This is a genomic window from Zhihengliuella halotolerans, assembly GCF_004217565.1.
GTDB lineage: Bacteria > Actinomycetota > Actinomycetes > Actinomycetales > Micrococcaceae > Zhihengliuella > Zhihengliuella halotolerans.
The window spans coordinates 861,176-976,518 of sequence record NZ_SHLA01000001.1 but is presented as its reverse complement, the minus strand read 5'-3'; the positions used below and the strand labels follow the sequence as shown (position 1 = coordinate 976,518).

99 protein-coding genes, 5 tRNA genes, 1 other RNA gene and 1 pseudogene (2 of these 106 running past the window's edge) are annotated in these 115,343 nt (G+C 67.4%); 47 read left to right on the top strand and 59 right to left on the bottom strand.

Annotated features, from left to right (window positions below):
• The 7 genes in view from EV380_RS16835 to EV380_RS04325 are tightly spaced (at most 25 nt apart) and all read right to left on the bottom strand, a layout consistent with a single transcriptional unit that may run on beyond the window.
• Nucleotides 1–699: the 5' portion of an ABC transporter permease gene (locus EV380_RS16835; protein WP_242607499.1), read on the bottom strand. 198 nt of this gene lie to the left of the window's left edge; 699 of the gene's 897 nt are visible here — the first part of the coding sequence; it begins with the start codon at nucleotides 697–699; the stop codon falls past the left edge of the window.
• Complete coding sequence (locus EV380_RS04350) at nucleotides 680–1,414, bottom strand: ABC transporter ATP-binding protein (RefSeq protein ID WP_102161126.1); 735 nt, start codon at nucleotides 1,412–1,414, stop codon at nucleotides 680–682. Before EV380_RS04350 ends, EV380_RS16835 begins: the two co-directional genes overlap by 20 nt.
• Nucleotides 1,411–2,472, bottom strand: coding sequence for an ABC transporter substrate-binding protein (locus EV380_RS04345; protein WP_130449586.1), 1,062 nt, complete (start codon nucleotides 2,470–2,472; stop codon nucleotides 1,411–1,413). Before EV380_RS04345 ends, EV380_RS04350 begins: the two co-directional genes overlap by 4 nt.
• Nucleotides 2,459–3,799, bottom strand: a complete 1,341-nt coding sequence (locus EV380_RS04340; RefSeq protein ID WP_102161130.1) for a sulfate adenylyltransferase subunit 1 — start codon at nucleotides 3,797–3,799, stop codon at nucleotides 2,459–2,461. Before EV380_RS04340 ends, EV380_RS04345 begins: the two co-directional genes overlap by 14 nt.
• Complete coding sequence (cysD, locus tag EV380_RS04335; protein WP_102161132.1) at nucleotides 3,800–4,720, bottom strand: sulfate adenylyltransferase subunit CysD; 921 nt, start codon at nucleotides 4,718–4,720, stop codon at nucleotides 3,800–3,802.
• A gap of 25 nt (nucleotides 4,721–4,745) precedes the next feature.
• A complete protein-coding gene (locus EV380_RS04330; RefSeq protein ID WP_130449584.1) occupies nucleotides 4,746–5,453 on the bottom strand; it encodes a phosphoadenylyl-sulfate reductase in 708 nt (235 codons plus the stop codon).
• On the bottom strand, nucleotides 5,450–7,159 hold the full coding sequence (locus EV380_RS04325; RefSeq protein ID WP_130449582.1) for a nitrite/sulfite reductase: 1,710 nt from the start codon (nucleotides 7,157–7,159) through the stop codon (nucleotides 5,450–5,452). The genes EV380_RS04330 and EV380_RS04325 overlap by 4 nt, the downstream gene beginning before the upstream one ends.
• A 254-nt stretch (nucleotides 7,160–7,413) precedes the next feature.
• Between EV380_RS04325 and valS the strand changes: the two genes are divergently transcribed.
• Nucleotides 7,414–10,041: a valine--tRNA ligase gene (gene valS, locus EV380_RS04320; protein ID WP_102161138.1), complete on the top strand. Its 2,628-nt coding sequence runs from the start codon at nucleotides 7,414–7,416 to the stop codon at nucleotides 10,039–10,041.
• 107 nt (nucleotides 10,042–10,148) lie between these two features.
• Here valS and EV380_RS04315 read toward each other — a convergent pair whose 3' ends face one another.
• From EV380_RS04315 to EV380_RS04270, 10 genes are all read right to left on the bottom strand, one after another.
• Nucleotides 10,149–10,760, bottom strand: coding sequence for a mycothiol-dependent nitroreductase Rv2466c family protein (locus EV380_RS04315; protein ID WP_102161281.1), 612 nt, complete (start codon nucleotides 10,758–10,760; stop codon nucleotides 10,149–10,151).
• Between the two features lie 66 nt (nucleotides 10,761–10,826).
• Nucleotides 10,827–12,122 carry an ATP-dependent Clp protease ATP-binding subunit ClpX gene (gene clpX / locus EV380_RS04310; RefSeq protein ID WP_102161283.1) on the bottom strand — a complete coding sequence of 432 codons (1,296 nt, stop codon included), beginning with the start codon at nucleotides 12,120–12,122 and terminating at the stop codon, nucleotides 10,827–10,829.
• Between the two features lie 148 nt (nucleotides 12,123–12,270).
• Entirely contained in the window at nucleotides 12,271–12,930 is a 660-nt protein-coding gene (locus EV380_RS04305) for an ATP-dependent Clp protease proteolytic subunit (RefSeq protein ID WP_102161285.1), read from the bottom strand.
• 48 nt (nucleotides 12,931–12,978) lie between these two features.
• Nucleotides 12,979–13,572 carry an ATP-dependent Clp protease proteolytic subunit gene (locus EV380_RS04300; protein ID WP_102161287.1) on the bottom strand — a complete coding sequence of 198 codons (594 nt, stop codon included), beginning with the start codon at nucleotides 13,570–13,572 and terminating at the stop codon, nucleotides 12,979–12,981.
• Between the two features lie 210 nt (nucleotides 13,573–13,782).
• Complete coding sequence (gene tig, locus EV380_RS04295) at nucleotides 13,783–15,132, bottom strand: trigger factor (RefSeq protein ID WP_130449580.1); 1,350 nt, start codon at nucleotides 15,130–15,132, stop codon at nucleotides 13,783–13,785.
• 85 nt (nucleotides 15,133–15,217) lie between these two features.
• Nucleotides 15,218–15,291: transfer RNA gene (locus EV380_RS04290), tRNA-Pro, on the bottom strand.
• Nucleotides 15,292–15,431: 140 nt separating this feature from the next.
• Nucleotides 15,432–15,502: transfer RNA gene (locus EV380_RS04285), tRNA-Gly, on the bottom strand.
• Between the two features lie 71 nt (nucleotides 15,503–15,573).
• The gene (locus EV380_RS04280) at nucleotides 15,574–16,527 is read right to left on the bottom strand and encodes an Fpg/Nei family DNA glycosylase (protein ID WP_130449578.1); all 954 of its coding nucleotides are present in this window, start codon (nucleotides 16,525–16,527) and stop codon (nucleotides 15,574–15,576) included.
• Nucleotides 16,528–17,001: a ribose-5-phosphate isomerase gene (locus EV380_RS04275; protein ID WP_102161293.1), complete on the bottom strand. Its 474-nt coding sequence runs from the start codon at nucleotides 16,999–17,001 to the stop codon at nucleotides 16,528–16,530.
• Between the two features lie 50 nt (nucleotides 17,002–17,051).
• A complete protein-coding gene (locus tag EV380_RS04270) occupies nucleotides 17,052–18,128 on the bottom strand; it encodes a lactonase family protein (RefSeq protein WP_130449576.1) in 1,077 nt (358 codons plus the stop codon).
• Nucleotides 18,129–18,328: 200 nt separating this feature from the next.
• On the opposite strand from EV380_RS04270, the gene pepN (EV380_RS04265) reads away from it, so the two are divergent.
• The 3 genes from pepN (EV380_RS04265) to EV380_RS04255 all read left to right on the top strand — a co-directional run bounded on the left by pepN (EV380_RS04265) (nucleotide 18,329) and on the right by EV380_RS04255 (nucleotide 21,938).
• Complete coding sequence (gene pepN / locus EV380_RS04265) at nucleotides 18,329–20,881, top strand: aminopeptidase N (RefSeq protein WP_130449574.1); 2,553 nt, start codon at nucleotides 18,329–18,331, stop codon at nucleotides 20,879–20,881.
• A gap of 78 nt (nucleotides 20,882–20,959) precedes the next feature.
• Complete coding sequence (locus tag EV380_RS04260) at nucleotides 20,960–21,427, top strand: OsmC family protein (protein ID WP_130449572.1); 468 nt, start codon at nucleotides 20,960–20,962, stop codon at nucleotides 21,425–21,427.
• Nucleotides 21,428–21,482: 55 nt separating this feature from the next.
• Nucleotides 21,483–21,938, top strand: coding sequence for a globin (locus tag EV380_RS04255; protein WP_130449570.1), 456 nt, complete (start codon nucleotides 21,483–21,485; stop codon nucleotides 21,936–21,938).
• Between the two features lie 15 nt (nucleotides 21,939–21,953).
• Here the strand turns inward: EV380_RS04255 and EV380_RS04250 are convergent, their stop codons facing one another.
• The gene (locus EV380_RS04250) at nucleotides 21,954–22,622 is read right to left on the bottom strand and encodes a DUF8185 domain-containing protein (protein ID WP_130449568.1); all 669 of its coding nucleotides are present in this window, start codon (nucleotides 22,620–22,622) and stop codon (nucleotides 21,954–21,956) included.
• A gap of 123 nt (nucleotides 22,623–22,745) precedes the next feature.
• Between EV380_RS04250 and EV380_RS04245 the strand changes: the two genes are divergently transcribed.
• Nucleotides 22,746–23,627, top strand: coding sequence for an acyl-CoA thioesterase (locus EV380_RS04245; RefSeq protein ID WP_242607498.1), 882 nt, complete (start codon nucleotides 22,746–22,748; stop codon nucleotides 23,625–23,627).
• Between the two features lie 98 nt (nucleotides 23,628–23,725).
• Here EV380_RS04245 and ettA read toward each other — a convergent pair whose 3' ends face one another.
• Together ettA and EV380_RS04235 are read right to left on the bottom strand one after the other, a co-directional pair.
• Nucleotides 23,726–25,408: an energy-dependent translational throttle protein EttA gene (gene ettA, locus EV380_RS04240; RefSeq protein WP_130449566.1), complete on the bottom strand. Its 1,683-nt coding sequence runs from the start codon at nucleotides 25,406–25,408 to the stop codon at nucleotides 23,726–23,728.
• Between the two features lie 89 nt (nucleotides 25,409–25,497).
• Entirely contained in the window at nucleotides 25,498–26,133 is a 636-nt protein-coding gene (locus EV380_RS04235) for a single-stranded DNA-binding protein (protein WP_165391883.1), read from the bottom strand.
• A gap of 235 nt (nucleotides 26,134–26,368) precedes the next feature.
• On the opposite strand from EV380_RS04235, the gene EV380_RS04230 reads away from it, so the two are divergent.
• The 3 genes from EV380_RS04230 (at nucleotide 26,369) to EV380_RS04220 (ending at nucleotide 29,395) form a co-directional block, all read left to right on the top strand.
• A tRNA-Arg gene (locus EV380_RS04230) sits at nucleotides 26,369–26,442 on the top strand.
• A gap of 910 nt (nucleotides 26,443–27,352) precedes the next feature.
• Nucleotides 27,353–28,522 (top strand): MFS transporter, encoded by a 1,170-nt coding sequence (locus EV380_RS04225; RefSeq protein ID WP_165391882.1) that lies wholly within the window; start codon nucleotides 27,353–27,355, stop codon nucleotides 28,520–28,522.
• A 243-nt stretch (nucleotides 28,523–28,765) separates the two neighbouring features.
• The gene (locus tag EV380_RS04220; protein ID WP_102161329.1) at nucleotides 28,766–29,395 is read left to right on the top strand and encodes a uracil-DNA glycosylase family protein; all 630 of its coding nucleotides are present in this window, start codon (nucleotides 28,766–28,768) and stop codon (nucleotides 29,393–29,395) included.
• A 64-nt stretch (nucleotides 29,396–29,459) separates the two neighbouring features.
• Here the strand turns inward: EV380_RS04220 and mptB (EV380_RS04215) are convergent, their stop codons facing one another.
• The gene (gene mptB / locus EV380_RS04215) at nucleotides 29,460–31,106 is read right to left on the bottom strand and encodes a polyprenol phosphomannose-dependent alpha 1,6 mannosyltransferase MptB (protein WP_130449560.1); all 1,647 of its coding nucleotides are present in this window, start codon (nucleotides 31,104–31,106) and stop codon (nucleotides 29,460–29,462) included.
• Nucleotide 31,107: 1 nt separating this feature from the next.
• Complete coding sequence (gene mptB, locus EV380_RS04210) at nucleotides 31,108–32,637, bottom strand: polyprenol phosphomannose-dependent alpha 1,6 mannosyltransferase MptB (RefSeq protein ID WP_242607497.1); 1,530 nt, start codon at nucleotides 32,635–32,637, stop codon at nucleotides 31,108–31,110.
• Nucleotides 32,638–32,840: 203 nt separating this feature from the next.
• Here mptB (EV380_RS04210) and EV380_RS04205 point away from each other — a divergent pair, with 203 nt between their 5' ends.
• The 4 genes from EV380_RS04205 (at nucleotide 32,841) to def (ending at nucleotide 34,609) form a co-directional block, all read left to right on the top strand.
• On the top strand, nucleotides 32,841–33,074 hold the full coding sequence (locus EV380_RS04205) for a hypothetical protein (RefSeq protein WP_102161331.1): 234 nt from the start codon (nucleotides 32,841–32,843) through the stop codon (nucleotides 33,072–33,074).
• Nucleotides 33,075–33,097: 23 nt separating this feature from the next.
• Nucleotides 33,098–33,736: an oligoribonuclease gene (gene orn / locus EV380_RS04200; RefSeq protein ID WP_130449558.1), complete on the top strand. Its 639-nt coding sequence runs from the start codon at nucleotides 33,098–33,100 to the stop codon at nucleotides 33,734–33,736.
• A 164-nt stretch (nucleotides 33,737–33,900) separates the two neighbouring features.
• Nucleotides 33,901–33,973: transfer RNA gene (locus EV380_RS04195), tRNA-His, on the top strand.
• Between the two features lie 63 nt (nucleotides 33,974–34,036).
• Nucleotides 34,037–34,609 carry a peptide deformylase gene (gene def, locus EV380_RS04190; protein WP_130449556.1) on the top strand — a complete coding sequence of 191 codons (573 nt, stop codon included), beginning with the start codon at nucleotides 34,037–34,039 and terminating at the stop codon, nucleotides 34,607–34,609.
• A 100-nt stretch (nucleotides 34,610–34,709) separates the two neighbouring features.
• Here def and EV380_RS04185 read toward each other — a convergent pair whose 3' ends face one another.
• Together EV380_RS04185 and rnpB are read right to left on the bottom strand one after the other, a co-directional pair.
• Nucleotides 34,710–36,170: a glyceraldehyde-3-phosphate dehydrogenase gene (locus EV380_RS04185; RefSeq protein ID WP_242607496.1), complete on the bottom strand. Its 1,461-nt coding sequence runs from the start codon at nucleotides 36,168–36,170 to the stop codon at nucleotides 34,710–34,712.
• Nucleotides 36,171–36,359: 189 nt separating this feature from the next.
• Nucleotides 36,360–36,732, bottom strand: an RNA gene (gene rnpB, locus EV380_RS04180) — RNase P RNA component class A.
• Between the two features lie 106 nt (nucleotides 36,733–36,838).
• On the opposite strand from rnpB, the gene EV380_RS04175 reads away from it, so the two are divergent.
• Together EV380_RS04175 and EV380_RS04170 are read left to right on the top strand one after the other, a co-directional pair.
• Entirely contained in the window at nucleotides 36,839–37,636 is a 798-nt protein-coding gene (locus EV380_RS04175) for a YaaA family protein (RefSeq protein WP_130449552.1), read from the top strand.
• A 27-nt stretch (nucleotides 37,637–37,663) separates the two neighbouring features.
• Nucleotides 37,664–38,503 (top strand): serine hydrolase domain-containing protein, encoded by an 840-nt coding sequence (locus tag EV380_RS04170; RefSeq protein WP_130449550.1) that lies wholly within the window; start codon nucleotides 37,664–37,666, stop codon nucleotides 38,501–38,503.
• Nucleotides 38,504–38,582: 79 nt separating this feature from the next.
• Here the strand turns inward: EV380_RS04170 and wecC are convergent, their stop codons facing one another.
• Nucleotides 38,583–39,815 carry a UDP-N-acetyl-D-mannosamine dehydrogenase gene (gene wecC, locus EV380_RS04165; RefSeq protein WP_102160943.1) on the bottom strand — a complete coding sequence of 411 codons (1,233 nt, stop codon included), beginning with the start codon at nucleotides 39,813–39,815 and terminating at the stop codon, nucleotides 38,583–38,585.
• A 353-nt stretch (nucleotides 39,816–40,168) separates the two neighbouring features.
• Between wecC and wecB the strand changes: the two genes are divergently transcribed.
• Nucleotides 40,169–41,314, top strand: a complete 1,146-nt coding sequence (gene wecB, locus EV380_RS04160) for a non-hydrolyzing UDP-N-acetylglucosamine 2-epimerase (RefSeq protein ID WP_102160945.1) — start codon at nucleotides 40,169–40,171, stop codon at nucleotides 41,312–41,314.
• 122 nt (nucleotides 41,315–41,436) lie between these two features.
• Nucleotides 41,437–42,723, top strand: coding sequence for a glycosyltransferase (locus EV380_RS04155; protein ID WP_102160947.1), 1,287 nt, complete (start codon nucleotides 41,437–41,439; stop codon nucleotides 42,721–42,723).
• A gap of 1 nt (nucleotide 42,724) precedes the next feature.
• On the opposite strand, the gene EV380_RS04150 is transcribed toward EV380_RS04155, so the two are convergent.
• The 3 genes from EV380_RS04150 to EV380_RS04140 are packed head-to-tail and all read right to left on the bottom strand — an operon-like array spanning nucleotide 42,725 to nucleotide 46,326.
• Entirely contained in the window at nucleotides 42,725–43,654 is a 930-nt protein-coding gene (locus EV380_RS04150) for a MaoC family dehydratase (protein ID WP_130449548.1), read from the bottom strand.
• Nucleotides 43,655–43,659: 5 nt separating this feature from the next.
• Entirely contained in the window at nucleotides 43,660–44,997 is a 1,338-nt protein-coding gene (locus EV380_RS04145; RefSeq protein ID WP_130449546.1) for a 3-oxoacyl-ACP reductase, read from the bottom strand.
• Nucleotides 44,998–46,326 (bottom strand): acetyl-CoA C-acetyltransferase, encoded by a 1,329-nt coding sequence (locus EV380_RS04140; protein ID WP_102160953.1) that lies wholly within the window; start codon nucleotides 46,324–46,326, stop codon nucleotides 44,998–45,000.
• Nucleotides 46,327–46,411: 85 nt separating this feature from the next.
• On the opposite strand from EV380_RS04140, the gene EV380_RS04135 reads away from it, so the two are divergent.
• Entirely contained in the window at nucleotides 46,412–47,107 is a 696-nt protein-coding gene (locus EV380_RS04135; RefSeq protein ID WP_102160955.1) for a TetR/AcrR family transcriptional regulator, read from the top strand.
• Nucleotides 47,104–49,182, top strand: coding sequence for an acyl-CoA dehydrogenase family protein (locus EV380_RS04130; RefSeq protein ID WP_130449544.1), 2,079 nt, complete (start codon nucleotides 47,104–47,106; stop codon nucleotides 49,180–49,182). Before EV380_RS04135 ends, EV380_RS04130 begins: the two co-directional genes overlap by 4 nt.
• A 61-nt stretch (nucleotides 49,183–49,243) precedes the next feature.
• Here the strand turns inward: EV380_RS04130 and glgA are convergent, their stop codons facing one another.
• Entirely contained in the window at nucleotides 49,244–50,455 is a 1,212-nt protein-coding gene (gene glgA / locus EV380_RS04125; RefSeq protein ID WP_130449542.1) for a glycogen synthase, read from the bottom strand.
• Between the two features lie 104 nt (nucleotides 50,456–50,559).
• Between glgA and glgC the strand changes: the two genes are divergently transcribed.
• The 3 genes from glgC to pepN (EV380_RS04110) all read left to right on the top strand — a co-directional run bounded on the left by glgC (nucleotide 50,560) and on the right by pepN (EV380_RS04110) (nucleotide 56,078).
• Nucleotides 50,560–51,828 (top strand): glucose-1-phosphate adenylyltransferase, encoded by a 1,269-nt coding sequence (glgC, locus tag EV380_RS04120; RefSeq protein ID WP_180967412.1) that lies wholly within the window; start codon nucleotides 50,560–50,562, stop codon nucleotides 51,826–51,828.
• Nucleotides 51,829–51,864: 36 nt separating this feature from the next.
• Complete coding sequence (locus EV380_RS04115) at nucleotides 51,865–53,385, top strand: SDR family oxidoreductase (protein ID WP_102160962.1); 1,521 nt, start codon at nucleotides 51,865–51,867, stop codon at nucleotides 53,383–53,385.
• Between the two features lie 68 nt (nucleotides 53,386–53,453).
• On the top strand, nucleotides 53,454–56,078 hold the full coding sequence (gene pepN, locus EV380_RS04110) for an aminopeptidase N (protein ID WP_130449540.1): 2,625 nt from the start codon (nucleotides 53,454–53,456) through the stop codon (nucleotides 56,076–56,078).
• A gap of 55 nt (nucleotides 56,079–56,133) precedes the next feature.
• Here the strand turns inward: pepN (EV380_RS04110) and lplAB are convergent, their stop codons facing one another.
• Together lplAB and EV380_RS04100 are read right to left on the bottom strand one after the other, a co-directional pair.
• Nucleotides 56,134–57,204 (bottom strand): lipoate-protein ligase LplAB, encoded by a 1,071-nt coding sequence (lplAB, locus tag EV380_RS04105; protein ID WP_130449538.1) that lies wholly within the window; start codon nucleotides 57,202–57,204, stop codon nucleotides 56,134–56,136.
• 94 nt (nucleotides 57,205–57,298) lie between these two features.
• Nucleotides 57,299–57,556: a type B 50S ribosomal protein L31 gene (locus EV380_RS04100; RefSeq protein ID WP_102160971.1), complete on the bottom strand. Its 258-nt coding sequence runs from the start codon at nucleotides 57,554–57,556 to the stop codon at nucleotides 57,299–57,301.
• Nucleotides 57,557–57,735: 179 nt separating this feature from the next.
• On the opposite strand from EV380_RS04100, the gene EV380_RS04095 reads away from it, so the two are divergent.
• Nucleotides 57,736–58,173: a VOC family protein gene (locus tag EV380_RS04095; RefSeq protein ID WP_130449536.1), complete on the top strand. Its 438-nt coding sequence runs from the start codon at nucleotides 57,736–57,738 to the stop codon at nucleotides 58,171–58,173.
• On the opposite strand, the gene EV380_RS04090 is transcribed toward EV380_RS04095, so the two are convergent.
• Nucleotides 58,142–58,591 (bottom strand): winged helix-turn-helix transcriptional regulator, encoded by a 450-nt coding sequence (locus tag EV380_RS04090; RefSeq protein WP_130449534.1) that lies wholly within the window; start codon nucleotides 58,589–58,591, stop codon nucleotides 58,142–58,144. The two genes, EV380_RS04095 and EV380_RS04090, sit on opposite strands and share 32 nt — an antisense overlap.
• 50 nt (nucleotides 58,592–58,641) lie before the next feature.
• Between EV380_RS04090 and EV380_RS04085 the strand changes: the two genes are divergently transcribed.
• Entirely contained in the window at nucleotides 58,642–59,493 is an 852-nt protein-coding gene (locus EV380_RS04085) for an NAD(P)H-binding protein (RefSeq protein ID WP_242607495.1), read from the top strand.
• Between the two features lie 90 nt (nucleotides 59,494–59,583).
• Here EV380_RS04085 and EV380_RS04080 read toward each other — a convergent pair whose 3' ends face one another.
• On the bottom strand, nucleotides 59,584–60,555 hold the full coding sequence (locus tag EV380_RS04080) for a DMT family transporter (RefSeq protein WP_130449532.1): 972 nt from the start codon (nucleotides 60,553–60,555) through the stop codon (nucleotides 59,584–59,586).
• Here EV380_RS04080 and EV380_RS04075 point away from each other — a divergent pair.
• Complete coding sequence (locus EV380_RS04075) at nucleotides 60,554–61,972, top strand: aminotransferase-like domain-containing protein (RefSeq protein ID WP_130449530.1); 1,419 nt, start codon at nucleotides 60,554–60,556, stop codon at nucleotides 61,970–61,972. The two genes, EV380_RS04080 and EV380_RS04075, sit on opposite strands and share 2 nt — an antisense overlap.
• Before the next feature lie 82 nt (nucleotides 61,973–62,054).
• Here EV380_RS04075 and EV380_RS04070 read toward each other — a convergent pair whose 3' ends face one another.
• The 3 genes from EV380_RS04070 to EV380_RS04060 form a co-directional block, all read right to left on the bottom strand.
• On the bottom strand, nucleotides 62,055–62,804 hold the full coding sequence (locus EV380_RS04070; RefSeq protein ID WP_130452085.1) for a TrmH family RNA methyltransferase: 750 nt from the start codon (nucleotides 62,802–62,804) through the stop codon (nucleotides 62,055–62,057).
• A gap of 74 nt (nucleotides 62,805–62,878) precedes the next feature.
• Nucleotides 62,879–63,697: a sulfite exporter TauE/SafE family protein gene (locus EV380_RS04065; RefSeq protein ID WP_130449528.1), complete on the bottom strand. Its 819-nt coding sequence runs from the start codon at nucleotides 63,695–63,697 to the stop codon at nucleotides 62,879–62,881.
• Nucleotides 63,698–63,715: 18 nt separating this feature from the next.
• Entirely contained in the window at nucleotides 63,716–64,513 is a 798-nt protein-coding gene (locus EV380_RS04060; protein WP_130449526.1) for an ABC transporter ATP-binding protein, read from the bottom strand.
• Between the two features lie 109 nt (nucleotides 64,514–64,622).
• On the opposite strand from EV380_RS04060, the gene serB reads away from it, so the two are divergent.
• From serB to EV380_RS04045, 3 genes are all read left to right on the top strand, one after another.
• Nucleotides 64,623–65,585 carry a phosphoserine phosphatase SerB gene (gene serB / locus EV380_RS04055; protein WP_130449524.1) on the top strand — a complete coding sequence of 321 codons (963 nt, stop codon included), beginning with the start codon at nucleotides 64,623–64,625 and terminating at the stop codon, nucleotides 65,583–65,585.
• A gap of 142 nt (nucleotides 65,586–65,727) precedes the next feature.
• The gene (locus EV380_RS04050; RefSeq protein ID WP_130449522.1) at nucleotides 65,728–67,437 is read left to right on the top strand and encodes a VanW family protein; all 1,710 of its coding nucleotides are present in this window, start codon (nucleotides 65,728–65,730) and stop codon (nucleotides 67,435–67,437) included.
• A 42-nt stretch (nucleotides 67,438–67,479) separates the two neighbouring features.
• Complete coding sequence (locus EV380_RS04045) at nucleotides 67,480–68,031, top strand: GNAT family N-acetyltransferase (protein WP_130449521.1); 552 nt, start codon at nucleotides 67,480–67,482, stop codon at nucleotides 68,029–68,031.
• Nucleotides 68,032–68,152: 121 nt separating this feature from the next.
• On the opposite strand, the gene EV380_RS04040 is transcribed toward EV380_RS04045, so the two are convergent.
• Nucleotides 68,153–68,926 (bottom strand): SDR family oxidoreductase, encoded by a 774-nt coding sequence (locus tag EV380_RS04040; protein WP_102157518.1) that lies wholly within the window; start codon nucleotides 68,924–68,926, stop codon nucleotides 68,153–68,155.
• Nucleotides 68,927–69,042: 116 nt separating this feature from the next.
• On the bottom strand, nucleotides 69,043–69,768 hold the full coding sequence (gene fabG, locus EV380_RS04035) for a beta-ketoacyl-ACP reductase (protein WP_130449519.1): 726 nt from the start codon (nucleotides 69,766–69,768) through the stop codon (nucleotides 69,043–69,045).
• Between the two features lie 140 nt (nucleotides 69,769–69,908).
• Here fabG and EV380_RS04030 point away from each other — a divergent pair, with 140 nt between their 5' ends.
• The 4 genes from EV380_RS04030 to EV380_RS04015 are packed head-to-tail and all read left to right on the top strand — an operon-like array spanning nucleotide 69,909 to nucleotide 72,060.
• A complete protein-coding gene (locus EV380_RS04030) occupies nucleotides 69,909–70,355 on the top strand; it encodes a DUF3099 domain-containing protein (protein WP_242607494.1) in 447 nt (148 codons plus the stop codon).
• Entirely contained in the window at nucleotides 70,352–70,588 is a 237-nt protein-coding gene (locus EV380_RS04025) for a hypothetical protein (protein ID WP_102157515.1), read from the top strand. Before EV380_RS04030 ends, EV380_RS04025 begins: the two co-directional genes overlap by 4 nt.
• Nucleotides 70,589–70,592: 4 nt before the next feature.
• Nucleotides 70,593–71,480 carry an SURF1 family cytochrome oxidase biogenesis protein gene (locus EV380_RS04020; RefSeq protein ID WP_102157514.1) on the top strand — a complete coding sequence of 296 codons (888 nt, stop codon included), beginning with the start codon at nucleotides 70,593–70,595 and terminating at the stop codon, nucleotides 71,478–71,480.
• Nucleotides 71,481–71,523: 43 nt separating this feature from the next.
• A complete protein-coding gene (locus EV380_RS04015; protein WP_130449517.1) occupies nucleotides 71,524–72,060 on the top strand; it encodes a P-loop NTPase family protein in 537 nt (178 codons plus the stop codon).
• Between the two features lie 56 nt (nucleotides 72,061–72,116).
• Here the strand turns inward: EV380_RS04015 and EV380_RS04010 are convergent, their stop codons facing one another.
• A complete protein-coding gene (locus EV380_RS04010; RefSeq protein ID WP_130449515.1) occupies nucleotides 72,117–73,718 on the bottom strand; it encodes an ABC-F family ATP-binding cassette domain-containing protein in 1,602 nt (533 codons plus the stop codon).
• A 110-nt stretch (nucleotides 73,719–73,828) separates the two neighbouring features.
• Between EV380_RS04010 and EV380_RS04005 the strand changes: the two genes are divergently transcribed.
• Genes EV380_RS04005 through EV380_RS03985 form a run of 5 tightly spaced genes read left to right on the top strand, consistent with a single transcriptional unit; the run spans nucleotide 73,829 to nucleotide 77,538 of the window.
• Nucleotides 73,829–74,449, top strand: coding sequence for a biotin transporter BioY (locus EV380_RS04005; RefSeq protein WP_130449513.1), 621 nt, complete (start codon nucleotides 73,829–73,831; stop codon nucleotides 74,447–74,449).
• A gap of 24 nt (nucleotides 74,450–74,473) precedes the next feature.
• Entirely contained in the window at nucleotides 74,474–75,208 is a 735-nt protein-coding gene (locus EV380_RS04000; protein ID WP_130449511.1) for an energy-coupling factor ABC transporter ATP-binding protein, read from the top strand.
• Entirely contained in the window at nucleotides 75,209–75,859 is a 651-nt protein-coding gene (locus EV380_RS03995; RefSeq protein ID WP_130449509.1) for a CbiQ family ECF transporter T component, read from the top strand. It begins immediately after the preceding gene.
• 36 nt (nucleotides 75,860–75,895) lie between these two features.
• A complete protein-coding gene (locus EV380_RS03990; RefSeq protein ID WP_130449507.1) occupies nucleotides 75,896–76,492 on the top strand; it encodes an RNA polymerase sigma factor in 597 nt (198 codons plus the stop codon).
• Between the two features lie 8 nt (nucleotides 76,493–76,500).
• Nucleotides 76,501–77,538 carry a CU044_5270 family protein gene (locus EV380_RS03985; RefSeq protein WP_130449505.1) on the top strand — a complete coding sequence of 346 codons (1,038 nt, stop codon included), beginning with the start codon at nucleotides 76,501–76,503 and terminating at the stop codon, nucleotides 77,536–77,538.
• Between the two features lie 106 nt (nucleotides 77,539–77,644).
• Here the strand turns inward: EV380_RS03985 and EV380_RS03980 are convergent, their stop codons facing one another.
• From EV380_RS03980 to EV380_RS03960, 5 genes are all read right to left on the bottom strand, one after another.
• Nucleotides 77,645–77,980 carry a metal-sulfur cluster assembly factor gene (locus EV380_RS03980; RefSeq protein ID WP_102157507.1) on the bottom strand — a complete coding sequence of 112 codons (336 nt, stop codon included), beginning with the start codon at nucleotides 77,978–77,980 and terminating at the stop codon, nucleotides 77,645–77,647.
• A gap of 2 nt (nucleotides 77,981–77,982) precedes the next feature.
• The gene (gene sufC / locus EV380_RS03975) at nucleotides 77,983–78,738 is read right to left on the bottom strand and encodes a Fe-S cluster assembly ATPase SufC (RefSeq protein ID WP_130449503.1); all 756 of its coding nucleotides are present in this window, start codon (nucleotides 78,736–78,738) and stop codon (nucleotides 77,983–77,985) included.
• A 70-nt stretch (nucleotides 78,739–78,808) separates the two neighbouring features.
• Nucleotides 78,809–80,086 carry a Fe-S cluster assembly protein SufD gene (sufD, locus tag EV380_RS03970; protein WP_130449502.1) on the bottom strand — a complete coding sequence of 426 codons (1,278 nt, stop codon included), beginning with the start codon at nucleotides 80,084–80,086 and terminating at the stop codon, nucleotides 78,809–78,811.
• A 2-nt stretch (nucleotides 80,087–80,088) separates the two neighbouring features.
• Complete coding sequence (gene sufB, locus EV380_RS03965) at nucleotides 80,089–81,549, bottom strand: Fe-S cluster assembly protein SufB (protein WP_130449500.1); 1,461 nt, start codon at nucleotides 81,547–81,549, stop codon at nucleotides 80,089–80,091.
• Nucleotides 81,546–82,319, bottom strand: a complete 774-nt coding sequence (locus EV380_RS03960; RefSeq protein WP_207219305.1) for a helix-turn-helix transcriptional regulator — start codon at nucleotides 82,317–82,319, stop codon at nucleotides 81,546–81,548. The genes sufB and EV380_RS03960 overlap by 4 nt, the downstream gene beginning before the upstream one ends.
• 171 nt (nucleotides 82,320–82,490) lie before the next feature.
• On the opposite strand from EV380_RS03960, the gene EV380_RS03955 reads away from it, so the two are divergent.
• The 8 genes and pseudogenes from EV380_RS03955 to EV380_RS03915 all read left to right on the top strand — a co-directional run.
• Nucleotides 82,491–83,450: an ABC transporter ATP-binding protein gene (locus tag EV380_RS03955; protein ID WP_130449496.1), complete on the top strand. Its 960-nt coding sequence runs from the start codon at nucleotides 82,491–82,493 to the stop codon at nucleotides 83,448–83,450.
• Nucleotides 83,443–84,213, top strand: a complete 771-nt coding sequence (locus tag EV380_RS03950; RefSeq protein ID WP_102157501.1) for an ABC transporter permease — start codon at nucleotides 83,443–83,445, stop codon at nucleotides 84,211–84,213. Before EV380_RS03955 ends, EV380_RS03950 begins: the two co-directional genes overlap by 8 nt.
• Before the next feature lie 19 nt (nucleotides 84,214–84,232).
• Nucleotides 84,233–85,195, top strand: coding sequence for a COX15/CtaA family protein (locus EV380_RS03945; RefSeq protein WP_130449494.1), 963 nt, complete (start codon nucleotides 84,233–84,235; stop codon nucleotides 85,193–85,195).
• Between the two features lie 96 nt (nucleotides 85,196–85,291).
• A complete protein-coding gene (locus EV380_RS03940) occupies nucleotides 85,292–85,846 on the top strand; it encodes a GNAT family N-acetyltransferase (RefSeq protein WP_130449492.1) in 555 nt (184 codons plus the stop codon).
• Complete coding sequence (locus tag EV380_RS03935; RefSeq protein ID WP_130449490.1) at nucleotides 85,843–87,198, top strand: alpha/beta fold hydrolase; 1,356 nt, start codon at nucleotides 85,843–85,845, stop codon at nucleotides 87,196–87,198. The genes EV380_RS03940 and EV380_RS03935 overlap by 4 nt, the downstream gene beginning before the upstream one ends.
• Before the next feature lie 217 nt (nucleotides 87,199–87,415).
• A complete protein-coding gene (locus EV380_RS03925; RefSeq protein WP_130449488.1) occupies nucleotides 87,416–88,843 on the top strand; it encodes an RNA-directed DNA polymerase in 1,428 nt (475 codons plus the stop codon).
• Entirely contained in the window at nucleotides 88,834–90,975 is a 2,142-nt protein-coding gene (locus EV380_RS03920) for an RNA-directed DNA polymerase (protein ID WP_130449487.1), read from the top strand. Before EV380_RS03925 ends, EV380_RS03920 begins: the two co-directional genes overlap by 10 nt.
• A gap of 443 nt (nucleotides 90,976–91,418) precedes the next feature.
• Nucleotides 91,419–91,688, top strand: a pseudogene (locus tag EV380_RS03915) (HhH-GDP family DNA glycosylase); the annotation flags it as partial.
• A gap of 71 nt (nucleotides 91,689–91,759) precedes the next feature.
• Here EV380_RS03915 and EV380_RS03910 read toward each other — a convergent pair.
• From EV380_RS03910 to coaE, 4 genes are all read right to left on the bottom strand, one after another.
• Nucleotides 91,760–92,812 (bottom strand): TerC family protein, encoded by a 1,053-nt coding sequence (locus EV380_RS03910; RefSeq protein ID WP_130449485.1) that lies wholly within the window; start codon nucleotides 92,810–92,812, stop codon nucleotides 91,760–91,762.
• A gap of 259 nt (nucleotides 92,813–93,071) precedes the next feature.
• The gene (gene uvrB / locus EV380_RS03905) at nucleotides 93,072–95,180 is read right to left on the bottom strand and encodes an excinuclease ABC subunit UvrB (protein WP_130449483.1); all 2,109 of its coding nucleotides are present in this window, start codon (nucleotides 95,178–95,180) and stop codon (nucleotides 93,072–93,074) included.
• Nucleotides 95,181–95,251: 71 nt separating this feature from the next.
• Nucleotides 95,252–95,554 carry a hypothetical protein gene (locus EV380_RS03900; RefSeq protein WP_207219301.1) on the bottom strand — a complete coding sequence of 101 codons (303 nt, stop codon included), beginning with the start codon at nucleotides 95,552–95,554 and terminating at the stop codon, nucleotides 95,252–95,254.
• 17 nt (nucleotides 95,555–95,571) lie between these two features.
• Nucleotides 95,572–96,204 carry a dephospho-CoA kinase gene (coaE, locus tag EV380_RS03895; RefSeq protein WP_102157494.1) on the bottom strand — a complete coding sequence of 211 codons (633 nt, stop codon included), beginning with the start codon at nucleotides 96,202–96,204 and terminating at the stop codon, nucleotides 95,572–95,574.
• A 51-nt stretch (nucleotides 96,205–96,255) separates the two neighbouring features.
• On the opposite strand from coaE, the gene EV380_RS03890 reads away from it, so the two are divergent.
• Nucleotides 96,256–96,945: a YigZ family protein gene (locus tag EV380_RS03890; protein WP_130449479.1), complete on the top strand. Its 690-nt coding sequence runs from the start codon at nucleotides 96,256–96,258 to the stop codon at nucleotides 96,943–96,945.
• Nucleotides 96,942–98,126: a class I SAM-dependent methyltransferase gene (locus EV380_RS03885; protein WP_130449477.1), complete on the top strand. Its 1,185-nt coding sequence runs from the start codon at nucleotides 96,942–96,944 to the stop codon at nucleotides 98,124–98,126. The genes EV380_RS03890 and EV380_RS03885 overlap by 4 nt, the downstream gene beginning before the upstream one ends.
• On the opposite strand, the gene EV380_RS16545 is transcribed toward EV380_RS03885, so the two are convergent.
• The 7 genes from EV380_RS16545 to EV380_RS03855 form a co-directional block, all read right to left on the bottom strand.
• A complete protein-coding gene (locus EV380_RS16545; protein WP_165391881.1) occupies nucleotides 98,127–98,273 on the bottom strand; it encodes a hypothetical protein in 147 nt (48 codons plus the stop codon). It abuts the gene before it with no gap.
• A gap of 278 nt (nucleotides 98,274–98,551) precedes the next feature.
• Nucleotides 98,552–99,082, bottom strand: coding sequence for a DinB family protein (locus EV380_RS03880; protein ID WP_102157490.1), 531 nt, complete (start codon nucleotides 99,080–99,082; stop codon nucleotides 98,552–98,554).
• 90 nt (nucleotides 99,083–99,172) lie between these two features.
• Nucleotides 99,173–100,651 (bottom strand): 30S ribosomal protein S1, encoded by a 1,479-nt coding sequence (gene rpsA, locus EV380_RS03875; protein ID WP_102157489.1) that lies wholly within the window; start codon nucleotides 100,649–100,651, stop codon nucleotides 99,173–99,175.
• Between the two features lie 187 nt (nucleotides 100,652–100,838).
• Nucleotides 100,839–102,140 carry a GNAT family N-acetyltransferase gene (locus EV380_RS03870; RefSeq protein ID WP_130449475.1) on the bottom strand — a complete coding sequence of 434 codons (1,302 nt, stop codon included), beginning with the start codon at nucleotides 102,138–102,140 and terminating at the stop codon, nucleotides 100,839–100,841.
• Nucleotides 102,141–102,172: 32 nt separating this feature from the next.
• Complete coding sequence (gene polA / locus EV380_RS03865) at nucleotides 102,173–104,800, bottom strand: DNA polymerase I (RefSeq protein ID WP_130452083.1); 2,628 nt, start codon at nucleotides 104,798–104,800, stop codon at nucleotides 102,173–102,175.
• A gap of 147 nt (nucleotides 104,801–104,947) precedes the next feature.
• On the bottom strand, nucleotides 104,948–105,511 hold the full coding sequence (locus EV380_RS03860) for a dihydrofolate reductase family protein (protein WP_102157487.1): 564 nt from the start codon (nucleotides 105,509–105,511) through the stop codon (nucleotides 104,948–104,950).
• A gap of 97 nt (nucleotides 105,512–105,608) precedes the next feature.
• Nucleotides 105,609–105,690 (bottom strand) — tRNA-Leu (locus EV380_RS03855).
• Nucleotides 105,691–105,826: 136 nt separating this feature from the next.
• On the opposite strand from EV380_RS03855, the gene EV380_RS03850 reads away from it, so the two are divergent.
• Nucleotides 105,827–106,429: an ANTAR domain-containing response regulator gene (locus EV380_RS03850; protein ID WP_102157486.1), complete on the top strand. Its 603-nt coding sequence runs from the start codon at nucleotides 105,827–105,829 to the stop codon at nucleotides 106,427–106,429.
• Nucleotides 106,430–106,541: 112 nt separating this feature from the next.
• On the opposite strand, the gene pyk is transcribed toward EV380_RS03850, so the two are convergent.
• The 4 genes from pyk to lgt form a co-directional block, all read right to left on the bottom strand.
• Entirely contained in the window at nucleotides 106,542–108,083 is a 1,542-nt protein-coding gene (pyk, locus tag EV380_RS03845) for a pyruvate kinase (protein ID WP_102158918.1), read from the bottom strand.
• Nucleotides 108,084–108,148: 65 nt separating this feature from the next.
• Nucleotides 108,149–109,606, bottom strand: a complete 1,458-nt coding sequence (locus EV380_RS03840; protein WP_102158919.1) for a glutamate synthase subunit beta — start codon at nucleotides 109,604–109,606, stop codon at nucleotides 108,149–108,151.
• Entirely contained in the window at nucleotides 109,599–114,209 is a 4,611-nt protein-coding gene (gltB, locus tag EV380_RS03835; protein ID WP_130449473.1) for a glutamate synthase large subunit, read from the bottom strand. Before gltB ends, EV380_RS03840 begins: the two co-directional genes overlap by 8 nt.
• A gap of 332 nt (nucleotides 114,210–114,541) precedes the next feature.
• On the bottom strand, nucleotides 114,542–115,343 hold the 3' portion of the coding sequence (gene lgt, locus EV380_RS03830) for a prolipoprotein diacylglyceryl transferase (protein WP_130449471.1). The gene runs 254 nt beyond the window's last position; 802 of the gene's 1,056 nt are visible here — the last part of the coding sequence; its start codon lies beyond the right edge, outside the window; it ends in the stop codon at nucleotides 114,542–114,544.

Here is a 115,343-nt window from a genome sequence, read left to right as displayed (position 1 = left end):
GATCAGCTCCGCGGCCATGAGCGAGCGCCACGAGAACGCCCACCCCTGGCGCAGGCCGGAGACGTACCCGGGCAGCGCCGCGGGCAGCTCGACGAGCATGATGTGCTGGATCCGGCGGGCGCCGAGGACGTGCGAGAGCGCCCGGTACTGGCTCGGGATCATGTCGATGCCGGCGAGCAGGCCGTTGATGATCGACGGGATCGCCCCGAGCAGGATGACCGCGTAGATCGTCGCGTCGGTGAGGCCGAAGACGATGATCGCCGCGGGCACCCATGCGACCGAGGGCAGCACCTGCAGCGCGGAGACCAGCGGGCCGACCGCGCGGCGCAGCCACGAGACGTGTGCAAGCGCCAGGGCGAGCGGCGTCGCGATGACGAGTGCGATGACGAAACCGCTCAGCCCCCGCCAGAGGGACGTGGCGGCAGCGCTCGGCAGCGAGCCGTCGCCGACGACGCGGCCCGCGGTGGCGAGCACGTCGCCGGGGCCGGGGAACAGGTCGTCGCGCATGGGCGAGGCCCACGAGGCGATCTGCCACAGACTGACGAGCACGACGACGGCGGCCAGCGGGGGCGCCGCCTTGGCCCACGCGCGCCGCAGCCTGCGGCCGCGCGTGGGTTGTGCGGCATCGCGGGCCGGCGGAACGATCACGCCGTCGGGTTCCTGCCCTGCGTGGGAGCGTTCATTGATCAAGGTGCTCATGTTTGAACTGCTCCTTCCTGAGGACATCGGTCAATTCGGCCGCGAGTGCGGCGGCTCGGGCGGGGTCCGCCCTGAAGTCGTCGGTGATGGTCCGGGTGTCGATGACGCGGCCCGGGTGCGAGGAGAGAACGAGGATCCGCCCGGCCAGGCGGATGGCCTCGCGCACATTGTGGGTGACGAAGACGATCGTCATCCCCGTGCGCTGCCAGATCGCGCGCAGCTCCTCGTGCAGCATGTCGCGGGTGATCGCGTCGAGGGCGGCGAACGGCTCGTCCATCAGCAACAGCCGCCGCTGCTGGGCTAGGGCCCGGGCCAGCGCGACGCGCTGGCGCATGCCGCCGGACATCTCGTGCGGCTTCTTCTCGCGAGCGTGCCCGAGCTGGACGAGGTCGATCAGCTCTCTGGCCCGCACGGAGCGCTCCGCGCGCGGCACCCCGGCTAGGCGCAGGGCCAGCTCGACGTTGCCCTGTGCGCTCAGCCACGGCAGCAGGGTGGGGTCCTGGAACATGAATGCGGCGCCGTCGTCGGGGACGTCGATGCTTCCGCCGGTGGGCTCGAGCAGCCCCGCGAGCATGTTCAGCAGAGAGGATTTTCCGCAGCCGGAGGCGCCGAGGAGGGCGACGAACTCTCCGGGGCGGATCGACTCCGTCAGACCGTCGAGCACGATCGGTCCGTCGCCGTAGCGCAGTGTCGTCTCGCTGAGTTCCACGCTCATCGGCTCCCGCCTCCTTCAGTGTCGTTGTTCGGCCAGTCGGTGTCGATCAGTCCGTCGAGGTCCGCAGCCGCGGCACCCGGGATGACGCCCGTCGCCCGCGCTCGCTCGAGCAGGACCGGGTACGTGCCCGCCAGCGGGTCGGCGGTGAAGGTGAGCCCCTCGAGCGCACGGGAGAGGACTGCATCGTAGAGGTTCTCCCCCGTCGCCCGCCGGATCGCCGCGTCCGCGACGCCGACCAGCTCTTCGGGGTGCGCACTCGCCCATTCGACGCTGCGCTTGTTCGCCTCGACGAGCCGGGCCACCGTTTCCGGGTGCTCGGCCGCAAACTGCTGCGAGACCACCAGGACGCTCGTCGGGAAGCTGCCGTCCGCCCAGAGCTCGCGTTCGTCGACGAGGACCTCCCCTCCGTACTCCTCCACGAGCAGCGAGGCCCAGGGCTCGGGCTGCCACGTGGCCGCGATGGCGCCGCGGGAGAAGAGCTGCACGGCGGTGCCGGCCGCAGCGTGGCTGATGGCGACGTCGTCGTCCGCTCCCTGCTCGCGCAGGTAGTCGCGGGCGGCGATGTCCTGCGTGCCCGCGAACTGCGGGGTCGCCAGCTCGCCGCCGGCGAGGTCCGCGACCGACTCGGTGCCCGGCTGGGCGATCAGGTAGGCGCCGCCGCTCGTGGCACCGGACACGACGCGGATCGACTTCCCGGCGCTGCCGAGGTAGGACGAGATCGCCGGGCTGGGGCCCATGTACGCGGCGTCGATCGCGCCGGCGTTCAATGCCTCCATGGCGGAGGGTCCGGCGGTGAAGACCTGCGACTGCAGCCGCGTCCCATCGCGGTCGAGTTCCTCGGCGAGGATGCCCTCTTCGAGCCCGACGAGTGCCGGGGCGTGCGTGACGGTGGCGAAGTACCCGAGCTTCAGTTCCGCTGCCGGGCCGAGTTCGGTCGCCTGTGCCGCCGTGCGGGGGGACGGGAGGAACGCCGTGCCGATCGCCGCGAGGGCGAGGAGCACCACGCCGAGTCCCGCGCCCCACGCCCGGCGGCGCGCGCGGGTGTCAGGCCGCGGCATGTTCCGGCACTCCGCGGCCGGCCGCCGCGCCGTGCGCGGCACCCGCGTCAGACTCGATCATGCCCGCCGCCAGCGTCGTGCCGTCCTGCGGGTCGATCAGCAGGAACGAACCGGCGGCGCGGCTGTCGCGGTAGTCGGTCACGGCCAGCGGAACGGCGGTACGCAGGCGCACGAGGCCCAGGTCGTTGAGTCCGAGGCGGTCCGCCGGGTGCTTCGAGAAGTCGGAGACCCGCAGGACGTGGTCGATGCCCTCGACCTTGGCCTGCACGACCTGCGCACCATGCTTGATCAGCACCCGCTGGCCGGGCGTGACCGGGACGTCGGAGAGCAGGCAGACCTCGGCCGCGAACTCGCGCACCGGCTCCGGCAGTTCGCCGGCGACGATCGTATCGCCGCGCGCGATGTCGATGTCGGTGTCGAGCTCGACGACGACGGCGTCCCCCACGTGGGCGGCCTCGACCGGGCCGGTCGTGGAGCGCAGACCCTTGACGCTGGCGGCGTACGGCCGGCCGGCGCTGAGCACCTGCACGGCGTCGCCGACGCGCAGGCTGCCGCCGGAGACGGTGCCGGCGTAGCCCCGGAAGTCGCGGAACTCCTCGGCGTCGTAGCCCGGCTGCAGCGCGCCCTGCGGGCGGATGACGAGCTGGACGTCGAGGCGCGGCACGTGCTGCTCGACGACGACCGGCAGGGTCTCCAGCAGCTCGAGCAGCGTCGGGCCCGTGTACCAGGGGGCCGAGGCGCCGCGGTCGACGACGAAGTCGCCGTCGAGGGCGGAGACCGGGATGACGCTGAGCGCGCTGATGCCGAGCTCGACGGCCACGGCCTCGACATCCGCGCGGATGCCCTCGTAGACGCCGCGGTCCCAGCCGGCCAGGTCCATCTTGTTCACGGCGACGATGACCTGCGGCACGCGCAGCAGGCCGAGCACGCCGAGGTGGCGGCGGGTCTGTTCGACGACGCCGTTGCGGGCATCGACCAGCACGACGGCGGCGTCTGCCGTCGACGCGCCGGTCACCGTGTTGCGGGTGTACTGAACGTGGCCGGGGCAGTCGGCGAGGATGAAGCTGCGCGCCGGGGTCGTGAAGTAGCGGTAGGCCACGTCGATCGTGATGCCCTGCTCGCGCTCGGCGCGCAGGCCGTCGGTTACGAGGGCGAGGTCGAGCGCCGGCTCGTCGCCGCCGAAGCCGCGCTCCGCGGAGACGCGGCGGATGTCGTCGAGGGAGTCGGCGAGGATGGCCTTGGCGTCGTGCAGCAGGCGCCCCACCAGGGTGGATTTGCCGTCATCGACGCTGCCCGCCGTAGCCAGGCGAAAAAGTCCGTGTGCCATTTAGAAGTAGCCTTCCTTCTTGCGGTCTTCCATGGCCGCTGCGGAGATTCGGTCGTCGGCGCGCGTCGCGCCGCGTTCGGTGAGCGTGGACAGGGCCAGCTCGTCGAGCACCTCGGGCACGGTCCGCGCCTCGGAGAGGACGGCGCCGGTGCAGCTGGCGTCGCCGACGGTGCGGTAGCGGACCGTCCGGGTCAGAACCGGCTCGTCGTCGTTCGGCTGGCTGACCGGCGTCACCGCGCGGATCATGCCTTCACGCTCGAAGACCTCGCGCTCGTGGGCGAAGTAGATCGGCGGCAGCTGGATGCGCTCCCGCTCGATGTAGGCCCAGATGTCGCGCTCGGTCCAGTTGCTGATCGGGAAGGCACGCACGTGCCAACCGGCCGCGTGGCGGCCGTTGTAGAGGCTCCAGACCTCGGGCCGCTGGTTGCGGGGGTCCCAGCCGCCGAACTCGTCGCGCAGGGACAGGATGCGCTCCTTGGCGCGCGCCTTGTCCTCGTCACGGCGGGCGCCGCCGAAGACGACGTCGAACTTGTTCTGCTCGATCGTGTCGAGCAGGACGCGCGTCTGCAGGCGGTTGCGGGTGCCGTCGGCGTTCTCGCGCAGGCGGCCGTCGTCGATGTACTCCTGCATGCTGCCGACGACCAGGTTGAGGCCGTAGCGCTCGACGGTGGCGTCGCGGAAGGCGATCACCTCGTCGAAGTTGTGGCCCGTGTCGACGTGCACCACGGGGATCGGCACCCGTGCCGGGGCCACGGCCTTGGCGAGCAGGTGGAGGACGACGACGGAGTCCTTGCCGCCCGAGAACAGCAGTCCCGGGCGCTCGAACTCCGCGAGGACCTCGCGGATGATGTGGATGGACTCGGCTTCGAGGGCGTCGAGGACGTCCGTCGACGAGTCCACTTCGCTGGCTACTACGGTCATGAATGCTTCGCTTTCTCGAAAGTCTCTAGAGGTGGATGCCGCATTCGGTCTTTGACAGGCCCGCCCAGCGCCCCGCGCGGGGGTCCTCGCCGGGGGCCACGGGCTTCGTGCAGGGCTCGCACCCGATAGACGGGTAGCCGAATCCGAGCAGCATGTTCACCGGCACCCCGTGCTCACCCGCGTAGTCGGTCAGCTCGTCGAAGCTCCAGGTCGCCACCGGGTTGAATTTGATCAGCCCGTGCGCCTCGTCGAACGAGATCAGCGGGGCGTTGGCCCGCGTCGGCGACTCCTCGCGGCGCACTCCGGTGAACCACGCCTTGTAGCCGCCGAGGGCAGCCTTCAGGGGGTCCATCTTCCGCATCTGGCAGCACTTGGCCGGGTCGCGGGCGAAGAGGTCCTTGCCGTACTTCTCGTCCTGTTCGGCGACGGTCAGCTCTGGCATGACGTCCACGATCCGCACGGGCAGGTCCTTCGCGACCTGGTCCCGCGTCAGGTGCGTCTGCGGGAAGTGGTAACCGGTCTCGAGAAACAGGACGTCGACGTCGGGCAGGTCCTGCACGACAAGGTGCGGCAGGACGGCGTCGGCCATCGAGCAGGCGACGGCGACCTCACGGACGTCGAAGTGTTCGGCGGCGAAGCGGACGACGGCCTCGGCCGGCGCGTCGAAACCGAGCTCGCGCTCGCCGAGTGCGACGATCTCCCGCAGGTGTGCTTGGTCAGTGGTGGTGGTCATGAGAGGTCCTCATCCTCGACTCGGTTGGCCCACGCGGCGAACGACTCGCCGTCGGTGGAGCCCTCGGAGTAGCGATCCAGCAAGGTGGTGACGTAGTCGGGCAGCTCGTCGGCGGCGACCTTGAGCCCGCGCACGGTACGGCCGAGCCCGGCCTGGCCGTCCTCGCTCGTGGCGAGCGTGCCGCCCAGGTGCACCTGGAAGCCGGAGACCTGTTCGCCGGCGTCGTTGGTGATCAGCTGTCCCTTCAGGCCGATATCGGCCGTCTGGATGCGGGCGCACGAGTTCGGGCAGCCGTTGACGTGCAGGCTGAGCTTCTTGGGAAGCTTGCCTGTGTGGTCCTCGAGCCGGGACTCGATTTCCCGGATGGCGCTCGCCGCGGTGTCCTTGGTGTCGACGATCGCGAGCTTGCAGTACTCGATGCCGGTGCAGGCGATCGCCGAGCGGGCCAACAGACCGGGTTCGGCCTCGAGCCCGAGCTCCCGGGCCCCGGCGACGAAGGACTCGACCTTCTCGGCCGCGATGTCGAGGGCGACGATCTTCTGGTGCGGGGTCGTGCGCAAGCGCTCGGACCCGTGCTTCTCGAGCAGGTCGGCCAGCGACGTGAGGATCGTTCCGCTCACGCGACCGACGAGCGGGGTGAGGCCCACGTAGAACCGGCCGTCCTTCTGCTCGTGCACGCCGGAGTGGTCTCCGGGCTCGCTCGGCACGGGCGCCGCCGGGCCGTCGGGCAGCTCGTAGCCCAAGTATTCGTCCTGCAGGACCTGGCGGAACTTCTCGACGCCCCAGTCGGCGAGCAGGAACTTCAGGCGCGCGCGGTTGCGCAGGCGGCGGAAGCCGTAGTCACGGAAGATCGAGACGACGCCCTCCCACACGTCCGGTGCCTGCTCCTCGGACACGAAGACGCCGAGGCGCTCGCCAAGGCGCGGGGCCGCGGACAGCCCGCCGCCGACCCACAGGTCGAAGCCGATGCCGAGCTCGGGGTGCTCGACGGCAACGAGCGCGATGTCGTTGATCTCATGCACGACGTCCTGGCTCGGGTGACCGGTGATCGCGGACTTGAACTTGCGCGGGAGGTTGGCGAACTCCGGGTTGCCGACGTAGCGGCGCGCGACCTCGTGGATCGTCGGCGTCGGGTCGATCAATTCGTCGGCGGCGATGCCGGCCACGGGGGAACCGAGGATGACGCGCGGGACGTCGCCGCAGGCTTCGGTCGTGTTGAGGTTGACGGCCTCGAGCCGGCGCCAGATCTCCGGCATGTCGCGCACGTCGATCCAGTGCAGCTGGACGTTCTGGCGGTCGGTCATGTCGGCCGTGTCGCGCGCAAACTCCGTCGAGATGCCGCCGATGACGCGCAGCTGCTCGGAGGTGAGGGCGCCGCCGTCGATGCGCACGCGCAGCATGAAGTACTCATCCTCGAGCTCGTGCGGCTCGAGGGTCGCGGTCTTGCCGCCGGGGATGCCCTGCTTGCGCTGGGTGTACAGGCCCCACCAGCGGAAGCGACCGTGCAGATCTTCGGGATCGATCGATGCGAACCCGCCCTCGGCGTAGATCGTCTCGATCCGCTCGCGCACGTTCAGGCCGTTGTCCTTGGCCTTCATCTCCTCGTTGGCGTTCAGCGGCTCGGTCCCGTCGACCTTCCACTGACCGTTCGGCTTGGAGGAGCGCCGGGCTGGGCGCTTCGGAATTCGTTCGGTCACTTGCGTCATGCTTCGACGCTAGGCCCGGTCGGGGCACGGGGCTAAACCAGACTGCGGGACATGTAGCCGGATGACCCGGGCCGCCGCAATGAAGTCATCGGGCGTCACTTTTCTCGCCGGCTCCGGGGGTCGCCGGAGCCGGTTCCGTGACATTTCTTCATCAAGACGCCGTGTAACGACCGGCTCTGGCGTTTCGGCCGGGTATGCGCTAGCGGCGCCCGGCATGGCCCGTCGGCATCGCCCCGGCATGGAAGAATGGGGGCATGGCTGATGACAACTTGGGCACAGACACGCCCGCGACCGTTTCCGTCCCCGACAAGCCCGGACTCGAGGGGCTTGAAGCCAAGCTCAGCGAGCGCTGGCGCGGCGAGGGAACCTACACTTTCGACCCGGACACGACCCGGGCCTCCGTCTACTCGATCGACACTCCCCCGCCGACGGCCTCCGGGTCGCTGCACGTGGGACACATGTTCTCCTACACGCAGACGGACGTTCTGGCCCGCTACCAGCGGATGAAGGGCAAGAACGTCTTCTACCCGATGGGCTGGGACGACAACGGGCTGCCCACCGAGCGCCGCGTGCAGAACTACTACGGCGTCCGCTGCGATCCCAAGGTCGCCTACGACCCCACGTACCAGCCGCCCGCACAGCCCGCGAAGAACCAGCGCGACTGGGACGCCGTGAGCCGGCGCAACTTCATCGAGCTGTGCGAGCAGCTCGCCGTCGAGGACGAGAAGGTCTTCGAGCACCTCTTCACCACGCTCGGCCTCTCCGTCGACTGGAACCTGACCTACCGCACGATCGACGACGTCTCCCGGTCGGTCTCCCAGCGCGCCTTCCTGAAGAACCTGACCGCCGGCGACGCCTATCTCTCCGAGGCGCCGACCCTGTGGGACGTGACGTTCCGCACCGCCGTCGCGCAGGCCGAGCTCGAGGACCGCGAGATGCCCGGGGCCTACTACCGGCTCCCGTTCTTCGCCGCGGACGGCACGAAAATCTTCATCGAGACGACCCGCCCCGAGCTCCTGCCCGCGTGCGCGGCACTCGTCGCACACCCGGACGACGAGCGCTACCAGCCCCTCTTCGGGCAGAAGGTCACCTCCCCGATCTTCGGCGTCGAGGTCGAGGTCAGGGCGCACGAGCTGGCCAAGCCCGACAAGGGCGCCGGCATCGCGATGGTCTGCACCTTCGGCGACCTGACCGACGTCACGTGGTGGCGCGAACTGCAGCTGCCCACGCGCGCCGTTATCGGCCGCGACGGCCGCGTGCTCAGCGACACCCCGGACTGGATCACCACCGAGACCGGCCGCGAAGCCTACGCGGCGATCGCCGGCAAGACCGTGTTCTCCACCAAGGAATCCGTCGTCAAGATGCTCGCGGAAGCCGAGCTCCTGGACGGCGAACCGAAGAAGATCCAGCACCCGGTGAACTTCTACGAGAAGGGCGACAAGCCGCTCGAGATCGTCTCCTCCCGCCAGTGGTACATCCGCAACGGCGGCCGCGACGAGGAGCGCCGCGAGCGCCTCATCGCCCGCGGCAAGGAGATCAACTTCCACCCGGACTTCATGCGCTCCCGCTACGAGAACTGGATCTCGGGGCTCAACGGCGACTGGCTCGTCTCGCGTCAGCGCTTCTTCGGCGTGCCGATCCCGGTCTGGTACGGCCTGGACGAGGCGGGAGAGCCGGATTACGAGAACCCGATCCTGCCCTCCGACGACGCCCTGCCCGTGGACCCGGCCGCCGAGGCCGCCCCGGGTTTCGACGAGTCGCAGCGCAACCAGCCGGGCGGATTCATCGGCGACGCCGACGTCCTCGACACGTGGGCGACGAGCTCGCTGACGCCGCAGATCATCGGTCGCTGGAGCCGCGACGATTCCTTCTTCGAGAAGGTCTACCCGTTCGACCTGCGCCCGCAGGGCCACGACATCATCCGCACGTGGTTGTTCTCGACGGCCGTCCGCGGCGACGCGCTGCACGGCAGCGCTCCGTGGAAGAACGCGGCGATCTCCGGCTGGATTCTGGATCCGGACCGCAAGAAGATGTCGAAGTCCAAGGGCAACGTGGTCGTTCCGACCGAGGTCCTGGAGTCGTTCGGTGCTGATGCCGTGCGCTACTGGGCCGCCTCGGCCAAGCTCGGTGCCGACACCGCCTACGAGATCGCACAGATGAAGATCGGCCGCCGGCTGGCCATCAAGATCCTCAACGCGTCCAAGTTCGTCCTCAACCTGGGCGCAACCGAGGCCGACGTTATCTCCGGCGACGCCTCCGTGGTCACCAACGGGCTCGACAAGTCGCTGCTCGCGCGGCTTGCTACCGTGCTCGACGACGCCAACCGCGCCTTCGATGCGTACGATTATGCGCGCGCGCTGAGCATCACCGAGTCGTTCTTCTGGTCGTTCACCGACGACTTCGTGGAGCTGGTCAAGGACCGCGCGTACGGCGGCCGTGGCGAAGCCGAACAGAAATCGGTCCTCGCCGCGCTGGCGACCACGCTCGACTCGGTCCTGCGCCTCTTCGCCCCGTTCCTGCCCTTCGCCACCGAAGAGGTCTGGAGCTGGTGGCGTGCGGGATCGGTGCACCAGTCGGCGTGGCCGACTTCCGGGCACCTCTCGGCGGCCGCCGCGGGCGCGGACGCCGGTGTGCTTCCGACCGTCGGCGTTGCCCTCGGCGGTATCCGCAAGGCAAAGTCCGAGGCCAAGGTCAAGCAGCGCACCGAGGTGCTCTCCGGGACCATCTCAGCACCCGCGGCACAGCTCGAGCAGCTACGCCAGGGTCTCGGCGACCTGCTGGCGGCCTCGAACGCACGGGACCTGCAGCTCTCGGAGCACGGTGGCGAGCTCACCGTCCACGATGTCGAGCTGGCGGCGCCCGAGGTCGTCCCGGCCGACTGATCGTCCCGCGCCGGGGCCGCACGGCCCCGGTGCCCGCGACATGCAGACGGGCGGCAACCCCCGGCGAGGGGGTTGCCGCCCGTTGGCGTCTGCAGCGCGGATCTTTCCTAGACGTCGAAGGTCGGGCTCTCGGTCCGGCTGCGCTTGATCTCGAAGAAGTAGGGGAATCCGGCCAGCGTCACGGCGGCATCGAAGAGTTTCCCGGCCTCCTCACCGCTCGGTACCCGCGTGATGACCGGGCCGAAGAAGGCAGTACCGTTCAGCGACAGGATGGGGGTCCCGACGTCCTGACCGACCTGCTCGATGCCGGCAGCGTGGCTCGCACGCAGGGCCTCGTCGAATTCGTCCGAATCAGCCGCAGCGGCCAGCTCGGCCGGCAGCCCGACAGTCTCCAGCGCCCGGCGGATAACCTCCGGACGGTCGGCTACCTTCTCGTAGTGGAACAACTCGCCCATCGCCGTGTAGAGATCGGCGACGACGTCGCTGCCGTGCTGCTGCGCCGCGGCGACGATCACGCGCACCGGGCCCCACCCCGCGTCCATCGACTTCCTGTAGTCCTCAGGAAGGTCGCGGCCCTCATTAAGGACCGACAGGCTCATCACGTTCCACTGCACCTGCACGGGACGGACCTTTTCCACTTCGAGGATCCAGCGGCTCGTCGCCCAGGCGAACGGGCAGATCGGGTCGAACCAGAAATCGACGGTCGTGGTTTCGCTCATGTTGACTCCTTGCACGTTGGGATGCCCCCGGAGTGGCGTCTCCGGAGCCTCACTTCATGCCGCCTCTCAGGCGGACTTGGTCCGGCGCTTCTGCGCCACCTGGTGCGAGATCAGCGTCGGCTCCGCGGTCCCCTCGACCACGGCGGCGGTGATGACGCACTCTGCGATGTCGTCGCGTCCCGGCAGTTCGAACATGACCCCGCCGAGCACGGATTCGAGAATGGCCCGCAATCCGCGTGCGCCGGTCTCGCGTTCGATCGCCATCTGCGCGATGGTGTCGAGCGCCTCCGGTTCGAACTGTAGCTCGACCCCATCGAGCTGGAACATCTTCTGGTACTGCTTCAGCAGCGCGTTCTTCGGCTCGGTCAGGATCTTCACGAGGGCCTCGCGGTCGAGTTCCTCGACCGTCGCCGTGACCGGCAGGCGTCCGATGAACTCCGGAATCAGGCCGAACTTGAGCAGATCCTCTGGTCGGACGTCGGCGTAGGAGACCGCTTCGCTCTTGAGGGTCGTCAGCGGAGCGCCGAAGCCGATGCCCTTGCGACCGGCCCGGGATTCGATGATCTCCTCGAGGCCGGCGAAGGCACCCGCCACAATGAAGAGGACGTTCGTGGTGTCGATCTGCAAGAACTCCTGGTGCGGGTGCTTGCGGCCGCCCTGCGGCGGGACCTGCGCGACCGTGCCTTCGAGGATTTTCAGCAGCGCCTGCTGCACGCCCTCACCGGAAACGTCGCGGGTGATCGACGGGTTCTCGCTCTTGCGGGAGATCTTGTCGATCTCGTCGATGTAGATGATGCCCTGCTCCGCCTTCTTCACGTCGAAGTCTGCGGCCTGAATGAGCTTGAGCAGGATGTTCTCCACATCCTCGCCGACGTAGCCGGCCTCGGTCAGCGCGGTGGCGTCCGCGACCGCGAAGGGGACGTTGAGCCGACGCGCGAGGGTCTGCGCGAGGTAGGTCTTGCCGCAGCCAGTCGGACCGACCAGCAGGATATTCGACTTCGAGACCTCGACATCGTCGAACGGTGTCCCGGCCTCGTTGAGCGTCGCGGCCGGCCGGTGCGTCTTGCCGTCGCGGATGCGCTTGTAGTGGTTGTAGACGGCGACCGACAGCGAGCGTTTGGCAGCTTCCTGGCCGATCACGTACTCGTTGAGGTGCTCGAAGATCTCGCGCGGACGCGGCAAGTCGAACTCCTCGGTCTCATCAACCTCGACGAGCTCCTCTTCGATGATCTCGTTGCACAGTTCGATGCACTCGGTACAGATGTAGACACCGGGCCCGGCGATGAGCTTGCGTACTTGCTTCTGGCTCTTGCCGCAGAAGTTGCATTTAAGCAGCTCGGAACTCTCGCCCATTCGTGCCATCGAGTCCTACTCCCCTAGTACTTGTCTCTTTTCGCTTGCATCCGCTGCAAGATCGACTCATCCCACTCTAGGTCAGGAGACCCGCAGAATGGTCGAAGGGGCGGACCGTGGTGGAAATCTACGGTCCGCCCCTCGGCTGCTCGGCTCTCTAGTCAATGGCCTTCTGCGGCTTGATCTTGCGGGAGGCGAGCACCTCGTCGACGAGACCGTATTCCTTCGCGCCGGCGGCCGTCATGAAGAGGTCGCGTTCGATGTCGTTGCTGACTTCTTCCGGAGTCTTCTTCGTGTGCGAGGCGAGGGTCTCCTCCATCCACGAACGCATGCGCATGACCTCTTCGGCCTGGATCTGCAGGTCCGAGGCCGTGCCGCGCTCGCCGCCACCCATGGCCGGCTGGTGGATGAGTGCCCGGGCGTTCGGCAGGGCCAGGCGCTTGCCCGGAGCACCGGCCGCCAGCAGGACGGCGGCCGCGCTGGCCGCCTGTCCCAGGCAGACCGTCTGCACTTCGGGGCGGATGAACTGCATCGTGTCGTAGATGGCGGTCATCGCCGTGAACGACCCGCCGGGCGAGTTGATGTAGAGGGTGATGTCGCGCTCGGAGTCCATGGACTCGAGCACCAGCAGCTGCGCCATGATGTCGTCCGCCGAGGCGTCGTCCACCTGCGCGCCGAGGAACACGATGCGGTCCTCGAAGAGCTTGGCGTAGGGGTCCTGGCGCTTGAAACCGTAAGGCGTGCGCTCCTCGAACTGCGGGAGGATGTACCGAGCGGACGGCATGTCACCGGCGGCACCGTAACCGTTGAAGTTCATTGATACTCCTGAAAATAAGTGTCGATGTGTGGCTGGGCGCGGGCCGCGCTACGGGTTCATTCCGCCGCCGCCGGAGACGGCCGCGGAGTGCTCTGCGATGTGGTCGAAGAATCCGTACTCGAGGCCCTCGGAGGCGGTGAACCACTTGTCGCGCTCGTTGTCCTTGAGGATCGTGTCGACGCTCTGGCCGGTCTGGGCCGCCGTCAGCTCGCTCATGATCTTCTTCATGTGCAGGATGAGCTCGGCCTGGATGCGGATGTCGGAGGCCGTGCCACCGATGCCGCCGGACGGCTGGTGCATCAGGATGCGGGCGTTCGGGGTCGCGTACCGCTTGCCCTTGGTGCCCGAGGAGAGCAGGAACTGCCCCATCGAGGCTGCGAGACCCGTGGCCACGGTGACGACGTCGTTCGGGATGAACTGCATCGTGTCGTAGATGGCCATGCCCGCGGTGATGGAACCGCCGGGCGAGTTGATGTACAGGTAGATGTCCTTCTCCGGGTTCTCAGCCGAGAGGAGCAGAAGCTGCGAGCAGATGGCATTCGCGTTCTCGTCCCGGACCTCGGAACCGAGCCAGATGATCCGTTCTTTCAACAGCCGGTTGTAGATGTAGTCATCGCGGTTGGCCGGGTCGACCGATGACATCGCGGGGGTCTGGGATTCCTCAGTCATGCTCGAATACCTCTCCGTACGGTTGGTGAACTTGTCTCCGAGATTACTGCCTGACGCCCGGGTTCGAGAGCTGCGACCGCCCTAGTTCGCTGTGGGCGCATAGGCTCCCGCCTTCCGTTAAACGACGGAGGGGCCACCCGCGAATTCGCGGATGGCCCCTCCGGAGCGTTGCGTCGGCAGTGCCTACTTGGCTGCTTCCTCAGCGGCCTCCGGCTCGGCCTCTTCGGTCTCTTCGGCACCCTGCGGGGTAACGAACGAGGACAAGTCGACGACGTTGCCCTCCGAGTCGGTCACCTTGGCGACCTCGAGGACCTTGGCCAGCGCCTTGCGGCGGCGGACCTCGCCCACGATCATCGGAACCTGGCCGGCGCCGTCGAGCATCTGCGCGAACTGGTTCGGGTCCATGCCGTACTGCGAGGCGGTCTGGACGATGTAGTCGATCAGCTCCGACTGCTCGACGCCGACCTCTTCCTTTTCGGCGATGGCGTCGAGGATGATCTCGTTCTGGAAGGCGCGGCCGGCGTTCTTGCGAACCTCGGCACGGTGCTCATCGGTGTCGTGGTCGTCACCGGCGCTCTTCTCACCCTGGTTGAAGTGCTGCTCGAGCTGCTCTTCGACGATCGACTCGGGAACCGGAACCTCGATCATCTCGATCAGCTTGTCGAGGACCAGGTCGCGAGCCTGCACGCCCTGCTCGGTGATCTTGGCTTCAGCGGCCTGCTCGGCGAGGTCGGCCTTCAGCTCGTCGATAGTGTCGAACTCGGAGGCCAGCTGGGCGAACTCGTCGTCCGCCACCGGGAGCTCGCGCTCCTTGACAGCCTTGACGACGACCTTGACCTGAGCCGTCGCACCCGAGTGCTCGCCGCCGGCCAGCGTGGTCTCGAAGATGGCGTCCTCGTCGGCCGACAGACCGGTCACGGCCTCGTCGAGGCCCTCGAGCATCGTGCCGGAGCCGACCTGGTAGGAGAGGTCCGACGCGGAGTCGACTTCTTCGCCGTCCACGGAAGCGGACATGTCGATCGTCAGGAAATCGTCGGCAGCCGCCGGGCGGTCAGCGGACTTGAGCGAGCCGAAGCGGCCGCGCAGCTCGTCGAGCGCCTTGGTGACGTCCTCTTCGTCGGCCTCGGCAGCGTCGACCTGGACCTCGATGCCGGCGTAGTCCGGCAGTTCGACGGTCGGGCGGACGTCAACCTCGAGGGTGAACTTCAGTTCGCCCTCGGCGTCCTTCTCCAGGCCCGGGAGCTCGTTGATCTCGACCTCGGGGCGCGACAGCGGGATGAGCTCGTTCTCAGTCATCGCCTGCTGGTAGAAGCCGTTGAGGGACTCGTTGACGGCCGTCTCGATGACGTAGCCGCGGCCCACGCGCTGGTCGATCAGTGCGTTCGGGACCTTGCCCTTGCGGAAGCCCGGCACCTGAATCTGCTCGGAGATCGACTTGTAGGCGGCGTCGATGCCCGGCTTGAGTTCGGCAAGCGGAACCTCGACATTGAGCTTGACCCGAGTCGGGTTGAGATTTTCGACGGCGCTCTTCACAGCGTTGTACTCCTGAAATGGAATCGGTGGCGGGGGCTCTGTTGACACAGTCAGCCCTCCGTCACAGGAAGGCTGACTGTCAGAGTCGGGGTGACAGGAGTTGAACCTGCGACCTCACGCTCCCAAAGCGCGCGCTCTACCAAGCTGAGCTACACCCCGATCAGTGCACGGGTAAGTCTACGCAGACCTCTAAGGGATCCGCGAATTCTCCCCTTGCCGCACGGAACCGAACCAGAGACGGCCCGTGCCGTCGCATTGAAAAGGCGGCCCACTTTCCGTAGACCGCCGACTCAAGAGCGAGGGGATGACGGGAATCGAACCCGCGTAATCAGTTTGGAAGACTGAGGCTTTACCATTAAGCTACATCCCCGCAAAACCGGTGTTTTCCCGGTTCCGACTGCAAGAGATTAGCAGTGCGACCGGCCGGGCGCAAAATCCGCGTCACCCCTGGCAGCCAGGACACCAGTAGAGCTTGCGACCCGAGACTTCCGTGACGGCGACGGTCTGCGGGCAGCGCCGGCACCGCTGACCGGCCCGCTGGTACACGTAGTGCGCCTGCTCGGGCCAGATCGCTGACGCCGGATCCGGGCGGTCCGCCTCGTCCGTGGTGACGATGCGCCCGTCGCGCACGCCAGCACGCAGCAGGGCGACGAGGTCGCACCACAACGCGTCGACCTGCTCCGGCGCGAGCCGATTCGCGCTCAGCCAGGGGTCGATCCCGCCGCGGAACAGGGCCTCGGCGCGGTAGATGTTGCCGACGCCGGCCACTCGCGCCTGGTCCATCAAGACGGTGCCGATCATCGTGCGCGTCGCGCCGAGGCGCCGGGCGAACTCTCCCGCCGAGGACGACGGCGCCGCGTCCTCCGGGTCCGCTCTGCCCGCCGCGCCAGGCACCAGCGCGTCTGCGGCCAACGGGTCGGGCCCCAGCTTCGCCCGCACCGCACGCATTTCCTCGGTGCTCAGCACCTCGCAGGCGGAGGCTCCGCGGAGGTCGGCCCAGCCATGGTCGGAGACCATGCGCATCCGGACCGCCCCCACCGGGGGCGGCGGACCGGCGTAGGCGGGCTCGCCGTCGTCGGGGGTGCAGCCGGCGACCTCACGCTCGCCGATCCGGCGCGGCGCACCGATGCTCGACGCGCCCGCGAAGTGCTCGTCGCCGCCGAAATCGAAGGCGCCGTAGAGGCCGAGGTGCACGCGCAGGTGGTGAGCGCCGTCGGGCCCGAAGTGCACGAACAGCTGCTTGCCGTGCGCGCTCGCGCCCACGACCTCGCGGCCGTCCAGCAGTGCCGCGCCGGCGGTGAACCTCCCCTGCGGGCTGGACACGCGCACGCGCTGGCCGCCGAAGACGTCCGTGAACTGCCGGGCGAGACGATGGATCGAATGTCCCTCGGGCACTTAGCGCAGGATTTCGCCGGTGGTCTCGTAGGCCGCGACCTTGCCGATGCGCCGCGCGTGGCGCTCGGCGCCGGAGAACGGCTCGGCGAGGAAGGCGTCGATCAGCCCGGTCGCCTCCTCGAGGCTGTGCTGGCGGCCGCCGAGGGCGACGACGTTCGCGTCGTTGTGTTCGCGGGCCAGGCGGGCGGTGTCGAGGTTCCACGCCAGCGCGGCGCGGATGCCCTTGACCTTGTTGGCGGCGATCTGCTCGCCGTTGCCGGAGCCGCCGAGCACGATGCCCAGCGCGTCCACGCCCTGAGCCTGGTCCGCTGCAACGGCGAGGGCCGCGTCGATGCAGAACGCCGGGTAGTCGTCCTCGGGGTCGTACTCGCTCGGCCCGTGGTCCACGACCTCGAAGCCCTTCTGCGTCAGGTGTTCGACCAGGTGGGCGCTCAGTTCCATCCCGGCGTGGTCGGTGGCGATGTGTACTCGCATATCTCGTCCTTCAGGTGCGTCGTTGCGGCGTCGAATAAACCGGGTCAACCCTACCGGCTGACCGGCTCCACCCACAGCGGGCCCGCCCCTGTTGCGACGCTCTCGGCCGCGCCGAGCTCTCCCGTCGCGGGGTCGATCTGGTGCGCGCCCACGGTGCCGGAGGCTTCGCCGGCCACGATCAGGTGATCGCGCCCGTCCGCACCCGGCACGACGGCGGCGCCCCGGGGCTGCTGCTCCGTCGCCCACGTGCCCACGTACTCGAGTTCACCCGTGGCCGCGTCGACGGCGAACCCGGTGACCGTGGAGGTGGAGCGCTCGGTCGTGTAGAGGTACCGCCCGCCCGCGGCCAGGTGCAGGTCGGCGCACCAGATCCGGTCGAGGCCGGGGGTCGGCTTCGTCGCGTCGCGCGCCCAGCCGGGGACGAGGTCGAGGGCATCGGGCACGGCGTCGACCCGCTGGACTTCGGCGAGGGCGCCGGTCACCGCGTCGCGCGCGAACACCGTGACGAGCCCGGTCATCTCGTGCAGGACGTAGAGCCGGTCGCCGGCCGCGTTGAAGCGCTGGTGGCGCGGCCCGGAGCCGGCCGGGCTCGAGACCCGGGAGACCTCGCGCAGCCGCGCGCCGTCCACCTCGTAGGCGACCACGACGTCGTCACCCAAGGAGGCGACGTAGGCGTGGGCACCGTCCGGGGAGACGAGCACGGAGTGCGCTTTCTCCCCCGGGGCGTCTCCTGCGACGGCGGGCGGGTCAGGGATGCCGTCGGCGTCGAGCGCCAGCCCGTGCACCGTGTGGCCGTGATAGGAGGCGGAGAACAGGGCGGACCCGTCGGGGGCGAGCGCCACACTGACGCACTTGTCCGGGACCTCCGCGGTCGCGACCGAGGAGAGGGAGCCGTCGTCGTGCCGGCGCAGGGCCTGGACAGATGCAGGGGTGCCGGACTGGCCGGAGTAGAACAGGCCGCGGATCGCGTCGTAGGCCGAAGTGCGGATGCCCGGCGCCGGGAAGGACTCCCCCGTGGCGGCCAGCGCGCCGGTCTCAGCGTCGAACGTCAGGCGGTCGATGCGGTCGTCGCCGGCGCAGGCGATGTAGAGGTCGTAGACGGTCGTTTCCGCTGCATGCGTAGTCATCGGGTCTCCTCGAAAATCGTCACGCCCGCGGGCGCGGTCTGCTTGAGACCGATCCTACGTGCGACGACGCGGGCTCCGCGATCTAAGGTGGACGTGGCTTCACATTGGACCCGCGCCCCTCTGGTCCGCACCGCCGATCGGTGAGACACTGGAGGAGATACTCAACAACTGTTTCAGAACCCCTACCGCCAGGAGGCATTGTGCCCGGTCTCAATCTCACCCGTACCGAAGCGCAGGAGCGCGCCGGAATCGTCGCCGTCGACTCCTACCGCGTCGAGCTCGACCTGACGCGCGGCGATCGGATCTTCGGGTCGACGACGACCGTCACGTTCACCGCGGCCGACGGCGCCTCGACGTTCATCGACGCCGTCACGGACACCGTCCACTCGGTCACGCTCAACGGGCGAGAGCTCGACCCTGCGGAAGTCTCCGACGGCGTGCGCATCCAACTGCCCGGGCTGGCCGCGCGCAACGAGCTGCGCGTCGTCGCCGACGCGCTCTACACCAACACCGGCGAGGGCCTGCACCGCTTCGTGGACCCGGTCGACGACGAGGTCTACCTCTACACACAGTTCGAGGTCCCGGACTCGCGGCGCGTGTTCGCCGTGTTCGAGCAGCCGGACCTCAAAGCGACCTTCGAGTTCGCCGTGACCGCCCCGGGTCACTGGGACGTCATCTCGAACTCGCCGACGCCCGAACCGCTCCCCGCTGAGGCAGCGGGCGCGAAGACCTGGGCGTTCGAGCCGACCCTGCGTATGTCCTCCTACATCACGGCGCTCATCGCGGGCCCTTACGAGTCCGTGCGCAGCGAACTCACGAGCTCCGACGGGCGAACCATCCCGCTGGGCGTGTTCGCACGCAAATCGCTCATGGAGCACCTCGACGCCGAGAACATCTTCCGACTCACCCGTCAGGGCTTCGAATTCTTTGAGGCCCAGTTCGGCACCCCCTACCCGTTCCCGAAGTACGACCAGCTCTTCGTGCCGGAGTTCAACGCGGGGGCGATGGAGAACGCTGGAGCGGTCACGTTCCTCGAGAACTACGTCTTCCGCTCCCGGCCGACGGACGCCGTCGTCGAGCGCCGGGCGATCACCGTGCTGCACGAGCTCGCCCACATGTGGTTCGGCGACCTCGTGACGATGCGCTGGTGGAACGACCTGTGGCTCAACGAATCCTTCGCGGAGTTCATGTCCACGCTCGCCGCCGCAGAGAACACCGAGTTCACCCAGTCCTGGACGACGTTCGCGTCGATGGAGAAGGCGTGGGCCTACCGCCAGGACCAGCTGCCGAGCACGCACCCGATCGTCGCCGAGATCAAGGACCTCGAGGACGTGCAGGTCAACTTCGACGGCATCACCTACGCCAAGGGCGCGTCCGTGCTGCGCCAGCTCGTCGCGTGGGTCGGCCAGGAGGAGTTCATGGCCGGCGTGCGCACCTACTTCGCCAAGCACGCCTTCGCGAACACCGAGCTGGCGGACCTGATGGTCGAGCTCGAGGCCTCCTCGGGTCGCGAACTCGGCGAGTGGAGCCGCCTCTGGCTCGAGACCGCCGGCGTGAACAAGTTGACCCCGCGGATCGCCACCGACGACGCCGGCACGCTCACTTCGTTCGCGATCGAGCAGTCCGCGCCGGCCGACCACCCGACGATCCGCCCGCACCGCCTCGCGATCGGCTTCTACGACCTCGTCGACGGGTCGCTCGTGCGCACCCACCGCGAGGAGCTCGACGTGGCCGGCGACGTCACCGAGGTTCCGGCGCTCGTCGGGCGCGCCCGCCCCGCTCTGATCCTGCTCAACGACGACGACCTGGCCTACGCGAAGATCCGCCTCGACGAGTCGTCGCTGGCCACGGCCGTGAAGCATCTCAAGGACTTCGACGCGTCCCTGCCGCGCACCCTGATCTGGGGTTCGGCCTGGGATGCGGCCCGCGACGGCGAGACCCGCGGGCGGGATTTCGTGGAGCTCATCATGAACAACATCGCCCACGAATCGGACTCGTCGGTCGTGATGGTCCTGCTGCGCCAGCTGGGTACGACGCTGGACTACTTCGTGGCCCCCGCCGCGGCACGCGAGCTGGCCGAGGCCGTCGGCGACCGCCTCTGGGAGCTCGCGCTCGCCGCCGCGCCGGGGTCGGATCACCAGCTGCAGTTCGTCAAGGCCTTCGCCCTGCGCTCTCGCACCGAGACGCAGCTCGGCGCGGTCGCGGCGCTGCTCTCGGGAGACACGGTGCTCGACGGCCTGGACATCGACACGGACCTGCGCTGGGAACTCCTGACGGCACTCGTGGCCGGTCGCCGGGCGGACGCGGCGGACATCGCACGCGAATTGGAGGCCGACAACACGGCCAACGGCGCACTCGCGGCCGAGCTCGCACGGGCCGCGCTGCCGACGGAGACCGCCAAGCGGGCGGCGTTCGACGCCGTCGTCCTCGAGGACGCGCTCTCCAACACGCACCAGCGCCAGGCGATCACCGGTTTCAACCGCGTGCACGACGAGTCGCTGATCGCAGGGTTCGCTGACGACTACTTCGCCAACGTCCGCCGCGTCTGGGACGAGCGCAGCCACGAGATCGCGCAGCAGATCGTGGTCGGCCTCTACCCGGCCGCCCAGGTCTCGGAGGCGACGTTGGAACAGACGGACGCGTTCCTAGCCGACCTCGGCGACGACGCGCCGGCCCTGCGCCGTCTCATGCTCGAGAACCGCGACTCCGTGGTCCGGGCGCTGGCCGCCCGGGCCGCCGACGCGCGGGACTGACCGCGCGAACGCGCACAGGAGGCCGGGACGCGGCCCGAAAACCGCGCCCCGGCCTCCTGCCGCGCGTACGGTGGTTCCATGAACCTCAGCGAACACGGCTACCGGGTCGATCTGGAATGGACGGGCGCCCGCGGCGCCGGGACCACGGGCTACCGCGCCTACGGCCGGGACCACACCGTGCGGGCGGACGGCCTGCCGGACCTGCCCGGCACGGCCGACCCGACCTTTCACGGCGACCGCGACCGGTGGAATCCGGAGCAGCTGCTCCTGGCTGCGCTCGCCCAGTGCCACATGCTCTCCTACCTGCACATCGCGGTGAAGCACGACGTCGTCGTCACCGGCTACACCGACCAGGCGGAGGGCACCCTGCGCCTGAACCGGGACGGCAGCGGCGAGTTCACCTCAGCGCTGCTGCGGCCGCGCATCGAACTCGCCGACGAGTCCCAACGCGAGCTGGCGGACTCACTGCACCGCCAGGCCAACGCGGTGTGCTTCATTGCCCGCAGCGTGAACTTCGACGTCCGGCACGCACCCGTGCGGCCGTAGCCGGCACGTCGGGCCCTGGTGACGTGCCCGTGGCATCCATCGGTAAGCTGGAAACATGAGCTCTACCCCGAACTCCCCCTCCCCTGCACCCGACCCCTCGGAATACGAGGGCACCTTCTACGCCCAGGTCGGCGGCAAGGACACCTTCCGCCGGCTCGCGGAGAAATTCTACGAGGGCGTTGCCGCCGACGATCAGTTCCGGGCGATGTACCCCGAAAAGGACCTGGGCCCGGCCGCCGAACGCCTCCAGATGTTCCTGGAGCAGTATTGGGGCGGGCCGACCACGTACTCGGAGCAGCGCGGCCACCCGCGCCTGCGCATGCGCCACATGCCCTACACGATCAATTCCAAGGCCCGTGACACCTGGCTCAAGCACATGGAGGCGGCCGTCGATTCCCTCGATCTCCCGCCCCTGCAGCGCGAGGTGCTCTGGGACTATCTCGAGCGCGCCGCGCACTCGCTGGTCAACACCCCGGACGAGCCGCACTCCCAGGGTCTGCGCCTGGCGTAGTCCGGCGCGACGAAGCTAGAGCCGGGCGCCTTGCCGGACCAGGACGTGCCCGGCCGGCGTCGAGAGACGGTGCCACGGTCCCTGTGAGAGCACCCGCACGGTCCCGTCGCCGGGGACGAAGCCGAGCGTCTTGGCGGCGAACGCCGCCCCTGTGGGCAGCTCCGGCGCTGGACCCGTGCCCAGCGGGCTGGACCAGATGCGCGAGCGCACGGTTGCCAGCACCGGCTGCCCGGAGTTCTCCGGCAGGGCGTCGACGACGGCGCGCGTACCGGCCTCGGCAGCGGCACGCAGCGTTTCGGCGTCGTACTCCCCCGCCTCGGTCCAGCCAGAGACCGGAGGCAGGATGCCGGCCCACGCCGCCTGCGATTCGGCCGGGGGAAGCTGCAAGGCGGTTTCGATCGGGCTCATCCGCGCCAGCCGGTCCGTGAGGGCGCCGAGTGGGAAGACCGCCGTGCCCTCAGCGGGCTGCGCCAGGCGGAACGCACGCATGCCGAGGATGGTCGGGGTCGACTCGCCGAATTCCTGTGGGACGATGACCGGAACGTAAACCGCCATGGCCAGGCCCCGCATCATCAGACTGACGTCACCGTCGTGCACACTGCGCGCGCGGGCCAGGAAAGTCCGCAAGTCGGCGGTCGAATCGGGGTCGGCGAGGTGCACGATGGGAGTCTCAGGCGCAGGCATGGACCCATCTTGCCATCTATCGAACCTCGCGCGCAGTTGAGCCCGGTCTGCCCTGCCGCTAGGGTCGAGTGAAATCTACCCCCACTCCGCGCGAGTTGGGCACTACCCGAAGGAGCCGCCATCGTGCGTATCGGAGATTCCGAGGGACTGCTGCAGTTGCTGGACCTCGCCAACGACGGAGCACGCACCGACGAACACGTCTTCCTCGGCACGTCCCCGGAGCAACCCCACCAGCGGGTCTTCGGCGGGCAGGTGCTCGCGCAGTCCGTGGTAGCCGCTGCGAAGACCGTCGATAGCGAGCGGCTCGTGCATTCCCTGCACGCCTATTTTCTGCGGGCCGGCGACGCCACCAAGCCGATCACGTTCGGTGTCCAGGAACTGCGCGATGGCCGGTCGTTCTCGGCCCGGCGCGTGCACGCCTACCAGGACGGGCGCCCGATCCTCTCGATGATCGCCTCCTTCCAAGTCGAGGCCGACGGCCTCGAGCACTTCGCACCGATGCCGGAGGGCCTGCCGGACCCGGAGTCGCTGCCGACCACGGCTGATCTTCTGGGAAAGGTCGACCATCCGGCCGCGCAGGACTGGGCGTTCAATCGCCCGTTCGACGTCCGCCACATCGAGGAGCCCATTTACGTCGGTGCCCCTGCGCCAGGCGCCCGGACGGCCACGAACGCCGTGTGGCTGAAGACCTTCGGGCCGATGCCCGACGACGAATCGTTGCAGCGGGCCGCGCTGGCCTACGCGAGTGACTACACTCTGCTCGAATCCGTCCTGCGCCGGCACGGGGTCTCCTGGGTCACACCGGGGATGAACGTTGCGAGCCTCGACCACGCCATGTGGTGGCACCGCCGGGTCCGCGTGGACGAGTGGCTGCTCTACGTTCAGGAGAGCACGAGTGCTTCGGGCGCCCGCGGCATGGGCCAGGGGCGGTTCTACAACAGGGACGGGTTGCTCGTCGCCACGGTCGCGCAGGAGGGCATGGTCCGCCTGCCCCGGATCCCGTAGCCCGGCCGTCGCGGCTTCGCCGGGCAACAAAGGGGCCGGGTCCGCACCATGGGTGCGAACCCGGCCCCGAGTTTCGGGCGCAAGGCCCGTCGACGCTCTTAGCCGCGGGTCAGGCGGCGGTGGGTGACGCGGTGCGGCTTGGCCGCCTCCGGACCCAGGCGTTCGATCTTGTTCTCCTCGTAGGACTCGAAGTTCCCCTCGAACCAGTACCAGTTCGCTGGGTCCTCCTCGGTCCCCTCGTAGGAGAGGATGTGCGTGGCGACCCGGTCCAGGAACCAGCGATCGTGGGAGACCACGACGGCGCAGCCCGGGAACTCGAGGAGTGCGTTCTCTAGGGAGCCGAGGGTCTCGACGTCGAGGTCGTTGGTCGGCTCGTCGAGGAGCAGCAGGTTGCCGCCCTGTTTGAGGGTCAACGCCAGGTTGAGCCGGTTGCGCTCACCACCGGAGAGGATCCCGGCACGCTTCTGCTGGTCCGGACCCTTGAACCCGAAAGCGGAGACGTAAGCGCGCGAAGGCATCTCAACGTTGCCGACCTTGATGTAGTCGAGCCCGTCGGAGACGACCTCCCACAGCGACTTGTCGGGGTCGATCCCGGTTCGGTTCTGGTCGACGTAGGAGATCTTGACGGTGTCGCCGACCTTGAGGTCGCCGTCGTCGAGGTCCTCCATGCCGACGATCGTCTTGAACAGGGTCGACTTGCCGACACCGTTCGGGCCGATCACGCCGACGATGCCGTTGCGGGGCAGGGTGAAAGACAGGTCGTCGATCAGGACCCGGTCACCGAAGCCCTTCTTGATGTCCTTGGCCTCGATCACGATGTTGCCAAGGCGCGGGCCCGGCGGAATCTGGATCTCTTCGAAATCGAGCTTGCGGGTGCGCTCAGCCTCGGCTGCCATCTCCTCATAGCGGGCGAGGCGGGCCTTGGACTTGGTCTGCCGGCCCTTTGCGTTGGAACGAACCCAGTCGAGTTCCTCGCTCAGTCGCTTGGCCTGCTTCGCGTCCTTCTTGCCCTGGACGGCCAGTCGTTCACGCTTCTTCTCCAGATACGTGGAGTAGTTGCCCTCGTAGGGGTGCAGTCGGCCGCGGTCGACCTCACAGATCCACTCGGCGACGTGGTCCAGGAAGTACCGGTCGTGGGTGACGGCCAGGACGGCGCCCGGGTAGGCGGCCAAGTGCTGCTCGAGCCACAGCACGGACTCCGCGTCGAGGTGGTTGGTCGGCTCATCGAGGAGCAGCAGATCCGGCTTCTGCAGCAGGAGCTTGCACAACGCCACGCGGCGGCGCTCACCACCGGAGAGGTGGGTGACCTCCGCGTCGCCCGGCGGGCAGCGCAGAGCATCCATGGCCTGCTCGAGCTGGTTGTCGATATCCCAGGCGTCCGCTGCGTCGATCTCCTCCTGCAGCTTGCCCATCTCTTCCATGAGGGCGTCGAAATCGGCATCGGGCTGGGCCATCTCTTCGGCGATCGCGTTGTAACGCGTGATCTTGCCGTAGATCTCGCCTACGCCCTCCTGGACGTTGCCGAGGACCGTCTTCTCCTCGTTGAGGGGTGGCTCCTGCAGCAGGATGCCCACCGAGTAGCCCGGAGAGAGGCGCGCCTCGCCGTTCGAGGGGGTGTCGATTCCGGCCATGATCTTCAGGATGGTCGACTTACCCGCACCGTTCGGGCCGACCACACCAATCTTGGCGCCGGGGAAGAACGACATGCTCACGTCGTCGAGAATGACCTTATCGCCAACGGCCTTGCGGGCCTTGGACATGGTGTAAATGAATTCCGCCATGCACCTAAGGCTAGTCGGTGCGCGACCATTGTTCACAATGGACCGCGGCCGGGTTCGCCGCCGCAGCACGGCGACCGGCCCCGGCGCGTTCAAGCTGCCTGCTGAACACCGTTCGACTGCTCCCCCGTCTCATCGGTCCCGGGGTCGGAGTCGTCGACTGCACCGTTGCCACCGTCAGTGTCCGTCAGCGACCCGAAGCTGCTCCCCCATCCGGGGCTTGCATCCGTCTCGCGCTGCGGCGGGATCGGACCGGCAGCATCACCGTCGTCCTCCTCCTCGGCCGGCTCCCGCGAGTCCTGTCCTGCGGGAATCACGGCGGATTCGCTCCGAAGCCCGCTTTCGCTCTGGGGCGGTTCGGCGGCGACGCCGTGAAAATAATTCACGAAACCCCAATTCAGGTCGACGCCGACATGATCAGCTTCGATTTCCGAGAGGTAGAGCCATTTTGGTTCGGCCTCGGTTCCCTGGTTGATACGCCGGTTGCGGATGCGGCCGTGGATCACCACGGCGGAGCCCTTGGCCAGCGAAACCGCCGCATTCTTGGCCTGGTCGCGGAAGACCACGATCCGATGCCAGTTGGTGTGCCCGTCTTCCCACTCCCGCGTCGACCGGTTGAACCGGCGCTCGGTCGAGCCCACGTTGAAACGCGTGATGGGAACGCCGTTCTTCGCCGAATACTTCGGGGCGGCACCCAGGTTGCCCTTGATCGTCACGAAATCCGTCATGTCTCTTCCAACTCCTCCACTGGTGACGCCACCGGTACCCGTGACTGCCGCAGGGTGCGGCGTCGGTCCGGCGCGTGTTCTCAGTCTGGACAGGACCCTCGGCTGTGTCTGCGCTGCGCTGCGGAACTGTGGACAGCGGGCGCACTCGAGACCGCTGTGGACAGCCGGTCCGGCGGTCATTTCAGCCCGCGCCGCCACGATGACTAGAATGGTCGCGGCGCCTTGTTGGGCCCATGCCTCCGTAGCTCAGCTGGATAGAGCAGCAGCCTTCTAATCTGCCGGTCGCGCGTTCGAGTCGCGCCGGGGGCACGAGAAAGCTCCAGTCAGATCCGTATCTCGTGGACCCGGCTGGGGCTTCTTCGTCGTCTTGGGAGGGAGCAAGGGCGGATCAGGTGCCGGCGCCGGCGCTTCGGGGCCGCAGAACGCGCCCCTCAAATCGGGTAGCGACGACGTGCTTGATCTCGTCGTGAACGCGCGCTGCCTGCACGCCAGTCCGCTTCAGAAACGCCTGCTAGAGCACCCAGACCTGCTTCCCGCTGAGCGGAGACCCTTTCTCACGGGGGAAGGCCGACGACGGGCCGGGCGACGACGAGCCGGGCGACGACGGCGCCGTCGACTTGCTACGGGCTGATCCGCGACACTCGCGCGGCCATTCCGTCGCGTCCAACGAGATCATTGAACGCGCGGGTGTAAGATCAACGGGTCTATCAATCCGTTGGGGGTATGACCGATGACCTTCCTCTGGGTCGCTATGCCGGCCCTACTCGCCGCCGCAGCCAGCGCCGGCCTCGTCGCGAACTTGTTCGTCCCGAGCCAGACGCTGCCGCGTCCGAAGCCGCCGAGCCGAGTTGCGGACCAGACTGAGCTACACCGGGTCGGCAAGCCCTCTTAATCGTCCGTGGATTGATTCGGCCCGCAGTCGGCAATGTCACTTTGCTCGGACTCGGAAGGCCGAGCCGGGACACCACGGACCAGTCACCGTCGGATAGCCGGCCGACTACGAGTGAGACCTTCACAGATTCTTCACAATATTCGCCCAGCTGCGCAGGCTAGCGTTGATGGCACAGAGTTTCCGGTGAATGAAAAACTAAGCAGAATCCAGGCGATGCAGAACGAACTCGACAGGAGATACGAGGTGACGGCGTCTTCCACTACGGCACCGTCATCGCCTGTGCCTCCAAACACTCCCCCGACGGGGTCGACCCCCTGGCGCAATGCCGTGCTGGCTGTCTTCGCGCTCTGCGGCTTCGCCACCGCATCCTGGGTCTCGCGCATCCCGGCTGTGCGCGACAATCTTGATCTGACCACAGCCGACGTCGGCCTGCTTCTTTTTGGCGGAGCCGCCGGCGCGATTTTCGGCCTGACGCTGGCCCCGTGGTTCCAACGGCTTCTGGGAGCTCGGCGCGGCATCCTCTACGGCCTCCTGGGGATGGCCGTCGCCACCGTGCTCCTCGGCTTGGCTGCCGAGAGCAACAGCACGTTCGCCCTCGCCACGGCAGCCCTCGTCGGCCAGAGCTTCGCCTTCAGCATCACCGACGTGATCATGAACGTCGAAGGTGCGCAGCTCGAACGCAGCATCCGCAAGACGCTGATGCCAATGCTGCACGCCTTCTTCAGCCTCGGGACGATCGCCGGCGCCCTCGTGGGCGCCGGAGCGGCCGCCACCGGAGTCTCCGTCTCGGTTCATCTGGCCGCCGTCGGCGCCCTTGTCGCGCTCGCGTCGTTCTACTCCGTGCGCTTCATTCCGCGCCTGCCCACGGTCGAGGAGGTGCCACGCCCCAAGCAGACCGGCCCGGAGCGCCTGGCCCAGCAGCTCCGCCTGCTGCGCGATCCCAGGCTGGCGTTCATCGGACTCCTGGTCGTCGGCATGACCCTCACGGAGGGCGCGGCGAACGACTGGATCGCGCTGGGCGCGGTCGACGGCCACGGCCTGCCGCAGGAGGTCGGAGCGCTTGTCTTCGGCGCCTTCGTCACAGCGATGACCATCGGACGCATGCTCGGAGGACCGCTGATCGACCGGTTCGGTCGCGCCAAGAGCCTGATCGGGCTCGCCCTCCTCGGACTCTCCGGCCTGCTGCTCTTCATCCTGGCCGAAAACACCTGGCTAGTCGTCCTTGGCGCCTTGCTGTGGGGCCTGGGCGGATCCCTCGGCTTCCCGATCGGCGTCACCCTGGCCGCCGACCATCCCACTCACGCCGCAGAGCGCGTGAGCACCGTGGCCATCTGCGGATACTTCGCGTTCCTGGTCGGCCCCCCGGCGTTGGGAATCCTCGGCGAGCATTGGGGCGTCCTCAACGCGTTGTACATCGTCGCAGGCCTCCTGATGCTCTCCCTGCTGGCGATTCCGCGGGCGGCGCGCCCGGCCCGAGAGCGCCACGCCGACTCCTAGCCGGCGGTCCCCCGCGGCGGCAATCGGGGCCGGGGTGGGAAGTCTCTCACCGACCTATTTCGTCGTAGCGTCCAATTTCCGTTCACACATTGGTAACCTTAGAAGGTCCCGCGGCGATATGCCGCGCTCTGATGGCCTCCGGCCGACGCCGCAAGTCGCCGCCGGAGCCCTCCTACAGTTTCAACGCCACCGTTCAGCGTGCAGTCAACGCGCCCAAAAATCGCCAAGGAGTGTCGCCCCTTCATGACAGCTGTTGCCTCAGAACCATCGACTACGTTGTGGGACCGTCGTTACGAGGAGCACATCGCTCCCGTCAACCGCATTCTCGATGAGACGGCAGCGCTTCGGCCGGGCTTCTCCGTCAGCTATGTGGATCCCGTGCACGATGCGGACCAGGCGAAGATCGTCTCTCTCTACTCGAATGTCGGCGTGGCCGACGCGTCCGGTTTCGTCACCGCCGGGGATTCGGAAGCCATCACCCGCCAGCTCGGCCTGCAGTGGCAGCTGGGCCTTCGTCCGGAGTACGTCATGCCGTGGAACGTCCACCCGTGGCACACCCCGAACGAGCCGAACGGCCGTCTTCAGCCGCCGCAGATCCGCGACGGCCTCAAGCCGTTGCTGCGGATGCTCAAGGTTGTCGAGCGGGCGTCGGTCATCGTCGCCCACGGCACGGAGGCCCACCGTCTCGCCGACCAGCTCCTGAAGACCGAGAACCCGCTGCTCTGGCGCCGCGGCTTCAAGGTCTACAAGGTCAAGTCGTTCGGAGGACGGGCTTTCGCCGGCGCTCCCGAGCGTCAGCATGCCAATCTCGAAGAGATCCGCAACGCGTACCAGGACTCGATGGCCCGGACCGGGATCGCACTCCCCCGCTAAATCGGAGACGTGACCGACAGGTCGGGCCGCACCAGCTTCCAGCTGGTGCGGCCCAGCTTTTTTCTCAGGCCTTTCGTCCGCCCGCCCGGCGCCGCACGATGGCCTTGCTCAGGGGCGTGAAGAGCCGCGCCGTCTTCGGATCGACCAACATGATGTAGGCCAGGTAAACGACGCCGCCGAGCGCGGCGACGAGCTGCACGAACAGCTGGTCGATCCACTGGGCGACACTCACCTGTTCGATGACGACGAGCAGGACCAGCACCATGCTCACCGCGTACCAGATCCGGGCGATGTGTCCCCCGTACTGGTGGTACGCCGCGAAGAGCGGCGCGAGCCAGAGCAGGTACCACGGCTGGATCACGGGGGCGAGGACGACGGCGGCCGTCAGCGCGAGCCCGCACGAGAACAAGGCCTGGTGGGCGGGCCGACGGAATGCCCACCAGAACGCGAGTGCCACGGCGAGGTACCTGAAGAAGGCGAAGACCCCGCTGGCGACAGTCATGGTGTCGGCACCGAACAGCGAGGCGATCCAGCCGATCAGCAGCCCGAGTAGGCCGATCGGCGCGTAGGGGAAAGCGGCCGAACCGGCGGTCGCCATGGCGGTGATCCATCCGAACCAGAGCCCGGAAACGGCGCCGACCAGAGTGAGCGTCACGAAGGCGACGGAGCCCGTGAGGATCCAGACTCCCATCTTCTGGCGCAGAGTGACCGCGGCCGACTCACGGTCATTCCTTGCACGGAGCATGGCCAACCCGACGAAGGGCAGGGCCAGGACGACGATGGGCTTGACCGCGATCGCAACCGAGACCCAGACAACGCCGAGCACGCGCTGGCCGCGGGCGACGCAGAGGAAACCGAGCAGGAGCCCGCCGACCATGACGGCGTCGTTGTGGACGCCGGCGACCATCGTGACCAGGAAGAACGGGTTCGCGATGCACACCCATGCGGCCCACCCGGGGTCGGTGCCGTGCACACGGGCGAGCCGGGGCAGAGCGTAGAGGCACGCGAGGACCCCGGCGACCGCCAGGACCCGGAAGAAAAGCACCCCGAATTCAGGCACGCCCCCGGTGATGAAGTAGGTCCCGCGGGCGAAAAGCAGGAACAACGGGCCGTACGGCGACGGGGACTCAGCCCATAGGCTGTCCGCACCCTCGGCGTACCAGCCGGGAAGCTGCGAGACCCAGTTCTCGTAGGGGCTCATCCCCTGCTGCATGAGCCGGCCCTGGGCGAGGTACGAGTAGACGTCCCGGCTGTAGATCGGAAAACTCGCCAGCATCGGCGCGGACCACGAGAGCACCGCGCGGCGCACGGCGACCATGCCCGCCTGCCCGGCCATGACCCTCTGCCCCAGACGCAGCCAGGCGCGGCAGAGCAACATCGATCCGAGGGCCAGCAGCAGCGAGCACGTGAGAACGACCCACGTCTCCGCCCGCAGCATGTTGAGTGTGGTCGCCCGGGCGAAGATCGACTCCTGGCTCGTCGCGAGCCATCCGACTCCCCACGACCCGACGAGGATCATGATGCTCGCCAGAAGGCCCTGGGCCAGGACCACGTGCACGTCAGCCTCGGGGCCGCCGGTGAGGTGGCGCAGGATCGGCAGACGGGAGAGCCGCCGTCGCAGGGCTTCGAGTCCGCCGGTCAGCTGCGGAAACGGCAGCTGCGGCGGCTGGAACGGCTGCGAAGGTTCCGTCGCGGCGGGCGGACGGGGCACGCTAGCCCGCCTTTCGGAAGCGAAGAGAGCGGGGCAGACGCAACGACTTGCGGAACTCGACGAAGATCAGTCTCGTTTTCGGATCGAACACCGCGAGGTAGATCATGAACGCCCACGAAATGAGGGTCGCGAGCTGCTGCAGGAACGGTTTGACATCGCTCATGAACTGCCAGACGAAGAGCTGGTCGGCGACGCCGTACGCGATGAAGAACGCAACGGTGAAGTAGACCCACACGATCTGCCAGTCGTCGCGGATCCCGGAGGCGGCGAAGAAGGGCAGCAGCCACAGCAGGTACCAGGGGTGGATGACCGGCGACAGGACAACCAAGGCGGTGAACGCGAGCACCATCCTCTGTACGATGTGCCCGTGGCTGCCTTTGAACATCAGGAGCAGGACGATGGCGACGGAGGCCAGCCGGCCGATGAGCTTCAGCGTCGGCAGCACCCATGAGCTGTCGAGGCCGAGCGTGCCCAGCGACCCGTTCAGGAAGTTGATGAGAATGCCGATCGGCGCGTAGACGCTGTAGCCCGTGCCGGTCGTGAGCATCACGGTCAGCCAGCCCAGGCCGTAGCCGTTGGCGTAGCCGATGACGACCATCAGGCCCAGTCCGATGCCGGCGGTGTAGACCCAGTAGAGGAACCGGCGCGGCCACGACGCGCCACGCCCGGCCCACAGCAAACCGATGAACGGCAGCAGAACCATCGTGATCGGCTTGATTCCGATGGAGGCCGTGATCAGCAGGACGCCGCGAATGCCGCGGCCAGTCGCCGCGTAGTAGGTGCCGGCGACGGCCAGGCCCACCATGAGGGCGTCATTGTGGGCGCTCGCGACGAACGAGACGAGGAAGAGCGGGTTGGCGACGGTGATCCATGTGGCCTTGGCCCCGGAGACGCCGTGCAGCGCCGCGAGCTTAGGTGTGTAGACCATGCACAGCACAACACCGGCGAACGCCACCAGGCGGAACAGCAAGACAGCGAGATCGGGGTTCTCCCCCGCGATCATCATCACGACGTGCTCAACGTTCAGGAACAGCGGACCGTACGGCGTCGTCGACTCCGACCACATCGTGTCGGTGCCGAGCTGGAACCAGTTCGATATCGTCGAGATGCCCTGCTGGTACGGGTCGTGGCCGGCGGCTACCAGCCTGCCCTGGCCGATATACGCGTACACGTCGCGACTGAAGATGGGCACGCACGCGAGCAGCGGCAGCCCCCACGCCCAGCACGCGCGGCGCACGACGACCAGCGAGCCCTCGGGCCAGCCGCGAAGCTTCTGCCCGAGCCGCAGCCAGGCCCGGAACATGATCCAGCAGCCGATCGTCATCGCCGACGTCGAGGCGATGACGCCCCACGTTTCGGTGCGCAGGAGAATCATGAACTCAACGCGGTGAAGCGGCGAAATGCTCGCGAGCCAGCCGATGCCGAGCGAGCCCAGGACGATCAGGAAGGCCCCGATGCTTCCCTCGACCAACGTGCGGTTAACCTTGGGCGCCGCGGTCAGATCCGCAGTACCGGGTTCGGTCACGTTCACGCACGTTCCTTCGAGTCGGGTCGGGACGGGACTAGCGGCCGCGCGATTTGGGACTCACGCGGGGTTAGTCAATGCCCTAGATCCTAACATTTGAGCCTCGGGGTGAGGCGAAGAGCCACACGCCGCGCGCGACGCGTTCGTCACGTCTGACGCCCGGCCGACCTATGCTTGCGGCATCCGGTTATCGCCAGTCAGGAGCGTCAATGGGTCGTCACGCAGCCAGCACCCCGGACGGTGCCCGCCGTCCGCCCGCCCCCGCCGGCGCGCACGCCGTCCTGGGCTGGGGTCTCTTCGCCGCCGTCGTCGTCGCTCTCGCGGGTCCGCGCCTCGGCCTGTCGGTCGGGGCGTCCGTGGCAGCGGGCACGACGACGGCCGTCGCCTTCACACTGCTCTGGCTCGTCACATTGCGCTTCGCCCGCCGGGCGAGCGGCGACTAGCGCACTGCGGGTAGATTGGGTCCGTGCCTATTTCTGCAGAAAACATTGTGTGGATCGACTGCGAAATGACGGGTCTCGACCTCGGAGCCGACGCGCTCGTCGAGGTCGCCGTGCTCGTGACCGATCCCGAATTGAACGTCCTCGGCGACGGGGTCGACGTCGTCATCAAGCCCTCGGACGAGGCTCTCGCCCAGATGAACGACTTCGTCCGCAAGATGCATACCGACTCCGGACTGATCGAGGTCCTCGACGACGGCGTCTCCATGGAGGAGGCGACGGGCCGGGTCATGGAATACATCCGCAAGTGGGTCCCGGAGCCGAACAAGGCCCAGCTGGCCGGAAACACCGTCGGCACGGACCGCAACTTCCTGGCGCGGGACATGCCGGAGGTCATCGAGCACTTGCACTACCGGATCATCGACGTCTCCACGATCAAAGAGCTCGCGCGCCGCTGGTACCCGAAGGCCTTTTTCCAGGCCCCTGCCAAGACCGGGGGCCACCGCGCTCTCGGCGACATCCGCGATTCGATTCAAGAGCTCCGCTACTACCGGCAGGCCGTCATGGTGCCCGCCCCCGGGCCCGACAGCAAGACCGCACAGAAGATCGCCCGGGCGGTCGTCGCCGAGAACGACGCATCAGACGCCGCCCCGCCGGCAGTGTGATGCACGGCACGCCTTCTCGATTAGGGCAATCGGGTAGGAATGTGTGTAAGATAGTGTGCGTTGCCCGGACGGCAGGAGGCGAAAACCTCGTGTCAGACGCGCATAGCGACCTAGCATCTCAGGCGTAGCGTTCAGCTGCGAGTGACGTGCTCGGTGCCGCGATGGTGGGTATAGCTCAGTCGGCAGAGCGTCTGGTTGTGGTCCAGAAGGTCGCGGGTTCAAGCCCCGTTACTCACCCCGAAGAAGCCGCCCCGGTCATGACCGGGGCGGCTTGTTTTTTGCCCGCCGAGGAGGAAGTTCATGGCAGTCCGACCGATCGTGATCTACGGCGAGGACGTCCTGCACCACCGCGCCCAGGAGGTCGTCGAGTTCGACGACGAGCTGCGTGCGCTCATCCAGGACATGTTCGACACCCAGGACGAGGCGAACGGGGTCGGCCTCGCCGCCCCGCAGATCGGCGTCGGCCTGCGGCTCTTCACCTACGAGTTCGCCAACGAGGACGGCGTGCCGGCGCGCGGCGTCGTCGTGAACCCCCGCCTGACCCTCTCCAAGGTCTCCGGTGCCCAGCCCGACCCCGACGAGGAGGTCGAGGGCTGCCTGTCCGCCCCGGGGCTCTCCTTCCCGCTCAAGCGCGCGGAGTACGCGCGCGTGGAGGGCTTCAACGGCGACGGTGAGCCGATCTCCTTCGAGGCCACCGGCTGGTTCGCCCGCGTCATGCAGCACGAGTACGACCACCTCGACGGCTTCCTCTACGTCGATCGCCTCAACGACAAGTGGAGCCGTCGTTGGAAGAAGGCCAAGAAGCAGCTCGACTGGGGCGTCGCAGGCCATTCGTGGCTGCCCGGCGTCGACCCCGACCCCTTCGGACACTGAGCCGCAGGCCCGTCCCGGCCGCCCTCCCCTGAAGACGACGACGCCGTCGCCCACCGAAGCGGGCGACGGCGTCGTCGTCTTGTAACGGGCCGAGAAAGCCCTAGGCGGTCGCCAGCTCGGACTCGAGGACCGGGAAAGCCCTCGGGTGCGTGCCCGCGAGCTCTTCGAGCACGCGGATGACCTGGCAGGAGTAGCCGAACTCGTTGTCGTACCAGACGTAGACGACGGCGTTCTTGCCGTTGGCGATCGTGGCGAGACCGTCGACGATGCCGGCACGGCGGGAACCGATGAAGTCCGTCGAGACGACCTCCGGCGAGTCGATGTAGTCGATCTGCTTGTGCAGCGGGCTGTTCAGGGACGTCTGCCGCAGGTACGTGTTGACGTCTTCCTTGGTGGCCTCGCGCTCCAGGTTGAGGTTGAGGATGGCCATGGAGACATCCGGGGTGGGCACGCGGATCGCGTTGCCCGTGAGCTTTCCGGCGAACTCCGGCAGCGCCTTGGCCACGGCCTTGGCCGCGCCGGTCTCCGTGATGACCATGTTCAGGGCCGCCGAGCGGCCGCGGCGGTCGCCGTTGTGGAAGTTGTCGATCAGGTTCTGGTCGTTCGTGAAAGAGTGCACGGTCTCGACGTGGCCGTGCACGACGCCGTACTCGTCGTTGAGCGCCTTCAGCACGGGGGTGATGGCGTTGGTCGTGCACGATGCGGCCGAAACGATCGTGTCGGACTCGACGATGTCGCCGTGGTTGATGCCGTGCACGATGTTCTTCACGTCGCCCTTGCCCGGGGCCGTGAGCAGGACCCGGGAGACGCCCTTGGCCTGCAGGTGCTGCTCGAGACCCTCGCGATCGCGCCACCGACCCGTGTTGTCGACGACGATCGCGTCGTTGATGCCGTGCTCGGTATAGTCCACCGCGGCCGGGTCGGACGAGTAGATGACCTTGATCAGGGTGCCGTTGGCCTGGATCGTGCTGTTCTCCTCGTCGACGGTGATGGAACCGTCGAACGGGCCGTGCACCGAGTCCCGGCGCAGCAGCGACGCGCGCTTGACCAGGTCGTCGTCGGATCCCTTCCGCACCACGATCGCACGCAGGCGCAGGCCGTAGCCGCCGCGCTCGATCAGGATGCGGGCCAGGAGGCGGCCGATGCGGCCGAAGCCGTAGAGCACGACGTCGCGCGGCTGCGCCTCGGAGGCGCCGGCAGCTCCGACGAGATCGCCGAACTCGGCCTTCAGGAAATCGGAGATCTCGGCACCACTGCCGGATTCCTTGTACTTCCGGGTCAGCTTCGCGATGTCCACGGAAGCGGCGCCCAGGTTCAGGCCGGCGATGGCCTGCAGGAGCGGGTAGGTCTCCTCGAGCGGGAGTTCCTTGCCGTCGTTGTGGCGGGCGATGCGGTGGGCCTTGAGAATGTCGACGGCCGACTTGTTGATCAGCTTGCGCCCGTATACGGAGGTCACCACGTTGTTCTTGCGGTAGAGCCGCCCGATGAGCGGGATCATGGCCTCGGCGAGTTCTTCGCGTCCGCTCCATTCCGAGAGGGCCGCTGCAGACTGCTGGGTCACTAAATGTCCTTCCTTCGCATCGGCCATGGATCCGTTGGCCGACTGGCACCGTGTAAGCACCATTGCAGATACGGTTCGCGGGGTGTCAGGATCTCTCCCCGATGGAGCCTCGTTGCTCCTCATCTTCCATGATAAGCGGCGCGCCGATGCCGAACGGACGCGGCAGCGTGAGGCTGATCACAGTTGAGGAGGACGGGATGACCTGTACGCCGGGTTCTGTGCCTGCTGCGGTTGCCCGCACCAGCAGGTGACGATCATCCATCTAGGCGCACCGTTGCCGGTGCACTCGAGCGGCCTACCCGGCTGCTCGGGCGAACAGCCCTCAATCGCAGCCTGTCTGGCCTTGCTCCGGGTGGGGTTTACCGAGCCGGCCCAGTCACCTGGGCCGCTGGTGGTCTCTTACACCACCGTTTCACCCTGACCCGCGTAGAACGCGGGCGGTCTATTTTCTGTGGCACTGGCCTGCGGGTTGCCCCGAGTGGGCGTTACCCACCACCCTGTCCTGCGGAGCCCGGACGTTCCTCGGGCCGCCGAAGCGGCACGCGATCGTCCAGCCATCCCGTCCAAGCTCCCAGTCTATCGCGCCCGGACAGGCGCGCCGAACGCATGCGACCCTCGACGAGCGGCCGGCTCGGCCACAGGGCCCGCACGCCGATACGATGCTAGGCGTGCTTATTCTCCTGCCGCCTTCCGAAGGCAAACAGCAAGCGTCGACGTCGACGCCCTTCGACGCGCACGCCCTCTCGTTCCCCTCCCTCACCCCGGACCGGCTCGCGGTGCTCGATGCCCTCGCCGAAACGTCGGGCCGAGCGGACGCGCACGAGGTCCTCGGCGTCGGCGAGACGCTCGCTCACGAGGTCGAACGCAACCGGAGGCTGCATGACGAGCCGGCCGGGCCCGCGCACACGATCTACACGGGCGTGCTGTACGAGGCGCTCGGCTACGCCACGCTGCCCGCGCCCGCGCAGCGGCTCGCCGACGAGTCGATCCTGGTCGTCAGCGCGCTGTGGGGCGCGGTCGGGTTCGCCGACGTCATCCCGGCCTACCGCCTCTCGATGTCCGTCAAGCTGCCCGCCCCGGCGGATGCTCCGCTCGGCCGCCTCGCCACGTGGTGGAAGCCGCGGCTTGCCCGCGCTTTGGCCGAGCGCGCCGCCGGCGAACTCGTCGTCGACTGCCGCTCGAGCACGTACGCCGCCGCCTGGGCCCCGCCGGCCGCCGAAACGGTGACGGTGTCCGTCGTCCAGGTCCGCGGCGGCGCCCGGCAAGTCGTCTCGCACTTCGCCAAGCACACGCGCGGCGAGCTGATCCGGCACCTCCTGACCCGCCCGGGGGCCCAGCCGGGCACGCCGGACGAGCTCCTCGCCGTCGCCCGCGAGAAGTGGGAGGCTGAGCTGACGGCGGGCACCGCCCGCAAGCCGCACCAGCTGACCATCGTCCTGCCCGAGGACCACTCCTTCGCCCGCTGAGACCACCGCACCCCGGAAGGCAGCACCATGACCCACTCCCCCGTATCCTCCGCCCTCGCCGCCATCGGCGACTGGCCCGTCGATCACGCCGCCGCCGTCGTCGTCGGGCACGACGGCGCCACCTACGGAACCGCTGGCGACCAGCGGGCCCGCTTCCGGCTGGCTTCCGTCACGAAGCCGCTGGCCGCCTACGCGGTGCTCGTCGCCCTCGAGGAGGGCGCGCTCGAGCTCGAGACGCCCACCGGTCCGGACGGGGCCACCGTGCACGATCTCCTGGCCCACACAGCCGGCTATGACTTCGGCGAGCGGACAGTCCGCGCCGCGCCGCGCACGCGGCGCATCTACTCCAACGCGGGGTTCGAGGTGCTCGGCGAAACGCTCGAGGAGGCCACGAAGATCCCCTTCGGCGAGTACCTCGACGAGGCGGTGCTGGCGCCACTGGGCATGACGGACACGACCCTCAACGGCACCCCGGCCGCAGGCGCCGTGTCCACTGCCGCCGACCTGGCGCGCTTCGCCGCCGAGCTCATGTCGCCCACGCTGCTGGCGCCGGAGTCCCTCCAAGCCGCATCCACGGTGCAGTTCCCGGGTCTGCCCGGCGTGCTGCCCGGCTTCGGGCGCCAGAGCGACAACGCGTGGGGGCTGGGCTTCGAGATCAAGGCTGGCAAGAATCCGCACTGGACCGGCTCGGCGAACTCCGCGCGCACGTTCGGCCACTTCGGCCAGGCCGGGACGTTCCTCTGGGTCGATCCCGAACTGCGGGCCGCATGTGTGGCACTGGCCGACCGCGACTTCGGTCCGTGGGCCATCGAGGCATGGCCGCCGCTCTCCGACGCCGTCGTGCGGGCCCTGACAGCCGCCCGCTGACCGCACCCGGGCCCCAGACCCCAGACGACGAGGAGGCCGCCGGAACGTGGTTCCGGCGGCCTCCTCGTCTACGCGGGTGCTAGCGCCACATTCCGCGGGTGTCGATGACGGTCTTGCCCTCGAGGGTGGACCGGTCGATCGTCTTGAACTGGGCGTGGTCCACGAGCAGCAGGACGATGTCCGCCTCCTCGATCGCGTCGCCGGTGGCGACCAGCTCCGCGTTGGCCAGACCGGAGAGCTGCTTGGGCATCTCGTCGATGTGCGGCTCGACGACGAGGAACTTGGCCTCGCCGAACTCCGCGCCCAGGCGCTGGGCAATCGAGATGGCCGGGGACTCGCGCAGATCGTCGATGTTGGCCTTGAACGCGAGGCCGAGCACGGCCACCTTCGCAGTGCCGTCGACGTCCGCGACAGCCTTCTCGACCTGCTCGATCACCCAGTCCGGCTTGGCGTCGTTGGTGACGCGGGCCTGACGGATGAGCTTGGCCTCCTCCGGCGCGCTGGAGACGATGAACCACGGGTCCACCGCGATGCAGTGCCCGCCGACGCCCGGACCCGGCTGCAGGATGTTCACGCGCGGGTGGTGGTTCGCGAGCTCGATGAGCTCCCACACGTTGATGCCCAACTTGTCCGAGATGATCGAGAGCTCGTTGGCGAACGCGATGTTCACGTCGCGGAAGGAGTTCTCAACCAGCTTGGCCATCTCCGCGGTCGTGGCGTCCGTGAGCAGGATCTCGCCCTCGCAGAACTTCTGGTACAGGTCGCGGGCGGCCTCAGCCGCGGCGGTCGTGATGCCGCCGACGATGCGGTCGTTGGTGACGAGTTCCACCATCACGCGACCCGGCAGGACGCGCTCCGGGCAGTGCGCGACGCGCAGGTTCTCGATCGAGAGGTCCGGGCGCAGGCCGAGGATGTGGTCAGCAAGGTGCTGAGTCGCCCCGGGAGGGGACGTCGACTCGAGGATGATCAGCTCGTCGCCGACCAGCTGCGGCGCGATGGCGGAGCCCGCGGCCTCGATGTAGGAAAGGTCGGCCGTCTTGTCGTCGTTGAACGGCGTCGGCACGGCGACGATGTAGGCGTCGGCCTTGGGAGTCTCGAGCGACGCCTTGAGCGTGCCCTCGGAGACGGCCCGGGACACGTGACCGCCCAGGTCCGGCTCGACGAAGGGAACCTCGCCCCGGCTCACCGCCTCGACGGTCTTCGGGTTGACGTCGACGCCGACGACGTCGACCCCGTTCGTTGCCAGAATCGCTGCGGTGGGCAGGCCGATATAGCCCAACCCGATAACCGCGACGCTCTTGATTTCCGCCATTGAGGCTTCCTCACCTGTTGTCTGTCTTGCTGTCGTTTGATCAAAGCGAACCCGGCAGGAGCGAAATGGCTCACCACGCGGCGCCACCGACGGGCGGGCGAAACCGAGTGCGCAAAGAATCGAAATGGCGCGCCTTCCACCACTCCGCGGACAAAATCCTAACATCACGCCCCGCGCGACACCGGATCGGTCCGGGTCGGCGGCACCGTCGTCGTACAGATCACGAATCCTTAATAAACACGCGGTGAACAGGACCGCCCGCTCACCAATGAATGCACCCGGGCGTTGATAGAGTTGCCCCAACACACGGAAGAATGACCAACTCACCAGACTTCAAGAGGAACAGCGCCACTATGCGACCAGTGATCATGCCCATCTATGGCACCCGCCCGGAAGCCATCAAGATGGCCCCGATCGTCAAGGCCCTCGAGGCCTCCGATCTGTTCGACAGCAAGGTCGTCGTCACCGGACAGCACCGCGAGATGCTGGACCAGGTCAACGAGATCTTCGAGATCGAGCCCGACATGGATCTGAACATCATGCGTCCGAACCAGAGCCTCAACGGCGTCATGACGCGCACCATCGACGGGCTGGACGCGATCTTCCGCGAGGAGAAGCCGGCCGCCGTGATCGTCCAGGGCGACACGACGACGTCAACCGCAGGGGCCATCGCCGCCTTCTACCACGGCATCCCGGTCGTCCACGCCGAAGCCGGCCTGCGCAGCTTCAACATCCTCTCCCCGTTCCCCGAGGAGGCGAACCGGAAGATGACGTCGCAGATCACGAGCCTGCACCTGGCCCCGACGTCCGTGAGCAAGCAGAACCTCCTGACGGAGAACACCAACGGCGACGACATCGTCGTCACGGGCAACACGGTCATCGATGCCCTGCTGACCACGGTCGACAAGCAGCTCCCATTCTCGGATCCGCAGCTCGAGGAACTTGCCGCGTCCGGGCGCCGCGTTCTGCTCGTCACGACGCACCGCCGCGAGAACCAGGGCGGCGCCATGGAGGGTGTCGGCCGCGCGCTGGCCCGCATCGCCAAGGCGGAGCCGGATGTGACCATCGTCCTGCCGGCCCACAAGAACCCGGTGGTCCGCGAGGCGGTCCTGCCCGCGCTCGAGGGACTCGAGAACATCATCGTCACGGAGCCGCTGGCCTACGGCGAGTTCACCCGGATGCTCTCGATCTCCAACATCGTCCTCACCGACTCGGGCGGCGTCCAGGAGGAGGCCCCGAGCCTTGGCAAGCCCGTCCTGGTCATGCGCGAGAACACTGAGCGCCCCGAGGCCGTCAGCGCCGGTACCGTGGTCCTGATCGGCACAGACGAGGAGCGGATCTACAACGAGGTCGCCGCGCTGCTGCACGACGAGGAGCACTACGCCGCGATGGCCAACGCCGTGAACCCGTACGGCGACGGTCGCGCCGCCGAGCGCACCGTGGCCGCCATCGCCCAGCTCCTGGGTGTCGGCGAACGCATCGACGAGTTCGACCAGTAGACGATTAAAGACAAACCCTGGGCCTTGTGCAAACATGCACAAGGCCCAGGGTTTGTTTGTTCTGGGCGGGCGCGGGCCCGTGAGAAAATGTCAGCAGCTGGTACGACGCAAGGAGGTCGAAAGTGCTCGGCGCCTACACCCCCGACGGACGCCCCCAGGACGTCCGGCGCGTCGCCGTGCTCTCCCTGCACACCTCGCCCCTGGCCCAACCGGGCGGCGGCGACGCCGGCGGCATGAACGTCTACGTCAGCCAGCTCTGCCGACACCTCGCGCTCTTCGGGGTCGAGGTCGACGTCTTCACCCGCGTGCCCGAGAACGAGCCGGCCCACGCCGTCGAACTCGCCCCCGGCGTCACGGTCCATCACCTCCCGGCCGGGCCGCCGGAAGCGACCAAGAACGACCTGGCCGCTTTCGTTCCGCAGCTCACCCGTGCCATCGCCCGGCACTATCACGACGCCGCCGCTCCCGACGCGGTCCACAGTCACTACTGGGTCTCCGGCCTCGCTGGACTCGCGTTACGCGCGGAGTGGTCGGTGCCGCTCGTGCACACGATGCACACGCTCGCCCGGGTCAAGCTGCGTGAGGATCCGCAAGCCGCCGAGCCACCGGCCCGTCTGGACGCCGAGGACCGCCTCGCCGCCGAAGCCGACGTCCTCACCGCGAACACTCCGACCGAATGCCAGGAGCTGCGCGACCTCTACGGGGCGTCGCCGGACAAGATCGCCGTGGTGCCGCCGGGAGTGGAGCGCACGATCTTCCGCGCCGACGGCCCGGACCGGTGGCTCGAGGCCGACGACGGGCGCGCGGCACCGGGACGGCCGCTGCGCATCCTCTTCGCGGGGCGCATTCAACGGCTCAAGGGCCCGCACATCCTGCTGGAGGCACTCCAGCGCGTGCGCGAGATCGACCCGCTGGGCCGCTACGAGGCCGTGTTGATCGGCCAGCACTCCGGCCCGGACGAGCTGGACCTCGAGCGGCTCCTGCCCTCGACCTCGGGCCCGGTCACCGCCCGCCTACTCGAGCCCATGCCGCCGGCGGAGCTGGCCTCGTGGTTCCGGGGTGCCGACGTCGTGGCCGTGCCCTCCTACAGCGAATCGTTCGGACTCGTCGCCGCCGAGGCGCAGGCCTGCGGGACGCCCGTCCTGGCGAACCTCGTCGGCGGGCTCCGGCACATCGTGCACGATGGCGTGACCGGGCGTCACGTCGTCGGGCAGACACCCGAGGCCTGGGCAGAGGCCCTGGCGACGCTCGGCGACCACCGCGATGCGCTCGCGCAGTGGGGGCGCCAGGCCGCCGTGCACGCGGACCGGTTCGACTGGAACCAGGCCGCGCGCACGGTGCTCTCGCTCTACCGCTCACATGCGGTGGCGGACCTTGCCCTGCTCGGCTTCACACCCTGCCACCACTAGTTCAACGCGGGGCGACGTGCCCGGCGAAGTGCTCGCGCGTGCCGGCACGGTTCCATCCCGCGAACCGCACGTCCCCGTAAGGGTCGGCCGCTTCGTCCTCGGCGAGGGCGAAGTTCACGGTCCCGGGCAGGAACACGGGCGCCGCGAACTCGATGGACCACTCGTAGCCGCCCCGGCTCGGCGCCGCGGCCGCCAGCGACCGCCCGGCCAGATACATGCCGTGGGCGATGTGCCGCTTCAGGCCGAGGGCCCTGGCCGACAAGCTCGTCAGGTGGATCGGGTTCCAGTCCCCCAGCACGGCCGCGTATTCGCGGCCGGTATCGGCACCCAGCCGCCACTGGCCCGTGCGGGTCGGCGCCTCGAACTCGACGCGCTCGGGGCGCTCCGGTCGCGTTCGCCCAGGCAGGTCCACCCCCTTGGCGAGGTAGGTGGAGACCCCCCGCCAGAGGACCTCGCCGTGCGAAGAGACCTCGGCGACGACGTCGACCTGCGTCCCTGCGTAGTGCTCGCGCAGGCCCTCGGCCCAGGCGCGCACGGCGAGTTCCTCATCGGGGCGGATGCGCCTGAGGTGCTCGACTCGGTTGGACAGGTGCACCAGACCCATGAGTGGCAGCGGGAAGTCGGAGGCCACCATGACACTCATGGCGACCGGGAACGCGAGCCCGTGCACGAAGACCGAGGGCAGGTCATCGCGCACGGTGTCGCCCATGAGCCGCTGGTAGCGGGTCAGGCGCCCGGTGTCGACGTTCAGGCGGCGGACCCGGTGTTCGACGGCGGGCAGCTGCCACGGGTCGTCACCCCCGGATCGGCGGCCGCCGAGCAGGCCGGCCAGCCCGCCTGCCGCGGTCTTCTTCACCGCTGCCGCGTAGATTCCGCCAAGTGCGGGGGCCTCCCCCAGCTCGACGCGACGGCGTTCACTCGTCCCGGCCATCCGCCTCACCGTCCGATCAGGGACTGGCCGCAGACGCGCAGCGTCTCGCCGTTGATCCCAGCGGCGGCGTCGGAGGCCAGGAACGCGATCGCCTCGGCGACGTCCACGGGCAGCCCACCCTGCATGAGCGAGGGCATCAGCATGCGCCCGACCGCGCGGGTCGCCATCGGCACCTTGGCGGTCATCTCGGTCTCGATGAACCCCGGGGCGACCGCGTTGATCCCGCCGTCGACGCCGGCGAACGCCTCGGCGGAGGCCCGCACCATGCCCATCACTCCCCCCTTGGAGGCCGCGTAGTTGGTCTGCCCGCGGTTGCCGGCGATGCCGCTCGTGGAGGCGAGCGCGACGACGCGCAGGCCCGGCAGCCCGGCGGCGAGGAACGCCTGATTCATCCGCAGCTGCGACTCGGTGTTCACCGCGATCACGGACTTCCACCGCCCCTCGTCCATATTCGCGAGCAGCTTGTCGCGAGTGATCCCGGCATTGTGCACGACGATGTCGAGGCCGCCGTGGCGCTGAGTCGCGTGCTCGATGATGAGGTGCCCGGCGTCGGCCCGCGTCACGTCGAGCTGCAGGGCCGTCCCGCGCACCTCGTTCGCGACCTTCGCCAGCGCACCGCCCGCTGCGGGCACGTCGACCGCGACGACTTTGGCACCGTCGCGGGCGAGCGTCTTGGCAATCGCCGCGCCGATCCCGCGCGCGGCACCGGTGACGACCGCGACCTTGCCGGCCAGCGGCTTCTCCCAGTCCCCCGGGAGCGTGCCGCGCGTGCCGGAGACCTCGATGAACTGGCCGTCGACGTAGGCGCTGCGCCCGGACAGGAGGAAGCGCAGGCCTGCCTGCGCCGAGGCCGCGTTCATGTCGATGCCCTCGGCGAGCAGCAGCCCGTTGGCCGTGGCCCCGCCCCGCAGTTCACGGCCGAGCGATCGCACCAGCCCGTCGACGCCCTGCCGCGCGGCCGCCTGCTCCGGGTCCAGCCCGTCGCGCACGGGCCGCGAGATGGAGACCACGCGCCCGCCGGGCAGCAGCGACTTCACGGCGGGTCCGAGGTTCAGGGCGACGTCGGCGAGGTCGCCCGGGCGGGCCACGTCGTCGTACGCGACGACGACGGCACCCACCTTGCGCCCCGGCGCCAGGTGCCGCAGGACGTCCAGCCCCCACCCGAGGAGCAGATCGGCGGCCGGCTGCGCCGACGCCCCGTCACCGAGCACGAGGACGGGCCCCGGCACGAGCGGCTCCCCGGCCGCGTAGCGGCGCAGCATCGCCGGGCGTGGCAGCCCGAGCTGCTTCGCGATGTTCTTGGTCACGCCCGTGTTGACGAGCTTCTGGTACTGGTTCGACATTTAGCGCGCCTCCAGGATCGCGACGACGCCCTGCCCGCCGGCCGCGCACACGGAGACCAGGCCGCGGCCCGAGCCCTTCTCATGCAGCAGCTTCGCGAGCGTGGCGACGATCCGCCCGCCCGTGGCGGCGAACGGGTGCCCGGCCGCGAGCGACGAGCCGGCGACGTTGAGCCGCGAGCGGTCGATCGACCCGAGCGGGGCGTCGAGGCCGAGCTTGTTCCGGCAGAAGTCCTCGTCCTCCCAGGCAGCGAGAGTGGAGAGCACGGTACCGGCGAAAGCCTCGTGAATCTCGTAGAAGTCGAAGTCCTGCAGCGAAAGGCCCTGGCGGGCGAGCAGCCGCGGGACGGCGTAGGCCGGCGCCATGAGCAGACCCTCCTTGCCGCGGACGAAGTCGACGGAGGCGGCCTCGTAATCCACGAAGTTCGCGAGCATCGGCAGGTCGTTGGCGCGGGCGAATTCCTCGGAGCCGAGGAGGACAGCCGAGGCGCCGTCGGTCAGCGGCGTCGAGTTGCCAGCGGTCATGGTGGCCTTGTCCCCGAGGTCGCGACCGAAGGCCGGCTTGAGGCTGCCGAGCTTCTCGAGCGTCGTGGACGGGCGCAGATTGGTGTCGCGGCCGACGCCGCGGTATTCGGTGATGAGGTCGTCGAAGAAGTTGCGCTCATAGGCAGCGGCGAGGTTGTGGTGGCTCTTCAGAGCCAGCTCGTCCTGGGCCTCGCGGGAGATGCCCCACGCGACAGTGGTCAGCGCTTGGTGCTCGCCCATCGACAGCCCCGTGCGCGGCTCGCCGGTCCCCGGGGCGTTCGGCGCGAGGTCCTTCGGGCGGAACTTCGTCAGGGCGGAGAGCCGCTGCTTCGGCGTGCGCGCCCGCGCGAGCTCGAGCAGGACGCGGCGCAGGCCCTCGCTGACGGCGATGGGGGCGTCCGACGTCGTGTCGACGCCGCCGCCGATCGCCGATTCGAGCTGGCCGAGCTTGATCTTGTTGGCGAGGGAGCCGATGGCCTCCATTCCGGTCGCGCACGCCATCTGGACGTCGTACGCGGGCGTCGCCGGGTCGAGGGCCGTGCCGAGCACGGACTCGCGCACGAGGTTGAAATCGCGGGAGTGCTTAAGCACCGCGCCGGCGGCGACCGCGCCGATCCGCTGGCCCTGCAGGCCGAAGCGCGCCACGAGGCCGTCGAGCGCGGCCGTAAGCATGTCCTGGTTCGAGGCGTCGGCGTAGGGGCCGTTCGAGCGCGCGAACGGGATGCGGTTGCCACCGATGACGACGGCGGGGCGGACGCCCGCCGGGGTCTTGCTCGACGCAGCGGCTTTCGACGTGGAAGTGGCCATGGTTCCTCCTGGAATCGGTCCTCGGCGCGGATCGAATGTGTGCTCCGCACCACTGTGACCGAGCTTACCTGATACGCTCGGTATCGTGAACTCGGAGAACGATCGGGGCGTCGCCCCGGAACAGGACGGCCGGGCTTCCCGCTGGGAGGCCCACCGCGAAGCCCGCCGGCTCGACCTGCTGCGCATCGCCCGCAAGGCAATCCACCGGCTCGGCCCCAACGCCTCGATGGAGGACATCGCCGCCGAGGCCGGGACCAGCAAGTCGGTCTTCTACCGGTACTTCGGCGACAAGTCGGGGCTGCGCCGTGCCGTCGGCAGCATCGTGGTCGAACACATGCGCAGCACGGTCTTGGAGGCCGGGAAGACGGCCGCCACCGAGGAGGAGGGCCTGCACGGGATGGTCGCGGCGTACCTGGCCATGGCCGAGCGCTCCCCCAACGTCTACTTCTTCGTCACCTCCCTCGCCCACGACCCGCTCGCCGCCGAGGCCCGCGGCGAGGAAGAGGACGAGGAACCGCTGGACACGTTCTTCCGCGACATCACCACCTTGATGGGCGAGTCCCTCGCGCACTATCTGGACCGCACGGACCGCACTGCGGGCAGCGAGCAGCACACGCTGCTGTGGCCGCAGGCCTCGATCGGCATGGTCCGCGCCGCCGGCGAGGCCTGGCTGCGCATGCCCGCCTCCGCCGAGAAACCGACCCATGAAGAACTCACCGACACGATCACCGGCTGGCTGGTGCACGGCATCAGCGGCCCCTCACGAAAGGCCAGAACATGAGCCAGGACGTACCCGAGTCGATCACCGAGGACCCGCGCGTCGACGTCGCGGAATTGGGCGAGCAGCTGCTGGGGCGGTGGGCGGACGTCCGGCGCACGGCCCGCGCGCTGGCCGCCGAGCCGCGCACCCAGAAGATCGAGGGCCAATCCATGGCCGAGCACCGCGAACGGGTGCTGGACCAGCTCGGCTACCTCGTCGAGCAGAAGTCCGTGCACCGCGCCTTCCCGAAGCGAATGGGCGGGGAGGAGAACCCGGGCGGGAACATCGCCGGTTTCGAGGAGCTCGTCGTCGCCGACCCGTCGCTGCAGATCAAGGCCGGCGTCCAATGGGGCCTGTTCGGTTCCGCCGTCTTGCACCTGGGCACGAGTGAGCACCACGACGCGTGGCTGCCGGGCATCATGAGCCTGGAGATCCCCGGAGCGTTCGCGATGACGGAGATCGGCCACGGCTCCGACGTCGCCTCGATCGCGACAACCGCCACCTACGACCCGGCCGCGGAGGAATTCGTGGTGCACACCCCATTCCGCGCCGCGTGGAAGGACTACCTGGGCAACGCTGCCCTGCACGGGAAGGCCGCCGTCGTCTTCGCGCAGCTGATCACGGCGGGCGTGAACCACGGGGTGCACGCCTTCTACGTGCCGATCCGCGACGAGAACGGTTTCCTGCCGGGCATCGGCGGCGAAGACGACGGCCTCAAGGGCGGGCTCAACGGCATCGACAACGGCCGGCTGCACTTCGACAACGTGCGCATTCCGCGCACCAACCTGCTCAACCGGTACGGCGACGTCGCCGCCGACGGGACGTACTCCTCCCCGATCGAGAGCCCCGGCCGGCGCTTCTTCACGATGCTCGGGACCCTCGTGCAGGGGCGCGTCTCGCTCGACGGCGCGGCGACGGCCGCCTCGAAGGTCGCCCTGCAGATCGCGGTCGGCTACGCCAACGAGCGCCGCCAGTTCAACGCCTCGAGCGACACGACCGAGGAGGTCCTGCTCGACTACCAGCGCCACCAGCGCCGACTGCTGCCGCGGATCGCGACGACCTACGCGATGAGCTTCGCGCACGAGGAGCTGCTGGAGAAATTCCACGAGGTCTTCAGCCAGGACGCGACCGACGACGCGCGGCAGGACCTCGAGACCCTCGCCGCCGCACTGAAGCCGCTGTCCACGTGGAACGCGCTGGACATCTTGCAGGAGTGCCGCGAGGCGTGCGGCGGCGCCGGATTCATCGTCAAGAACCGCTTCACCTCACTGCGGGCCGACCTCGACATCTACGTCACCTTCGAGGGTGACAACAACGTGCTGCTGCAGCTGGTTGCCAAGCGCCTGCTGGCCGACTACGCGGAGGAGTTCCGCAAGCTCGACGCCGGCGCCCTGACGCGCTATGTTGCGCGGCGGGCCGAGGGCGTCGCCCTGAACCAGTCGGGTCTGCGCCAGCTGGCGCAGACCTGGACGGATGCAGGCAGCGAGAAGCGCAGCGCGAACTTCCTCAAGGACCCCGGAACGCAGCGGAATCTGCTCGCCGAGCGTGTGCGGACGATGGTCGCCGAGGTCGCCGAGGACCTCAAGGGTGCCGGGAAGCTCCCGCAGGCCCGTGCCGCGGCGGTCTTTAACGAGCGCCAGGAGCAGATCATCTCCGCCGCGCGGGCGCACGCCGAGCTGCTGCAGTGGGAGGCTTTCACGCGCCAGGTCGAGCTGGTCGAGGACCCGGGCACGCGCTCGGTCCTGACGTGGCTGCGCGACCTCTTCGGGTTGTGCCTGATCGAGCGGGACCTGGGATGGTTCCAGATGTCGGGGCTGCTCTCGAGCCAGCGCGCCCGCACGCTCGGACCCTACATCAACCGCCTGCTGGCCCGGCTGCGTCCCCATGCACAGGACCTGGTCGACGCGTTCGGCTATACGCAGGAGCACCTGCGGGCCGAGATCGTCACCGGCATCGAGGCCGAGCGCCAGGAGGAGGCAATGGCGTACTTCCGCACCCTGCGCGCCTCCGCCGACGCCCCGATCGACGAGAAGATCATCCTCGCCCGCAAGCGCGCGGCCGAGAAGTCGGCCAAGAAGGCCCGCGCCGGAAAGTAAGGCTGACGATACGCCCCGACGGCGGTGCGGGCACCTCGGGTGCCCGCACCGCCGTCGTGCGTCACCGCGCCGTGTGGGACGCCTGCGCTGCCCGGTAGACCTCGAGCGTGCGTTCGGCGATCGCCTCCCAAGAGAAGTGGTCGGCGGCGCGCACGCGTCCGGCGGCGCCCATGGCGCGCGCGTGCTCGGGATCCGCAAGCGCCCGGTTCAGAGCGGCCGCGAAATCTGCGACGAAGACCTCCTGGTCCAGCGGCGTGCCCGTGCCGTCGGAGGTCTGCTCGATGGGCACGAGGTAGCCGGTTTCGGCGTCGGCGACGACTTCCGGGATGCCGCCGGTGGCGGTGGCGACGACGGCGGTGCCGCAGGCCATGGCCTCGAGGTTGACGATGCCGAGCGGCTCGTAGATGGATGGGCAGGCGAAGACGGTCGCGTGCGTGAGGATCTGCATAACCTGCTCCCGCGGCAGCATCTTCTCGATGACTACGATGTTGCCGCGGTCCCGCCGCAGACCCTCGATCAGCTCGTTGACCTCGGCGGCGAGGGCCGGGGTGTCGGCGGCCCCGGCGCACAGCACCAGCTGCACGTCCTCGGGCAGCAGCGCGGCGGCGCGCAGCAGGTATGGCATCCCCTTCTGCCGGGTGATCCGGCCGACGAAGGCGACCGTGCGGGCCTGGGGGTCGATCCCGAACTCTTCGAGTGCGTCAGTCTCCTCCCGCGGGGTCCACAACTCGACATCGACGCCGTTGTGCACGACGTGCACCTTGCCCGGGTCGACGTCGGGGTAGGAACGCAGGATGTCGTCGCGCATCCCGGCGGACACCGCGATGATCGCGGAGGCCCCGTGATACGCCGTCGACTCGGCCCAGGAGCTCAGGGCGTAGCCGCCGCCGAGCTGCTCGGCCTTCCACGGACGGAGCGGCTCCAGCGAGTGCGCGCTGACGACGTGCGGGACGTCGTGCAGGAGCGCGCCGAGGTGACCGGCCATGTTGGCGTACCACGTGTGCGAATGCACGACGTCGGCACCGGCCAGATCCCCGAGGATCGACAGGTCCGTGCCCAGGGTCTGGACGGCGGCATTGGCCTCGGCGAGATTCTCCGGCGTCGCATAGCTGGCGACGCTGGCCCCGTGGAAGTCTGCTGGCCTCGGGTCGCCGAACGCGCGGACGCGGATCTCCGCGCGCGGCGCCAGGACCCGCGTGAGCTCGGCGACATGCACGCCGGCCCCGCCGTAAATAGTCGGTGGAAATTCTTTGGTAACAATGTCTACTCGCACACACACAACGTAGCCGGTGCGGGGAATCTCACATAGTGTTTCCGGTACGTACTACGCGGTTCGGCCTTATATGACCGGACCGAAAGACACATGAGGGAGTGCCGATGCCGAAATGTAAGGTCCTGGCCGTCGTCCTGGCCGGAGGAGAGGGCAAGCGTCTGATGCCCCTGACTGTGGACCGGGCTAAACCCGCGGTCCCGTTCGCGGGCGGATACCGGCTCGTCGATTTCGCGCTGTCGAATGTCGTGAACTCCGGGTACCGGCAGGTCGTTGTTCTCACCCAGTACAAGTCGCATTCCCTTGACCGTCACATCTCCGAAACGTGGCGGATGTCGACCCACCTCGGCAACTACGTCGCCTCCGTCCCCGCCCAGCAGCGGCTGGGCAAGCAGTGGTTTCTCGGGTCGGCGAACGCCATCTTCCAGTCGCTGAACCTGATCCACGATGCGAACCCCGACTACGTGCTCGTCGTCGGTGCCGACCACGTGTACCGGATGGACTTCTCGGCGATGCTCGAGGCCCACATCGAGGCGGGTGTCTCGGTCTCGGTGGCCGCGGTCCGCCAGCCGCTGGCCCTCGCGAATCAATTCGGCGTGATTGAGCTCAATGAAAGCGATCCGCGTAAGATCTCGGGTTTCGTTGAAAAGCCGGAGACGACGGCGGGACTCGACGACGATCCGTCAATGTTCCTGGCGTCGATGGGCAATTACATCTTCACCAAAGACGCCTTGATCGAAGCATTGACTGCGGACAGTGAAAAGGAAAACACCGCCCACGACATGGGTGGCGACATCATTCCCGAATTCGTCTCCCGCGACGACTGCGCGGTGTACGACTTCTCCAAGAATCCGGTGCCGGGCGAGGCGTCCGAGGGCACCCGCTACTGGCGCGACGTCGGCACGCTCGACTCCTACTACGACTGCCACATGGATCTGCTCGAGCCCGTGCCCGCGTTCGACCTCTACAACGGGGAGTGGCCGATCTTCACGCGGCAGAACGCGTCGCCGCCCGCGAAGCTCGTGCGCGGCAAGGACGGCGTCCCGGGCACCGCCCACGACTCGCTGCTGGCCGCCGGCGTCGTGGTCTCGGGCGGCACGGTGCAGCACTCCGTGCTCTCCGGAGACGCGACGGTCCTCGCCGGCGCTCAGGTCACCGACTCCGTCCTGCTCGACAACGTTCACGTCGGGGAAGGTGCCGTGGTGCACCGGGCGATCCTAGACAAGAACAGCGTGGTCCCCGCGGGGGCGCAGATCGGAGTCGACCACGACCTGGACCGCTCGCGCGGCTTCCTCGTGACCGACTCCGGACTCACCGTGCTCAGCAAGGGGCAGACCGTGCCCGTCGACGTGCCGGTACCGGAGCACGCCGTTTAGGGGCTGCTTCGCTCGTGACGGTAAAGTTCTACCGTCATGAGCGAAGCTTCCCTGCACTCCCCCGCCCCTTCCGAAGACTCCGAGGCCACTGAGGCCCCGATCTCCGATGCCGATCTGGCCGCCTGCCTGCGCGTGCTCGACTCCGTGCACACGCTCAGTGATCGCGACGAGACGTTCGTCGCCGTCCGCGATGCCACCGCGCGCATGTTCAAACAGGTCAAGCGCTACCGCCGGGCCCAGGCGCGCAAGGCCGTGCAGGACGCCGACCGCGCCGCCGTCGAGCGCACAGCCACCGGCTCGCGCGACCGGCTCGACGACGAGACCCAGGGTCTGCATCTCTCCCCCGGAGCGGACGGCGAGTCGAACGGCCACTACGTTCGCCCGCGCGGCTGCTACGTCTGCAAGCGCTCCTTCACCAAGGTCGACGCTTTCCACCACGCGCTCTGCCCCGAGTGCGCCGCCGAGGGCCGTTCCTGGCGCGACGCACGCACCGACCTCACTGGGCGGCGCGCCCTGCTCACGGGCGGCCGCGCCAAGATCGGCATGCACATTGCCCTCAGACTGCTACGCGACGGCGCCCACACGACGATCACGACCCGGTTCCCCCACGACGCGGCCCGCCGCTTCGCCGCCGTCGAGGACAGCGCCGACTGGCTGCACCGGCTCAAGATCGTGGGCATCGACCTGCGCGATCCCGGTCGAGTGATCGCCCTGGCCGACCAGGTCGCGGCCGCCGGTCCCCTCGACATCCTGATCAACAACGCCGCGCAGACCGTGCGCCGCACCGCCGGGGCCTACCGGCACCTCGTGGAGAACGAGTCGATGCCGCTGCCGCCCGAGCTCTCGCAGGCCGCAGGCGGTCCCGAGGTCGTCGGCACGGGCCACGCGCCGCAATCCCACCCGCGGGCGCTCGCAGCGGCCTTCGACCTGACCGCGGGCGAACTCACCGCAACCGAGGCCATGGACCCGGCCGAACTGGCCCGACTCGCCATGACGGCCGGTTCGGCCTCCCTCGAGCGGATCGCCGCCGGATCGGCGATCGATGCCGGCGGGCTCGTGCCCGACCTCGGCGACGAGAACAGCTGGACCCAGGTCCTCGGTCAGGTCGACCCGCTCGAGCTGCTCGAGGTCCAGCTCTGCAACGTGACGGCTCCGTTCCTGCTCGCGAGCCGTCTGCGCCCCGCGATGGCCGCCTCGGCGGCCCGGCGTAAGTACATCGTGAATGTCTCCGCCATGGAGGGCCAGTTCTCGCGCCGGTACAAGGGGCCCGGGCACCCGCACACCAACATGGCCAAGGCCGGGCTCAACATGCTCACCCGCACGAGCGCCGAGGAGATGCTCACCTCGGACGGCATCCTGATGACCGCCGTCGACACCGGCTGGATCACCGACGAGCGCCCGCACGATGACAAGATGCGCCACGCTGGCGACGGCTGGCACGCCCCGCTGGACCTCGTCGACGGCGCGGCTCGTGTCTACCACCCGGTGATCGCCGGAGAGGCCGGCCAGGATCTGTACGGGTGCTTCCTCAAGGACTACAAGCCGTCCCCGTGGTAGGCCGTCAACCCTCACATCATGTGCCGCCGCACTATTATCAAACGGTTCTTTCATGATCTAATGTGCGTGTGGACTCGAAGAATCTGACGCGCAACGAAGCGGCCGAGCGGGCCGGCCTCATCTCCGATCTGACCTACCGGCTCGAGCTCGACGTCTCTCGTGCGGCCGATCAGGACGCCACGACGTTCGGCTCGCGCACGACGCTGACGTTCAAGGCGGCCGTACCGGGGGCGACGACGTTCCTCGACTTCCTGCACGGCGGCGTCGATTCGGTCCTCCTCAACGGCGAGGAACTCGATGTGGCCGAGGTCGTCGGCGAGCACCGCATCCTCCTGCCGGGTCTCGCGGCCGAGAACACCGTCGTCGTCACCGGCCGCGGTCTCTACTCGACGAGCGGTGAGGGCCTGCACCGCTACGTCGACCCGGCGGACGGGCAGACCTACCTCTATACGCAGTACGAACCGGCCGACGCCAGGCGCGTCTTCGCGAACTTCGAACAGCCCGACCTCAAGGCGCCCTTCGACGTCAAGATCACCGCCCCCGCCACCTGGCACGTCGCCTCCAACGGGGCATCGATCAGGATCGACGACCAGGGCGACGGCACCGCCACCTGGCACTTCGCACGCACCCGCCGGATGTCCACGTACATCACCGCCCTGCTCGCCGGCCCGTACCACCACGTCACGGACGAGTGGACCGGCACGCTCGACGACGGCACGACCCTGACCATCCCGCTCGGCGCCACGTGCCGCGCCTCGCTCGCCGTCGACTTCGATCCCGAGCAAATCTTCGACGTCACCAAACGCGGCCTCGACCTCTTCCACCGACTCTTCGCCTACCCGTACCCGTGGGGAAAGTACGACCAGGCCTTCGTGCCCGAATACAACCTCGGCGCCATGGAGAATCCCGGCCTCGTGACCTTCACCGAGGCTTATGTCTTCACCTCCCGGGCCACGGCCGCGCACTACGAGGGCCGCGCCAACACGATCATGCACGAGATGGCGCACATGTGGTTCGGGGACCTCGTGACCATGGAGTGGTGGGACGACCTCTGGCTCAAGGAGTCCTTCGCCGACTTCATGGGCACATACGCCGTGGACCGCGCGACCGACCTCGGCCAGCCCTGGGTGACCTTCGCGAACCGGCGCAAGGCCTGGGCGTACGTGCAGGACCAGTTGCCCACAACGCACCCGATCGTCGCCGATATCCCCGATGTCGACGCCGCCAAACAGAACTTCGACGGCATCACGTACGCCAAGGGCGCGGCCGTGCTCAAGCAGCTGGCCGCCTACGTCGGCGAGGACGCGTTCTTCGCCGCCTCCCGCGCGTACTTCGCCGCCCACGCCTACGGCAACACGACCCTCGACGACTTCCTCGCGGTCCTCGGGGAGGCCTCCGGCCGCGACATGGCCAGCTGGTCCGACGCCTGGCTGAAGACCGCCGGTGTGCCCGTGATCGGGGTCGACGTCGCCACGGACGACGACGGCGTGGTCACCTCCGCGTCCATCGTCCAGGAGGCTGCGGATCCCGTCACGGGCGAGCCCGTGCTGCGCCCGCACGTGCTGCGCGTCGGCACGTTCGACGTCGTCGCGGGCCGGCTCGAGCGCACGGGCGGCTTCGCCGTCGAGCTCACCGGGGACCGCGCCGAGCTGCCGGAACTGGTCGGGAAGCCGCGCCCCGCCGTCGTGCTCCCCAACGACGAGGACCTGACCTACGCGAAGGTCCGCTTCGATTCCGGAAGTCTCGAAACGCTGCTCGCCCGGCTCGACGAGCTCGGCGAGCCGCTCGCGCAGGCCACCGTGTGGGCTGCGCTGTGGAACTTGGTGCGCGACGCGGCGCTCCCGGCGACGCGTTTCGCCGACGCGGTGGCCCGCATGGCGCCCGGCGTGCGCGAGGTCGGGGTCGTGCAGCTGCTGCTCGAGCAGGCACAGGCCGCGCTCGAGCGGTTCGCCCCACCCGGACAACGTGACGCGGCATTCGCCCGGCTCGCCGACACCGTGCTGGGGCTCACGCACGCTTCCCACCCGGGATCGGATCATCAACTGGCGTTCGCCCGCGCGCTGGCCCGGCTGGGCCGCTCGTCCGCCGTGTCACACGACGTCGACGCGACCCTCGACGGGCTGCTGGCGGGTCGCGTGAGCGTCGAAGGGCTCGAGGTCGACGAGCAGCTGCGCTGGGCCCTCGTGCAGGCCCGCGCGGCCCGCGGGCGCGCCGACCAGGCCGAGATCGACGCGGCCCTCGGCGCGGCCCCGAGCGCCGTCGCCACGGTGGCGCACGCGCTCGCCTCGGCCGCGCGACCCGAACCGGAGGTCAAGGCGGCCGCGTTCCGCGCCGTGATGACCGGGCGCGGCGAGGACGCGGCAGTGCTCTCGAACGACGTGCTCAGCGCGACGGCGGCCGGATTCCGTCTCGGCTCGCACGAACTCATCGACGGCTACTACGCCGAGTACTGGGACTGCCTGGAGGACATCTGGGCCCGCTTGAGCATCGGGCTGGCGACGCGCACCGTCGAGGGGCTGTTCCCGGGCGCCCAGGACGTCGCCGCGGACGGCGTCGACGCACACCCGGTCCTGGTGAAGGCCCGCGACTGGCTCGCGCGGCACGGGGACGCGCCGGCCGCGCTGCGCCGCATCATGCTCGAGCAGACGGACACGCTGGAGCGCACCCTGTCGGCGCAGGCCGCCGCCCTCTAGCCTGCCCAACGCGCAGAAACGGCCGCCGGGATCCGCCCGGCGGCCGTTTTCATGGTCATGGCACCCGCTGGAGCCACTCGTCGGTCAGGAACTTCTCCCGCGCGAGTTCCTCGGCCCGCGCGATGGTGTCCGCGTCGAGCTCGCCGCGCCGGGCCCCGTAGCGCTCAGCGAAGACGGTCATCATGACCTCGAAGATCTCCGCCCGGCTGCGTCCCGCCTGCCGCTTGAGCGGGTCGACGCGCTTCTTCGCGCTCGCGATCCCCTTGTCGGAGATCTTCTCCCGGCCGATGCGCAGCACCTGCATCATCTTGTCGGCGTCGATGTCGTAGCTCATCGTCACGTGGTGCAGCAGCCCGCCGCCGGCCAGGCGCTTCTGGGCCGCGCCGCCGATCTTCCCGTGTTCGGTGGCGATGTCGTTGAGCGGCTTGTAGTGCGCGTCGATGCCGACCCGCCCCAACGCCTCCATGACCCAGGCATCGAGGAATGGATACGAGTCGGCGAAGCTCAGCCCGTCGACGAGCGAGACCGGAACGCAGAGGGAGTACGTGATGCAGTTGCCGGCCTCCATGAACATGGCGCCGCCGCCGGAGATCCTCCGCATGACCGTCACGTCGTGCTCGGCGGCCGCCTCGGGGTCGACTTCGTTGCGCAGCGACTGGAAGCTGCCGATCACCACGGCCCGCTCGGACCAGTCCCACAGCCGCAGGGTCGGCCGCCGTCGTCCGGCCGCCACATCACGCGTGATCACTTCGTCGAGCGCGACGTTCGTGGCGATCGGCAGGTCCAGCGGCGGCAGGATCTCCCACTCGTGGTCGGCCCATGTGCTCGCGTGGCCGAGGGCGCGGCGCACCGCGATGGCGACCGCGGCGGCGTCGAACCCGATCATCTCGGCCCCGTCGCGCAGTCCGTGTACGACGGCGTCGCGCAGCGTCCCGTGCGTCGAGTCGGCCGGCAGCCCCGTCAGTGCGGCGTTGAGGTCCTCGAGCGCCTCGTCGGGTTCGAGGAAGAAGTCTCCGTTGATGTTGGCGGCGGTGATCGTCCCGTCCTCCACGGTCAGGTCGGCGACGACCAGTTTCCCGCCGACGACCTTGTACTCGCCGTGATGTGCCTGCGCTTGCGAACTCATGTGTCCAATCCTAGAACCATGCGGCCTCACCGGTTAAAGACGAAGGGCCCACTCCGAAACGGAGTGGGCCCTTCGTGGGCGGTGAAGCAGTCGACTACTTCTTGCCGCCGAAGTTCTTGAAGCGAGCGTTGAAGCGCTCCACGCGGCCGGCGGAGTCCATGATGCGCTGCTTGCCCGTGTAGAACGGGTGCGAGGCGGCGGAGATCTCGACGTCGATGACCGGGTAGGTGTTGCCGTCCTCCCACTCGATGGTCTTCTCGGAAGACGTGGTGGAACGGGTCAGGTACTTCTCGCCGGACGCCAGGTCGTGGAAGACGACGGGGGCGTACTCGGGGTGCGTGTTTGCCTTCATGAATAAACCTTTTCTCTGCGCCACTGGATTTTGCCAGCGGCTGATTTGATGAGGTGGGTCCACACGGAAGCAGACCGACACATCATCCTAGCCCATCGCGCTCCGGACCCCCAAAAGCCGCCGGATTCCCGCCGCGGCGCGCTCTGGATCCCCGGCCCCCGCGTCGATACGATGCGGGCATGGCCATCAAACTGGAGAATGTCGGCATCGCGGTCCGCGACCTGGAGGCGACGATCGCCTTTTTCACCGATCTGGGCCTGACGGTGCTCGGCCGGGACACGATCAGCGGCGACTGGGCGGACACTGCTGTCGGGCTCGACGGCAACCATGCCAAAATCGCCCTCCTGGCGACCCCCGACGAGCAGGGCAAGATCGAGCTCTTCGAGTACATCCACCCGGACGCGGTCGAAACCGAACCGACGCTCCCGAACGAGGTCGGCATGCACCGCGTCGCCTTCTCCGTCGACGACATCGACGCCGCCCTGGAGATCGCCGCGAAGCACGGATGCCATCCTCTGCGTGGCGTGGCCACCTATCAGGACGTCTACAGGCTGACCTACCTCCGCGGGCCCAGCGGCATCCTGGTCATGCTCGCGGAAGACTTGACGAAGGGCTGACCGCGGACCGAGCGTCATAGGCGGCTCGCGAATTGGCGATGACGTCGCGATGGGCCAGGGACCAGTCGGCAAGCGCCTTGACCAGGTGGGTCAGGCTCGCTCCCGTCTCCGTCAGCCGGTAGTCAACTTGGGCGGGGACCGTCGGATAAACCGTTCGCAAGACAAGGCCGTCGCGTTCGAGTCGGCGAACGGTCAGCGTGAGCATCCGCTGAGAGATCCCGTCGATCGCGCGTTGCAACTCACGGAATCGCCGCGGACCGGATGCGAGCTCGACGATCACCAGCACCGACCACTTGTCGCCGACCCGATCCAGGACATCGCGAATGCCGCAGTCCTCGTGGTTCTCCTGCCCACACGGTTCCAGAGTTGCCGCCCCGTCGCTCGCGGTACTGGTTACACCGGTGTTCGTCACTGACATGGAAGTGCCTCCTTGTGGAGCCCTGGCACCGGGCAAGAGGATGTAGTCCGGTGACCGGCACGGTTACCGAAGAGAACCAGACCGGAGTACTCATGATCCTAGTAACCGGCGCCAGCGGCCAACTCGCCAGCCGAATCGTCACTCACCTGCACGCACTCGGCGCTGATGCGGTAGGCGGGAGTCGTTCCCCGGACGAACACGACCGCGCCCTGGACTTCGACGTGCCCGCAACACTGGACTTGACCGGCGTCGACACGCTGGTTCTCGTCTCGGCGGGCTACGCCGAGGACGACGTGGTCGTTCACCGTCATTCGACAGTTCTCGAGGCCGCGCGCCGCGACGGCGTCGGGCACGTCGTTTACACCAGTCTGGTCGGCGCCGGCGACCACCTCGCCTTCGCCTTGGCTCACCGGGCCACGGAGCGACTGCTGCGCAACAGCGGCATGCGCTGGACGATCCTGCGCAATGGCCTGTATGCGGAACTCGTCGGGGCATTGCTTTCATGGGAAGAGGCGCACCTCGTCTCGCCGTTCGGCGCCGGTTCAATCGCCGCACCGACACGCGATGACCTGGCTCTCGCGGCGGCTCTCGTCGCCGCTGATCCTCCAGGCCACGTGTCGCGCGTCCACGAGCTGACCGGTCCGCCGTTCGCCGTCCTCGACATCGCCAACGAGCTCGCCGCTCCTGTTCAAGAGCTGTCCTTAGACGAGTACAGACGAGGTCTCCTGGACACACCGGGGATGCAACCGTTCCAGCCACCCATGCTCACCAGCATCGCGAGCTCCATCCGCCACAACATGCTCGCCGGCCACCACCCAGACCTCGCAGACATACTCGGACACGAACCCGGCAACGGACTCGAAGCAGCTGCTGCTTCTGCCATATCAACCCGGCCAGGGTGACCGCAGCCGGTACCACTGTGCCAGTGGAGACGCACGTAGTGACGCCTGATGAGCCTGGGCCAGGATTCGGGGAATCCAACGAACCGCATCTCATCCTCGACTGGACGGTCGCGAAGGGCCCGCCTTTGACTCATGTTTTCTCCCACCAGCACGGGTACGAACAGCCAGAAGTGCGCAACCGATGACGGTCATGCCGCCGAGCGCTGTGGACCAGTCGATCTGCTCATGGAGAAGTAGGGCGGCCCAACCAATGCTCATCACCGGCTGGATGAGCTGGACCTGGCTCACGTGTGCCATCGGGCCGAGGGCCAACCCTCGGTACCAAGCGAAAAACCCAAAGAACATGCTCACAGCAGCGAGGTAGGCAAACGCGCCCCACTCGATCGCACCACCCGTGGGTGGCTGCTGGATGACCGCAACGCCGGTCAGGACGAACATCAACGGGGCGGCGAGCACGAGCGCCCAGGAGATCGTCTGCCACGAACCCAGCGAACGAGAAAGAAGCCCGCCCTCGGCGTATCCGATCGCGCAGACGATGACAGCAGCGAACAGCAGCAGTTCAGACCAGTGCATCGTCGCCAGCCCGCCGCCCTGGATCACAGCGAAGGCGACCGCTGCGACCGCGCCGATTCCGGCAGCAATCCAAAACGACCGGACGGGGCGTTCCCCTGCGCGCAGCACCGCAAACACTGCGGTCGCGGCGGGAAGGAGGGCGATCACGACAGCCCCATGACTCGCTGGCGCGGTGGTCAAGGCAAACGAAGTCAGCAGCGGGAACCCGACCACGACGCCTCCAGCAACTACGGCAACCTGCAACCACTGCTTCCCACGCGGCCGTTTCTGCCGAGTGAACCAGAGCGCGGCGACCGCGAGGAACGCGGCGACCGCTGCCCGGCCGGAGCCGACGAACAACGGCGACATATGCCCGTTCTCGACGGCGACACGCGTGAACGGGACAGTAAACGAGAAAGCAGCGACACCGATTAGGCCCCACCACAGTCCAGCATGCGGCCGGGATAGCGGTAGTCGCGAAAGTCGAGTAGCGGTACTATTGATATTCATGAACCACAGTAGCAGTGAGCGGATCGTGACCGAGCTGCGGGGCTGGATCTCTTCCGCTCCCGCGGGTGCGCAACTGCCGTCGACTCGGGCGCTGGTCGCCCAGTACGAGGCGAGCCCGGTGACGGTGCAAAAAGCCCTACGCAAGCTCGCGGAACAGGGCATCGTTGAATCCCAACCGGGAGTCGGTACGTTCGTTCGCACGGACCGCACGACCCGTCCGCATGACTACGGCTGGCAGACGACGGCTTTGGGGTCGCCGCAACAGCGGCTACCGCACATCTCGGCCGCCCTGCGGACGGCGCCCAACGACGTAATCTCGCTGCACTCCGGTTACCCGGACAAGGAGCTGTTGCCAGAGCGTTTGGTACGGGCCTCGTTTGCCCGCATCGGACGCAGCGAGGCTGCAGTGAGCCGTCCTCCCGCCGCAGGGCTGCCCGATCTTCAGTCCTGGTTCGCCGCAGAACTTGGCCGGGTGACATCTGTGGGACTCGCCTCACCGGCCGCGAGCGACGTGGTGATCCTGCCAGGCAGCCAGACCGGGCTGAGTACACTGTTCCGCACGCTCGTCGGACCAGGAAAGCCCATGCTGATCGAATCCCCGAGCTACTGGGGCGCGATCCTAGCCGCCGCTCAGGTCGGCGTCGAGCTGGTTCCACTACCCAGCGGTCCGCAGGGCCCCGACCCCGACGACGTGGCACGCGCGTTTGCGCAGACCGGCGCACGCGCGTTCTACGCGCAACCCAACTTCGCCAACCCCTCCGGGGCGCAGTGGCTGCCCGATCGCGCGGCAGCCGTGCTCGACGTCGTACGCGAGAACGGCGCGTTCCTGATCGAGGACGATTGGGCCCACGACTTCGGAATCAGCGCCGACCCGATACCGCTAGCTGCCCGGGACGACTCCGGGCACGTTGTCTACCTCCGCTCGCTGACCAAGAGCGTCTCCCCCTCTGTTCGAGTGGCAGGGCTGATCGCGCGTGGTCCCGCACGGGATCGCATCCTCGCCGACACGCAGGCCCAGTCGATGTACGTCAGCGGAGCGCTGCAGACCGTCGCACTCGACGTCGTCACCCAGCCGGCATGGCGGACGCATCTACGCTCGCTCCGGCACCAGCTCGCTTCTCGCCGTGATCTGCTCGTCGCTGCACTCAGAGAGCACGTGCCAAGCGCCCACCTGGAATTAGTTCCCCACGGCGGGTTGAACCTCTGGCTCCGTCTCCCGGACGCCGCAGACCTCCCCCAGCTGGTCCGTGCCTGCGAGAGCCAAGGCGTCATCGTCGCTGCCGGTGACGAGTGGTTCCCCGCTGAGCCGACGGGCCGGTACCTTCGACTCAATTACTCCGGCCCCAACCCCGGCGCGTTTCCTGACGGCGCACGGATCATCGGCGAGGCACTGGCACACTCCTCCACGAAGGAGTGACCCGTGGGATCCGAAGATCACACAGGGGTCAGCGGACACGGCCGCTAGCCTCAGCCGACCCGCTGCGGCTCCAACCGATTTCCTATCGCGCGCGCAGCTCCCAGAAGGCGACGGCCGACGCGGCAGCCACGTTGAGCGAGTCGACGCCGGCGGCCATAGGTATCACGACCTGCAGGTCGGAGTTGGCGAGCGCGGCGGCCGAGACACCCGCCCCCTCCGTGCCCAGGATCAGGGCGAGCTTCTCGTGGTTCTGGGCGGCGACGTCGTCGACGGGCAGGGCCTCGTCGGTGACTTCGAGGGCCGCCAGGGTGAACCCGGCAGCTCGAAGGTGCGCGACAGCGTCGTGCCACACCCCAAGCCGCACCCACGGGATCTGGAAGACCGTGCCCATGGAGACGCGGATCGCCCGCCGGTAGAGCGGATCGGCGCAGCGCGGTGTGATGAGCACGGCGTCGATCCCGAGCGCCGCAGCGGAGCGGAAGATCGCGCCGACGTTCGTGTGGTCGGCGATGTCCTCGAGGATCGCGATGCGGCGCGCGTCCTGCAGGACGGTGCCGAGGTCGAGCGCCGCCGGCCGCTGCATGGCGGCGAGCGCACCGCGGTGCAGGTGGAACCCGGCGATGGCCTCGAGCAGCTCGGGCTCGCCCACGTAGGCGGGGACGTCGTCGAACTGCTCCAACAGATCTGCGAGCGCGGGCACGTGCTTGCGGGCCAGGAAGAAGCTGCGGGGCGTGTGCCCGGCGGCGATCGCGCGGCGGACCACGGTGGTCGATTCGGCGATGTAGCGCCCGGCCGCCGGGTCGGCGACCTGCCGCAGTGCCGCGTCCGACATCGCGAGGTAGTCGGCTACGCGCGGGTCGGAGGCCGGATCGTAGGCGGCGCCGTCCGCCGGGGTGAGGTCCACGATCACGAGCCGTTCACCAGCCTCGCCAGCAGGTTCACCAGGGCCAGGCAACCGAGCACGATGATCACGCCGCGCAGCCAGGCCGGCGAGAGGCGCCGACCGATCTTCGCGCCAACGAACCCGCCGACGAGGGAGCCGGCGGCGATGAGCACGACGATGACCCAGTCGATGCGCTCGAACGCGAAGAGCAGGTAGGAGATCGCCGCGATCAAGTTCACGCCGAGGGAGAGGATCACCTTGATCGCGTTGGACTGCTGCAGGCTGCCGTGGAAGAAGACCCCGAGGATGCCCATGAGCAGCACCCCCTGGGCGGCGGTGAAGTAGCCGCCGTAGACGCCGGTGATGAAGACGAGAACATAGAGCACCACCGGCAGCCGCTGCCTGTCCGCCATCTCGGGGTGCACGTGCTCGGCCCCCTGGCGCTTCTTCGCCCACGCCGACAGGCGCGGCTGGAACGCGACCAGCAGGACGGCGACGATGATCAGGGCGGGGGCGACGACGTCGAACACCGACTCCGGCAGGTGCAGCAGCAGGTACGCGCCCACCAGGCCGCCCACGAGCGAGACAGGCAGCAGGCGCAACAGCGTCTTGGAGACGGAGCGCGCCTCGCGCCGATACCCCCACGCGCCGGAGAAGCCGCCGGCGACCAGGCCCATGGCGTTGGAGACGATCGCGTTCACCGGCGCCGTGCCGAGCGCAACGAGCACGGGGAAGGTCACGAGCGAGCCCGAACCGACGATCGTGTTGATCGTGCCGGCCCACAGGCCGGAGAACAGGATCAGCGCCTCGCGCCAGAAGTCCCAGAGGGAGAGATCCGCCATGGAGGGAAGCCGGCGCCGCTACACGGCGTGGGAGTCGCGCGCGACGGCGGTGTAGCGCCCGCCGTTGGCGATGAGCTTCAGGTCGGCATCGAACGTCGCCGCCAAGTTGGCCTCGGTCAGCGTCTCGCGGAGCGGGCCGGACGCGACGACGGCGCCCTCGCGCAGCATGAGCACGTGGGTGAAGCCCGGCGGGATCTCTTCGAGGTGGTGGGTCACGAGCACGACGGCCGGCGCGGCCTCATCGGCGGCGAGCAACGAGAGGCGCTTGACGAGGTCCTCGCGACCGCCCAGGTCGAGTCCGGCGGCCGGCTCGTCGAGGATCAGCAGTTCGGGATCCGTCATCAGCGCACGCGCGATCTGAACTCGCTTGCGTTCCCCCTCGCTGAGGGACGCAAACTCGCGGTTGATCAGGGTGGACATCCCCCAGTCGTGCAGCAGGGCGAACGCGCGCCGCTCGTCCATCTTCTCGTACTCCTCGCGCCAGCGGCCCGTGGTCCCGTAGGCGGCGGTGACGACGACGTTGAGCACGGTCTCGTGCCCGGGGATCTGATTCGCGAGCGCCGCCGACGAGAGGCCGATCAGCGGGCGCAGCTCGAACACGTCGACCCGGCCCATGGTCTCGCCCAGCATCGAGGCGGTGCCGCTCGACGGGTGCATCCGCGTTCCCGCGATCTGCATCAGAGTGGTCTTCCCGGCGCCGTTCGGCCCCAGCACCACCCACCGTTCGCCTTCGCGAATCTCCCAGTCGACAGCATCCAGCAGTCGCTTACCGCCGCGGACGACCGTGACCGCGGCAAAATCCAACACGTCACTCATGAGGAAAACACTAGGCCAGCGCACGCCGAATCGACCAAACGACGTGCGGTAACCGTCATGATCTGCCCGCCTTTTGCCTCCCGGAGCCGCCCGACGGAAAATCTAAGGCATGCAGATCACCGCCTACGTCGTCCACATCCACCGCGCCGACACCGCCCCGGCGCTCACGACCGGGGCGCTCATCGCCACCGTCTCCCACCTGGGAACCGTCGTCGACTCCCGCCCCCTGACGGGGCCGCAGGTGCACGACGACGCCACCCACGCCCCGGGGATCGGCTACACGGGCGTTCGGCTCGCGGTGGAGGACGGCGACGTCGAGGCTCTGCGCAGCGCCGTCGCCGCTGCTCTGGCACAGGCCGGCGTGCCCGCACCCGAGGCGTGGGGCGAGAGCGCACGGACGGGCGAGAGCGTCGCCGTCGTGCCGGCGTCGCTGATGCAGGCGCCCACGAAGCTGCTCGTCATGGACGTCGACTCGACGCTCATCCAGCAGGAGGTCATCGAGATGCTGGCCGCTCACGCCGGCCGCGAAGCCGAAGTCGCGGCGGTGACCGAGGCCGCGATGCGCGGCGAGCTGGACTTCGCCCAGAGCCTGCACGCACGGGTCGAGGCACTGGCCGGGCTCGACGCGAGCGTGATCGACGCGGTGCGCGAGCGGATCCTGCTCTCCCCCGGTGCCCGCGACCTCGTCCGCACCCTGCGGTCCGGAGGGCACCGAATCGGCGTCGTCTCCGGCGGTTTCATCCAGATCCTACGGCCGCTGGCCGACGAGCTGGGCCTGGACTTCGCCGTCGCCAACGATCTGGAGATCGCCGACGGCAAGCTGACCGGGCGCGTTGCGGGCGAGGTCGTCGACCGGGCCGCCAAGGAACGCTATCTGCGCCAGTGGGCCGAGGAACTCGGCCTCCCGCTGGAGGCGACCATCGCGGCGGGCGACGGCGCCAACGACCTCGACATGGTGCGCGCGAGCGGGCTCGGCGTCGCCTACTGCGCGAAACAGGCCCTGGCCAGCGAGGCCGACGCGAGGATCGACCTGCCCCGGCTCGACGTGCTCGGCGTGTACGCGGGGCTGTAGGCCGCGGCACGAAACGATAACAACCTCGCGCCGGGCGCGCGGCGGGGACGGCGGCCCCCGGAATCGCCGCTACCCTTGAGTACTATTGCGTGGTCGGTCCGTCCGGCCGCCCTGGCCTCATACCGGAAAGCATTCGAAGCACGTGACCACATCAAAAAAGGGACTCTCCCGCGCCGCCAAGGGCTGGATCATCGGCGGATCCCTCGCCCTCGTGCTCGCGGGCGGCTACGCCGGAACCGCGTACGCCCTGGTCGGCCAGATCCCCCACGACACCACCGTGCACGGGGTCGCCGTCGGCGGCCTCAGCAACGACGAAGCCCTAGAGAAGCTCACCGCGGAGCTCGGGCCCTTGGCGGAGCAGCCGTTCGACGTCGCCGTTGACGGCGAGAGCGCGTCGATCGACCCCGCGGACGCAGGCCTCGGCATCGACCTGGAGTCGACGGTGTCCGGCTACGCCGGGTTCACGCTCGACCCCGTCAAGCTGTGGCAGCACGTCGTGGGCGGCTCGGAGGTCGCGCCCGAGCTGACCGTCGACGAAACCAAACTGGCGGCGGCCCTCAAGGCCGCGGCCGAGACGCTCGACGTCGCCCCGACTGAGGGCACCCTCGAGTTCGACGGCGTCGAGCCCGCCGTCACGGAACCGGTTCCCGGTGAGAAGGTCGCGCAGGACGCCGCCTTCGGCACCGTCGTCGAGCGCTGGTTCGACCCCGCCTCCACCATCGAGTTGCCCACGACCACAGACCCCGTGGACGTGCCCGCCGAAGAGTTCGACCGCGCGGTGGAGAACCTGGCCGAGCCGCTCGTCGCCGACACGGTGACCGTGCGCGCCGAGGGGCACTCGGCGAAGCTCTCCCCCGAGCTACTCGCGGGCGCCGCGACGTTCACTGCGGAGAACGGCAGCGTCGACCTGGAGCTCGACGCCGAGGAGATCGTCGAGTCCCTCGGCAAGGACAACTCCGACCTCGGAGTGGAACCGCGCGAGGCGCGCGTCGTTCTCGAGGACGGCAAGCCCAAGATCATTCCCTCCAAGACCGGCCTGCGAGTCTCCCCCAAGGGCCTAGGCGAGAAAATCGTCGCCGCCGCCAACACGCAGGAGCGTTCAGTCTCAGCCGAGGCCGAGGTCACCGAGCCGGAATTCACGACCAAGGATGCCGAAGCCTGGGGCATCGACGAAGAAATCCTCACGTTCTCGACCCCCTACCCGAAATACGATTCGGTGCGCACCCAGAACCTCAAGGCTGGCCAGCGCAAGCTCAACGGCGTCATCGTCAAGCCCGGGGAGACGTTCTCGCTCATTGGCGTCCTCGCCCCGATCACCAAGGAGAACGGATACTTCGAATCAGGCGTCGTCGAGTCCGGTTTCTCGACGACGGCGCTCGGCGGCGGCCTGTCCCAGATCTCCACGCAGATGTTCAACGTCGGCTGGCTCGCCGGATACGACGACGTCGAGCACCGCCCGCACACCCGCTGGTTCGACCGCTACCCCGCCGGGCGCGAGGCGACCCTCTGGGAGGGCCAGATCGACATGAAGTGGAAGAACAACACCGACACCGCGGTCATGATCCAGGCCTGGGTCGGCCAGGACCGCGTCTACACGCGGCTGTGGGGCACGAAGCACTGGGACGTGAAGACCAGCACTAGCAAGCATTACAACCTGACCGACCCGGAGACGAAGTACAACGAGGCCGACGAATGCGTCCCGGAGTCCGGTGGCGAGAAGGGCTTCACCGTCAACAACACCCGCACCCGTACCTCCGCCAGCGAGACACTGCCCAAGGAGACTCTGACTTGGACGTACGCGCCATGGCACAAGGTCGTCTGCGGCCCGCCTCCCGGCGACGACGACAAGTAGCCGTTCCCGGGTGCGGATCAGCACCTCCGATAGCATTCGTCCATGCGAAACGTGATGACCCGCTGGGCCACGCTCGACGATGCCGAAGGGATCGCTCGGGTGCACATCGCAGCTTGGCAAGCCGCCTATCGGGGCCTCCTCCCCGATGACGTGCTCGATGGCCTCGACGTCTCCCGACGGACGAGATCCTGGTCACGGTGGCTAACTGCTTCCGCTGCCGGTGAGCCGACGGACGATTCGTCACCCGTCTCGCACCGGCTGCTCGTCGCGGAAACCGGCGCACGCATCGTTGGCTGGGCCGGATTCGGCGCCGGGCGCGATGAAGGCGCGGCCCACCTCGGTGAATTGGCGGGGTTCTACGTACATCCGCTGCACTGGGGGCGACGGGTCGGGCACGCTCTGCTGGTGGATGTGGAACAGGAACTGCTCGCTGCACGGTTCGAGGCCGCCTACCTCTGGGTCCTCCGCGGAAATTCGCGAGCCGTAGAGTTCTACGAGCGTCACGGGTGGCACGCGGACGGAACGGGGAAGACCGGGGCGGCCGGCGGCGCAAACGGCCTCCACGAACTCCGGCACCGCCGTCAACTGGGCTGAGACCGGCGCCACTACAGCGGGCTCAGCCCAGTTGTCGGCGCGATCCACGAGACGAAAAAGGCGGGGCGCCGGCAGCAGGAGTGAACCTGCTGCCGGCGCCCCGCCGTCGTCGTGCTGGCGCCTAGGCCCGGCCGCCCGCGGCGAGGAAGTCCTCGGCGCCGCCGACGTACTCCGTGTGGCCGTGCTCGACGTCGGCGCCGACCATGGCGGCGACCTCGGCGGCGAACTCCTCAACCGAGTAGAGCTTGCCGGCGGCCTCGCGGCGCGCCTCGATCGCACCCGGCGTCGAGCGATCCAGCAGCGTCGCCGTGATGGTGCCCTCGATCATGTCGCCAGAGACGACGACGAACGTCACGCCCTTCTCCTCGAGCATCGGCAGGCGCTCGCGCAGAGCGACCTCGCCGGCCCGCTTGGACTTCGCAACCGGGACATAGGCGTCCATGGTCGGGACCGTGTCGATGAAGTGGGCCTGGTGGCTCGTGACGAACACGACGCGGCCACCCGGCTTCATGACGGCGGCCGCGGCCTCGAGCATGTTGACCTGGGCGTCGCGGTTCAGGCGCAGCGCGTAATCCTCACCGAGGCCTGACTCCATGCCCCCGGAGGCGTTCAGGACGAGGATGTCGACCCCGCCGAAGTTCTCCACGGCCGCGTCGACGAGCGCCTGCGCGCCGCCGTCGGTCAGGTCGGCACCCACCGCAACGGCCTTGCCACCGGCCTCTTCGATCGCCGCGACGACCTTGTTCGCGCGCGGCGCCTTCTGCCGGTAGTTCACCACGACGTTGGCGCCGGCGGCGGCCAAAAGCTTGGCCGTCTCGGCGCCGATGCCGCGGGAAGACCCGGTCACAATGGCCGTCTTACCGCTGAGATCGGTCGCTGCCGTCGTCTCGCTCATGCTGGCTCCTCTTCGTACATTTGTGGGAAAGCTTCAAATCCTGCGCCGCAACGACGGGCGCCCGTGACTATTTTGCCAGCCCCGGACAACCCCGCCGTTGTAGGAAACCTCTAAGGTTAGTGGCCCATGCCGAGTCCGCCGTCGACCGGGATGACCGCGCCGGAGATGTAGGCGGCCTCGTCGCTGGCGACCCAGCGGACGACGTTCGCCACCTCGTCCGGCTCCGCGAACCGGTTGGCCGGAATCGAGGCCTTGTAGTTCTTCTGCGTCTCCTCGGGCAGAGCGGCCGTCATGTCGGTGTTGATGAAGCCGGGCGCCACGACGTTGGCCGTGATGCCGCGGCCGCCCAGCTCGCGCGTCAGCGATCGCGCGATGCCGACCAGGCCGGCCTTCGACGCGGCGTAGTTGACCTGCCCCGGCGAACCGTAGAGGCCCACGACTGAGGAGATGAGCACGACACGGCCCTTCCGCAGGCGGATCATGCCCTTCGTCGCGCGCTTGATCACGCGGAACGCGCCCGTGAGGTTGGTGTCGATGACGGACGTGAAGTCCTCCTCGCTCATCCGCATGAGCAGCGTGTCGCGAGTGACGCCGGCGTTGGCCACGAGGACCTCGACGGGGCCGTGCTCGGCTTCGACCGCAGAGAATGCCTCGTCGATCGATGCGGCATCGGTCACGTCCGCCGTGACGCCGAGCAGGCCCTCGGGCACCTCGCCGCTGCGGTAGGTGATGGCCACCTTGTCGCCGTTGGCCTCGAAGGCCCGTGCAATCGCGAGGCCGATCCCCCGGTTGCCGCCGGTGACGAGGACGGAGCGCGGCTCGTGGGCCGTCGCGTCAGACATGAATTACCTCCATCGGGTCGCCGCGGGAGTACCCGCGGACCACGTTCAATGATTCTGGGCCATCCTATCCGGCGACCACCCGGATTCTGCGAGCGGCCCAGTCGGTGAGACAATGAAAGGAGCTCCCGTGGGAAAGAAATATGCACGATTCAACTGATTCCGGATTCGACGACGCCGGCTCCCGCCCGCGTTCGGCGCGGGACGGCTCCGGCGGCGTGCACAAAATCACGGACGCCGAGGAGTCCCACACCGCGGACGTGCATTCGCGCATGTTCAAGTACACCCTGACCATGGGCATCCGTGTGGCCTGCTTCATCGCCGCGTTCTTCTTCCTCGACTCTTGGCTGGTCTGGGTTTGCCTCTCCGGGGCCATCCTGCTGCCGTGGGTCGCCGTCGTCATCGCCAACGGCGCCGGCAAGGACCACTACCGCGACCAGCCGGCCTCCAGCCTGATTGACCACGCGCCCTACGCCGGAATCGACGCCGGGCCTGCCCCAGAAGACGATGGACCCGTCACCCTCGAGGGCGAGCTCGATGACGACCCTGCCACGCCACCACCACCGAAGACCAAGGAGGACGGCCAGTGAGCCTCTTCAGCCAACTCGCCGGCGAGAGCGGACCGGAGGCCCCCACGTGCTCGCGCAAGGGCTGCCGCGCCCGGGCCGAGTGGTCCGTCCTCTGGAACAACCCCCGCATCCACACGCCAGATCGCCGCAAACAGTGGCTGGCGTGCGGGGAGCACCGCGACTGGCTGCAGGACTACCTGACCCAGCGCGGGCTGTGGAAAGAAACCGTCCCGTTCGAGGCGAAGGAACAGTAACGCCGTGTACCGCTTTCTCGTGAGCACCCGCTGGTTCGGGTGGCTGTTGCTCGTCTGCGTCTTCGCCGCCGCCTGCACCTGGCTCGGAAACTGGCAGATGAACCGCCTCGACGAGGCCCGCGCCGCCAACCAGATCGTCGAGAACAACTACGACGCCGAGCCCGTCGCCTACGCGGACGCCGCGCCGCTGTTCGACGAACTGCCAGCGCAGAGGGCCTGGACGCCGGTCCGCCTCGACGGCGAATACCTGACCGACGACACCCTGGTAGTGCGCAACCGCCCACTGGGCGGGCGCCCGGGTTACGAAGTCCTGGTGCCGTTCCGCACCGAGTCCGGTGACGTCGTAGTGATCAACCGCGGCTGGTTGCCGATCGGCAACGAGCACGCCGGCCGGCCCGACGTCGTGCCGGAACCGCCGCAGGGGCGGACAGAGGTCGTGGCCCGCCTGCGCCCGGCCGAGCCGACGCTCAACCGCGATGCCCCGGCCGGACAGGTCGCCTCGATCGACCTCCCGCATGTCTCGGAGGTGCTCGGATTCGACGTGGCCGAGGGCGCCTACGGCGTCATGGCCCGCGAGACGCCGGCCGCCGCCGAGGTCCCCCAGGCCCTCGAGCGGCCCGTGCTCGAGGAGGGCAACCACCTCTCCTACTCGATGCAGTGGTTCGCGTTCGGCGTCCTCGGCTTCGTCGCGCTCGTCTGGGCGGCCCGGCAACAGGCGCGCATCAACCGGGAAGACCGGGAGGAAGCGGCGAAAGCCGCGGCCGCCGGCATCGAGATCAAGCACTCGGCCTACCGTGCGCCACGCAAGAAGCAGGCGCCGCGGCGCGATGGACAGCCGACCGACGAGGAACTCGAGGACGCTTACCTCGACGCGCTCGAACGGGAGAAGTAGCCGCAGCGCTTCTGGTGGTGCCACCGCCGCCTACCATCGAGAGATGACCGACGACTTCGCCATCTTCATCAACGGCACCTACGGAGTGGGCAAGACTTCAGTTCTAGACCATATCGGCGACCGTCTGGAAGGGTCCGCCCGGCCGTTCGCCCTCATGGACGTGGACTGGTTCCACAGATCGTGGCCGCCAGCGCACGCGATGCACGGCAACGCTCTCATCGAACTCGAGAATATGGCTGCCGTCTGGCGCAACTACCGGACCGTCGGACCGCGACGCCTCGTGATCAGCGGTGTCATCGAGAGCAAAGAAGATCTGCACCGCTACTCGGACGCGTTGAGTGTCGCTATCCGTCCCGTCCTTCTCGTCGCGGACCGGCGGACGGTGTTCCATCGGCTTCGACGCCGGTACTCGCCGCAGCGGGCAGGTCATCTTCAGTGGCATCTCGAACGCGCCTCGGGACTCCAGGAGCGACTGATCGACGCCGCACCCTACGAGGCACGGTTCGACACCACGTCCGATGTTCCAGCAAAGACCGCGCAGAGGATCATCGAGCACTTTGCCAGTGGTCCTGAAAAGTAGAAGAGCCGGTGGCCCCGGAGATTTCCGAGAGCCACCGGCGGTTCCGCGGCGCGGCGTCAGGCTAGGGCGACCAGCTCAAGGTAGTCGTCACTGAAGAGGTCCTCGTCGCCGTCGGGCAACAGGACGACGCGCTCGGGGTTCAGCGCGGCCACAGCGCCTTCATCGTGGCTGACCATCACGACGGCGCCCTCGAAGTTCGCCAGCGCGCTGAGGATCTCGGCGCGCGAGGCCGGGTCCAGGTTGTTGGTCGGCTCGTCGAGCAGCAGTACGTTCGCGCTCGAGGCCACGATGGTGGCCAAGGCCAGGCGCGTCTTCTCGCCGCCGGAGAGGACACCCGCCGGCTTCTCGACGTCGTCGCCGACGAAAAGGAACGATCCGAGGATCCCGCGGATGTCCGCGTCGCCCAGGTGACTCGGCGCCGAATTGCGCATGTTCTGCAGGACGCTGGCCTCGTGGTCGAGGGTCTCGTGCTCCTGGGCGTAGTAGCCGATCTTCAGCCCGTGGCCCGGCTGCAGTTCACCGGTGTCCGGCTGGGTGACGCCCGCCAGCATGCGCAGCAGGGTCGTCTTACCGGCACCGTTGAGGCCCAGGATGACGACCTTGGAGCCACGGTCGATCGCCAGGGAGACGTCGGTGAAGATCTCGAGGGATCCGTAGGACTTGCTCAGACCCTCGGCCATGAGCGGGGTCTTGCCGCACGGTGCCGGCGTCGGGAAACGCAGAGCGGCCACGCGGTCGACCTGGCGCACATCCTCGAGGCCGGCGAGCAGCTTCTCAGCACGCGCCGTCATCTGATGCGCAGCGGAGGCCTTCGATGCCTTGGCCCCGAAGCGCGCGGCGCGATCCTTGAGCTGGGAAGCCTTCTTCTCGGCAGTCGCACGCTCCTTGCGGCGGCGCTCTTCGTCCGCGACGCGCTGCTCCTGGTAGCGCCTCCAACCCATGTTGTAGAGGTCCACGGTCGCGCGCATGGCGTCGAGGTAGAGGACCTTGTTCACGGTCGCCTCGAGCAGATCGGTGTCGTGAGAGATCACGAGAAGCCCGCCCTGATGGTTCTTGAGGAACTCCCGAAGCCACGTGATCGAGTCCGCGTCGAGGTGGTTGGTCGGCTCGTCGAGCAGCAGCGTGTCCGCGTCGGAGTAGAGGATGCGGGCGAGCTCGACACGACGGCGCTGGCCGCCCGAGAGCGTCGAGAGCGGCTGGTTGAGAATCCGTTCGGGCAAGGCGAGGTTGTTCGAAATCGCCGCGGCCTCGGACTCGGCTGCGTAGCCGCCGCCGGCGATGAACTCCGCCTCGAGACGGTCGTAGCGGCGCATGGCCTTCTCGCGGACGGCGTCGTCCTCGCTGGCCATCTCGTCCTGGCAGCGGCGCAGCTTGCCGACGATCTCGTCGAGCCCCCGGGCTGAGAGGATGCGGTCGCGGGCGAGCTGCTCCATGTTCGGGGTGCGCGGGTCCTGCGGCAGGTAGCCGATCTTGCCGGATTGGGTCACCTCACCGCCGGCGGGCTGGCCTTCGCCGGCCAGTACACGCGTCATCGTCGTCTTGCCGGCGCCGTTGCGCCCGACCAGACCGATCTTGTCACCACTGTCGATACGGAAGGAGACACCTTCCATGAGCAGCCGGGCGCCGGCTCGCAATTCGAGGTCGGCTACGGAAATCACCGGCACATTCCTTTCGACGGGGACGTAGAATGACGGACATTCCAGTCTAGCCGTGCCAGGACGTGTACCATCATTGAACACCGTTCAATAAGGCATTCGAAGGACCGATCGTGACCAATCACACCACTGCCTCCGCGCAGCCGGCGCCCCGCACACTGGCGCGCCCGACAGCTCGCGACCTCGCCCTCGTGGCCGTCTTCGCTGCACTCGTCGCCGTACTGGCCCTCGTCCCGGCAGTACCCGTCGGGCCGCTGGGCGTGCCGATCACGCTCCAGACCCTGGGCGTAGCGCTGTGCGGACTAATCCTCGGCGGCTGGCGCGGCAGCTCGGCCGTCTTGCTGTATGTCGCCGTCGGACTCGCCGGGGTGCCCATTTTCGCGAAGTTCTCGGGTGGCCTCGGCGTCCTCGCGGGGCCATCGGCCGGCTACCTGCTCGCCTTCCCGCTGACCGCCCTACTGACCGGAGCCATCGCCACGTGGCTGTTGCGCCGGACGACACGGTTGCGCTTCCTGTGGCTCTTCGTCGCGGCCTTCGGATCCTCCGTGCTCCTGACCCACCCGCTGGGCATCCTCGGCATGAGCATCAACGCGGATCTGCCGCTGTCTCAGGCCTTCTTCTACGACCTGCCCTACTGGCCGGGTGACATCCTCAAGTCCCTCGTCGCCGCCGGCATCGCCGTGACGGTCTTCAAGGCGTTCCCGCGCCTCGCGCGTCGCGATTTCCGCTCCTGATCGGCTCCGTGGGTTACTGGAGACATGCACGAAACGACGATCCGCTTCGAAGCGGCCGAGCTCACGCTGGACGATGAGTCGGCGGCCGATCCCGACACGGGCGCTGTGCCACAGCGGACGGTCCTCTCCCCCGTCACCCTGACGCTGACCGAACGACGCGTCGCGGTCGTCGGGGCGAACGGATCCGGCAAATCAACGCTGCTGAAGATGATCAACGGGCTCGTCGCCCCGAGCGGAGGGCGCGTCCTCGTCAACGGGAACTGCACCACACGGGCGACCAAACGGGTCCGCCGCGACGTGGGCTTCCTCTTCACGGACCCGCTCGCCCAGCTCGTGATGCCCGTGGTCCTCGAAGACGTGGAACTCTCGCTCAAGGCGAGCGTCCCGCGCCGGGACGAACGCCGCCGTCGTGCGCTGGAGATCCTCCAGCGGCTGGGGCTTGAGCACCTGGCCCGTCGCAGCGTCTACGACCTCTCCGGCGGCGAACGGCAGCTCGTCGCGCTGGCGACCGTGCTGGCCGCCGGGCAGCGGATCCTCGTCGCCGACGAGCCGACGACCCTGCTGGACCTACGCAACAACGCGATGCTGCAGCGCACCTTCGACTCGCTCGAGCAGCAGATCGTCTACGCGACGCACGACCTCGACTTCGCCGCGCAGGCCGACCGCGTGATCGTCGTCGACCACGCGGACGTCGTGTTCGACGGCGCCCCCGACGAGGCGGTCGCCTCCTACCGCCGGCTCGCCCTGCGGGAGGCCTGAATGCGCGGCCGGATGATGACGCTCGGGCTCGCGATCCCGGGTCGCAGCCCCGTCCACCGGGCGCCCTTGTGGGCGAAGTACCTGCTGGTCGTCGCCGTCGCGGTGGGCGCGATCACGTGGCGTGAGGCGCCGGTCGCCCTCGGCCTGATCGGCCTGTCCGTGGTGCTGTACGCGGCGGCCGGGCGGCGGGTGCTGCGCCACTGGGCCGATCCGCTGCGTTACCTGTGGTGGATGTTCGCAATCCTCGGCGTGCACCAGTGGTGGCTGGCGACGTCGGATGGCGCCACTGGATTCGACGCGGTCGCGCGCGCTGTCGCCATCATAGGCGGCATGCTCGCGGCGCTCCAGGCCGCCCGCCTCCTCCTGCTGACCACCGAACTGACCGTGCTCATGGACGGGCTCGGCCGGGCGCTGCGCCCGCTCCGGCACGTCGGCATCGACCCCGAGGCGCTCTCGCTCGGCGTGAGCCTCATGCTGCGCAGCATTCCGGCCATCGCTGCCTCGGCCGTAGAGGTCGGCGACGCGGCACGGGCGCGCGGCATCGGCCGCAACCCGGTCGCGTTGGCGGGGCCCGTGGTCGTCTCGGCAATCGACTACGCCCATCGGACGGGCGATGCCCTCGCGGCCCGCGGTCTCCTCGACCGCGAATAAACGGAACCACGCGCCGGTCTCCGGACATCACACAGCATGAACACCAATCTGCCGCCGCCGGCGGCAACACCGACGGACGAGGCCCTCCTGCGACGGGCCCGAACCGGTGATGGCGACGCCTACGGCTTGCTCTTCGACCGCCACCACCAACGCATTTTCCGCCATGCACTGCGGTTCGTCGCAGCCGATCAGGCAGAGGATGTCGTCGCCATGACATTTTTGGAGACGTGGCGCCGCCGAAACGACGTGCCCGACGACGACGGACGGTTCCTGCCCTGGTTGATCGTCACGGCCAGCAACGTCGCCCGGAACTACACGAGGACCGAACGCCGCTACCGGAGATTCCTCGCCCGGCTGCCTCCGACGCCGCAGGAGCCTGACCCTGCCCTCGATGTGGCCCACCACGTCGATTCGCACCAGACATCTCGCGAACTCTCCACGGCATTCAAACAGCTGCCGCGCAAAGATCAGGCCGTGCTCACCTTGTGCGTCTTGGAAGAGCTCTCGACTGTCGAGGCCGGCCTTGCTCTAGGCATCCCCGTCGGCACCGTGAAATCCAGGTTGAGCAGGGCCAAACGCCGGCTTGCAGACAAAGTCCCTCACCTGCATCAGCACCTCCACTTCTCCCTCTAGGAGGAACCATGAAGACCCAGCAGAACATGAATCCCCAGCGCCGCGACGCCATGCGAGCGATGATCGTCGCTGAAGTCGATGCGGCCTCTCCCCACCCAAAGAAGACGCCACATACTCTCGTCCACGGTTTCGCCGCAGCCGTGCGCCGCAGGGAAGTTGTCGCCGGTGTGGCGGTCGCAGCAGTCGCCGCGGCCGCCTTCGTCGCAGTCGACCTCGTGCGACCGGCAGACTGGCACGGTACCGCGCCGGCGGCCGCCGCAGAAGTGCTGCATGCCGCGGCTGCGAACACAATCCGCACCGCCGATCCCGTTGTGGGGACCGGGCAGTACCTGAAGGTCCACACCGAGGACATGCACGCCGTGGACACAGGTGACGAGAATGGCGATGTCGCGTTCGGGCAGTTCTTCGAGACGTCGACGATCTATATTCCCGCTGATCACGACGGCGAATGGGTCCGCACGGGCAGCTCATCGCTGACCAATGGGTTCGGCATGATCGATCAGGACTACTTCGACGAGATCTTCGGCGACACTGCCGCCCAGGTCCACCCGGTCCAGCGCGGGACAGCCGCCCAGTTGCACGCCAGCACGGATGCGGATGTCGGCTTCGGCCCCTGGGGCGCCGACCCGGTCGCCTATATGGCCGAACTCCCCCGGGATCCCGAACGTCTCCTGGAACACATGAAGAAGACCACGGGCTACCAAGGCTCCGAAGCCGATCAGCATCGGCTCTTCAGCTTCGCCGCAGACGTATTGAACTCGCGCCTGCCGGACGCCTATCTCCGCGCAGCCGTCTACCAGACGCTGGCCCTCATGCCCCGGGTCGAGTTCGTCGACGAGCCCGCCGAAGGCGACGGCCGCAATGGCGCCATCATCCGCATCATCCGCGAAGACGGAGTAGTCGGAGAAGACCTGATCATCGACCGCGACAGCGGCATGCTTATCGGCACGCGGAGCGTCTACCTCGAAGACGCGGACCGGCTCGAGGCCGGGACGGTCGTCGGGACGACGACATCCACGATTGAGGTCGTCGACAGGGCACCCTGAGCCTTCCCGAACGCAGAAGAGCCCGGGCTCTTGATTCCGGCCAAGGGATGAACCCTCGGCGCGGATCAAGAGCCCAGGCTCTTTTCGCGCTGCGGACGATCGCGTCCTAGATGTTGAAGCCGAGGGCCCGCATCTGGTCGCGTCCGTCGTCGGTGATCCGCTCGGGACCCCACGGCGGCATCCACACCCAGTTGAGTCGGTGCGCATCCACCACGCTGTCCAAGGAGGAAGCGACCTGCTCCTCCAAGATGTCGGTCAGCGGGCAGGCGGCCGTCGTCAACGTCATGTCGATGATCAGCGTGCCTTCGTCGTCGTACTTCAGCCCGTAGAGCAGGCCGAGGTCGACGATGTTGACCCCGAGCTCGGGGTCGATGACGTCCTTGAGCGCCTCCTCGACATCTTCGAGGGACGCCTGCGTGTTGCCCTGGGTCGCCTCGCTCATGGTCAGGCCTTCACCAGGAAGCGGTCGTAGCCCTCTTCCTCGAGCTGGTCGGCCAGCTCCGGGCCGCCCTGCTCGGCGACGCGGCCGTCGACGAAGACATGCACGAAGTCAGGCTTGATGTAGCGCAGGATGCGGGTGTAGTGGGTGATGAGCAGGGTGCCCATCTCGTTGGCCTCGGACGCGCGGTTGACGCCCTCGGAAACGACCTTGAGCGCGTCGACGTCGAGACCGGAGTCGGTTTCGTCGAGGATGGCGAAGCGGGGCTTGAAGAGTTCCATCTGCAGGATCTCGACGCGCTTCTTCTCGCCGCCGGAGAAGCCCTCGTTGACGTTGCGGTTCGCGAAGTCGGCGTCGATCTTCAGGTTCGCCATGGCCGCCTTGACGTCCTTGGTCCAGTGGCGCAGGCTCGGTGCCTCGCCGTCGATCGCCGTCTTGGCGGTGCGCAGGAAGTTCGTCATCGTGACGCCCGGAACCTCGACCGGGTACTGCATGGCCAGGAACAGGCCGGCGCGGGCGCGCTCGTCGACGCTCATGTCGAGCACGTTCTCGCCGTCGAGCAGGATCTCGCCCGACGTGACGTTGTAGCGCGGGTGGCCGGCGACCGTGGACGCGAGCGTCGACTTGCCGGAGCCGTTCGGGCCCATGATGGCGTGCGTCTCGCCGGTGTTGATCGTCAGGGTCACGCCCTTGAGGATTTCCTTGGTGCCCTGCTCAGTGTCGATCGAGACGTGCAGGTCCTTGATTTCCAGAGTAGACATTGTGTCCGTATCTCTCCTGTAAGCCGCGGTTGGCGGCGTGGGTCTGTGAATTCTTGCGGCCTGCGGGGGCCTAGTTCTCGGTGGCTTCGAGCTCTTCTTCGACGTTGCCGTTGAGACGGTCCTCGAGCTCGGGCACGCCGATCTTCTGGATGATCTCGTTGAGGAAGCCGCGGACCACCAGTCGGCGCGCGGTCTTCTCGTCGATGCCGCGAGCCATCAGGTAGAACAGGTGCTCGTCGTCGAAACGGCCGGTGGTGCTGGCGTGGCCGGCACCCTCGATCTGGCCGGTCTCAATCTCGAGGTTCGGCACCGAGTCCGCACGCGCGCCGTCCGTGAGGACGAGGTTGCGGTTGGCCTCGTAGGAGTCCGTGCCCTCGGCGTTCTTGCGGATCAGCACGTCGCCGACCCACACCGTGTGCGCGTCCTTGCCCTGCAGCGCGCCCTTGTAGAGCACGTTGGAGGTGCAGCGCGGCTGGTTGTGGTCCACCAGCAGGCGGTGCTCGAGGTGCTGGCCGGCGTCTGCGTAGTACAGGCCGTACAGCTCGGCCTCGGCGCCCGGGGCGTCGAAGCGGGCGGACGGCGTCAGGCGCACGAGGTCGCCGCCGAAGCTCACGGCCACGTGCTTGTAGTACGCGTCCTTGCCGACCTTGGCTTGCTGGGCCGAGGCGTGGATGGCGTCGTCCTCCCACTCCTGGAGCGACACGAGCGTCAGCTTGGCGCCCTCCTTCACGTCGGCTTCCACGTTCTGCGCCAGCACGGCGGTCCCGACGTGGTCCAGCACGACGACGGCGCTCGAGTTCGCCTCGGCGATGATCACGAGGTGCTGCGCGGCAGCTTCCTTGGAGTCACCCGTGATCGTCAGGGTCGCCTGGGCGCCCTCGACTCCCGCCGGGATCGTCAGCACGGTAGCTTCCTTGGCGGCGTTCCAGGCATTCGCGGAGACGCGATCGTCCGGGACGCCAGCGGAGCCGACGCGCGCGTCATCCATGGCGACGGTCTCGAGGGCGAGACCCTCACCGCCGGTCAGGACGACGGCGGGCGCGTCACCGGCCGGTGCGTCCTTGTGCAGGCCGCCCAGACGCTTGAGCGGGGTGAAACGCCAGTCCTCCTCGCGGCCGGTCAGGGCCGGGAAGTCCGCCAGGTCGTAGCTGGTGGGGCGCTCGCCGCGCGACGCCTGCGGCACGCCTGCGGCGCCACCGTGGCTGTGGGCCTTCGACGCGGCGCCACCGAGCGGCGAGGCGTCCTCGTTCAGCGGGGAGAGGTTTTCGCCCTCCTCGGTGAATCCGGCGATCGACGGCGCGCCGATGCGAGCCTTGTCGCCGGAGAGAGTAGTTGCGGTATCAGTCATGATTAACCGACGGATCCTTCCATCTGCAGTTCAATGAGGCGGTTCAGCTCGAGCGCGTATTCCATCGGCAGCTCGCGGGCGATGGGCTCGATGAAACCGCGGACGATCATCGCCATGGCCTCGTCTTCGGCCATGCCGCGGGACATCAGGTAGAAGAGCTGCTCTTCGGAGACGCGCGAGACGGTGGCCTCGTGGCCCATCGTGACGTCGTCCTCGCGGACGTCGATGTACGGGTATGTGTCCGAGCGGGAGATCTGGTCGACCAGGAGGGCGTCGCAGACCACCGAGTTCTTAACCCCCTTGGCCCCTTCGCGCACCTGGACGAGGCCGCGGTAGGCCGAGCGGCCGCCGTTGCGGGCCACCGACTTCGCGACGATCGACGAGGACGTGTTCGGTGCGATGTGCACCATCTTGGAACCGGTGTCCTGGTGCTGCCCTTCGCCGGCGAAGGCGATCGACAGGGTCTCACCCTTGGCGTGCTCGCCAACGAGGTAGACGGCCGGGTACTTCATGGTGACCTTGGAGCCGATGTTGCCATCGACCCACTCCATGGTGGCTCCCTCTTCGCAGATGGCGCGCTTGGTCACGAGGTTGTACACGTTGTTCGACCAGTTCTGGATCGTCGTGTAGCGGACGCGTGCGCCCTTCTTCACGATGATCTCGACGACGGCCGAGTGCAGCGAGTCCGACTGGTAGATCGGGGCGGTGCAGCCCTCGATGTAGTGAACGTAGGAGTCCTCGTCGGCGATGATCAGCGTGCGCTCGAACTGGCCCATGTTCTCCGTGTTGATACGGAAGTAGGCCTGCAGCGGGATCTCGACGTGCACGCCCTTGGGCACGTACACGAACGAGCCGCCCGACCAGACGGCCGTGTTGAGCGAGCCGAACTTGTTGTCGCCGACCGGGATGACCGAGCCGAAGTACTCCTGGAAGACCTCCGGGTATTCCTTGAGGCCGGTGTCGGTGTCCAGGAAGATGACGCCCTGGGCTTCGAGGTCCTCGCGCAGCTGGTGATAGACGACCTCGGACTCGTACTGTGCTGCCACACCGGAGACGAGGCGCTGCTTCTCTGCCTCGGGGATGCCCAGCTTGTCGTACGTGTTCTTGATGTCCTCGGGCAGGTCCTCCCACGAGGTTGCCTGCTTTTCGGTGGAACGCACGAAGTACTTGATGTTGTCGAAGTCGATGCCCGAGAGGTCAGCGCCCCACGTCGGCATCGGCTTGCGCTCGAAGTACTTCAAGCCCTTCAGGCGCAGGTTCAGCATCCACTCCGGCTCGTCCTTCTTGGCCGAGATGTCGCGGACGACGGCCTCGTCGAGGCCGCGCTTCGCGTTGGCGCCGGCGTCGTTCTTGTCCGACCAGCCGTACTCGTAGTTTCCGATCCCTTGGAGCTCCGGATTCTTCTCCAGGATCTCATTGATCACGCCGGGATCGGCGTTCTCCTGTGCAATCTGATCCGTCATCGCGGCCTCTCCTGCTTGTTGATCTTGATTCGAGTTCTCTTCTCAGCACGCTGAGGTGTCATGTGGCGTCCGACGGGAACGTGCGTGGTGCACACGTGCCCTCCGCCGGCGAGCGTCGACAGTCGGCGAACGTCCACGCCGAGCAGTCGGGCGAAGGTCTTGGTTTCCTCTTCGCAGAAGTCCGGGAACTCCGCGGCAAGGCCCTGGATCGGGCAGTGCCCTTGGCAGAGCTGGACGCTCTGCATCGCTTCGGGAAGGTTTGCACCGACCTCGCGGGTGTATCCGACGAACCCGTCCTCGGCCAGCGCTTTCGCGAGGGCGTCTGCCCGGGCGGTGACGTCGTCACCTGCCGCGTCGACCAGGGGCTGATAGCGGCGCTCCATGGCGCCGAAGCGGCGGGCGGCGAACGTGTGGATAGCCTCGGGACCGACGGCCTCGGCGAGCTCCGTGAGAGCCTCCGTGGCGATGTCGAGATAGTCGTTGCCGAGCTTCGTCTGGCCGCGCTGGCTCAGGACGTAGCGGCGGGCCGGTCGGCCCGCCCCCGCGCTCTGACTGGCGGTTAGCTTGACTTCGACGAGACCCTGCTTGCTGAGGGTGTCAAGGTGGCGGCGGACGGCTGCGGGCGTGAATCCGAGCGACTCGCCCAACTCCGCGGCGCTGACCGGCCCCTGTTTCAGGACGGCCTGCAGAACGCGGTCGCGGGTCCGCTCTTCGTTTTCGGGCGCCCCGGTATCGTGGGGCCGCGCCCCACCGTCATCGGGAGTCGTCAACTGAGCTGAATACACAACACAATCATGACCTATTGCGGGGCAACTCGCTAGGAAGGCGACCCTTAGCTGAGACTCGCTTCGGCATGATCTGTGCCACGGTCACACCTTTTGTGGCCGACTTTACCGCAGCCCGCCGTCGGGCGGAACCTCTACGTCACGTAGAATGCTCTGGTGCACTCGCCAGCCCCCGCCCTCGTCGTCGACGCCCTCCGTAAGGACTTCGGCCCAGTCACCGCGCTCGATGGCCGCATGGTCCGCGTCCTGCACGGTGTCTCCCTCTGCGCCGATCACGGCTCCGTGACAACCATCCTCGGCACCAACGGAGCGGGAAAATCGACGACGCTCGGTTGCGCGCAGGGCCTGCTGCGCCCGGACGGCGGCTCCGTTTCGCTGCTTGGACACAATCCCTTCACGGCCTCCCCGGACCTGCGCTCACGCGTCGGCGTCATGCTCCAGGACGGCGGCCTCCCGCCATCGGTGCGCCCGATCCCTCTGCTCAAACACGTCGCCGGCATGTACCGACACCCGGCAGACGTCGACGCCCTGGTCGCCCGGCTCGGCATCGACACCTTCGCGGCAACATCGATCCGCCGCCTCTCCGGTGGCCAGAAGCAACGCGTCGCCCTCGCGGCGGCCCTCGTCGGGCGGCCCGAGATCGTCTTCCTCGACGAGCCCAGCGCCGGCCTCGACCCACAGTCCCGCCAGGTCGTGTTCGACCTCATCTCGGAGCTGCGCCACGCCGGACTCGCGATCGTGCTCACGACCCATCTTATGGACGACGCCCAACGGCTCTCCGACTACGTCTACATCATCGACGAGGGCCGCAACGTCGCCGAGGGCACCGTCGAAGAGCTGACCGCCCACGCCGAAACGGAGTCCCGCGTCCTCGAGATCTCGACGACGGCGGAGCTCGACGCCGCAGCCCTGCACGGCTCCACGGGGCTGGTCCTGACCCGCGAATCGGCTGGCCACTATCGCGTCACCGGCGTGCACACCGCGACCCACCTCGCCGCTGCGGCCAGCTGGCTCGCAGCGGCCGACGTGCTGCCCACCGCCCTGAGCATGCAGCCGCGCAGCCTCGAGGACGTGTTCCTCGATCTGGCATCCGCCAAGGAGCAGCCCGATGCCTGAAACGACCCTCGCTCCCGGCACCGCGAATGCCGCTTCCGTTGCCCAACGCGTCCTGCGGCACGGCCGCTACGAGACGATGCTCATGCTGCGCAACGGCGAACAACTCGTCCTGGCCGTGGTGCTGCCACTGCTGGCCCTCGTGGCCCTCACCTTCGTCGACCTGCTCGACGGCGTCGCCCCCTCCCGGATCGACGCCGCCGCACCGGGAGTGCTGGCGCTGTGCGTCATGTCGACGGCATTCACGGGCCAGGGCATCGCCACGGGCTTCGACCGCCGCTACGGGGTCCTGACGTTCCTGTCGACGACGCCGCTCGGCCGGGTCGGGCTCATCTTCGGCAAGGCCCTCGCAGTGCTGGCTGTCCTGGTCGTGCAGATCGTCGTCGTCGGCGGCACCGCCGTCGCCATGGGCTGGCGGCCCAACCTCGTCGGCGCCGCGATCGCCGTCGGCCTCCTGCTCGCGGGCGCAGCCGCATTCACGTCCCTGGGTCTGCTCATCGCGGGAACCGTCCGCCCCGAGGCGACTCTCGCGATCACCAACCTCGCCTGGATTCTGCTCGCCGCGGCCGGCGGCATCGTCATCCCGGGCAGCCACCTTCCCGCCTTCCTGGGCAACATCGTCCAGGTCCTCCCCTCGGCCGCGCTCGGCGACGCCATGCGCGCCGCGCTCATCGACGGCACCCTCGCGACGGGCGCCGTCGTCGTACTACTCGCGTGGGCGGCCGTCGCCGGCACCGCGGCCACCCGCTGGTTCAAATGGACGTAAGTTCGATCGGAGTCACATCATGAGTTCCACCGCCTCCACCTGGACAGACCGCCTGTCCACCTGGGCTGAGCGCCTGCCGACCCGCGTGGGCAGGGGTGTGCACGCACTCGCCATCGCCTCGCTCGCCTCCCAGATCGGGATCATCGTCACGGGCGGCGCGGTGCGGCTCACGGAGTCCGGACTGGGCTGCTCCGAGTGGCCCAACTGCATGCCCGGCTCCATGACCCCCACTCCGGAAATGGGCATCCACGGGGTGATCGAGTTCGGAAACCGCGTCCTGACGTTCGTGCTCGCAGCCATCGCCGTCGCCATGATCGTCTCCCTCTGGAACATGCGCCGGAGCCATCCGACGCTGTTCCGCCTGGCTCTCGGCCTGCTCGGCGTCATCCCCGCGCAGGCGTTCATCGGCGGCATCACCGTGTGGACCGACCTGAACCCGTGGGTCGTGGGCCTGCATTTCCTCGTCTCCGCGACCGTCGTCGGATTCGCAACGCTGCTGGTGAACCGCACGCACATGCGCCGACACGGTCAGGAGCGCCTCGCTCCCCTCTCCCCGCCCGCGGGGCTCGCGGCGCTGGGCTGGGCAATCCTGGCCTCCGCCGCGGCCGCGCTCGTCCTGGGGACGATCGTCACGGGCACCGGCCCGCACGCAGGCGACTCCGAAGCACCGCGCCACGCGTTCGACCCGGAGATCGTCACCCGCCTGCACACCGCGCCCGTCTACGTTCTGCTTGCCGCGACCCTCGCCGCCGTCGTGCTGGTCCTGCGTCGCCTGCCGGGGACGGACGCGCCGTTGCAGGGGCTGCGCCGCGGCCTCCTGCTGCTCGTACTCGTCCTGGTGGCGCAGGGAGGCATCGGCTACTGGCAGCACTTCACGGGCCTGCCGATCGGCCTGGTCCTGGTGCACATGCTCGGATCCGCGCTCCTCGCCGCGGCCGCCGCGAATGTCTGGGATCGGGCGACAGGCCGCTTCCCCCTCTAAGCGCGCCGCGCTCGACCGCGCTAGGATCGGGCCGAGCACCTCCGACGCAGCGGCTCCGGCCGCCACGCGTCGCGTCCCGCGAATAGGAAGTAAGCAATGAGTCAAAACACGTGCCGGATCCGCCCAGCCGAGCCGCGCGACGTCCCCGTCCTGCTGGCCCTGATCACCGAGCTGGCCGAATACGAACGCGAGCCCGACGCCGTGCGGAATACCGGCGCCCTGCTGCACGAGCACCTCTTCGGGCCCGATCCCAAGGTCTTCGCCCATGTCGCCGAGGAGACCCCGACGGACGACGACGGCGCCTCCGCCGGCGATCCGGCCGTCGTCGGAATGGCGATCTGGTTCCTGAACTACTCCACGTGGGAGGGCGTGCACGGTATCCACCTCGAGGACCTCTACGTCCGGCCGTCCGCGCGGAAGAACGGGCACGGCAAGGCCCTTCTGGCCACGCTGGCGCAGCTCGCCGTCGAGCGGGACTACGCGCGCCTTGAATGGGCCGTGCTGGACTGGAACGAGCTCGCGATCGGCTTCTACGACGCGATCGGCGCCGACTCGATGAGTGGCTGGACCACGCGCCGACTCCACGGCGAGGCGCTCACCGCGGTTGCTGCGCACGCGCCGAAGGCCCTCGCAGAAGAACCCTCGGAATGAGCCTCCAGACGAGCGCGCACCACGTCGCCGCCGTCCACAGCTATCGCGGACTGCGCGCGACCGAGCACTACTTCGACGTCCCGCTCGATCACGCCGACCCGTCCGGCGAACAGATCAGGATCTTCGCCCGGGAAGTCGTCGCGAACGACGTCGAGAATTCCGCTGCACTGCCCTGGCTCCTCTTCCTGCAGGGCGGGCCGGGTGGCGCCGGTCCCCGCGTCACCTCGCTCTCGGGTTGGATCGGCGAGGCCGCGAAGTCATTCCGCGTCCTGTTGCTGGACCAGCGCGGCACCGGCCTGAGCGCCCCCGTCAGTCGCCAGAGCCTGCCGCTGCGCGGCGGCGTCACGGCCCAGACCGAGTACCTGCGGCACTTCCGCGCGGATTCGATCGTCCGCGACGCCGAGGCGATGCGTCGGGCCCTGGGCGTTGAGCGCTGGACGACGCTGGGCCAGAGCTACGGCGGCTTCATCACGCTCTCGTACCTGTCACTGGCCCCCGAGGGCCTGGAACGCTGCCTCGTGACCGGCGGCCTGGCCGCGCTGACCGGCCACGCCGATCGCGTCTACCGGCACACATACGCCCGCATGGCGGCCCGCAATGCCGAGTACTTCGGCTGGTACCCCGAGGACCGGGCAACGATCGACCGCGTCTTCGCGCACGTCGACTCAGTCGCCGAAACTCTCCCCGACGGGCGGCCCGTCACGCGCGGCCTCGTCCAGATGCTCGGGCAATATTTCGGTGGCAACTCGCGTGTCCACCAGCTGCACTTCGCCCTCGAGCAGGCCTTCGTCGAGACCGTCGACGGCCCGCGGCTCTCCGACGCCTTCCTCAGCACCCTCCAGGCCCAGGCCTCCCGCCTGGTGAACCCGCTCTACGCGCTCATGCACGAGTCGATCTACGGGCAGTCCGGCCACGGGCGGAACGACGACGGTACGGTCGCCAAGTCGTGGGCCGCTGAGCGGGTTGTGCACGAGTTCGCAGACTTCCTGCCCACGGCAGGACACCCGCTGCTGACCGGCGAGATGGTCTACCCGTGGTTCTTCTCCGAGGACCCGGCACTCGCTCCCCTGCGGGAGGTCGCCGAAGAAGTCGCCGGAATCGAGGACTGGCCGGACCTGTACGACCTCGACGTCCTGGCCACCAACACGGTGCCGGTCGCCGCCGCCGTCTACACCGACGATGTCTACGTGGACCGGGACCTCAGCCTCGAAACCGCCTCGCGCGTGCGCGGACTGCGCGTCTGGGAGACCGACGAATTCCACCACGACGGAATCGCGGACGACGGCGCGGGAATCTTCGCGCGCCTGCTGTCCATGACGACGCCGGAACCACGCGAAGGAGACACCCCGTGAGCCTGCACATCACCGGAGATCCCGAAGCCGACGACCTGCTGGACCGCGACCCGCTGGCGCTACTGATTGGTGTGCTCCTGCACCACAACTAGCTTAGCCATCCACCAATCGCAGTGCAGCGACGCGTTACCTAAAACTGGCACTAGCGAAATTGATATTCGACCGTCCGCCCCAAACGAGACCTTCATCATATTTCATTGAGGGGAAATGAAATTCTATGAGAGACGCACTGCCGACTCTGCAAGACGTGAAGCGACTAGTCTTTAGACAGCAGAGAAAAAAGAATCTTATACCAGAGCACGCCGCCCTAACAAACCACTTTAATACTGCCATCATCAAACTTCGAGAATCAGCCGAGCTCGCAACGGCATCCCAAAAACCTCTGATAGAAAAAGAACTCCGCGCAAAAATAGAAGAAAAGAGAGAAGCAGAGAACGCTTTCCTACTAAAGCTCGCAGAGCAGCTTGAGGACTACATTATTGGCCAACCTGATCGCATAAGGCTAAAGAAACATAGCAGTGTTGGACGCCAGATAACTACCCTGAACAAGGGTAAGTCAATCCAAGCCGTGTTCGATAGGTACTGCGCGATGAGGCTCGCAGACTCATTTCGAATTCGCACGGTTGGCCGAGATCAAATCATTCGCACACTCATTGACGCGCTGGAAATGGCACGAGGCCCAAAAAACGATCAGCCTGCCAGGCGGGCCATTATTCGCTTCGATATTCGAGAATTTTATGCGTCGATCCCACATCATCTCCTACTCGATAAGATTGAATCTCACGCAGGAATACCAAGCTACGTAAACAAACATGTCCGCTCGATCCTGGGGGCATATAATCGCGTATACGAAGTAGACCAAGGAGTGCCTCAAGGAGTTCCTTCATCTGCGGTTCTATCCGAGATTTTTCTCGAGAATTTCGATGCGCGTCTCAAACGAGATACCTCAGTCGCCGTCTATCTCAGATATGTTGACGACGTCCTTATTATTTGCGACGCAGCCAACGCAGATCATATTGAAACCACCGTCCGGAGCGAACTTCTGTCGCTAGGGCTCGAAATCAACAGTAGTAAATTCACGTCTGTAACCCACCCAAGCAATATCCCGACTTTCATCGAATACCTAGGTTATAGTTTTCGATTCTCGAAGGAACAATCGCAACTCGAGTCGATCGATATTGACAATAAAAAATCGACGCGCCTCCGGACGGCTCTTGACAGGCTAGAAAAATATGCTGACTCAGTGGACTGCTGGGCAAGTCCGAAGGCGGTGGATTTCTACTTTTTGCTGTTCGAGTACCTGCTTATGCCACATGCTTCGGAGTCGGACGGGGACTCACTACGCATCGTCACAGGCTTGGCATATAACGCAAGATTCGCACGTGGAAGACATACCCTACAGCCCAACCTTACTGGTTTCATCAACACGGCGAGAAGTTATACTGAAACGCGTTTCGCAAGATTTCGTAGCTCCAGTGGTTCTCCCCACGTATGTCCCTGTTGCAAGCAAATAGTCCACAGAAATCAAGACATGACAGAATTTGCGGAGAAATTTCTAAGCACGAAACAAATTTTTCACTCTGTCGCTCTTCCGCATAAATCGGATGAGGACAGAGCTGCGGCAAGGAGAGTCCTGTGGAACTAAAAAATAGCAAAACATCACCCCTACGCGCGCTTCTCACAGAATGCCTACCCTACGAACTTCCACTGGAGGTTAGCTCAAAATGGCTCTACGACTGGATAGATGCTAGATCTTCCCGTGTTGACTCGAAGGGAATACACTTCCGCCCGCGGGACACAAGCGATCTCCTCGTCCTTGCACTACTTAGCTCTAAGAACTCAACAGATCTAACGACGCTACTACCGACACATGCGTCGAAAAATAGTTCACCTCGCGTTGTAGTCGATTCACCACTGCTGTTCAAAGTCCCCGATTGGCGTGCGCCCGCGTCCTTTATTGTAAGGCGCGATCGGCTCAGGACGCGCGAACTAGATATATTGGCCCTCTCTTCACAAGTTTCGATCGCATACTTGTATTACACACGAAAAGATGCGCTGCTCTACTATGCAAATGCGGATTCGAGTTCCCTGCGTCACCCTTTGAAAGTTAATTCGTACGGAAAGAATCTCAATAGTCAGTTTATAGTCCCAAGGACAGATCCAATAATCTCTGTTGAAACAGCTGGACGCACCCTAGGTACATATAATTCCTATTTTGTCTACGCGGACCATGCATTTGTGGGTCAGTTTTATGACTCGAGTAAATGGCAGGCTCTGGAAGCACACTGGCGGTTCATGAGGCGGCTCGATGTCACAAACTGCTTTAGGAGTATCTACACTCATTCTTTTGCATGGAGCACGGGTACCGACTCCCTGAGCAAATTGCACCTTAGGAAATCAAGGTCGTATAATGACTACTTGGATCTAGGTCGCACTTTTGACAAGGTGATGCAATCATGCAATTGGGGCGAGACTCACGGAATCTGTATCGGCCCCGAGGCATCTCGAGTTTTCGCAGAGATTATTTTCCAGTCACTCGATCAGAAAATAAAGTCTCGCCTACGGGAGTACGGCTTAAAACAGTCCTCATTCGAGATTCTCCGCTATGTCGATGACTACTTCTTGTTCGCATCGGATATGTCCGATATTGACACAGTCTCTCATGCTGTTTCGGAAGTGCTAACGGAGCACCGATTTGCAATCAACGAGACAAAAACACGTGACTACGTTACGCCTTTCACAACTGAGATTTCGGCACGGAAAGCCCGGCTCAAGTTATTCTTGAAGTCTTCTCTTCCATTTGAGGGTTCCTTGCCAGACTACGATTCCAGGGACATTGGTATTGAGCTCAAGTCGCTCCTGATCGGCAGTGAAAATGATGCGGCTACTATTGGCACGTCGCTGTCTCACATTGAGAGGCGGTTAAGGAAGTTCATTGGTAAGCGAACTGTCCGTATCGAGTCATACGATGAGGCGCTTGAGCTCCAAAACTACTCATGGGACTTCGCCCACAGCATGCTCAACCAATACCTGTCTCACCCATCGGTATCGTCGGCCATGAAAATTGTGAGAATTCTTAGAATCTTCTCATTTTTCTCTTCTTACTGCTCACGACTAACCGAGCGCGAACAAAATCTATTGAAAATCCGCGCCAACGAGAATTTGAGATTTTCGATTCAGAAATCTATTCATCGGCTTAGTGAATCAGCGAACTCAGAAATCGAGCTCTGTCATTTCCTGTCACTTGCGACGGCCAGTTCTGTAAAGTACTCATCTAGTTCACGTTCTGCCGCAAGTTTGATCACTAAACTGGAGTCTACTTCCATTAGCCGCAATAACGCTAAATCCAACCAAGCGCCGCTGCTGCTACACCTGAGTGCGATGAAGTTCTTCCTCCAGCTCGACGGTTCTGACGAAGAAACCAGAACAAGAATAATCAATAGGTCTATTCAGATCGCGGAGAGTATCCTTTCGGATAGCTACATCCCATATAATGTAATAAAGAGTCATGCCTCGCAGGAGTTGTACATTCTAGCCATTGCTACATGTCCATTCCTGGACGTAGAGGAACGGCTTAGAATTCTCAATCAACCATGGCTCCGCCAGCTAATCTCGGACTGGTTCCTACCTGGAGCGAAGCCGGCCGCGGTCACACGCTTTCTCCGAAGGCTTCTCATTGACGCTGTGACTGAAGGCACTGCAATACAGCCCTATTCGTGGACTGGCGATGATTTCGACAGCTCACTTTACGAGAAGGAGGCTCAGTTCATATACTAGGACTTGACCCTCAGCTAGCGTCTTCGTTAGCTGAGCATCGGGCGGCACCCGCTGAGGAGTCTGACTCCTGGAACACACAATGATACCGGGCTTCGGCCTGCGCTGGTGGTGGTTGTTGGACGGTCCCTACGCGATGCGACCACCACCGGCGGTTTCATCATGTGGCACCACCGGACGACGATGGAGTCTGCGTTCGCCGACCCCGTCGGGACGCTCGACCCGGGGTGCTCGCTGTTCTGAAGGCTGGCGAGTTCGTCTAGATTTTCCGGACCAGTCCGGCCCGAACAGCAGTCCCCACTCATGCTCCTGCTATGTGAAGTCTCAACACATCGTGGACACGTCCCTGCCGTGCAGCCCCTCCGAGACACAACCGTTCACGATGTCCTGAGACATCATGCTCCTGCTACACCTTCGCTTGTGGTGAGCCGGCCAAGGTTGAGAACCTATGGACTGAGGGCGACCCCGACGGCAAGCAGATCCTGAAGCGGCTCAAGGCACTGCCCGGATTCGGCGACCAGGAGGCCCGGATCTTCCTGGCCCTGCTCGGCAAGCAGCGCGGCCTGACGGCGACGGGCTGGCAGGAGGCCGCCGGCGCCTACGGCGCGGACGGGGCCGACATGTCGGTCGCGGACATCGTCGACGACGCCTCGCTGCAGCGGGTGCGCCAGAACAAGAAGGCCATGAAGGCAGCGGCCAAGGCCGTCAAGAAGTAGACGCCAGACGCGACGAAAGCCGTGTGGCCACCTTGGACAGGGCGGCCACACGGCTTTCGCGTTGCCAGCGGCTACTTCTCGTCCGCGTTGGCCTGCTCGGCCTCCTCGGCTTCCTTGACGGCCTTGGCTTCCTGAGCGATGGTCGCGGCTTCGCGGCCCTTCTTGGACAGCAGCGAGGCTGCGGTGGCGATGACGATTGTCGACAGGATGACGACCAGCGACAGGTTCGTCGAGATGTCCGGGACCCACTCGATGTTCTCCCCGTTGTTCACGAACGGCAGCTCGTTGTGGTTCAGCGCGTGGAAGATGAGCTTCACGCCGATGAACGCGAGGATGAACGAGAGCCCGTGCTTGAGGTAGATCAGCCGGTCCATCAATCCACCCAGCAGGAAGTACAGCTGGCGCAGACCCATCAGGGCGAAGATGTTGGCGGTGAAGACGATGAACGCGCTCTGGGTCAGGCCGAAGATCGCGGGGATGGAGTCGATCGCGAACATCAGGTCGGTCATGCCGATCGTGATGAAGACCATGACCATGGGCGTGAACATCTTGCGGCCGTCGACCGTGGTGCGCAGCTTGTTGCCGTCGTAGCTGTCGCTGATGGGGAGTTTGCGGGTCAGGCGCGCCACCAGGCCGTTGTTGGCTCCGGCTTCCTCATCCTCGCCCTGATCCTTGAGCTGGTGCCAGGCGGTCCAGAGCAGGAAGATGCCGAAAAGGTAGAACACCCAGGTGAAGTGTTCGATGACGGTGGCGCCGATGAGGATGAAGATGCCGCGCAGGATCAGAGCGATGATGATGCCGAACATCAGCACCTCCTGCTGGTACTTCCGCGGCACGGAGAAGCGCGCCATGATGATGATGAAGACGAAGAGGTTGTCGACGCTCAGGCTGTACTCGGTGACCCAGCCGGCGACGAATTGCTTGCCGTAGTCAGGGCCCGCCTGCCAGTACATGAGGCCGGCGAAGACGAGGGCCAGGGTCACGTAGAAACCGACCCAGAGGCCAGCTTCCTTCATGGAGGGTTCGTGGGGGCGCTTGACCACGTAGAGGAGGTCGAAGAGCAGGATGAGGCCGAGGACCGTCAGCGAGACGACTTCGAAGCCTAAGGTCAGCTGATCTGACACAGACTACCTTTCGTAGGGCGACCGCCATGGCGGCCGCTGCAGGGACAACACAGTGCCGCAAGTCTCTCCGCCGCCCACGACCGGCCACCGCATCCGCGGCGGCGTCGACAGGATCGGCCATTGCGCCCGGCTGATCACGACCCTTCCGGGCCGAGCGCCTTCGTTGGCAGGTCAGCGTGTTGACGTTCGCAATGTTCGGGATACTCCCCTACGTGCGCTCAATTCTATCCCATGATTCCCACGAGACGCATCGCGCACCCTAGGCGTGGCCCGCCTCCTTCATCTGGCGCAGCTCCTTCTTGAGGTCGCTCAGCTCGTCACGCAGGCGCGCCGCGAGCTCGAACTGGAGGTCCGCTGCGGCGGCGTGCATCTGTTCGGTCATCTGCGCGATGAGCTCGCCGAGGTCCTCCGCGGGGGCCGCCGCCAGCTTCCGTTTGCCCGGCTCGATACTGCGCTGGGAATCGGTCTTGGTCGCGTTGATACCGCGCTTGCCCTTGCCGTAATCGAACTCCTCGAGCAACGCCTTGGTATCGGCGACCTCGCGAGCCAGCTGATCGGTGATGTCCGCGATTCTCTTGCGCAGCGGCTGCGGGTCGACGCCTCGCTCTTTGTTGTGGGCGACCTGGATTTCACGACGTCGGTCAGTCTCATCGATCGCCTTGCGCATCGAATCCGTGATCCGGTCGGCGTACATGTGCACCTGGCCGTTGACGTTACGGGCGGCGCGGCCAATCGTCTGAATCAGCGAGGTACCCGAACGCAGGAAACCCTCCTTGTCGGCGTCGAGAATGGCGACGAGGGAGACCTCCGGCAGGTCGAGCCCCTCGCGCAGCAGGTTAATGCCGACCAGGACGTCGAAGGTCCCCATGCGAAGCTCGCGCAGCAGCTCGACTCGGCGGAGCGTGTCGACGTCGGAGTGCAGGTATTCGACCTTCACCCCGTGTTCGGTCAGATACCCGGTGAGGTCCTCGGCCATGCGCTTCGTCAGCGTCGTGACGAGAATGCGCTCGTCGCGCTCGGTACGCTCGCGGATCTCCCCCAGGAGGTCGTCGATCTGGCCCTTCGTCGGCTTGACCTTGATCTCGGGGTCGACCAGCCCTGTCGGCCGGATGATCTGTTCCACGACACCCGAGGACTGCCCCAGCTCGAACTTGCCCGGGGTCGCCGAGAGGTAGACGGTCTGGCCGATGCGCTCGAGGAACTCGTCCCACTTCAGCGGCCGGTTGTCCATGGCGGACGGCAGCCGGAAACCGTGCTCGACGAGCGTGCGCTTGCGCGACATGTCGCCCTCGTACATGGCACCGATCTGCGGAATCGTCACGTGCGACTCGTCAACCACGAGCAGGAAGTCGTCCGGGAAGTAGTCCAGGAGGCAGTGCGGAGCGGACCCGCCGGCTCGGCCGTCGATATGGCGCGAATAGTTCTCGATGCCGTTGCAGAAGCCCATCTGCTGCATCATCTCGAGGTCGTAGGTCGTACGCATTCGCAGCCGCTGGGCCTCGACGAGCTTGTTCTGCCCCTCCAGCTCCTCGAGTCGAACCCGGAGCTCGTCTTCGATCTGCGTGATGGCGCGGTTCATTCGCTCGGGACCGGCCACATAGTGGCTGGCCGGGAACACGTACATCTCGTCTTCTTCTCGGACGATCTCGCCCGTCAGCGGGTGCAGTGTGTAGATGTTCTCGATCTCGTCACCGAAGAACTCGATGCGGACGGCCAGTTCCTCATAGACCGGGATGATCTCGACCGTGTCGCCCCGTACGCGGAAGGTGCCGCGCTGGAAATCCATGTCGTTGCGCGCGTACTGCATGTTCACGAAGTGCCGGAGCATGTCGTCCCGGTTCATCTCCATGCCCTTCTTCAGGGTCACCATCCCGGAGACGTATTCCTCTGGTGTGCCGAGACCGTAGATGCAGGAGACCGTCGCGACGACGATGACGTCCCGTCGCGTCAGCAGCGCGTTCGTCGCGGAGTGGCGCAGCCGTTCGACCTCTTCGTTGACGGAGGAGTCCTTCTCGATGAAGGTATCCGTCTGCGGGACGTACGCCTCCGGCTGGTAGTAGTCGTAGTAGGAGACGAAGTATTCGACGGCGTTGTTCGGGAGCAGCTCGCGGAACTCGTTCGCCAATTGCGCGGCCAGCGTTTTGTTCTGAACCATGACGAGCGTGGGGCGTTGGAGCTGTTCGACGAGCCACGCCGTCGTCGCCGACTTGCCGGTTCCGGTGGCGCCGAGGAGCACGACGTCCTTCTCACCGGCGTTGATGCGCTCGGTCAGTTCGGCGATGGCCGTCGGCTGGTCCCCGGCCGGCTCAAACTCGCTGACGACCTCGAACGGGGCGACGACGCGTTGGATGTCGTGGGCAAGGCTCATGCCCCTAGGCTACCCCTAGCCGGTGCCCGAGACACCCGATGCCTCGAACTTTTCTTCGAAGGCGAAATCGCCTACGGACGACGACGGCCCCGCCTGCCCAGCAGCCCGGGGAACAACGGCCCCGCGTCGATCCTGCCCAGGATGGCCATGACGAGCTGCTGGGCGAAGATCACGCCCGCCACGGCAGCCACGGCCACCGCCGAAAACCCGAGCCACGCGCCCACCGCGACGGAGGCCCCGTACGGCTCGCCCGCGACGAAGTCCGCACGCCCGCCGAACCCGAGCCAGACAAGGAGCCAGCCGGCCAAGAGCGCGGCCGCGACGAGGAACAGGCGCCGTACCCATTTCATGCCCGCCCCGAATTCGAAGGGCACTGCCCCGCCTGCCCGACTCACGCCGGGTCTCCCGTCAACTCGCGCCACACGGTCCGGACGGCCCGGATCAGATCCTCGCGCGTCGAGTCGTTGCGCAACACCACGTCGGCGACGGCCGCGCGCTCGTCGTCGGTCGCCTGCGCGTCGATGCGCGCCCGCGCGTCGGCCTCAGTCATCCCGCGGTCGGACGCCATGCGGCGCACGCGCTCCTCGATGGGCGCCTGCACGACGATCACGACGTCGAATCGCTCGGCCTGCCCCGTCTCGACGAGCAGGGGGATGTCCTGCACGACGACGGCCCGGCCGCCGTCCGCGGCCGCGATCGCCTCGCGTCGCAACCGGGTGGCCTCCGACCGCACACGCGGGTGGATGATCCCGTTGAGCCGCTCCCTGGCGTCGGCGTCACCGAAGACCAGTTGGCCGACGGCCGCCCGGTCCATCTCTCCAGCTGCGGTCAAGACGCTCTCGCCGAAGGCGGAAACCACCTCGGCCAGCCCCTCACTGCCGGGCGCGACGACCTGCCGGGCCAGCGCGTCCGCGTCGATCACGGTCGCCCCGAGTGCGGCCAGCTCGGCGGCGGCCGTCGACTTGCCCGAGGCGATGCCGCCGGTGAGGCCGACATCGATCACGTGCTCGCGCTGCTCAGTCATGCCCTCTACCCTACCGAGCGTCCAGTGCCCGCCGCCCGGTAGGCTGGCCGGGTGAATCAGAGCGAGACGAGAGCCACCGGCTACACCACGATCGGGGCCGACGTAGTGCACGAGCTCGAGATCAAACGCTCGCGCTTCATCACCTATCTGCGCCGCGTCGAGAGCGAGGCCGCCGCGCGTGAACTGGTCGCGGAACTGCGCAAGTCCCACTTCGACGCGCGCCACCACTGCACCGCGTTCGTCCTGGGCGCCGACCGGGACGTGCAGCGCAGCAACGACGACGGCGAGCCCTCGGGCACTGCCGGCGCACCGATGCTCGAGGCACTCACGCGACGTGAGACGCACGACGGAGACTCTGACCTCTCCGACGTCGTCGCCGTCGTCGTCCGCTACTTCGGCGGGGTCCTGCTGGGTGCCGGCGGCCTCGTGCGCGCCTACTCCGAGTCGGTCTCGGCCGGGCTCGACCGGGCGCGTCTGGTGCGCCGGCAACGAATGCGGCTGTACGACGTCGTCGCGGACATGACCATCGCTCCGCGCCTTGAGAACGATCTGCGCACGTCGGGCCACCAGGTGCTCGGCGTCGATTACGCTCCCGGCGACGACGGTCAGGTGCAGGCCAGCGTGCGCGTCGCCCTGGCCGACGCCGCTGACGCCGAGGACGCATTCTCCGCGTATCTGGCCTCCCATACTGCCGGTGCCGCCTCGTGGCGCCGCGGGGCGACCGAGTGGGTCGACCTGTGAGCGGGCAGGATCGGGCACCGCTCTTCGCAGCTCTGCGTCGCTGGCCGGATGTCGAGGCCGACAACCTCCAGGCCCACGATTCCGCCGACGACCTCCTGCTGGACATCGCCACCACGACTCTCGCCGACGCCGCCACCCTCCGCGGCGAGGAGGTCGCCGTGATCGGCGACCGGTATGGCGCACTGACGCTCGGCCTCGCCGCCGCCGGCGTCACCGGCCACAGGGTGCACACTGACCCGCTGGCTTCCCAGTTGGCGATCGACGCCAATGCCCAGCGGCTGGGGCTGTCGGACACTTTCCGGCACATCCAGCCTTCGGCCGATGGGAGCCTCGAATCCCTAGGCAGGGACCTGCTCGACGGAATCCGTCTGGTCGTGATGCAGTTGCCGCGTTCCCTCGACGAGCTGCGCGACTGGGCCCGGCTCGTCGCCACCTTCGCGGACGACGACGTGACCCTCCTGGCCGGCGGTCGCGTCAAGCACATGAGCCGCAGCATGAACGACGTGCTCGGCGAGTCGTTCTCGTCCGTCGATGCCTCCCTCGCCCGGCGCAAAGCCCGCGCCTTGACGGCCTCCGGCGCCGTGCGGCCCGCACCCGGCCCGCCGGTCCCGGACACCGCAAGCTACGACGTCGGGCTGAACCGCGAACTGATTCTGACGGCCACCGGCGGCACCTTCGGCGGTGCCAAACTGGACCCGGGAACGCGGCTACTCCTGCCTGCGCTGGCGCAGGCACGCACCGCTGACCTCGCCATTGATCTGGGGTGCGGCAACGGAACCCTGGCGGCCTTCCTGGCGGTCTCCCGCCCGGCCTTGAAGGTCCTGGCGTGCGATCAGTCGGCGGCTGCCATTCTGTCGACGCGGTCGACCGCCGCCGCCAATGGAGTTGCCGATCGCGTCAGCGCGGTCCGCGACGACGCGCTCAGCGGGCAACCGGAGGGCAGTGCGGACCTGATCGTCCTGAACCCGCCGTTCCATATGGGGAACACGGTGCATGCGGGCATCGCTCTCAAGCTCTTCGCGGACGCCGGCCGCGTCTTGGCCGATGGTGGCGAACTCTGGTGCGTTTGGAACTCCCACCTGCGTTATCGGGGACAATTGGAACGACTCGTCGGCCCGACCCGTCAGGTCGACCGAGATCCCAGGTTCACGGTCACGGTCTCGCGGCGGACACGCCACTGATCATGAGCAGACGGGAACCAGCCGCTGTTCAAGGTCCGGCCAGGGAATCCTGATCCGCACGGCCGGTGTCAGGGACTTCGCGGCGAGAGCGTCGGTGGCGATGATCCCCTCCGGCGAGATCCCGACGATCGTCAGATCTGAAGCCATCCACGAACCGCCGGCATCGGACTCCGACGACGTCGCGGACAACCGCCACGCGCCCGCCACATGGGCGATACCGCGCTCAAGCAGCCGTTCCTCACCCGCCAGGAAATCGGCGGGCTCCCCGACGGGTGTCCCAGCACATCACGCGGCTGCAGTGTGTCGTAGTCCGGCTCGCCGGCGGCTTCCCCGCCTGGTTGGAGGTAGCCGACAATCTCCCGGTCCTCCCGCATCACGGGGATCCATAAGGAGACGTGGGCAGTCGGGTCATCTCGCATGGTTCTTCAATCCCCGACGCTGCCGTCGATTGCCTCGCGCAGCAGGTCAGCGTGCCCAGCGTGCCGCGCATATTCTTCGACAAGGTGCACCAGCATCCAGCGCAGGCTGATCGGACGGCCGTCTTTAGTAGTAACCGCGAGTGGCGCCTCGAGGTCGTTGTGCCTTCCCATGATGTCGCGCGAGTGGTCAACTTCGCGCAGATAGAGCGTGGCGACGTCTTCCCACGTATCCGCGGCGGCCGAGTTCCAGTCCCAGTCGTTGTCGCTGTCCCAGTCGACGTTCGCCCACGGCGCGTCCATCGGGCGACCTTCGAGGCGATGCGTGAACCACTCGTGTTCCACGTAGGCCAGATGTTTGATCATGCCGATCAGGCTCATGGTGCTCGGTTCCACGGTGCGGGCGAGTTCGTCTCGGGTCAGCCCCTCGGCCTTGCGCAGCATGATGGCGCGATAGAACTCGATGAAGTTCAGGAGCATCTCCCGCTCCCCTGCATCGTAGGGCGGGTCGGGTGGCAGGGGCGTGGACGGCTCATTCATGGATTCAGCCTAGACGCAGAAAATCCCCGCGACCAGAACGGTCGCGGGGATTCTCCTACAGTTCAGTTGCTACGTGGTAGCGACCGGACCTTAGTTGCCAGTGAGCTTCTCGCGCAGTGCGGCGAGAGCCTCGTCGGAAGCCAGGGTGCCGGCGTCGGCAACCGGGGCGTCCGAGGAGAAGCTGGTGGACGTGGAAGCAGTCGTCTCGGCCGGGCCCTCGTTGACCGCAGCGCGGTCGTCGTTGAGGTGCTGAGCAACCTGCTTCTTGTGCGCTTCCCAACGCTCCTGGGCGGCGGCGTACTGCGCCTCCCAAGCGGAACGCTGCTCGTCGTAGCCGTCGAGCCACTCGTTGGTCTCCGGGTCGAAGCCCTCCGGGTACTTGTAGTTGCCCTCGTCGTCGTACTCGGCTGCCATGCCGTAGAGCGCCGGGTCGAACTCGGTACCCTCCGGGTCGACACCCTCGTTGGCCTGCTTCAGCGACAGCGAGATGCGGCGACGCTCGAGGTCGATGTCGATGACCTTGACGAAGAGCTCGTCGCCGACGGAGACAACCTGCTCGGCAAGTTCAACGTGGCGGACTGCCAGCTCGGAGATGTGCACCAGGCCCTCGATGCCGTCTTCGACGCGAACGAACGCACCGAACGGAACCAGCTTGGTGACCTTACCCGGGACAACCTGGCCCAGGGCGTGCGTACGAGCGAAGGTCTGCCACGGATCTTCCTGCGTAGCCTTCAGCGACAGCGAAACGCGCTCGCGGTCCAGATCGACCTCGAGGACCTCGACGGTGACTTCCTGGCCAACCTCGACAACCTCGTTCGGGTGATCGATGTGCTTCCAGGACAGCTCGGAGACGTGCACGAGGCCGTCGACGCCACCCAGGTCCACGAAGGCACCGAAGTTGACGATGGAGGAGACGACGCCCGGACGGACCTGCCCCTTCTCCAGCTTGTTGAGGAAGGAGGAGCGGACCTCGGACTGGGTCTGCTCGAGCCATGCACGGCGGGACAGCACAACGTTGTTGCGGTTCTTGTCCAGCTCGATGATCTTGGCTTCGATCTCCTGGCCGATGTACGGAGCCAGGTCGCGAACGCGGCGCATTTCGACGAGCGATGCCGGCAGGAAGCCGCGCAGGCCGATGTCCAGGATCAGGCCGCCCTTGACCACCTCGATGACGGTACCGGTAACGACGCCGTCCTCTTCCTTGATCTTCTCGATATCGCCCCAGGCACGCTCGTACTGAGCGCGCTTCTTGGACAGGATCAAGCGGCCTTCCTTGTCCTCCTTGGTGAGGACGAGGGCCTCGACGTTGTCACCGACGGCGACAACTTCGCCCGGGTCAACGTCGTGCTTGATGGAAAGCTCGCGGGAAGGAATGACACCCTCGGTCTTGTAACCGATGTCGAGCAGAACTTCGTCGCGGTCAACCTTGACGACGGTGCCCTCGACGAGGTCACCATCGTTGAAGTACTTGATGGTGGCGTCGATGGCCGCGAGGAAGTCGTCAGCGGTGCCGATGTCGTTGATTGCGACCTGGGGGGCACCGGTCTTCTCGTTGGAGGTGATGGTCATGTAGTAGGGGCTCCGATGTGGATAGTTTCGTCAGTCGGGCAGCCGGAAGTCCCGACATGCTCCGAGGTGGATCTTGAATTAGTGCTCATCTTCCGGGCACGCGCGAGCGCACACGATTGAAGACATGCCCGATCAGTCTAACGCTCAGCCGGTAGGCGGTCAAAGCGGATTCCCCGCCTCCGCGAGGTCAGAAGAACGTTGCCGAGAGCGGCCGGACCTCGTTGGTCCAGAGCGCTCGGACCAGCTCCAGCACCGTCTCGTCGCCGCGGAGGCGGCCGAGGCCCGCGGCCTGCCAGGGCTCGATGGCACCGGTCACCAGCGAGGCCAGCGTCTCGGCGTCGGTGGACACGGTGTCCGGAGCGGGCGCCTCGTCGGCGCGGACCGCCGCTGCGCCATCGGCAACGTCGACGCGCCACGCGCCTTCGATCCGGCCCTGAGGGTCTGAAACCTCGATTCGGAACGTGCCCTGGCCCGCGTACGAGCGGGCCTCCAGCACCGCCGGCACATCGAGCACGCGCACCCAGAGCGAGTCCGTGCGTTTCTCCGTCCGGAGGTCCCGCGGGTTGGCCAGCGCCCAGGACAGCGCATCGTCGGTGCGCGCCCCGCCCCACGTCAGCTCGCCCACGAGGTCATGGGCGCCCAGGTGCTCCCACAGAGCCAGCTCGGCCTTGGGGTCAGCGGCCATCAGATCCGTGATCTCCAGCCGCCGCGGGTCGTCCTTCCAGCCGGAGAACTTCGCCGTGGCGAAACCGAGCGGCGTCCCGTCGCCCGCGAGGCACGCGTAGGCGCGCAGATCCTTGACCGGGCCTCCCTCGTCTCCGCCCCAGCGGCCGGTGACCCGCTGCCGGTCCCCGTAGAGCCGGTCGATGGATCCCGGCGTCGCCGAGTGGAAGGATACGACGACGGCGTCGTGGATCGCCTCCATGTCGCGCGGGTGCACGGCAACGACGCGGAGGCCCGAGGATTCGAGCGTGCGGCGCACGTCGGCCCGCAGGCCGAGGCCGTCGCGCACGGCCACGCGCACGGTCTGCGCAAACGCCGCCGGCGAGAAACCGAACCGGCCGTAGATGCTGCCCTCGGAGACTGTCAGGGCCGCGATGGGGCGCCCGGCCTGTTGCGCCCGGTCCAGGGATTCGGTCATCATGCGCCGCAGGATTCCCCGTCGCCGGTGCGTGGCCCGCACCGTGACGCCGGAGATCAGGTGCGCCGGCAGGCTTCGTCCGGGGGCCAGAGTGATCTCGCCCGCGAACTCCTCGAAGGTCGCCACCGGCCAGACCGCGGTCAACGACGGCGGCGCCTGGGCGTCGTCGTACACGCCGGTGAGCACCGACCCGCGCGCGCGTTTCGACTCGAGCGAGCGGCCGATCGACGCCTCGTCCGGATCCTGGCCGTAAAACCCTTGCTCGCACGCGCGGATCCAGTCCGCCGCGCGCGCATCAAGATCGTCCGCGGCATCGACTGTGAACCGCTCGAACCGAAGCTCCTCCATGTGTTCCTTTCCTCGGCGCGCAGCGCCGGACTCTAGTGGCCGGCGTCGTGCCAGCTGCGGCCGATCCCGACCTGGACGTCGAGCGGGACCGCGAGCTCCGCGGCCGAACCCATGCGCTCCCGCACAAGCACCTCGAGCGCCTCGAGTTCGCCCTCGGCGACCTCGAACACGAGTTCATCGTGCACCTGGAGCAGCATGCGCGAGGCCAGCCCGGCCTCCTGAATGCCCGCCTGCACCCCGAGCATCGCCCGCTTGATGATGTCCGCGGCCGAGCCCTGGATAGGGGCATTGAGCGCGGCGCGTTCGGCCATGTCGCGCAGCTGCCGGTTGTCGCTGGAGAGATCCGGCAGGTAGCGCCGGCGCCCCTCGATCGTCTCCGTGTACCCGTCCTCACGCGCCTGGAGGACGACGCCGCGCAGGTACTCGCGCACGGCCCCGAAACGGGCGAAGTAGTCCTTCATGAGGGTCCGGGCCTCGTCGACCGAGATCTTCAGCTGTTTGGAGAGCCCGAAGGAGCTCAGCCCGTAGGCGAGGCCGTAGGACATGGCCTTGACCTTGGAGCGCATCTCGCCGGTGACGTCCTCAGGGTCGACGTCGAACACGTGGGAGCCGACGAAGCGGTGCAGGTCCTCACCGTCGCGGTAGGCCTGGATCAGACCCTCGTCGCCCGAGAGGTGCGCCATGATGCGCATCTCGATCTGCGAGTAGTCGGCGGTCAGCAGGGTCTCGTACCCCTCGCCGACGACGAAGACGCCCCGGATCCGGCGGCCCTCTTCGCTGCGGACGGGGATGTTCTGCAGGTTCGGGTTCAGCGACGAGAGGCGCCCGGTGGCCGCGACGGTCTGCGCGTACGTCGTGTGGATCCGGCCGTCCTCGCCCACGGCCTTGCGCAGGCCCTCGACCGTCTGCTTCAGTTTCGTCGCGTCCCGGTAGGCCATCAGGGCAACGAGGAACGGGTGCTGCGTCTTGATCAGCAGGTCCTGCAGCGAGTCGGCGTCGGTCGTGTAGCCGGTCTTGATCTTCTTGGTCTTGGGCAGTTCCAGCTCATCGAAGAGGACGCCCTGAAGCTGCTTCGGCGAGCTGAGGTTGACCTCGTGGCCGATCGAGTCGTAGGCCTCCTTGGTCGCCGCCTCGATGGTCTTGGTGAAGTCGCCGAGGAGCTCGTCCAGCTTCGCCCCGTCGACGGCGATGCCCGTGCGCTCCATGTGCGCCAGCGTGACGGCGAGCGGCAGCTCCATCTCCGTCAGCAATCCGCTGGCACCACGCTCGAGGACTTGGCCCGCCAGGTGCAGGGTCAGCTTCCGCACGATCCACGCCGCTCGCACGGCCGAGGCCGACACGTCGTCGTCGAGGCCCAGGGACAGCTGGCCGTTGTCCGCGGACTCACCCGCTTCGAGGGTCACACGCAAGTGGAACTGCGCTATGTCGCCGAGTTCGTGGCTGCGGCGATCCGGCTGGATCAGGTAGGCGGAGATCATGGTGTCGTCGACGACGCCTACCAGGTCGATCCCGCGCTCCGCGAGCAGCTTGTAGGCCCGTTTGAAGTCGTGCACAGTCTTGGATACCCCGGCCTCACCGAGCACGGCGACGACGGCCGCCTCGGTGGCCTGGTCCGCGTGCACCAGGTCCAGGTAGGCGGTCGCGTCGTCGGACGCGAAAGCCAGCCCGACGACGTCGTGCGCTGCTCCCGCCGCTTCGGCGGTCGCGAGGTGCAGGCCGAAGGTCTGCCCGGCCCGGGCCGCGAACCAGGATTCGACGCCGGCGGCGGAGTCCAGGTGCTCCGGCTCGGGCATCGGCTCCTCCTCGACCGGTTCCTCCTCCTCGCCGAAGAGGTCGAAGAGGCGCTTGCGCAGCGTGTTGAACTGCAGCGCATCGAAGAGCTCCTCAACGGCGTCCCGGTCGGGCCGGTCCAGGGTCAGGGCCGCGAAGTCCACGGGAAGATCGAGATCACGCAGCAGGTGGTTCAGCTTGCGATTGCGCTTGACGTCCTCGACGTGGGCGCGCAGCGACTCGCCGACTTTGCCCTTGATCGCGTCGATGTTCGCGAAGATCCCCTCCAGGTCGCCATAGAGGTTCAACCACTTGGCCGCGGTCTTCGGCCCCACACCGGGCACGCCCGGAAGGTTGTCCGCCGTTTCGCCGACGAGGGCGGCGAGATCCGAATAGCGCTCCGGGCGCACGAAGTACTTCTGCTCGACCGCCGCGGCATCCATCGGCGGGATGTCGGAGACGCCCTTCTTCGGGTAGAGCACGTGCGTCTTCTCGTTGATGAGCTGGAACGCGTCGCGGTCGCCGGAGACCACCAGCACCTCGGCACCGGCGTCCTCGCCACGGGCGGCGAGCGTCGCAATGATGTCGTCCGCCTCGTAGCCGTCCAGGCTCAGATGCGGGATGTTCATCGCCTCCATGACCTTCTGGATGAGGTCGATCTGCCCGTAGAACTCCTCGGGCGTCTTGTTGCGCCCACCCTTGTACTCCGCGTACTCCTCCGAACGGAACGTCGGTGTGTCGAGATCGAAGGCGACGGCCACGTGGGTGGGCCGCTGGTCCGCAATCATGCGGATCAGCATCGAGACGAATCCATAGACGGCATTCGTGTGCTGGCCGGTGTCCGTGGCGAAGTTCTCCGCCGGCAGCGCGTAGAACGCGCGAAACGCCATCGAGTGGCCGTCGATGACCAGAAGGCGCTGTGGGGCGTCGCCTTCGGCTGCGGAGGATGCTTTGACATTCGAGTTCTGGGCTGAGCTGCTCACTCGACTACCCTACGGGACGACGCCGGCGAAAAGGGGTGCGCGACCCGTGCCGGCTCAGTGCCGCCGCGGTTTGGTGCGGGGCTTGACGACGTCGTACGTGTCCTCCACGACGCCGTCCGCGAACGCGCGGCGGTTCGTGAGCGAGAGCGCGACGGATCCGCGGGTCGCGAAGAGGCGGCGCCCACCGCCGAGGATGACGGGCACGGTGGTGAGAATGAGCTCGTCAAGGTGGCCGCTCTCGATGAGCTGGCCCGCCAGCGATCCGCCGCCGAGCACCCAGGCGTCCTTGCCACCAGCGGCATCCTTGATGTCCTGGACCCACTCGGCGGGCTCGCCGCGCACGAAGGTGATGTCGGCGTCGGGCACCGCCTGCAACTCGCGGTGCGTGAAGACCCACGTCGGGATGGAACCGTAGGGCCACTCCCCCGGGCTGTGGGCGACGAGCCACGCGTACGTGTCGGCACCCATGGCGATCGCCCCGATCTGCTCCATGAAGTCGCCGATCGCCTCCTCGATGCCGGGCGTCGAATCGAACGGGGTCAACCAGTCCAGCCCCTCCTGCTCGTCGGCGATGTAGCCGTCGACGGAGGCAGCGACGTAGTAGCGCATACGAGTCATGGGGCCAGCCTAGGCCACGGAGATGAATGGCAGCACGCCCCTTGCCCGCACATGCGAAAACCTCCCGCTCCGGAGTTCCGGAGCAGGAGGCTGAACGTGCCCGAGGTGGGACTCGAACCCACACGGTTTTACCCGCCGCATTTTGAGTGCGGTGCGTCTGCCAATTCCGCCACTCGGGCGCAAAGTCGTCGCGCAGCGGACTCGAAGGTCCTTCTGCCCGACGCTGTTGCGGAAAACTAATCTACATGACGATAGGCTTGTGGGCAGAATCGTCGTTTGCCACCAACGCCCACCGGGCACACAGGAGGACCACCCATGTCTGAAGCCGCTGCAGATGAATCGACGACGCCCGCGCGGCGCGTCATCGTCGCCGAAGACGAGACCCTGATTCGGCTCGATATCGTCGAGATCCTCAGGGGCGAGGGCTACGACGTCGTCGCCGAAGCCGACAACGGCGAGAAGGCGGTCGAGCTGGCCCGCGAGCACAAGCCGGACCTGATCCTCATGGACGTGAAGATGCCGGTCATGGACGGCATCACGGCCGCCGAGGCCATCGTCAAGGAGCGCATCGCCCCCGTCGTCCTGCTGACCGCGTTCAGCCAGAAGGAGCTCGTCGAGAGGGCCCGGGAGGCCGGTGCCATGGCGTACGTCGTCAAGCCGTTCACCCCCTCCGACCTGATCCCCGCGATCGAGCTCGCGGCGGCCCGTCACGACGAGATCATCGCCCTCGAGAGTGAGGTCGGAACCCTGCAGGAGCAGTTCGAGACCCGCAAGCTCGTCGAGCGCGCCAAGAGCGTCCTGACCACGAAGATGGGCCTGACGGAGCCCGAGGCGTTCCGCTGGATCCAGAAGACGTCGATGGACCGCCGACTGAGCATGCGCGAGGTCGCCGAGACGATCCTGGCTCAGGTCAAGTAGCGGACCTTCATCGACCGGCCGTCCCCAGCACCCGCTGGGGGCGGCCGGTCGCTTTTAACGCCGAGAGGCGGGCCCCAAGGGACCCGCCTCTCGGCGTCACGGAAAGCGACGGCTAGTCGTCGTACCGGTGGTCGCCCCGCATGTGGGTGACCAGATCGTCGAGCGCCTCCTCGCGAGTGCGCCACGGACCGACCTTCTCACGCGCCGGCGGCTCGTGACCGTCGAGCAGCTCACCGGCGTCGGCGACGTCGCCCACGCGGTGCACGCGCAGGGAGTTGGTCGACCCGGCGGTGCCGGGAGGGGAACCGGCCGCGATGCAGACCAGGTCGCCGACGTTCGCCAGCCCCTCGAGCTGCAGCGACTTGTCCACCTGGGCGGTCATCTTGTCGGTGTGGTCGGCGTAGGCCACCACGCGGGGCTGGACGCCCCAGTACAGCGACATGATGCTGAACGTGTGCTTAAGCGGCGTGAAGGCCATGATCGGCTGCTTCGGGCGCAGTCGCGAGAGACGACGCGCGGAATCACCGGACTGCGTGAACGCGACGATGTACTTCGCATCCAGCTGGTCGGCGACCTCGACGGCGGCACGCGTGATCGCTCCGCCGCGCGTGCGCGGACGCGAGCCCAGCGGTGGGATCCGGCGCAGGCCGTGCTCCTCCGTGTTCTCGATGATGCGCGACATGGTCTCGACGGTCTTGATCGGGTACGCCCCGACGCTCGTCTCGCCGGAGAGCATGACCGCGTCGGCACCGTCGAGGACGGCGTTGGCGCAGTCGGAGGCCTCGGCGCGCGTCGGGAGCGGATTCTCGATCATCGACTCGAGCACCTGGGTGGCCACGATGACCGGCTTCGCCCAGCGGCGGGCCAGTTCGACGGCACGCTTCTGCACGAGCGGGACTTCTTCGATCGGTAGCTCGACGCCGAGGTCGCCACGGGCGACCATGATCGCGTCGAACGCGTCGATGATCTCCTCGAGGCAGTCGACGGCCTGCGGCTTCTCGATCTTGGCGATCACCGGGAGCCGGCGACCCTCCTCGTCCATGATCTCGTGCACGCGGTCGATGTCGGCGGCGTTACGCACGAACGACAACGCAACCATGTCGACGTCGGCGCGGATCGCCCAACGCAGGTCGTCCTCGTCCTTTTCGCTCAGGGCGGGGACGTTGACGGCGACACCGGGAAGGTTGATGCCCTTGTTGTTGGAGACCTCGCCGCCGACGACAACCTCGGTGACGACCTTGACGTCGTCGACCGCGGTCGCCTTGAGGGCCACGCGTCCGTCGTTGATCAGGAGGCGGTCGCCGACATTGACGTCACCCGGCAGCCCCTTGAACGTCGTCGAGCAGATGTCCTTGGTGCCCTCGATGTCCTCGATCGTGATGGTGAAGGTGTCACCGACGGCCAGCATGTGCGGGCCGTCCGAGAAGCGACCCAAACGGATCTTGGGCCCCTGCAGGTCGGCGAAGACGCCGACGGGACGCTCGAGCTCGGCCGAGGCCTGGCGCACGTTCGCGAGGTTCTCAGCGTGGGTGGAGTGCTCTCCGTGGCTCATGTTCAGCCGGGCGACGTCCACGCCTGCCTGGAGGATCTGCACTACCTTGTCGTAGGTGCCGATTGCGGGACCAAATGTTGCCACAATTTTTGCGCGTCGCATACGTCGACTAACCGCCTCTTCTCATTCGTTCACGACTGGGACTCCTGCGGATGCAGAGGCTCCTGTCAGAGCATTGAAATGGCGCGATCCGTCGGTGCCACGGGGGCAGGCAATCGGGTCTCGCCCATCAGGTACTTGTCCACCGCGGCGGCGCATGCGCGCCCCTCAGCGATGGCCCACACGATCAGCGACTGCCCGCGGCCGGCGTCGCCGGCTGCGAACACGCCGGGCGTGTTGGTCATGTAGTAACCGTCACGGGCCACATTGCCCCGGTCATCAAACTCGGTGCCGGCCTGCTGCTGCAGACCCGCGGGCTCAGGGCCGGTGAAACCCAGAGCCAGGAGTACGAGATCCGCTTTGATCGTCCGCTCGGTACCCGCTTTGGGGAGGCGCTTGCCATCGACGAATTCCGTCTCGGCCACCGTGACTCCCGTCACACGGCCACCTTCTCCAACAAACTCTACCGTAGACGCGAGGTAGGTTCGATCGCCACCCTCCTCGTGGGCCGACTGGACCTCGAACAAGGTCGGCATCATCGGCCACGGCTGGTGCCCGGGGCGTTCCAGCGGCGGCTCCTTGCCGATGGCGAGCGTGGTGACCGACGCGGCTCCGTGGCGGTGCGAGGTGCCGATGCAGTCGGCGCCGGTATCGCCGCCGCCGAGGATCACGACGTGCTTGCCCTTGGCGTGGATCTGGTCGGCCACTTCCTCACCGGCGACCGCGCGGTTGGACTGGGTCAGGTAGTCCATCGCGAAGTGCACGCCGTCGAGCTCGCGGCCCGGGATCGGCAGGTCGCGCGGGACGGTCGACCCGGTGGCGACGACGACGGCGTCGTATCGACGACGCAGCTGATCCCACGAGATGTCCTTGCCGACCGCGACGTTCGTGCGGAACCGGGTCCCCTCGGCGCGCATCTGCTCGAGCCGGCGATCGAGGATGGCCTTGTCCATCTTGAAGTCAGGAATGCCGTAGCGCAACAGGCCGCCGACGGCGTCGTCGCGCTCGTAGACCGCGACGGTGTGGCCCGCTCGGGTGAGCTGCTGTGCCGTGGCCAGTCCGGCCGGCCCCGAGCCGATGACGGCAACCGTCTGGTCCGTGTGGCGCTGCGGCAGGATCGGCTCGACGTTGTCGTCGTCGAACGCCTGGTCGGCGATCTCGGCTTCCATCTGCTTGATCGTCACCGCCGGCTGGTTGATGCCGAGAACGCACGAGGATTCGCACGGCGCCGGGCACAGCCGGCCGGTGAACTCCGGGAAGTTGTTCGTCGCATGCAGCCGCTCCGAGGCCTCTTCCATCCGGCCACGGTAGACGAGGTCGTTCCACTCCGGGATCAGGTTGCCCAGCGGGCAGCCCTGGTGGCAGAACGGGATGCCGCAGTCCATACAGCGCGAGGCCTGATCGTGCAGCGTGCCGGCCTGCTGGCGCTCGTAGACCTCTTTCCAGTCCATGAGACGCACCGGCACGGGGCGCCGCGGCTGGGTCTGACGTTCGCGTACCTTCAGAAATCCACGGGGATCAGCCACGGGTAGCCTCCAAAATCCGATTCCAGACGACGTCGCCGTCCGGGTCAAGTCCTTCCGCCACTGCGGTGGCGCGAGTTTCGAGTACCGCTTCGAAGTTGCGCGGCATGACCTGCGTGATGCGGGCCAGAGTGTCCTGGAAGTCGACGAGCAGCTTCGCCGCCAGCGCCGAGCCGGTCTCCTCAGCGTGGCGGACGAGCAGCTCGCGCAGCCCGTCGCTTTCCTCGGTCGGGACCGCGCGAAGGATCAGGTCCTCGTTCGCGAGGGCGTCCTTGTTGATCTTCTTCCGGTCGAGGTCGAGCACGTAGGCCACGCCGCCGGACATGCCGGCGCCGAAGTTGCGCCCCGTGCTCCCGAGGATCAGGGCCACGCCGCCGGTCATGTATTCGCAGCCGTGGTCGCCGATGCCTTCGACGACGGCGGTCGCGCCGGAGTTGCGGACGAGGAAGCGTTCGCCGACGGCGCCGCGCAGCATGATCTCGCCGCTCGTCGCGCCGTAGCCGATGACGTTTCCGGCGATGACGTTGTCCTCGGCGAGGAAGCCGGCTTCCCGGTCCGGGCGGACGATGATCCGGCCGCCCGAGAGGCCCTTGCCGACGTAGTCGTTCGAGTCGCCGAAGAGCCGCAGGGTGATGCCGGCCGGCATGAAGGCGCCGAGCGACTGGCCCGCCTGGCCCTTGAGCGTGATGTCGATCGTGTCCGTCGCGAGTTCCTCGATGCCGAAGGTCTTGGTGACCTTGTTGCCCAGCATCGTCCCCACGGAGCGGTCCGTGTTGATGACGTCGAGGCTGATGCGCACCGGCTGGCGCCTCTCGAGCGCGTCGGCACTGAGCTCGATGAGCTTGTTGTCGAAGTGCTTGTCGAGCTCGTGGTTCTGCCCGTGCAGGTTGCGCACCGGCGAGTTCACGTCCTCGTACGTCTCGAAGATCGGGCTGAGGTCCAGCCCTTCGGTCTTCCAGTGGTCGATCGCCGCGTTCTTGTGCAGCAGCTCGGCGTGCCCGATGGCCTCCTCGAGGCTGCGGAATCCGAGCTCGGCGAGGATCTCGCGCACCTCCTCGGCCAGGAACTCGAAGAAGTTCACGACGAACTCGGCCTGGCCCGTGTAGCGCTTGCGCAGCTCGGGGTTCTGGGTCGCGACGCCGACGGGGCACGTGTCGAGGTGGCAGACGCGCATCATGATGCAACCCGTGACGACGAGCGGGGCCGTCGCGAAGCCGTATTCCTCGGCACCCAGTAGGGCGGCGATGATGACGTCGCGGCCGGTCTTGAGCTGGCCGTCGACCTGCACCACCACGCGGTCGCGCAGGTTGTTCAGGCGCAATGTCTGCTGGGCCTCGGCGAGGCCGAGCTCCCACGGGGCACCGGCGTGCTTGAGGGAGTTCAGCGGCGAGGCGCCCGTGCCGCCGTCGTGCCCGGAGACCAGCACGACGTCGGCCTTCGCCTTGGTCACACCGGCGGCGACGGTGCCGACGCCGACCTCGGAGACGAGCTTGACGTGCACGCGCGCCTGGGGGTTGGAGCGCTTCGCATCGTAGATGAGCTGCGCGAGGTCCTCGATCGAGTAGATGTCGTGGTGCGGCGGCGGCGAGACCAGCGGTACACCCGGCGTCGAGTGTCGCGTCCGGGCGACCCACGGGTACACCTTCTGCCCCATCAGCTGGCCGCCCTCGCCGGGCTTGGCGCCCTGGGCCATCTTGATCTGGATGTCGTCGGCGTTCGTCAGGTACTGGCTCGTGACGCCGAACCGCCCCGAGGCGATCTGCTTGACCGCGCTGCGGCGCTCCGGATCCATGAGCCGCTCGATGTCCTCGCCGCCCTCACCGGTGTTGGACTTGCCGCCCAGACGGTTCATCGCGATCGCGAGGGTCTCGTGCGCCTCCTGCGAGATCGAGCCGTAGCTCATCGCGCCGGTGGAGAAGCGCTTGACGATGTCCGAAACGGGCTCGACCTCCTCCAGCGGCACGGGCGTCCGCTCGGAGAAGCGGAAGTCCAGCAGACCGCGCAGCGTCATCAGCTCGCGGGCCTGATCGTCGACGCCCTTGGTGTACGCCTTGAAGATGTCGTAGCGGCGCTCGCGCGTCGCGTGCTGGAGGCGGAAGACCGTCTCCGGGTTGAACAGGTGCGGCGGGCCCTCGCGGCGCCACTGGTACTCGCCGCCGACATCGAGTCGGCGGTGCGGCTCCTGGTTGCCGTCGTGCGGGTAGGCCGACGCGTGGCGGGCAGCTGCCTCGGCAGCGATGACGTCGATGCCGACACCGCTCATCTGCGAGTGGGTGCCGGTGAAGTACGCGTCGACGAACTGCTGCGAGAGACCCAGGGCCTCGAACGTCTGGGCGCCGCAGTACGAGGACACCGTGGAGATGCCCATCTTGGACATGATCTTCAGGACGCCCTTGCCGAGCGCCTTGATCAGGTTCGAGTGGGCGGCCTCCGGAGCGACGTCCCCAAGCTCGCCGTGGCGGGCCATCTCCTCGACCGTCTCGAGGGCGAGATACGGGTTGATGGCGGACGCGCCGTAGCCGATGAGCACGGCGATGTGATGCACTTCGCGCACGTCGCCGGCTTCGACGATCAGAGACGCCTTGGTACGGTTCGCGCTCTTGAGCAGGTGGTGGTGCACGGCGCTGGTCAGCAGTAGCGACGGGATGGGAGCCCACTGGGCGTTGGAATCACGGTCCGAGAGCACCACGTACTTCACACCGCGGTTGATCGCCGCCGAGACCTTTTCGCAGATCTCCTGCAGGCGCTGCTTGAGCTCGTCGGCCCCGCCGGCCGGACGGTACAGTCCGCGCACCTTCAAAGCCGACTTGGCACCGCTCTCGTCGCGGATGTTCGCGACCTTGGCCAGTTCGTCGTTCGTAATAACCGGGAAGTCCAAGGCGATCTGCGGCTCGCGGACCTGTTCGAGGGAGAGCAGGTTCCCGTCCGGGCCGATCGAGGACTTCATGCTGGTCACGAGTTCTTCGCGGATCGCGTCCAGCGGCGGGTTGGTGACCTGCGCGAACGATTGCGAGAAGTAGTCGAACAGGAGCCGCGGACGCTTGCCCAGGACGGCGATCGGGGTGTCGGAGCCCATGGCACCGAGCGGCTCGGCGCCATTCTTCGCCATGGGGTTGAGCAGGATGCGCAGCTCCTCCTCGGTGTAGCCGAAAGTCTTCTGGCGCAGCTGGATGGAGGCCGTGTTGTGCACGACGTGCTCGCGCTCCGGCAGGTCCGAGAGGTTGACGAGGTTCTGCTTGACCCAGTCACCCCACGGCTCGGCGCGGGCGATCTCGGCCTTGATCTCGCTGTCGTCGATGATACGGCCGGCCTCGGTGTCGACCAGGAACATCTTGCCCGGGGAGACGCGCCCCTTGGCGACGATCGTCTTCTGCTCCAGCTCGACGACGCCGACCTCCGAGGCCAGGACCACGAGCCCGTCGTCGGTCACCCAGTAGCGGGCCGGACGCAGACCGTTGCGGTCGAGCACCGCCCCGACCTGCTTGCCGTCCGTGAACGAGACGGCCGCGGGCCCATCCCACGGCTCCATCAGCATGGAGTGGTACTCATAGAACGCGCGGCGGGCCGGGTCCATCGTCTCGTGGTTCTCCCACGCCTCCGGAACCATCATCATCACGGCGTGCGTGATCGGGCGGCCCGAGAGCATGAGCAGCTCGGCCACCTCGTCGAAGGACGCGGAGTCGGACGCACCGGGCGTGCAGATCGGGAAGAGCTCCTCGGGGACCTCACCGAGCACATCGCCGGCCAGCTGGGACTGCCGGGCGCGCATCCAGTTGCGGTTGCCCTTGACGGTGTTGATCTCGCCGTTGTGCGCGATGGTTCGGAATGGCTGCGCCAGCGGCCACGACGGGAACGTGTTGGTCGAGAAGCGCGAGTGAACGATACCGAGCTTCGTCTTGAACCGCTCGTCCGAGAGATCCGGGAAGAACGGCTCAAGCTGGGCGGTCGTCAGCATGCCCTTGTAGACGATGGTCTTCGACGAGAGCGAGGGGAAGTAGACGCCGTACTTGTTCTGGGCGCGTTTGCGAACGCGGAAGGCGCGGGCGTCGAGCGAGGCCAGCGACTCCTCGGTGCCCTCCTCGGTGGCGAGGAAGAGCTGGACGAACTTGGGCATGCAGGCGCGGGCGGCAGCGCCGACGATGGATTCCTCGATCGGAACCTCGCGCCAGCCGAGGACTGTCAGCCGCTCCTGCTCGGCGAGGTCCTCGAGGCCCTCGCGGGCCGTCTGCTCTTCCGCGACGATGTCGGGAAGGAAGGCCGTGCCGACGGCGTACGCGCCGGCGGCCGGAAGTTCGAAATCGACGACCGCGCGGAAGAACTCGTCCGGGATCTGCGTCAGCAGGCCGGCACCGTCGCCCGTTCCCTCGTCAGCGCCCACGGCACCGCGGTGCTCGAGGTTGCGCAGGGCGGTCAGTGCGTGGTCGACGATGTCGTGGCTGGGCTCGCCACGCATGGAAGCGATGACGGCCAGGCCGCACGCGTCTTTTTCCGTCTCGGGGTTGTAGGCGCCGATGGCTTCGGGGATCTGCGCAAATCGCGTGAAAGGCGACACGGCGACCTCGGCCTCGTGATCGAGACCTGCGATCGGGGTTCCTGTCTGAGTCATACTGTCCTTTCTCCGGAACGAGAGTGCGCACCACGAACCATCGGTGCTAGGTGCGGAGGGGACGGCGTTGGCCCCGGTGGATGAACGGGTGGCTGCCGTGGGGCAGCTCGACTTGGGATTCGGCTCCGGCGCGCGTGTCCGGACTCGACATCATCTCTCCATGGATGAGGAGAACCACATCGTCGTGGCATCAGGCCATCGCGAAATTCTAGTCATCCCGCGTGCCGGCAGATCGGCGCGGGTCCGAGCATTGATCGGGCTCGGACCACATCACACAAGTACGGTGAGACTAGCACTGCCCGTGCCGCGGGCCACAGAGCAAGGCGCGATCTTTACGCTCCGGTTGCTGTCCCGTTGCGATTTCCGCGATCATGGTCGGTCTCATTCGGCGCTGCAGCCCCGTCCGCGGTACCCGCAGAGGCCGGCGAGACGACCGAGTCGGGTGCGTCCTTGCCAGTCAGATCGGCGCCCTCCCCCTGGGCCGACGGCTCGTCTCCGGACCCGAGCGCCTCCGCGCCGCGTCCCGTCAGGTACACGCCCGGATCGGGGCGGCCGCGCGAGGCGACGATCGTCATCACGAACGCTGCGGCGGCGATGACGATGAGGAGGATGCTGGTCCAGACGTTGAGTCGCTGCTCGACGCCGAAAAGCGTGATCATCTCGGCATCGTCGATGCGGAGCATCTCGATCCAGACACGGCCCAACGTGTAGACGAGGATGTAGAGCCACATCATGGCGCCGCGGCGGAACTTGAACTTCCGGTCCAGGGCCAACAGCAGCAGCACGCCGAGGACGTTCCAGACGAGCTCGTAGAGGAACGTGGGGTGGAAGAGGGTCCCCTCGGCCACGCCGGGCGGGAAGGTCGGGCTTGACGCGTCAATCTCGAGGCCCCAGGGCAGAGTCGTCGGCGCGCCGAAGAGCTCCTGGTTGAACCAGTTTCCGAGACGTCCGATGGCCTGGGCGAGCAGGACGCCGGGGGCGGCCGCGTCGGCGAAAGCCGACAGGCGCACGCCGTAGCGCCGGCACGCGATCCAGGCGCCGACGAGACCCAGGGCGACGGCGCCCCAGATGCCGAGCCCGCCGCGCCAGATCTGCCAGGTCAGGCTCAGGTCTCCCGTACCGTCGAAGCCGGGC

Bases quoted from the DNA above. Each gene is read 5' to 3' on its own strand.
- EV380_RS04350 (WP_102161126.1), bottom strand. From the start codon at position 1,414: ATGAGCGTGGAACTCAGCGAGACGACACTGCGCTACGGCGACGGACCG.
- EV380_RS04345 (WP_130449586.1), bottom strand. From the start codon at position 2,472: ATGCCGCGGCCTGACACCCGCGCGCGCCGCCGGGCGTGGGGCGCGGGA.
- EV380_RS04340 (WP_102161130.1), bottom strand. From the start codon at position 3,799: ATGGCACACGGACTTTTTCGCCTGGCTACGGCGGGCAGCGTCGATGAC.
- cysD (WP_102161132.1), bottom strand. From the start codon at position 4,720: ATGACCGTAGTAGCCAGCGAAGTGGACTCGTCGACGGACGTCCTCGAC.
- EV380_RS04330 (WP_130449584.1), bottom strand. From the start codon at position 5,453: ATGACCACCACCACTGACCAAGCACACCTGCGGGAGATCGTCGCACTC.
- EV380_RS04325 (WP_130449582.1), bottom strand. From the start codon at position 7,159: ATGACGCAAGTGACCGAACGAATTCCGAAGCGCCCAGCCCGGCGCTCC.
- valS (WP_102161138.1), top strand. From the start codon at position 7,414: ATGGCTGATGACAACTTGGGCACAGACACGCCCGCGACCGTTTCCGTC.
- EV380_RS04315 (WP_102161281.1), bottom strand. From the start codon at position 10,760: ATGAGCGAAACCACGACCGTCGATTTCTGGTTCGACCCGATCTGCCCG.
- clpX (WP_102161283.1), bottom strand. From the start codon at position 12,122: ATGGCACGAATGGGCGAGAGTTCCGAGCTGCTTAAATGCAACTTCTGC.
- EV380_RS04305 (WP_102161285.1), bottom strand. From the start codon at position 12,930: ATGAACTTCAACGGTTACGGTGCCGCCGGTGACATGCCGTCCGCTCGG.
- EV380_RS04300 (WP_102161287.1), bottom strand. From the start codon at position 13,572: ATGTCATCGGTCGACCCGGCCAACCGCGATGACTACATCTACAACCGG.
- EV380_RS04275 (WP_102161293.1), bottom strand. From the start codon at position 17,001: ATGCGAGTACACATCGCCACCGACCACGCCGGGATGGAACTGAGCGCC.
- EV380_RS04270 (WP_130449576.1), bottom strand. From the start codon at position 18,128: ATGACTACGCATGCAGCGGAAACGACCGTCTACGACCTCTACATCGCC.
- EV380_RS04260 (WP_130449572.1), top strand. From the start codon at position 20,960: ATGAACCTCAGCGAACACGGCTACCGGGTCGATCTGGAATGGACGGGC.
- EV380_RS04255 (WP_130449570.1), top strand. From the start codon at position 21,483: ATGAGCTCTACCCCGAACTCCCCCTCCCCTGCACCCGACCCCTCGGAA.
- EV380_RS04250 (WP_130449568.1), bottom strand. From the start codon at position 22,622: ATGCCTGCGCCTGAGACTCCCATCGTGCACCTCGCCGACCCCGATTCG.
- ettA (WP_130449566.1), bottom strand. From the start codon at position 25,408: ATGGCGGAATTCATTTACACCATGTCCAAGGCCCGCAAGGCCGTTGGC.
- EV380_RS04235 (WP_165391883.1), bottom strand. From the start codon at position 26,133: ATGACGGATTTCGTGACGATCAAGGGCAACCTGGGTGCCGCCCCGAAG.
- EV380_RS04220 (WP_102161329.1), top strand. From the start codon at position 28,766: ATGACAGCTGTTGCCTCAGAACCATCGACTACGTTGTGGGACCGTCGT.
- EV380_RS04205 (WP_102161331.1), top strand. From the start codon at position 32,841: ATGGGTCGTCACGCAGCCAGCACCCCGGACGGTGCCCGCCGTCCGCCC.
- def (WP_130449556.1), top strand. From the start codon at position 34,037: ATGGCAGTCCGACCGATCGTGATCTACGGCGAGGACGTCCTGCACCAC.
- EV380_RS04170 (WP_130449550.1), top strand. From the start codon at position 37,664: ATGACCCACTCCCCCGTATCCTCCGCCCTCGCCGCCATCGGCGACTGG.
- wecC (WP_102160943.1), bottom strand. From the start codon at position 39,815: ATGGCGGAAATCAAGAGCGTCGCGGTTATCGGGTTGGGCTATATCGGC.
- wecB (WP_102160945.1), top strand. From the start codon at position 40,169: ATGCGACCAGTGATCATGCCCATCTATGGCACCCGCCCGGAAGCCATC.
- EV380_RS04150 (WP_130449548.1), bottom strand. From the start codon at position 43,654: ATGGCCGGGACGAGTGAACGCCGTCGCGTCGAGCTGGGGGAGGCCCCC.
- EV380_RS04145 (WP_130449546.1), bottom strand. From the start codon at position 44,997: ATGTCGAACCAGTACCAGAAGCTCGTCAACACGGGCGTGACCAAGAAC.
- EV380_RS04140 (WP_102160953.1), bottom strand. From the start codon at position 46,326: ATGGCCACTTCCACGTCGAAAGCCGCTGCGTCGAGCAAGACCCCGGCG.
- EV380_RS04130 (WP_130449544.1), top strand. From the start codon at position 47,104: ATGAGCCAGGACGTACCCGAGTCGATCACCGAGGACCCGCGCGTCGAC.
- glgC (WP_180967412.1), top strand. From the start codon at position 50,560: ATGCCGAAATGTAAGGTCCTGGCCGTCGTCCTGGCCGGAGGAGAGGGC.
- EV380_RS04115 (WP_102160962.1), top strand. From the start codon at position 51,865: ATGAGCGAAGCTTCCCTGCACTCCCCCGCCCCTTCCGAAGACTCCGAG.
- lplAB (WP_130449538.1), bottom strand. From the start codon at position 57,204: ATGAGTTCGCAAGCGCAGGCACATCACGGCGAGTACAAGGTCGTCGGC.
- EV380_RS04100 (WP_102160971.1), bottom strand. From the start codon at position 57,556: ATGAAGGCAAACACGCACCCCGAGTACGCCCCCGTCGTCTTCCACGAC.
- EV380_RS04095 (WP_130449536.1), top strand. From the start codon at position 57,736: ATGGCCATCAAACTGGAGAATGTCGGCATCGCGGTCCGCGACCTGGAG.
- EV380_RS04090 (WP_130449534.1), bottom strand. From the start codon at position 58,591: ATGTCAGTGACGAACACCGGTGTAACCAGTACCGCGAGCGACGGGGCG.
- EV380_RS04075 (WP_130449530.1), top strand. From the start codon at position 60,554: ATGAACCACAGTAGCAGTGAGCGGATCGTGACCGAGCTGCGGGGCTGG.
- EV380_RS04080 (WP_130449532.1), bottom strand. From the start codon at position 60,555: ATGAATATCAATAGTACCGCTACTCGACTTTCGCGACTACCGCTATCC.
- EV380_RS04070 (WP_130452085.1), bottom strand. From the start codon at position 62,804: ATGTCGGACGCGGCACTGCGGCAGGTCGCCGACCCGGCGGCCGGGCGC.
- EV380_RS04065 (WP_130449528.1), bottom strand. From the start codon at position 63,697: ATGGCGGATCTCTCCCTCTGGGACTTCTGGCGCGAGGCGCTGATCCTG.
- EV380_RS04060 (WP_130449526.1), bottom strand. From the start codon at position 64,513: ATGAGTGACGTGTTGGATTTTGCCGCGGTCACGGTCGTCCGCGGCGGT.
- serB (WP_130449524.1), top strand. From the start codon at position 64,623: ATGCAGATCACCGCCTACGTCGTCCACATCCACCGCGCCGACACCGCC.
- EV380_RS04045 (WP_130449521.1), top strand. From the start codon at position 67,480: ATGCGAAACGTGATGACCCGCTGGGCCACGCTCGACGATGCCGAAGGG.
- EV380_RS04040 (WP_102157518.1), bottom strand. From the start codon at position 68,926: ATGAGCGAGACGACGGCAGCGACCGATCTCAGCGGTAAGACGGCCATT.
- fabG (WP_130449519.1), bottom strand. From the start codon at position 69,768: ATGTCTGACGCGACGGCCCACGAGCCGCGCTCCGTCCTCGTCACCGGC.
- EV380_RS04030 (WP_242607494.1), top strand. From the start codon at position 69,909: ATGCACGATTCAACTGATTCCGGATTCGACGACGCCGGCTCCCGCCCG.
- EV380_RS04015 (WP_130449517.1), top strand. From the start codon at position 71,524: ATGACCGACGACTTCGCCATCTTCATCAACGGCACCTACGGAGTGGGC.
- EV380_RS04000 (WP_130449511.1), top strand. From the start codon at position 74,474: ATGCACGAAACGACGATCCGCTTCGAAGCGGCCGAGCTCACGCTGGAC.
- EV380_RS03995 (WP_130449509.1), top strand. From the start codon at position 75,209: ATGCGCGGCCGGATGATGACGCTCGGGCTCGCGATCCCGGGTCGCAGC.
- EV380_RS03990 (WP_130449507.1), top strand. From the start codon at position 75,896: ATGAACACCAATCTGCCGCCGCCGGCGGCAACACCGACGGACGAGGCC.
- EV380_RS03985 (WP_130449505.1), top strand. From the start codon at position 76,501: ATGAAGACCCAGCAGAACATGAATCCCCAGCGCCGCGACGCCATGCGA.
- EV380_RS03980 (WP_102157507.1), bottom strand. From the start codon at position 77,980: ATGAGCGAGGCGACCCAGGGCAACACGCAGGCGTCCCTCGAAGATGTC.
- sufC (WP_130449503.1), bottom strand. From the start codon at position 78,738: ATGTCTACTCTGGAAATCAAGGACCTGCACGTCTCGATCGACACTGAG.
- sufD (WP_130449502.1), bottom strand. From the start codon at position 80,086: ATGACTGATACCGCAACTACTCTCTCCGGCGACAAGGCTCGCATCGGC.
- sufB (WP_130449500.1), bottom strand. From the start codon at position 81,549: ATGACGGATCAGATTGCACAGGAGAACGCCGATCCCGGCGTGATCAAT.
- EV380_RS03950 (WP_102157501.1), top strand. From the start codon at position 83,443: ATGCCTGAAACGACCCTCGCTCCCGGCACCGCGAATGCCGCTTCCGTT.
- EV380_RS03945 (WP_130449494.1), top strand. From the start codon at position 84,233: ATGAGTTCCACCGCCTCCACCTGGACAGACCGCCTGTCCACCTGGGCT.
- EV380_RS03940 (WP_130449492.1), top strand. From the start codon at position 85,292: ATGAGTCAAAACACGTGCCGGATCCGCCCAGCCGAGCCGCGCGACGTC.
- EV380_RS03935 (WP_130449490.1), top strand. From the start codon at position 85,843: ATGAGCCTCCAGACGAGCGCGCACCACGTCGCCGCCGTCCACAGCTAT.
- EV380_RS03925 (WP_130449488.1), top strand. From the start codon at position 87,416: ATGAGAGACGCACTGCCGACTCTGCAAGACGTGAAGCGACTAGTCTTT.
- uvrB (WP_130449483.1), bottom strand. From the start codon at position 95,180: ATGAGCCTTGCCCACGACATCCAACGCGTCGTCGCCCCGTTCGAGGTC.
- coaE (WP_102157494.1), bottom strand. From the start codon at position 96,204: ATGACTGAGCAGCGCGAGCACGTGATCGATGTCGGCCTCACCGGCGGC.
- EV380_RS16545 (WP_165391881.1), bottom strand. From the start codon at position 98,273: ATGGCTTCAGATCTGACGATCGTCGGGATCTCGCCGGAGGGGATCATC.
- EV380_RS03880 (WP_102157490.1), bottom strand. From the start codon at position 99,082: ATGAATGAGCCGTCCACGCCCCTGCCACCCGACCCGCCCTACGATGCA.
- rpsA (WP_102157489.1), bottom strand. From the start codon at position 100,651: ATGACCATCACCTCCAACGAGAAGACCGGTGCCCCCCAGGTCGCAATC.
- EV380_RS03870 (WP_130449475.1), bottom strand. From the start codon at position 102,140: ATGGAGGAGCTTCGGTTCGAGCGGTTCACAGTCGATGCCGCGGACGAT.
- polA (WP_130452083.1), bottom strand. From the start codon at position 104,800: ATGGCGTTTCGCGCGTTCTACGCGCTGCCGGCGGAGAACTTCGCCACG.
- EV380_RS03860 (WP_102157487.1), bottom strand. From the start codon at position 105,511: ATGACTCGTATGCGCTACTACGTCGCTGCCTCCGTCGACGGCTACATC.
- EV380_RS03850 (WP_102157486.1), top strand. From the start codon at position 105,827: ATGTCTGAAGCCGCTGCAGATGAATCGACGACGCCCGCGCGGCGCGTC.
- pyk (WP_102158918.1), bottom strand. From the start codon at position 108,083: ATGCGACGCGCAAAAATTGTGGCAACATTTGGTCCCGCAATCGGCACC.
- gltB (WP_130449473.1), bottom strand. From the start codon at position 114,209: ATGACTCAGACAGGAACCCCGATCGCAGGTCTCGATCACGAGGCCGAG.